87 protein-coding genes and 2 tRNA genes (2 of these 89 running past the window's edge) are annotated in these 115,343 nt (G+C 58.3%); 54 read left to right on the forward strand and 35 right to left on the reverse strand.

Annotation, left to right across the window (positions count from 1 at the left end):
• Positions 1 to 1,988, reverse strand: partial view of a TerD family protein gene (locus tag Pan189_RS17325; RefSeq protein WP_145365345.1) — the 5' portion only. Its footprint begins 130 nt before the window's first position; 1,988 of the gene's 2,118 nt are visible here — the first part of the coding sequence; it begins with the start codon at positions 1,986 to 1,988; the stop codon falls past the left edge of the window.
• A gap of 348 nt (positions 1,989 to 2,336) precedes the next feature.
• Between Pan189_RS17325 and Pan189_RS21510 the strand changes: the two genes are divergently transcribed.
• From Pan189_RS21510 to Pan189_RS17335, 3 genes are all read left to right on the forward strand, one after another.
• Positions 2,337 to 2,471 carry a hypothetical protein gene (locus Pan189_RS21510; protein ID WP_310820706.1) on the forward strand — a complete coding sequence of 45 codons (135 nt, stop codon included), beginning with the start codon at positions 2,337 to 2,339 and terminating at the stop codon, positions 2,469 to 2,471.
• Positions 2,472 to 2,530: 59 nt separating this feature from the next.
• Entirely contained in the window at positions 2,531 to 2,815 is a 285-nt protein-coding gene (locus tag Pan189_RS17330; protein WP_145365346.1) for a hypothetical protein, read from the forward strand.
• 114 nt (positions 2,816 to 2,929) lie between these two features.
• Positions 2,930 to 3,820 (forward strand): alpha/beta hydrolase, encoded by an 891-nt coding sequence (locus Pan189_RS17335; RefSeq protein ID WP_145365347.1) that lies wholly within the window; start codon positions 2,930 to 2,932, stop codon positions 3,818 to 3,820.
• Between the two features lie 361 nt (positions 3,821 to 4,181).
• Here Pan189_RS17335 and Pan189_RS17345 read toward each other — a convergent pair whose 3' ends face one another.
• The gene (locus Pan189_RS17345; RefSeq protein ID WP_310820707.1) at positions 4,182 to 5,195 is read right to left on the reverse strand and encodes a pirin family protein; all 1,014 of its coding nucleotides are present in this window, start codon (positions 5,193 to 5,195) and stop codon (positions 4,182 to 4,184) included.
• Between Pan189_RS17345 and Pan189_RS17350 the strand changes: the two genes are divergently transcribed.
• The gene (locus Pan189_RS17350) at positions 5,187 to 6,602 is read left to right on the forward strand and encodes a sulfatase (RefSeq protein ID WP_310820708.1); all 1,416 of its coding nucleotides are present in this window, start codon (positions 5,187 to 5,189) and stop codon (positions 6,600 to 6,602) included. The two genes, Pan189_RS17345 and Pan189_RS17350, sit on opposite strands and share 9 nt — an antisense overlap.
• Positions 6,574 to 8,025 (forward strand): HEAT repeat domain-containing protein, encoded by a 1,452-nt coding sequence (locus tag Pan189_RS17355; protein ID WP_145365349.1) that lies wholly within the window; start codon positions 6,574 to 6,576, stop codon positions 8,023 to 8,025. Before Pan189_RS17350 ends, Pan189_RS17355 begins: the two co-directional genes overlap by 29 nt.
• A 96-nt stretch (positions 8,026 to 8,121) precedes the next feature.
• Here Pan189_RS17355 and Pan189_RS17360 read toward each other — a convergent pair whose 3' ends face one another.
• Together Pan189_RS17360 and glyA are read right to left on the reverse strand one after the other, a co-directional pair.
• Positions 8,122 to 8,871, reverse strand: a complete 750-nt coding sequence (locus Pan189_RS17360) for a hypothetical protein (protein WP_145365350.1) — start codon at positions 8,869 to 8,871, stop codon at positions 8,122 to 8,124.
• Between the two features lie 83 nt (positions 8,872 to 8,954).
• A complete protein-coding gene (gene glyA, locus Pan189_RS17365) occupies positions 8,955 to 10,226 on the reverse strand; it encodes a serine hydroxymethyltransferase (protein WP_145365351.1) in 1,272 nt (423 codons plus the stop codon).
• A 249-nt stretch (positions 10,227 to 10,475) separates the two neighbouring features.
• On the opposite strand from glyA, the gene Pan189_RS17370 reads away from it, so the two are divergent.
• The 4 genes from Pan189_RS17370 (at position 10,476) to sthA (ending at position 15,763) form a co-directional block, all read left to right on the forward strand.
• A complete protein-coding gene (locus Pan189_RS17370) occupies positions 10,476 to 11,840 on the forward strand; it encodes a tetratricopeptide repeat protein (protein ID WP_145365352.1) in 1,365 nt (454 codons plus the stop codon).
• 415 nt (positions 11,841 to 12,255) lie between these two features.
• The gene (lexA, locus tag Pan189_RS17375; RefSeq protein WP_145365353.1) at positions 12,256 to 12,870 is read left to right on the forward strand and encodes a transcriptional repressor LexA; all 615 of its coding nucleotides are present in this window, start codon (positions 12,256 to 12,258) and stop codon (positions 12,868 to 12,870) included.
• Between the two features lie 136 nt (positions 12,871 to 13,006).
• Positions 13,007 to 14,152: a dual-specificity RNA methyltransferase RlmN gene (gene rlmN, locus Pan189_RS17380; protein ID WP_310820711.1), complete on the forward strand. Its 1,146-nt coding sequence runs from the start codon at positions 13,007 to 13,009 to the stop codon at positions 14,150 to 14,152.
• 210 nt (positions 14,153 to 14,362) lie between these two features.
• Positions 14,363 to 15,763: a Si-specific NAD(P)(+) transhydrogenase gene (sthA, locus tag Pan189_RS17385; protein WP_145365354.1), complete on the forward strand. Its 1,401-nt coding sequence runs from the start codon at positions 14,363 to 14,365 to the stop codon at positions 15,761 to 15,763.
• A 26-nt stretch (positions 15,764 to 15,789) separates the two neighbouring features.
• Here sthA and Pan189_RS17390 read toward each other — a convergent pair whose 3' ends face one another.
• Positions 15,790 to 16,305, reverse strand: a complete 516-nt coding sequence (locus Pan189_RS17390) for a hypothetical protein (RefSeq protein WP_145365355.1) — start codon at positions 16,303 to 16,305, stop codon at positions 15,790 to 15,792.
• 420 nt (positions 16,306 to 16,725) lie between these two features.
• Between Pan189_RS17390 and groES the strand changes: the two genes are divergently transcribed.
• On the forward strand, positions 16,726 to 17,031 hold the full coding sequence (gene groES / locus Pan189_RS17395; RefSeq protein ID WP_145365356.1) for a co-chaperone GroES: 306 nt from the start codon (positions 16,726 to 16,728) through the stop codon (positions 17,029 to 17,031).
• Positions 17,032 to 17,122: 91 nt separating this feature from the next.
• Positions 17,123 to 18,751, forward strand: a complete 1,629-nt coding sequence (groL, locus tag Pan189_RS17400; protein WP_145365357.1) for a chaperonin GroEL — start codon at positions 17,123 to 17,125, stop codon at positions 18,749 to 18,751.
• A 214-nt stretch (positions 18,752 to 18,965) separates the two neighbouring features.
• Here groL and Pan189_RS17405 read toward each other — a convergent pair whose 3' ends face one another.
• Positions 18,966 to 19,829 carry a DUF6159 family protein gene (locus Pan189_RS17405; protein ID WP_145365358.1) on the reverse strand — a complete coding sequence of 288 codons (864 nt, stop codon included), beginning with the start codon at positions 19,827 to 19,829 and terminating at the stop codon, positions 18,966 to 18,968.
• A 250-nt stretch (positions 19,830 to 20,079) separates the two neighbouring features.
• On the opposite strand from Pan189_RS17405, the gene Pan189_RS17410 reads away from it, so the two are divergent.
• The gene (locus tag Pan189_RS17410) at positions 20,080 to 20,514 is read left to right on the forward strand and encodes a TM2 domain-containing protein (protein ID WP_145365359.1); all 435 of its coding nucleotides are present in this window, start codon (positions 20,080 to 20,082) and stop codon (positions 20,512 to 20,514) included.
• Positions 20,515 to 20,550: 36 nt separating this feature from the next.
• On the opposite strand, the gene Pan189_RS17415 is transcribed toward Pan189_RS17410, so the two are convergent.
• Complete coding sequence (locus Pan189_RS17415) at positions 20,551 to 21,729, reverse strand: M20/M25/M40 family metallo-hydrolase (protein ID WP_145365360.1); 1,179 nt, start codon at positions 21,727 to 21,729, stop codon at positions 20,551 to 20,553.
• Between the two features lie 48 nt (positions 21,730 to 21,777).
• Positions 21,778 to 22,248: a hypothetical protein gene (locus tag Pan189_RS17420; RefSeq protein ID WP_145365361.1), complete on the reverse strand. Its 471-nt coding sequence runs from the start codon at positions 22,246 to 22,248 to the stop codon at positions 21,778 to 21,780.
• A 663-nt stretch (positions 22,249 to 22,911) separates the two neighbouring features.
• Between Pan189_RS17420 and Pan189_RS17425 the strand changes: the two genes are divergently transcribed.
• From Pan189_RS17425 to fliM, 5 genes are all read left to right on the forward strand, one after another.
• Positions 22,912 to 24,144, forward strand: coding sequence for an SGNH/GDSL hydrolase family protein (locus Pan189_RS17425; protein WP_145365362.1), 1,233 nt, complete (start codon positions 22,912 to 22,914; stop codon positions 24,142 to 24,144).
• Between the two features lie 231 nt (positions 24,145 to 24,375).
• Positions 24,376 to 25,605: a Glu/Leu/Phe/Val family dehydrogenase gene (locus Pan189_RS17430; RefSeq protein ID WP_145365363.1), complete on the forward strand. Its 1,230-nt coding sequence runs from the start codon at positions 24,376 to 24,378 to the stop codon at positions 25,603 to 25,605.
• 88 nt (positions 25,606 to 25,693) lie between these two features.
• Positions 25,694 to 26,218 carry a Crp/Fnr family transcriptional regulator gene (locus tag Pan189_RS17435; RefSeq protein ID WP_145365364.1) on the forward strand — a complete coding sequence of 175 codons (525 nt, stop codon included), beginning with the start codon at positions 25,694 to 25,696 and terminating at the stop codon, positions 26,216 to 26,218.
• A 152-nt stretch (positions 26,219 to 26,370) separates the two neighbouring features.
• Positions 26,371 to 27,630, forward strand: coding sequence for a glutamate-5-semialdehyde dehydrogenase (locus tag Pan189_RS17440; protein WP_145365365.1), 1,260 nt, complete (start codon positions 26,371 to 26,373; stop codon positions 27,628 to 27,630).
• 175 nt (positions 27,631 to 27,805) lie between these two features.
• Entirely contained in the window at positions 27,806 to 28,861 is a 1,056-nt protein-coding gene (fliM, locus tag Pan189_RS17445) for a flagellar motor switch protein FliM (protein WP_145365366.1), read from the forward strand.
• 34 nt (positions 28,862 to 28,895) lie between these two features.
• Here fliM and holA read toward each other — a convergent pair whose 3' ends face one another.
• On the reverse strand, positions 28,896 to 29,915 hold the full coding sequence (holA, locus tag Pan189_RS17450; protein ID WP_145365367.1) for a DNA polymerase III subunit delta: 1,020 nt from the start codon (positions 29,913 to 29,915) through the stop codon (positions 28,896 to 28,898).
• Positions 29,916 to 30,208: 293 nt separating this feature from the next.
• Here holA and Pan189_RS17455 point away from each other — a divergent pair, with 293 nt between their 5' ends.
• Positions 30,209 to 31,336: a phosphohexomutase domain-containing protein gene (locus tag Pan189_RS17455; protein WP_145365368.1), complete on the forward strand. Its 1,128-nt coding sequence runs from the start codon at positions 30,209 to 30,211 to the stop codon at positions 31,334 to 31,336.
• Positions 31,337 to 31,446: 110 nt separating this feature from the next.
• Here the strand turns inward: Pan189_RS17455 and Pan189_RS17460 are convergent, their stop codons facing one another.
• Positions 31,447 to 34,017, reverse strand: coding sequence for an ATP-dependent Clp protease ATP-binding subunit (locus Pan189_RS17460; protein ID WP_145365369.1), 2,571 nt, complete (start codon positions 34,015 to 34,017; stop codon positions 31,447 to 31,449).
• Between the two features lie 478 nt (positions 34,018 to 34,495).
• Here Pan189_RS17460 and Pan189_RS17465 point away from each other — a divergent pair, with 478 nt between their 5' ends.
• The gene (locus Pan189_RS17465) at positions 34,496 to 36,082 is read left to right on the forward strand and encodes a thiamine phosphate synthase (RefSeq protein ID WP_145365370.1); all 1,587 of its coding nucleotides are present in this window, start codon (positions 34,496 to 34,498) and stop codon (positions 36,080 to 36,082) included.
• Between the two features lie 73 nt (positions 36,083 to 36,155).
• Here the strand turns inward: Pan189_RS17465 and Pan189_RS17470 are convergent, their stop codons facing one another.
• Both Pan189_RS17470 and rph read right to left on the reverse strand, forming a co-directional pair.
• Positions 36,156 to 37,406: a hypothetical protein gene (locus Pan189_RS17470; RefSeq protein WP_145365371.1), complete on the reverse strand. Its 1,251-nt coding sequence runs from the start codon at positions 37,404 to 37,406 to the stop codon at positions 36,156 to 36,158.
• Positions 37,407 to 37,613: 207 nt separating this feature from the next.
• Complete coding sequence (gene rph / locus Pan189_RS17475; protein WP_145365372.1) at positions 37,614 to 38,333, reverse strand: ribonuclease PH; 720 nt, start codon at positions 38,331 to 38,333, stop codon at positions 37,614 to 37,616.
• Between the two features lie 257 nt (positions 38,334 to 38,590).
• On the opposite strand from rph, the gene Pan189_RS17480 reads away from it, so the two are divergent.
• Both Pan189_RS17480 and Pan189_RS17485 read left to right on the forward strand, forming a co-directional pair.
• Positions 38,591 to 39,673, forward strand: coding sequence for a potassium channel family protein (locus tag Pan189_RS17480; RefSeq protein WP_310820712.1), 1,083 nt, complete (start codon positions 38,591 to 38,593; stop codon positions 39,671 to 39,673).
• 125 nt (positions 39,674 to 39,798) lie between these two features.
• On the forward strand, positions 39,799 to 40,491 hold the full coding sequence (locus Pan189_RS17485) for a peptidylprolyl isomerase (protein ID WP_310820714.1): 693 nt from the start codon (positions 39,799 to 39,801) through the stop codon (positions 40,489 to 40,491).
• Between the two features lie 16 nt (positions 40,492 to 40,507).
• Here the strand turns inward: Pan189_RS17485 and Pan189_RS17490 are convergent, their stop codons facing one another.
• Positions 40,508 to 40,999: a GNAT family N-acetyltransferase gene (locus Pan189_RS17490; RefSeq protein ID WP_145365374.1), complete on the reverse strand. Its 492-nt coding sequence runs from the start codon at positions 40,997 to 40,999 to the stop codon at positions 40,508 to 40,510.
• A gap of 188 nt (positions 41,000 to 41,187) precedes the next feature.
• On the opposite strand from Pan189_RS17490, the gene Pan189_RS17495 reads away from it, so the two are divergent.
• Positions 41,188 to 42,003, forward strand: coding sequence for a hypothetical protein (locus Pan189_RS17495; RefSeq protein ID WP_310820715.1), 816 nt, complete (start codon positions 41,188 to 41,190; stop codon positions 42,001 to 42,003).
• A gap of 28 nt (positions 42,004 to 42,031) precedes the next feature.
• Here Pan189_RS17495 and mtnA read toward each other — a convergent pair whose 3' ends face one another.
• Entirely contained in the window at positions 42,032 to 43,099 is a 1,068-nt protein-coding gene (gene mtnA / locus Pan189_RS17500; protein ID WP_310820716.1) for an S-methyl-5-thioribose-1-phosphate isomerase, read from the reverse strand.
• Between the two features lie 708 nt (positions 43,100 to 43,807).
• Here mtnA and Pan189_RS17505 point away from each other — a divergent pair.
• Positions 43,808 to 45,130 (forward strand): AAA family ATPase, encoded by a 1,323-nt coding sequence (locus tag Pan189_RS17505; protein ID WP_145365377.1) that lies wholly within the window; start codon positions 43,808 to 43,810, stop codon positions 45,128 to 45,130.
• A gap of 183 nt (positions 45,131 to 45,313) precedes the next feature.
• On the opposite strand, the gene Pan189_RS17510 is transcribed toward Pan189_RS17505, so the two are convergent.
• From Pan189_RS17510 to Pan189_RS17545, 8 genes are all read right to left on the reverse strand, one after another.
• A complete protein-coding gene (locus Pan189_RS17510) occupies positions 45,314 to 46,015 on the reverse strand; it encodes a DUF2213 domain-containing protein (RefSeq protein WP_310820717.1) in 702 nt (233 codons plus the stop codon).
• Positions 46,016 to 46,190: 175 nt separating this feature from the next.
• On the reverse strand, positions 46,191 to 46,706 hold the full coding sequence (locus tag Pan189_RS17515) for a hypothetical protein (protein WP_145365379.1): 516 nt from the start codon (positions 46,704 to 46,706) through the stop codon (positions 46,191 to 46,193).
• 9 nt (positions 46,707 to 46,715) lie between these two features.
• Positions 46,716 to 48,125 (reverse strand): terminase large subunit domain-containing protein, encoded by a 1,410-nt coding sequence (locus Pan189_RS17520; protein WP_145365380.1) that lies wholly within the window; start codon positions 48,123 to 48,125, stop codon positions 46,716 to 46,718.
• Positions 48,122 to 48,541, reverse strand: a complete 420-nt coding sequence (locus Pan189_RS17525) for a hypothetical protein (RefSeq protein ID WP_145365381.1) — start codon at positions 48,539 to 48,541, stop codon at positions 48,122 to 48,124. The genes Pan189_RS17520 and Pan189_RS17525 overlap by 4 nt, the downstream gene beginning before the upstream one ends.
• A 533-nt stretch (positions 48,542 to 49,074) precedes the next feature.
• The gene (locus tag Pan189_RS17530; protein ID WP_145365382.1) at positions 49,075 to 50,994 is read right to left on the reverse strand and encodes a DUF3854 domain-containing protein; all 1,920 of its coding nucleotides are present in this window, start codon (positions 50,992 to 50,994) and stop codon (positions 49,075 to 49,077) included.
• Positions 50,994 to 51,248, reverse strand: a complete 255-nt coding sequence (locus Pan189_RS17535) for a helix-turn-helix domain-containing protein (RefSeq protein ID WP_145365383.1) — start codon at positions 51,246 to 51,248, stop codon at positions 50,994 to 50,996. The genes Pan189_RS17530 and Pan189_RS17535 overlap by 1 nt, the downstream gene beginning before the upstream one ends.
• Positions 51,249 to 51,436: 188 nt before the next feature.
• Positions 51,437 to 52,240 carry a hypothetical protein gene (locus Pan189_RS17540; RefSeq protein ID WP_145365384.1) on the reverse strand — a complete coding sequence of 268 codons (804 nt, stop codon included), beginning with the start codon at positions 52,238 to 52,240 and terminating at the stop codon, positions 51,437 to 51,439.
• On the reverse strand, positions 52,240 to 53,649 hold the full coding sequence (locus tag Pan189_RS17545; RefSeq protein ID WP_145365385.1) for a tyrosine-type recombinase/integrase: 1,410 nt from the start codon (positions 53,647 to 53,649) through the stop codon (positions 52,240 to 52,242). The genes Pan189_RS17540 and Pan189_RS17545 overlap by 1 nt, the downstream gene beginning before the upstream one ends.
• A gap of 164 nt (positions 53,650 to 53,813) precedes the next feature.
• Here Pan189_RS17545 and Pan189_RS17550 point away from each other — a divergent pair.
• Together Pan189_RS17550 and Pan189_RS17555 are read left to right on the forward strand one after the other, a co-directional pair.
• A tRNA-Arg gene (locus tag Pan189_RS17550) sits at positions 53,814 to 53,887 on the forward strand.
• A 147-nt stretch (positions 53,888 to 54,034) separates the two neighbouring features.
• Complete coding sequence (locus tag Pan189_RS17555; RefSeq protein ID WP_310820720.1) at positions 54,035 to 54,829, forward strand: D-sedoheptulose 7-phosphate isomerase; 795 nt, start codon at positions 54,035 to 54,037, stop codon at positions 54,827 to 54,829.
• 36 nt (positions 54,830 to 54,865) lie between these two features.
• Here Pan189_RS17555 and Pan189_RS17560 read toward each other — a convergent pair whose 3' ends face one another.
• Entirely contained in the window at positions 54,866 to 56,263 is a 1,398-nt protein-coding gene (locus Pan189_RS17560) for an NAD(P)/FAD-dependent oxidoreductase (protein ID WP_145365386.1), read from the reverse strand.
• Between the two features lie 109 nt (positions 56,264 to 56,372).
• Between Pan189_RS17560 and Pan189_RS17565 the strand changes: the two genes are divergently transcribed.
• Positions 56,373 to 57,764 (forward strand): deoxyribodipyrimidine photo-lyase, encoded by a 1,392-nt coding sequence (locus Pan189_RS17565; RefSeq protein ID WP_145365387.1) that lies wholly within the window; start codon positions 56,373 to 56,375, stop codon positions 57,762 to 57,764.
• Between the two features lie 44 nt (positions 57,765 to 57,808).
• Here the strand turns inward: Pan189_RS17565 and Pan189_RS17570 are convergent, their stop codons facing one another.
• The 3 genes from Pan189_RS17570 to Pan189_RS17580 all read right to left on the reverse strand — a co-directional run bounded on the left by Pan189_RS17570 (position 57,809) and on the right by Pan189_RS17580 (position 60,121).
• The gene (locus tag Pan189_RS17570) at positions 57,809 to 58,183 is read right to left on the reverse strand and encodes a hypothetical protein (protein ID WP_145365388.1); all 375 of its coding nucleotides are present in this window, start codon (positions 58,181 to 58,183) and stop codon (positions 57,809 to 57,811) included.
• Between the two features lie 59 nt (positions 58,184 to 58,242).
• On the reverse strand, positions 58,243 to 58,452 hold the full coding sequence (locus Pan189_RS17575) for a hypothetical protein (protein ID WP_145365389.1): 210 nt from the start codon (positions 58,450 to 58,452) through the stop codon (positions 58,243 to 58,245).
• Between the two features lie 169 nt (positions 58,453 to 58,621).
• On the reverse strand, positions 58,622 to 60,121 hold the full coding sequence (locus Pan189_RS17580; protein WP_145365390.1) for an SDR family oxidoreductase: 1,500 nt from the start codon (positions 60,119 to 60,121) through the stop codon (positions 58,622 to 58,624).
• Positions 60,122 to 60,415: 294 nt separating this feature from the next.
• Between Pan189_RS17580 and Pan189_RS17585 the strand changes: the two genes are divergently transcribed.
• Positions 60,416 to 61,036 carry a hypothetical protein gene (locus Pan189_RS17585; protein ID WP_145365391.1) on the forward strand — a complete coding sequence of 207 codons (621 nt, stop codon included), beginning with the start codon at positions 60,416 to 60,418 and terminating at the stop codon, positions 61,034 to 61,036.
• A gap of 83 nt (positions 61,037 to 61,119) precedes the next feature.
• On the opposite strand, the gene Pan189_RS17590 is transcribed toward Pan189_RS17585, so the two are convergent.
• Positions 61,120 to 62,529 (reverse strand): polysaccharide biosynthesis/export family protein, encoded by a 1,410-nt coding sequence (locus Pan189_RS17590; RefSeq protein WP_145365392.1) that lies wholly within the window; start codon positions 62,527 to 62,529, stop codon positions 61,120 to 61,122.
• Positions 62,530 to 62,911: 382 nt separating this feature from the next.
• Between Pan189_RS17590 and Pan189_RS17595 the strand changes: the two genes are divergently transcribed.
• The 6 genes from Pan189_RS17595 (at position 62,912) to Pan189_RS17620 (ending at position 70,811) form a co-directional block, all read left to right on the forward strand.
• Positions 62,912 to 63,529 carry a glycosyltransferase family protein gene (locus Pan189_RS17595; protein WP_310820722.1) on the forward strand — a complete coding sequence of 206 codons (618 nt, stop codon included), beginning with the start codon at positions 62,912 to 62,914 and terminating at the stop codon, positions 63,527 to 63,529.
• Positions 63,519 to 64,190 carry a TIGR04282 family arsenosugar biosynthesis glycosyltransferase gene (locus Pan189_RS17600; RefSeq protein ID WP_145365394.1) on the forward strand — a complete coding sequence of 224 codons (672 nt, stop codon included), beginning with the start codon at positions 63,519 to 63,521 and terminating at the stop codon, positions 64,188 to 64,190. The genes Pan189_RS17595 and Pan189_RS17600 overlap by 11 nt, the downstream gene beginning before the upstream one ends.
• Before the next feature lie 205 nt (positions 64,191 to 64,395).
• On the forward strand, positions 64,396 to 64,908 hold the full coding sequence (locus tag Pan189_RS17605; RefSeq protein ID WP_310820724.1) for a sigma-70 family RNA polymerase sigma factor: 513 nt from the start codon (positions 64,396 to 64,398) through the stop codon (positions 64,906 to 64,908).
• Positions 64,909 to 64,968: 60 nt separating this feature from the next.
• Entirely contained in the window at positions 64,969 to 66,666 is a 1,698-nt protein-coding gene (locus Pan189_RS17610) for a FecR family protein (protein ID WP_145365396.1), read from the forward strand.
• An 80-nt stretch (positions 66,667 to 66,746) separates the two neighbouring features.
• Entirely contained in the window at positions 66,747 to 69,281 is a 2,535-nt protein-coding gene (locus Pan189_RS17615; protein ID WP_310820727.1) for a PSD1 and planctomycete cytochrome C domain-containing protein, read from the forward strand.
• A gap of 93 nt (positions 69,282 to 69,374) precedes the next feature.
• Positions 69,375 to 70,811: a DUF1501 domain-containing protein gene (locus Pan189_RS17620; RefSeq protein WP_145365398.1), complete on the forward strand. Its 1,437-nt coding sequence runs from the start codon at positions 69,375 to 69,377 to the stop codon at positions 70,809 to 70,811.
• A 133-nt stretch (positions 70,812 to 70,944) separates the two neighbouring features.
• On the opposite strand, the gene rpsN is transcribed toward Pan189_RS17620, so the two are convergent.
• The 4 genes from rpsN to Pan189_RS17640 form a co-directional block, all read right to left on the reverse strand.
• Entirely contained in the window at positions 70,945 to 71,214 is a 270-nt protein-coding gene (gene rpsN / locus Pan189_RS17625) for a 30S ribosomal protein S14 (RefSeq protein WP_145365399.1), read from the reverse strand.
• Between the two features lie 76 nt (positions 71,215 to 71,290).
• Positions 71,291 to 71,458, reverse strand: a complete 168-nt coding sequence (locus tag Pan189_RS17630; protein WP_145365400.1) for a DUF2256 domain-containing protein — start codon at positions 71,456 to 71,458, stop codon at positions 71,291 to 71,293.
• A 91-nt stretch (positions 71,459 to 71,549) separates the two neighbouring features.
• Positions 71,550 to 74,060, reverse strand: a complete 2,511-nt coding sequence (locus Pan189_RS17635; protein WP_145365401.1) for an outer membrane protein assembly factor BamB family protein — start codon at positions 74,058 to 74,060, stop codon at positions 71,550 to 71,552.
• Positions 74,061 to 74,231: 171 nt separating this feature from the next.
• A complete protein-coding gene (locus Pan189_RS17640; protein WP_145365402.1) occupies positions 74,232 to 75,260 on the reverse strand; it encodes a hypothetical protein in 1,029 nt (342 codons plus the stop codon).
• A gap of 406 nt (positions 75,261 to 75,666) precedes the next feature.
• On the opposite strand from Pan189_RS17640, the gene Pan189_RS17645 reads away from it, so the two are divergent.
• The 10 genes from Pan189_RS17645 (at position 75,667) to Pan189_RS17690 (ending at position 101,612) form a co-directional block, all read left to right on the forward strand.
• The gene (locus tag Pan189_RS17645) at positions 75,667 to 77,277 is read left to right on the forward strand and encodes an Nramp family divalent metal transporter (RefSeq protein ID WP_145365403.1); all 1,611 of its coding nucleotides are present in this window, start codon (positions 75,667 to 75,669) and stop codon (positions 77,275 to 77,277) included.
• Positions 77,278 to 77,659: 382 nt separating this feature from the next.
• Complete coding sequence (locus tag Pan189_RS17650) at positions 77,660 to 89,959, forward strand: cadherin domain-containing protein (RefSeq protein ID WP_145365404.1); 12,300 nt, start codon at positions 77,660 to 77,662, stop codon at positions 89,957 to 89,959.
• Positions 89,959 to 90,510 (forward strand): hypothetical protein, encoded by a 552-nt coding sequence (locus Pan189_RS17655; protein ID WP_145365405.1) that lies wholly within the window; start codon positions 89,959 to 89,961, stop codon positions 90,508 to 90,510. Before Pan189_RS17650 ends, Pan189_RS17655 begins: the two co-directional genes overlap by 1 nt.
• A 47-nt stretch (positions 90,511 to 90,557) precedes the next feature.
• Positions 90,558 to 91,616 (forward strand): Hint domain-containing protein, encoded by a 1,059-nt coding sequence (locus tag Pan189_RS17660; RefSeq protein WP_310820730.1) that lies wholly within the window; start codon positions 90,558 to 90,560, stop codon positions 91,614 to 91,616.
• Between the two features lie 11 nt (positions 91,617 to 91,627).
• Positions 91,628 to 92,248: a DUF4304 domain-containing protein gene (locus Pan189_RS17665; protein WP_145365407.1), complete on the forward strand. Its 621-nt coding sequence runs from the start codon at positions 91,628 to 91,630 to the stop codon at positions 92,246 to 92,248.
• A 37-nt stretch (positions 92,249 to 92,285) separates the two neighbouring features.
• Entirely contained in the window at positions 92,286 to 93,356 is a 1,071-nt protein-coding gene (locus Pan189_RS17670) for a polymorphic toxin-type HINT domain-containing protein (protein ID WP_145365408.1), read from the forward strand.
• A gap of 8 nt (positions 93,357 to 93,364) precedes the next feature.
• Positions 93,365 to 93,997: an SMI1/KNR4 family protein gene (locus tag Pan189_RS17675; protein WP_145365409.1), complete on the forward strand. Its 633-nt coding sequence runs from the start codon at positions 93,365 to 93,367 to the stop codon at positions 93,995 to 93,997.
• On the forward strand, positions 93,994 to 94,563 hold the full coding sequence (locus tag Pan189_RS17680; RefSeq protein WP_145365410.1) for a hypothetical protein: 570 nt from the start codon (positions 93,994 to 93,996) through the stop codon (positions 94,561 to 94,563). Before Pan189_RS17675 ends, Pan189_RS17680 begins: the two co-directional genes overlap by 4 nt.
• 343 nt (positions 94,564 to 94,906) lie before the next feature.
• Entirely contained in the window at positions 94,907 to 100,084 is a 5,178-nt protein-coding gene (locus tag Pan189_RS17685; protein ID WP_145365411.1) for a DUF1549 domain-containing protein, read from the forward strand.
• Between the two features lie 61 nt (positions 100,085 to 100,145).
• Entirely contained in the window at positions 100,146 to 101,612 is a 1,467-nt protein-coding gene (locus tag Pan189_RS17690; protein WP_145365412.1) for a DUF1501 domain-containing protein, read from the forward strand.
• On the opposite strand, the gene Pan189_RS17695 is transcribed toward Pan189_RS17690, so the two are convergent.
• Positions 101,601 to 102,323 carry a GntR family transcriptional regulator gene (locus Pan189_RS17695; RefSeq protein ID WP_145365413.1) on the reverse strand — a complete coding sequence of 241 codons (723 nt, stop codon included), beginning with the start codon at positions 102,321 to 102,323 and terminating at the stop codon, positions 101,601 to 101,603. The genes Pan189_RS17690 and Pan189_RS17695 overlap by 12 nt on opposite strands.
• 211 nt (positions 102,324 to 102,534) lie before the next feature.
• Here Pan189_RS17695 and Pan189_RS17700 point away from each other — a divergent pair, with 211 nt between their 5' ends.
• The 9 genes from Pan189_RS17700 to Pan189_RS17740 all read left to right on the forward strand — a co-directional run bounded on the left by Pan189_RS17700 (position 102,535) and on the right by Pan189_RS17740 (position 111,753).
• Positions 102,535 to 103,167, forward strand: coding sequence for a sigma-70 family RNA polymerase sigma factor (locus Pan189_RS17700; RefSeq protein WP_145365414.1), 633 nt, complete (start codon positions 102,535 to 102,537; stop codon positions 103,165 to 103,167).
• A 27-nt stretch (positions 103,168 to 103,194) separates the two neighbouring features.
• Complete coding sequence (locus Pan189_RS17705; protein WP_145365415.1) at positions 103,195 to 104,535, forward strand: serine/threonine-protein kinase; 1,341 nt, start codon at positions 103,195 to 103,197, stop codon at positions 104,533 to 104,535.
• A gap of 158 nt (positions 104,536 to 104,693) precedes the next feature.
• On the forward strand, positions 104,694 to 105,641 hold the full coding sequence (locus Pan189_RS17710) for an aldo/keto reductase (RefSeq protein WP_145365416.1): 948 nt from the start codon (positions 104,694 to 104,696) through the stop codon (positions 105,639 to 105,641).
• A gap of 159 nt (positions 105,642 to 105,800) precedes the next feature.
• Positions 105,801 to 106,829, forward strand: coding sequence for a zinc-binding alcohol dehydrogenase family protein (locus tag Pan189_RS17715; RefSeq protein ID WP_145366244.1), 1,029 nt, complete (start codon positions 105,801 to 105,803; stop codon positions 106,827 to 106,829).
• Positions 106,826 to 108,340: a UxaA family hydrolase gene (locus Pan189_RS17720; RefSeq protein WP_145365417.1), complete on the forward strand. Its 1,515-nt coding sequence runs from the start codon at positions 106,826 to 106,828 to the stop codon at positions 108,338 to 108,340. The genes Pan189_RS17715 and Pan189_RS17720 overlap by 4 nt, the downstream gene beginning before the upstream one ends.
• Positions 108,341 to 108,485: 145 nt before the next feature.
• Positions 108,486 to 109,613: a mannitol dehydrogenase family protein gene (locus Pan189_RS17725; protein WP_145365418.1), complete on the forward strand. Its 1,128-nt coding sequence runs from the start codon at positions 108,486 to 108,488 to the stop codon at positions 109,611 to 109,613.
• A gap of 3 nt (positions 109,614 to 109,616) precedes the next feature.
• Entirely contained in the window at positions 109,617 to 110,282 is a 666-nt protein-coding gene (locus Pan189_RS17730) for a bifunctional 4-hydroxy-2-oxoglutarate aldolase/2-dehydro-3-deoxy-phosphogluconate aldolase (RefSeq protein ID WP_145365419.1), read from the forward strand.
• Positions 110,283 to 110,389: 107 nt separating this feature from the next.
• Positions 110,390 to 111,205, forward strand: coding sequence for a sugar phosphate isomerase/epimerase family protein (locus Pan189_RS17735; RefSeq protein WP_145365420.1), 816 nt, complete (start codon positions 110,390 to 110,392; stop codon positions 111,203 to 111,205).
• Positions 111,206 to 111,306: 101 nt separating this feature from the next.
• Positions 111,307 to 111,753: an RbsD/FucU family protein gene (locus Pan189_RS17740; RefSeq protein WP_145365421.1), complete on the forward strand. Its 447-nt coding sequence runs from the start codon at positions 111,307 to 111,309 to the stop codon at positions 111,751 to 111,753.
• Here the strand turns inward: Pan189_RS17740 and Pan189_RS17745 are convergent.
• Both Pan189_RS17745 and Pan189_RS17750 read right to left on the reverse strand, forming a co-directional pair.
• Complete coding sequence (locus Pan189_RS17745; protein ID WP_145365422.1) at positions 111,750 to 112,580, reverse strand: amidohydrolase family protein; 831 nt, start codon at positions 112,578 to 112,580, stop codon at positions 111,750 to 111,752. The genes Pan189_RS17740 and Pan189_RS17745 overlap by 4 nt on opposite strands.
• Before the next feature lie 66 nt (positions 112,581 to 112,646).
• Positions 112,647 to 112,735, reverse strand: a tRNA-Ser gene (locus tag Pan189_RS17750).
• A gap of 203 nt (positions 112,736 to 112,938) precedes the next feature.
• Between Pan189_RS17750 and ispH the strand changes: the two genes are divergently transcribed.
• Entirely contained in the window at positions 112,939 to 113,880 is a 942-nt protein-coding gene (gene ispH / locus Pan189_RS17755) for a 4-hydroxy-3-methylbut-2-enyl diphosphate reductase (protein ID WP_145365423.1), read from the forward strand.
• A gap of 78 nt (positions 113,881 to 113,958) precedes the next feature.
• Complete coding sequence (locus Pan189_RS17760; RefSeq protein WP_145365424.1) at positions 113,959 to 114,462, forward strand: hypothetical protein; 504 nt, start codon at positions 113,959 to 113,961, stop codon at positions 114,460 to 114,462.
• Here Pan189_RS17760 and Pan189_RS17765 read toward each other — a convergent pair.
• Positions 114,446 to 115,343: the 3' portion of a sulfatase gene (locus Pan189_RS17765; protein ID WP_310820734.1), read on the reverse strand. The gene runs 602 nt beyond the window's last position; only the last 898 of its 1,500 coding nucleotides appear in the window; its start codon lies beyond the right edge, outside the window — the gene reads right to left on this strand; its stop codon occupies positions 114,446 to 114,448. The genes Pan189_RS17760 and Pan189_RS17765 overlap by 17 nt on opposite strands.

Raw genomic sequence — 115,343 nt, forward strand, 5'->3', positions numbered from 1 at the left:
AGAAGATCGTATAACGTCGGCTTCTTTAAATCGACTATTGCTTGGCCGATCTGGCTAAGTCCTACAGAGTTGCGAGCAGCATTGTTTATCTGCGCTGCACTCTTAAGACCAAGGTCTGCCCAATGCACTCGCCGTTCTTCGGCATCAACGATTACCGGTACGCAAGCACGTGTCGAAGCGGTGATATCAATCTTATCAACGACGGTCTTCGGTTCAAAAATCTCGCCGGAGTTTGGCCGCTTTCGTATCATCCATCCTCCGAAGCACTCTGGCAACGCAGCGAATGGCTGGCCGGTGTAAGACAGAACGCTCATTACGACGTATCGGGCACCCATTGATCGGACCGATTCCAGACTGATGTCTATAAACTCGCATGCTCCTTTTGGAGCCGATGTGACGTCGCCGCTGTGGTAGCACTCTCCACTTCGCAGATTGTAGTAGGCGATCTCGCCGCTCGTCTGCCAGTTATCGCTGAAGAGGGATGCCGATAGGTCTAAGTCTACACGACTGCTGCTAGTGCCTGCGGCGTTGTAAATATTCTTCCACCAACAAAAGAAGCGCAGAGTATCGCCGCTTGGTAGTTGGAAGCTGGAACCGCGTGTGATCGCGCGAAGCGACCGGCTGGCGGAGCGCTGCGAATGGGGTACGAACACTTCCGTCAGTCGTTCATCAATCCAGACTTTGCCGAGTCGGGGAAGCCGTGCGAATCTTTGCATTAACTGGCTGCGTAGACCGCGCGCAGCAGCGAGCGTTAGCGATGGGGCAAGCGGTGGCAGCTTGTCGGTACTAAACTGAACTTTGGCTGCATTTCCCTTTGGAAAAAATGCTCGACTGGAGAGTGAGTCGCGTTGCCGAAAATGAGCCCAAGCTTGCAGGAGCACAGGAGTCGAGACTTGGCCGGCGACAGAGAAGAACGTCGTCAAAACCATTTCAGGTTCGTCGACGGAACGAAGGATATGGTCCAATCGTCGAGCAAACTCTCCAGGGCGTTGAGTCAGGAGCGAGGTTATCGAATGCGGGTCGCCTCGCGAAATCGATTCTTCGACCTTTGCATTGAATGTCTTGAAGGGAATGTCGTTTCGAATCACATCGAATGCGGCAAGTGCGTTCGGGAAGCGTTTCTTATAGTCGCCCGGATGGAGAAACTCACCGAGCCGGATCCACCTCGACTTCCACCGGAGCATGTCCTCCGTACGACGATCCCCGGAGTTCTCAAGACACTTTAGGAGGAACTTTCTTTCGGGCTTTGAGAAACTACGAAACTTCGTTGGTTCGCCGAGTGACACGTCACCGCCTGACATCGCGACCGCAATGCGGAGAACGTCAGTCGCCGTCTTGACATATTCAATAAGACAGTTTCGGTCTTCGAGTAGCGACACCAAGAAAGCCAAATTCTCCTTTTGCGGGATGCGTTCAGGCAGTAATTCCTGAACGGACTCATTCGCCGCAAACCACTTCAATGTCCGTTTGTCGAACTCCGACAGCGAACCGTTTGCAGAGACGAGCCGAGTAAAGATTGATCGAAATTCGATCTCACTTCCGAGATCGATCCACCTCAGTTGATGAAACTCATCAAGTGGTGGCCGCGATTCTTTCTCGTAGTTAGGCAGGACGACAAGACTGGGGTCATTCAGGTGATCTGAAAGCGCAAACCCGAAATAGTGGGTCATCGCATTGAAATACAGTTCCGCTTCCGATGCCTCCATTACCTGTCGCGGAAAGTTCGGATACATCGGCTCGAAAGGGCGGTTCGCGCCGACCAAACGTCGGAGCAAGGGCGAGACGCCCTCGTACCAATCTACAACCTGCTCGTCGCTAAGTGTGCTCAGTCGCGCGAGTAACGTCGAACTCAGTCCGAATCCCAAAGACTGTAAGTTCTTCGCGACTGTAGAGACAACGGCAATTCGCGCCCGATAGTCGCCTTCACCAACGAGAACCTTGCCGCACTTGGCCAGAAAAATCTCAGATTTCGTGAGCGATTCGACCATTGTCGTAAAAAGAGGAATGCCGGGGAAGCTGCCAAAGTAGATGTGACATGGCCGTAGCCATTACAGAAGGAACCTTGGCAATAGCCCGGCCACTAAAGTTTAACAAAGCCCGATGTCAGAGTGAATCAAGAATCCTTCTACCAATGGCGGATTGCGGCGCATTTGAGAGAGTGCAACGAGAGGCTGGCCCAAATTTCGAACGCATTTCTGCCGGGCCAATCGACAGCCGGAATCTATTCCTCGAGCCGATGGCTCCACATTTCCGCAGGCCAAAACAGCCAGCTGCACCGCATGTGCAACCGTCTCCCATCAGGTAAACCAACCACTTCACCAACTTGGGAGCGGCCGATGGCGGCGAGGGCTTTGTCGCGGGAGATTTTGATTCGGCGGGTGACGGAGTATGCGGCCGATCCCGAGGCGGTCTTCACTGTGATGGACTTCGCCCAACGACAGCGCACGGCGCCGGCGACGATTCTCAAGTAATTCCCGGGGTGGGGGTGGGGCCGGCGGCGAGTCGAAGATTCGAGCGGGTGTTTGCGATCATGGCTGCCGCAGGCACAAAAGCGGTCTGTGACCGCCCGCAAGTCGTCCAGAATCGGTTCGAGTCGTTGGAGGTGCTGCATTTGGCTTGGGAGGAGTATGAAGAGACGGGTGAGGTTCCCGATCCGCTTCCGGAGCCGGTGGAGCCTTCGACGGCTTGCATGGAAGAATTCTACGGGTTGCCGCCTTTGGAGCCGTTGCCGGTGTCGCTTAATACGTATGACTTAATGCGCTACGTGAAAGAGCATGGCGATATCACAACTCAGCCGGATCATCCCCCGCTCTGATCATAGATCATACTCCGCAGCCGCAGGCACAAAAGTGGCCTGTGGCCACCTGTTGTTTGGTGCGATGGGGGGATAGGATCGAGTGTCTGATTTTGCGTCACCGGAGATGTCCTCATGATTCATTGGCGATGTTGTCGTTTGGCTTTGGTCCTGCTGTTGTTGTTGACCGCAGGTTCCGCGGTCGCTGCTGATCCGCCTAAGGTGCCGAAGGGGGTGACAGCTCATCGCAATCTGGAGTACGCCGAGGTTGGCGAGCAGTCTTTGCAACTTGATCTCTATGTACCCGATGACGTCGAGAACCCACCGTTGGTCGTTTGGATTCACGGGGGTGGGTGGCGAAAGGGCAGCCGGGTGGGCGGCGGGCCGAGTTTTCGGCTTTGCACCACGGGTTATGCGACCGCGACGATCAGCTATCGCTTTACCGATGTCGCCCCCTTCCCCGCTCAAATTCATGACTGCAAAGCCGCGATCCGCTTCTTAAGAGCGAACGCCGGCAAGTACGGGTACGATGGCGAGCGGATCGGGGTGATCGGCCATTCGGCGGGCGGTCACCTCGCGGCTTTGCTGGGAGTCACTGGCGATGTTAAAAGCCTAGAGGGAGACGTCGGCGAGTTTGACGAGACCTCTTCGCGGGTGCAGGCGGTGATTAATCAGGCGGGGCCGACCGACTTCCCGAAACGAATCCGCCGCAGGGGCGAAAAGGGGGCAAAAGACGCCGTCTTCAAATTGCTGGGCGGCAAGACCGACCCGGAGGGCGAGGCTGCCAAGGAGGTTTCGGCGGTCACTTACGTCTCGTCGGACGATCCGCCGATCTTAAATGTCTTCGGGGATACCGACACCGTTGTGAAGGCGTATCACGGCGAGACGCTGCACAGGCTGTATCAGGAAGCCGACCTCGATTCGCAGCTCGTCATTCTGCCCGACACGGGACATGTCGACAGCGGGTTCTTTAATGCCGAAAACTTCCGGCGAATGAAGGCGTTCTTCGACGAGAAGTTGAAGTAGGAACGGTAAAAATGCCAGTTGATTGAGAGCAATAAAGTGGTTTAAGAAATGCTCTTCTATATACCGCTGTTCGAGATCATCGGATTTGCTGCTTCGGTCACAGCAGGACTACTTTCCATGTTGCTGTTCGAATCGAATCCCTTACGAGCGATTGCTTTCGTGGCCACGACGTGCGCCACCGCGTTCGTATTGTTCATCGGCGCGGTTGTAGTTTCCGTTGTGATGAAGTGACGACCATGAAGAGCCTCGGGCCAATGGCTGCAATGACGCTTTCGCAAGATAATGACTGATCCGGCGGCCATTTCCGCAGATTTGTAGTCGTTGCGGATGTGGCAGTCACGACAGATTGCAGGAAGACCTCTTAACCCAAATCGAATAGCAAAATCTCGGCTTCCTTTTTGCCGGTGATATTAAATTCAGAGGGCCGGCTGCTCGCGATAGCGTCACCGGTTTGAAGCCGTGTGCCGTTGACATTAATTTCGCCACGGGCCACGTGCAGCCAGGCGTGGCGGTCGCGCCGAACCGTGTGGGTTAGTCGGTCACCGTTAGCAAGGCTCGCCACGCGGATGTGTGCGTCCTGATTCATCGTGACGAATGCGGAAGATTGCTCAGGGGCCGCAATCGTTGCCCAGCGGGCTTTCATCGCCGCCGGCTCGATCCGCCGCTGCTGGTACTTCGGCTGGACGCGTTTCATCCCGGGTTGAATCCAAATCTGCAGGAAGTGGTTGGCCTCCGACTGAGACGGGTTGTACTCGCTGTGCGTGATCCCCGTCCCGGCGGTCATCAATTGCACGTCGCCCGGCCGAATGACGGAACCCCGCCCCGTGCTATCGCGATGCTGCAACGCCCCCTGCATCACGTACGAGAGGATTTCCATGTCGCGGTGCGGGTGCGTGGGAAAGCCCCGACCGGGCGTGATTCGGTCGTCGTTGATGACTCGCAACGACCGAAAGCCCATGTGCCGTTGGTCGTAATACTTCCCGAAGCTGAAGCTGTGAAAGCTCTTCAGCCAACCGAGATCGGTATGCCCGCGGTCACCCGCCTGCCGCAGCAGGAGCGTGGATTCGGCGGGTTCGTCCGCGCCGGCCAAGAACGGGCGGGCCGAAATGTGAATGAGCCCGGCGGCAGTGAGCCGGATGAAATTGCGTCGGTTGTTGACCATGAGCGTTCTCCCGAATCGAGCAGATGCCTGTTGAAACAGATATCGGCGCGCCGGTGGGTTGGTCAATAGCTCTTTCCAGCAGATTCCCCACTTTCCGGCCGGTCGCTCGATCTCACGTAAAACCGCTCGGTTGCTGATGACCAGTTCCACCGGGATGATTGGCCTGAAGCAAAATTGATTGACCACGTCGATTCGGAGTTCGAGATGCCACATGTGCGTGCCCAATATTTAATGGGATTCGCTATTGCCGCGCTATGGGGGACGACCGCCCTCAGTGCGGCGGAGCGGCCCAACGTGTTGTTCATCGCGGTCGACGATCTTCGTCCGGAGATCGGCTGCTACGGTGCGGAGGTGATGCAGACGCCGAACCTCGATCGCTTGGCGGAGCGATCAGTGATCTTCACCAAGGCGTATTGCAATGTTCCGGTGTGCGGGGCGAGCCGGGCTTCGTTGATGACCGGCCTGCGCCCGACGCCGAAGCGGTTTCGCTCCTACTTAACGCGTGCAGACAAAGACGCTCCCGATGTCCCGACACTTGCCGAGCACTTCCGTAACAACGGTTACCGTACGGCGACGCTCGGAAAGATTTTTCATCACGCCGACGACAGCCCTGAGAGTTGGACGCACCGATGGTGGCCGGAAGTGGCCGAGCGATATGCGTTAGAGAAGAGCCGGCAGATCGATAAGTCGAAATCTGCCAGGCGAAGCCGCGGCGCCGCTTATGAATCGGCGGAAGTGGCCGATGACTTTTATAAAGACGGCAAGATTGCCATTCGTGCCGTCGAAGGCCTCGGTGAGTTCAGCGACAAGCCGGAGCCGTTCTTTTTCGCGGTCGGCTTCTATAAACCGCACCTCCCATTCGTCGCGCCGCAGAAGTACTGGGAGACGTACCGCGAAGCTGACAATTCTCCGCAAGACTATTTCGTTCCCAAGAACGCTCCGAAGGTCGCTATCCATAGTTTCGGTGAATTAAGAGCCTATGCGGGTATCCCGCTGAAAGGTCCGGTCTCCAGCGACATGGCCGACAAACTCGTGCAGGGATATCGCGCCTGTGTCGGTTATACCGACCGCAACGTCGGCGTACTGCTCGATGAACTGGACCGGCTGAATCTTTCCGAAAACACGATCATCGTGTTGTGGGGCGACCACGGCTGGAACCTCGGTGAACACACCCTGTGGTGCAAGCACTCCTGCTTTGAGACATCGATGCGGGTACCGCTCTATTTTTCCGCACCCATGTCGGAGGGCGTTCAAAGCAATACAAAGTCAGAATCAATCGCAGAATTTGTCGACATCTACCCGACGCTTTGCGATCTCGCCGAACTGCCGAAGCCAAACCATCTGCAGGGGACGACGCTGCTACCGACATTAAGAGACCCCGATGCGACCGTGAAAGATTATGCCGTCGGCCGATACCCGCGCGGCGAGACCGTCACCGACGGACGCTACCGCTTCACAAGTTATCGGGACAAGAAGGGTCGCGAGATTGCCAACATGCTCTACGACCATCGCACCGACCCTGGCGAGAACTTAAATGTGGCGAAGCGACCCGAGAACTCGGAGGTCGTTAAGCAGTTGCGAGATGTGATTGATGAAACGCTCGCCGGCATCGATCCATAAGCGTCGCGGTGGCGACGATCTCGATTTCGTAGAACCTTTCTTTTTAATTTCCTGCGGAGACATTAATTCAATGTTTTCACTCTTCGGTCCTTCCCAGCCGATTCGGACCCGTGAGAAAGTCTGGTTGGAACTTGGGGTCGGGTTTCTCTTAAGCGAGTTCGGCCGCTCGCTACTCGATCCAGAGCGGATGATCGACGACATCCCGGACATGAACGACCGGATGTATTCGGGAACGCCGGATGAAGTTCAACAGGTGTTCCGAACGGTTTGTGAGAGGATGGAGGCCCCGCAGGAACGGATTTCGCTTGCCGGACTCGACGGACAGGATGCCGACGAAGCGCTCGGAACTTATGAACGTGGTGACGAGTCTGACACGATACGACTCAGCGAAACCGCGCAGGAGGACTACTTAACCTGCGTTGCGACTTTGGCTCATGAAATCGGGCACGTGCGCCTTTTGAGTGAGGACCGCCTCTTCGTCGATGACCCGAACCACGAGCAACTTACTGACCTGTTCGCAGCCATGGCCGGTTTCGGCGTCTATATTGCCAACAGCACGTTGACAGACGACTCCGGATATGCCCAGGGTTGGAGTTGGTGGAATATTCAGAAGAGCGGCTATCTCTCTTCGCGAGAAGTCGGATACGGTCTGGCGGTGGCGGTCCATTTCTATGGCGGCTTTAGGCCGGCATGGGCCGATCATCTCAGACTCGACGCCCAGGTCCCGTTCGATGGCGGATTAAAATATCTGAGTCGCTATCATGACCAGATCGGCTCACTTTATGGCGAGTCTTATATCCAGCCCGCCGACTGGACGACCTCCCGCATTATGGAGCACGGCCGAGCGAAAACTGCGGGTCCGCGCTATGCAGCCGTCTGGGCGATTAAAGAGGGCAGCCACGACCCGACACAATTCGAATCGTTATTGGAACGGCTCGTACTTAGTGATCGGGACAGCGATGTTCGAGCCAATGCCTGCGAAGCCGTTGCTCAGATCGATCTCGACATTTCCGTCCAGTGTGAAATTCTAAGTCGAGCTCTCCGCGACCCAGACATCGAGGTACGAGCGACGGCCGCGAAGAGCTTTGGCGATCTTCAGTCACCACCAGCCGAATACGTCCGAGAACTCGAAATGTTGCTGCGAGACGAGAAGCCGGTGCGATACGCCGCGGGCTACGGATTGAAAGCCTTTGGAGAATCGGCTCGCTCGTCCCTGCCTCAACTGACCAAGCTGTTGACTCGCGCTCTTATTAATTGCGACGACAACGAAACCGACTTCATGCTCAAGGCGATCGCGGCGATCGTCCCCGATGGCGACGAGTATTTTCGCCAAGCGTTCGCTCACGAAGGCGAATTCTTAAAGCGAATTATGTCGTTCTTAAACCCGACGGCTGAGGAGGCCGAGTTTACATTTGACGCTTGACTGCCGGGCGAACGTGGCCGGCCGTCTTTTCGATGGTCGAACAGTTGTCTCGCAATTGTCCCGCCACGCAATCGACCGTATGGGATTCGTCCGAATTTAATGCCCGATCGTGTGCGGCACTTCGAACGTGCGGAGTGAGCTAAAGTGAACATCATCGATCGCCTCAGAATTGAGAACACTGTTGATCTCTGCTCGGATTAACCCACGGACCGCGCGGCAGTCGGGATCGAGCCATTGATCGCGGTTGGACCGCCGAACGGCGATGTCGATCGCTTCGCCGACGCGGTGGTGCCGCTCGTACAGATAGCTTTCGAAACGGAGGACCTGCTCCTGCGATCCTTGAACGACCGCCGCGGCTTCGAATTCGATGATCTGGACGTTGTCGCGATCACCGGGAACCGGGCCAGTACCCGTGAACTCGTGCTGAAACGAGAAGCTCCCGAGCGGAATCTCGTGCCGCTCAACAGGATCACTCAGTTCGGAAAGGGGCTGCTGATCTGCGGAGGCCTCCGCGCTGATTCGACTGACGATCAGGGCGACGATCACCCCGAGCAGGACCAACCCGACAGCGGTCGCGCCAATCGTGACCGCCAGTTCGGTGAGTGCTTTTCGGGACCGTTCGCGTTCCTCTCGGGCGATGCGGCGATATGGGGCGAGTCGCGCCGCGCGTTTCTCGGGCGAGAAATCGTCCTCGTCAACTGAGGGCACCGGCTGATCCGGCGACGCGGCCGTTGCGACTGCGGCATCCGCGTCGGGTTCTAAGAACTCGGCCGATTCCGATACCTCGGTCGGCTCTGTGAAAACGTCGTCCGCCAATGCCTTTGCTCCCCGGTCGCGATAATCCATGTCCCCTTAAACATGGACCATGACGGGGGCGACGAAACGCTCAGCCTGCGGATTCCGCGAAAATTAACGAAGCCGCAGGCGGTTTATCGAATTCCCGGAACCGGAAAGTCGGCCGTTAACTCGCGAATCGCCTCGCAGATGCGTGCGACGGCATCTTCGTTGTCGACATTTCGCAACACGTCGAGGATCCAACCGCCGACCTGTTGCATTTCCGCCTCTTTCATCCCACGGGTCGTCAGCGCGGCGGAGCCGAAGCGGACGCCGCTCGGGTCCATCGGTTTGCGCGTGTCGTAAGGGATCATATTTTTATTGCAGGTGATTCCGGCACGATCGAGCGCCTCTTCGGCCACTTTTCCGCCGAAGCCGAAGCCGGTGACGTCGCAGAGCATCAGATGGTTGTCGGTCCCGCCCGATGTGAGTTTCAGACCGCCTGCGGTGAGTGTCGCAGCAAGGGCCTGAGCGTTGGCGACGACCTGTTCGACGTACGTGCGGAAGCTCGGTTGGAGGGCTTCCTGAAAACAGATCGCCTTGGCCGCTACGACGTGCATGAGCGGCCCGCCCTGAAGACCGGGAAAGACGTTGCGATCGATGTCTTTCTGATATTCCGATCGGCACAGCACGAATCCCGAACGCGGGCCACGGAGTGTCTTGTGGGATGTTGACGTCACGAAATCGGCGACCTCGGCGGGATTGTTATGAACTCTCGCGGCGACCAGCCCCGAGTAATGCGCCATGTCGACCATCAGCTTCGCACCGACCTCTGATGCGATCTCGGCGAATTTCGGATGATCAATTTCACGGGGATAAGCGCTCGCACCGGCAATAATCAATTTCGGCTTGTGCTCGCGGGCGAGTCGGGCGACCTGGTCAAAGTCGATGCGCTGGTCATCCTCGCGGACACCGTAGTGTACGGCGTTGAAGTATTTGCCCGAAATATTCAGTCTCATGCCGTGCGTGAGATGCCCGCCGTGAGCCAAATCCATCGCCAAAAACGTATCGCCCGGCTCCAAGGCTGTCATGAAGACGGCCATGTTGGCCTGCGAGCCGGCGTGCGGCTGCACGTTCGCATGCTCGGCTGTGAACAATTCTTTCGCGCGATCGCGTGCAAGGTTCTCGATGACGTCGACGTGTTCGCAGCCGCCGTAGTAACGGCGACCGGGGTATCCCTCGGCGTACTTATTGGTAAGGACCGTACCGGCGGCAGCCAGGATCGCCTCACTTGTGTAATTCTCGGAGGCGATCAGTTCCAACCCTTCGACCTGTCGGCGTTGTTCCTCTGAAATCGCTGCGAAAACTGCAGGATCGGCGGCTTCGATCGGGCTGGTGGACTGGTCGAGATTCAATGCGGTGGACATGGTCGATCCCAAGTAGGATTTGCGCTGTATTGGCGGCCGAAGGCGAAACTTCCTGCAAGCGGTGGGGCTTAGATTGATCGCCAAGGCATCACAGTAACTTACCGACGCAAAGTTCGTCCGGAAAGCGGGTCCGATTGTCGCGTTTGGGACTGGGAGGCCATCTGATTAGAATTTCAGCATGGCCGGTCCGCTCTCGACGGCAGGCCGTCACCTGACATCGCTGATCTTAACTATTGGCTTTTCCGCCGCATGTCGATTGAAACTACCACTGAAACTCCCACAGAAGACACCGAGCGGCTCGATGTGCCGAACGCACCATCGTGCGACGAGGAGTTCCTCAGCGGGGAACGTGTCACGTTCACCGGCGTTCTCGCGTCGATGACCCACAGTGACGCGTCTGATTTGGTCGAGCAGCATGGCGGGATCGCCACGCGTCACCTGAGCCGACAGACCACGATCCTGGTGGTCGGCGAAGAGGGTTGGCCGCTGGAGGACGACGGCAGCCCCGCTGTCAAATTTCAGATGACTCAGCAGTGGAATCAATCGGGGGCATCCATTCGCGTGCTCCGTGAATCGGAATGGCTGGCTGCTTTGGGACTGACCGAGCGTAGCCACGATGTGCATCGCGTTTACACGCCGGCCCAGTTGAGCGAAATGCTCGGACTTTCGGTCGCGCTCATTCGTCGTTGGGAGCGAATCGGCCTCGTGCAGCCGGTTCGCCGCGTTCACCGGCTACCCTATTTCGATTTCCACGAGTTGACGCGGCTCAGGCGGCTCAATGAGTTGCTCAACTCCGGAGTTGGACGTGACGAGTTGGAGTCGAGCCTGCGTTCTCTGGCGAGTTGTTTTCCGGACGTCGGCCGCATCCTCGATCAGGTTGACCTGCTCGCCGAGAATTCGAGGCTTGTCTACCGTGACCGCGGCGGGCTGGTGGAATCGGTCAGCCGCCAGAGGCTCCTCGATTTCGATCCTTCGGGGTCCTCCGACGACTCCGAACAGGAAGGCGCCGACGAAGCCTCCGCGGAGACGATCATGTTCGTCCCGCCCGACTCTGCGGGTGGAACCAACGATCCAATATCCTCGCAACAGGCCAATCGGACTGCCCAAGACTGGTTTGAGAACGGGACCGCGTTGCTGGAGCAGGACGACGTCGGTGGAGCGATCGAGTCGTTGCGGCTGGCCCTGATGGCCGACCGAAGCAGGCCCGAATTTCACTTTTCTCTGGCCGATGCACTTTATCGCCACGGCTTGGCCGAAGCAGCCTTGGAGCGGTATTACGCGACGGTCGAAATTGACTCAGAGTACATCGAGGCATGGACGCAAATCGGCTGCCTGCATGTTGAGACGGAGCATTTTGAAGCAGCGCTCTCCGCGTTTCGCATCGCGATATCGATCCACCCTGACTACCCGGATGCGCAACTTCATTTGGCCGAAACGCTCCTTGCGGCTGGAGACATCGCAAAGGCACGCAGGCACTGGGAGCAATACCTCACGCTCGACACCCGCGGCCCTTGGGCCGACTTGGCGCGGCAACGATTGGCCGAAACCGATTCTGATCCCGACGAAGTCGATCCGCACGAGGATGTGTCAGACGAAGCCTTACCGCCCCGCTGAATTGGGTCCCAATGACCGATTTCTCAGTGGCCTCCGGAACAGTCCGGCATTTTATAGGTGCCCGATAAAGATGCGAATCTGGCGTTATTCCATCGAATTCTTGTTTTTCCGCAAATTTTTCCTAACGATTCAAATTAGATGTAACCTTCACCCCTCGTTACATTTACGCTCCGTTTGCCTCACAGGTCTCCACGAGAATATCGGTCCAGTGTCAGATTCTGTCGCCATATATCCTTGCACTATGACACTGCCGTATATTAGTTTTTCTACTAGTTCGGCGGGGCTCGGTGCTGTTGAGTTAGTGACGGCACGAAGGATTGCGGGCCAAATGAGTCGTCTCGCGTGACCTGACGCGAGATTGATGATCGAGACTCCGTCGCCTCAAGGTTGTTTCAGGTCTCGGGGGAAAAGAGGAATGTTGGATTTTGAAACGACGGATCGACCGGCGCTGACAGAACGGCAGCAAAAGATTTATGATTTTGTGCGGGAGAAGATCGTCTCTCGGGGCTATGGCCCGACGGTGCGAGACATCGGTTCTCATTTCGGGATTCGTTCGCCGAACGGCGTGATGTGTCACTTGAAAGCTCTTGAGAAGAAGGGCTTGATCACGCGGGAGCCCGGGAAGTCGCGAGCGATTCAACTGACCGACCCCCCGCTCGGTCGGACCACCCTCCCGCTGGCCGGCCAGATTGCCGCCGGTGTGCCGGTTCTGGCCGAAGAGCAGACTGAGGCCGTCGATTTTGCGGACCTGTTCTCGTCGGACGAACAGTTCTGCCTGAAGGTCAAAGGGGACTCGATGATCGAGGCCCATATTCAGGATGGCGACTTTGTCGTCATTCGAAAGCAGTCGACCGCCCGCAACGGCGACATCGTGGCGGCCATCGTCGATGGCAACGACGCGACGCTGAAGTACTACTACAAAGACGGCAGTAAGTTCCGGCTCGAACCGGCGAACTCCTCGATGAAGCCGATCTTCACCAAAGATTTGGAAATTCGCGGCGTCCTCGTCGGCGTTATTCGGCAGTACTAAGGTATCCCTCTCTGATCTTCTTCGAAGAGAATTCTCCGCCGAAGACTGGTGAGTCAGCTGACAAGCGGCGATCATTGGATCGCCGCTTTTTCTTTCACATAAATTCGTTTCCGTGGCTGTTCTGGGAATTGTTTCCGTGAGTTCTGCCGACGACATGTCGAACAACCACCAATCGAAGAGCTGCCAATCGAGCAACGACCAGTCAGATGCCGATGCCTCGATGAGCCCGCGCCAGCACCTCCTTGAGTTGTCACGCGAAGAGCTTCGAAGCAGGTTCGAACAAGCGTCGATCCGTCGGCATCGCGTCGGGCAATTGCGGCGTTGGGTCTTTGCCGGTCGTGCGCGCGGTTTCGAAGAAATGACCGACCTGCCGGTCGAACTTCGCGAGCAATTGGGGCGTGACTATCAACTGTTCGAGTCGGAGATCGTCGACCATCGGATCGCTTCGGACCGCACCGAAAAACTCTTGCTGAAACTGCGTGACGGCCATCTCATTGAGACGGTCGTGATGCGAGAACCCCGCCGGACGACGGTCTGTATCAGTTCGCAAGTCGGCTGCGCGATGGGTTGCGTGTTCTGCGCCAGCGGCCTGTTGGGCGTCAAACGAAACCTGACCCGCGGAGAGATATTGGAGCAGGTACTGCGCGCTGATCGATTGCTGGATGACGATGAGCGGCTGACCAACCTCGTCGTGATGGGCGTCGGGGAGCCGTTGGCGAATTTGAAGAACCTCGTCCCGGCACTCGAAGAACTCAATGCTTCGGACGGACTCGCGATCGGAGCACGGCGTATCACCGTTTCCACCGTCGGGTTACCCGAGAAGATCATTGAACTTTCACACGTGGGCCCGTCTTGGAATCTGGCGGTTTCGCTGCACGCCCCGAACGATGAACTTCGCTCACAATTGGTGCCCGTCAACAAGTCGACCGGGATTGACGCGATCCTCGCCGCGGCAGACAAATTTTTCGAGAATACCGGACGACGAATCACCTACGAGTACGTGTTGCTCGGCGGAGTGAATGACGGCGTGGAACATGCCCGCGAATTGTCGGCACTTCTGAGTGGGCGGGTCGCCCACGTCAACCTGATTCCGATGAACGGCGTATCGGAGTTGCCGTTCGCGGCCCCGTCGGACCCGCAGACCGACCGCTTTGTCGGCATTCTTCGCGAGGCCGGGGTCGTTGTAACGGTGCGAAAACGCAAGGGGGCCGATATCGATGCGGCCTGCGGTCAACTGCGGCTCAACCGCGAGACCGATTCGCAATTGCCCGTTTTGAACTGACGACCGGCGTCGGTAATTCGGCTTTCATGCGCCGAAACGACAGGTTCGACTTCTGATGCGAAACGGGTTTCGGTAGGCTCGTGCGCGGGACCGGGGTTGACGCTCACCGCGGTCCACGCGTTCGCACGAAATCAAAACTGGTAGGGGTCCGTTTCACGCCGAGCCGACAGGCTGGCGAGTGCGGACCGGTCTACGGCAACGGCGAGAATCATGGAAATTGATCATCGGTACGATGTGATCGTTATCGGAACCGGCCCCGGCGGCGAAGGGGCGGCGATGCAGGCCGTCAAAGAGGGCAAAGATGTTGCCGTCGTCGAGCGCTACATGCGGATCGGCGGGGGTTGTACCCACTGGGGCACGATTCCGAGCAAGGCGTTGCGGTATGCGATCTTCAAGCTGACCGAGTTCAACAAGAATCCACTATTCCGCAACGTCACGGGCGGGTTACACATTACGTTTCCAGAATTGCGCAAAGGAGCCTCCTCGGTCATCGACCAGCAGGTGGCGATGCGGCGGGGCTTTTACGATCGCAACGGCGTCGATGTCCTCAGCGGACACGGGCGATTCCTCGACACAAATACGATTGAAGTTCTCGAGGAAAACGGGATCCGCAAGGTCTGCGCCGCGGACGCTTTCGTGATTGCGACCGGTTCCCGTCCGTTCCGGCATCCGGAAGTCGACTTTAACCACCCTCGCGTCTACGACAGCGATACGATTTTGGGCCTGAACTCAACGCCCCGATCGATCACGATTTTCGGAGCCGGGGTCATCGGTTGCGAGTACGCGTCGATGTTTCGCAACCTGGGTTGCAAGGTGAACTTAGTTAACGGCCGCGACAAACTGCTCGAATTCCTTGATGACGAAATCATCGACGCACTCAGCTACCACCTCCGCGATCGCGGCGTGATTATTCGGCATCGCGAGTCGCTCGATCACGTCGAGCCGCTCGATGACGGGGTGATCACGCACCTGAAGTCGGGGAAAAAATTAAAGACCGATGTCCTGTTGTGGGCGGCGGGGCGACAGGGCAACACCGAAGACCTCGGCCTCGAAAACATCGACATCGAGCCCAATCGCCGCGGGCAGATTGAAATCAACGAGCACATGCAGACCAAGCACGAACACATTTACGCCGTCGGCGATGTGATCGGCGTGCCGTCGCTGGCCTCTGCGGCCTATGTGCAGGGCCGCTTCGCGATGAATCACCTCATCTCACACGAGCCTGACCTGTCGTTGCTCAAAGATATTCCGACCGGAATTTATACCAGTCCCGAGATCAGTTCCCTCGGCCGGACCGAACGCGAATTAACCGAGGCCGGGATCCCTTATGAAGTCGGGCAATCGATGTTTAAGAGTCTCGCCCGTGCTCAGATTACAAACACGACCGTGGGGATGCTGAAAATCCTGTTCCATCGGGATACGCTCGAACTACTCGGCATTCACTGTTTCGGACAGAACGCGTCAGAGATCATTCACATCGGCCAGGCAATCATGTCGCAGGAGGGCTCGGCAAATTCGCTCGAGTACTTCATGAATACGACGTTCAACTACCCGACAATGGCCGAGGCTTACCGCGTCGCGGCTCTTAATGGATACAACCGGCTGTTTTGATGTCTGCTTGAGTCGCGAGATCGACCCTAAACCGTCCGGTTGCCGGCTTCGATACTCCTACGACCCAGTCGGCGGACGATCGTCGCTTCGAACGGTTTGTTGAGGCAACCGTAGTAGCCGGCTAAGGTGCGAAATTGATCGCCCGCTGCACCGCTGCTCTTGTCGCTTCTTGCCAGCGCACAACCGGCCAAGAACCCCGCTCCGATGAAATCGCCGGTGCAACGCGAGTCAATTGCCGCGTTCTCCAATCGGCAGAGCATCCGGTCATCGGTCGATGCTGTGTTCGCCCGCATCGCAGCGGCGAGTGCCTGTTGACGGTGGGAGCGAGCGATCGCCCGCTGCCCGTGAGTGATCGCGATCTCAGCCGAAGCCGTTTCACAGTCGCACACGTCCCGCCAGTGCCCTGCCCGCTTGGCGTTATCAGCTCGATCACGAATGATCGCCGCGGATCGATTCGCAAGAAAGTGCGAGCGAGCTATAGCGTGGATCGCGGCCAAGAATGAACGGGAGCCGCAATGGCGCAGGTCGGTCGATTGAAGCAAGGCCTACTCTCAGTCTAAGAAGCCGAAAACCGGCTCATGCGACTGGGTGTAGTGCTGTGGATGCTGTTGAGAGACCGCTCATACAAGATGATTGGTGGGACCGGGGGTCGTCAACCATTATTTCGAGTGATCATCATTTCTAACGAGGGCGACCCTCAGGCCGAACGAATCTGTCACTTCCGGACAGTTGGCAATGCCAAATTGGCACTCCCCTTCCCGTATGCAGAGTGCCGATTCCCCGTTTTGACAGTCCGATTTCGGGGCGGGTTCCGTAACCTCTTTCCAATAAACAACCTATCGCAATTCACCGCAACCGGCACCGCTCTTGCTTCACCTTGTGGCGACAGCACCCGGGCTGCCACTCTATAGGTACAGAGGCGGCCCGTTCGATTTGAGAGTACCGTACGGGAGAGAGCGCACATGCCTGCCACGGCAACCAAGACCAAGATTGTTCCCCTCGGCGACCGCGTTGTCGTGAAGCGAGCCGAAGCCGAATCGACCACCGCCGGCGGGATCGTCCTGCCCGACTCCGCCAAGGATAAGCCGCAGCGTGGCGAAGTCGTTGCGATCGGCGATGGTCACGTCAAGAGTGACGGCACCAAGGTCGCGCTGACTGTCAAAGAAGGCGACAGCGTCATCTTCAGCAGTTACGCCGGCGACGATATCACGATCGGCGACGAAGAATATCTGCTGCTCCGCGAGAGCGACATTCTCGCGACGTTCTGAGTTTTGATCCGTTCACTCCACGTTCAGTTTTAATTCCATCGTTGCGCGGACTGACGCGCAACCGACCGTTCAAATTTCGGGAGAGTAATTCATGGCTAAGATGATCGCCTTCGACCAGGAGGCTCAGGAAGCAATGCGGCGCGGCATCAGCAAACTGGCCCGCGCCGTGAAAGTGACGCTCGGCCCCAAGGGCCGCAACGTCATCATCGAGAAGTCCTTCGGCTCACCGACCGTGACCAAGGATGGCGTCACCGTCGCCAAGGAAATCGAGCTTGGCGACAAATTCGAGGACATGGGCGCCCGGATGGTTAAAGAGGTCGCGAGCAAGACCTCTGACAACGCCGGCGACGGCACCACCACCGCGACTGTGATGGCCGAGGCGATTTACAACGAAGGCCTGAAGGCGGTCGTCGCCGGGGTCAGCCCAATCGAGATGAAGCGCGGCATGGACAAGGCCGTGGCTGACATCGTCGACAAGCTCCACAGCCTCGCAACGGAATGCAAGAATAAGAAGGCGATCGCCCAAGTCGGTACGGTCGCCGCCAATGGCGACAGTGAGATCGGCCGCATCCTCTCCGAAGCGATGGAGCAGGTCGGTAAAGACGGCGTGATCACCGTCGAAGAGGGCAAGAGCCTGCACACCGACTTCGAAGTCGTCGAAGGGATGCAGTTCGACCGCGGCTACCTGTCGCCCTACTTCGCGACCGACCGGCAGTCGATGGAAGCCGTTCTCGAAGACTGCTACGTGCTGGTCCACGAGAAGAAGATCTCAAATATTAAGGACCTCGTGCCGATCCTCGAGAAGGTCGTGCAAAGCGGTAAGCCGCTGCTCATCATTGCCGAAGACATTGAAGGTGAAGCCCTCGCGACACTCGTCATCAACAACCTCCGCGGCACATTCAAGTGCGTTGCCGTGAAAGCTCCGGGATACGGCGATCGCCGCAAGGCGATGCTGCAGGACATCGCCATCATGGTCGGCGGCACGGCCATCTTTGAAGACCTCGGCATTAAGCTCGACAATCTGCAACTCTCCGACCTTGGCACTTCCAAGAAGGCGATCATCGCCAAGGACGACACGACGATCATCGAAGGCGGCGGTAAGACATCGGAAATCAAGTCTCGCATCGAGCAGATTCGCCGCGAGATCGAAGGCAGCAGCAGCGATTACGATCGTGAAAAGCTTGAAGAACGTGTCGCGAAGCTCGCCGGCGGTGTCGCTCAGGTCAACGTCGGTGCGGCGACCGAGAGCGAAATGAAAGAGAAGAAAGCCCGCGTCGAAGACGCCCTGCACGCCACTCGTGCGGCGGTCGAAGAAGGCATTCTTCCCGGTGGCGGCGTTGCCCTGCTCCGTGCTTCCGGTGAAGTGAAAGCCCCCGGCAAGTCGACCCACGACTTCGGCGTCGGCTACAACATCATCATTCGCGCCTGCCGGGCACCAATTACGCAGATCGCCAACAACGCCGGCGAAGATGGCAGCGTGATCTGCGAACGGGTCCTCGAACGCACCGGCAACGAAGGTTACAACGCAGCCACCGATAAGTTCGAAGATCTGGTCAAAGCCGGTATCATCGACCCGACCAAGGTCACTCGCACCGCCCTGCAAAATGCGGCCAGCGTCAGCACTCTATTGCTGACCAGCGACGCCCTGATCGCCGAAAAGCCGAAAGACGAAAAAGGCAAAGGCGGCCAAGGCGGCATGGAAGACGAAGAGATGTATTAAGCCGGACGACGCTGCTGAATAGAGCAGCGATTCGGACGATCTCGACGACTTAAAAGAGCCGCGGCACTTCACAGTGCCGCGGCCTTTTCGTTTTGAGATCAAGATGGAATCGTCGGGTGCGATGCGTCGCCGTTAGATGACAGCGTCCGATGGGGCCGTGCCATCGATAAAACGGGCAATGGCTCTCTCAGACATCGCCGCTGTCGGACACGGTTCAATTCCCGTCGCCGAACGCGTAACGCAGCGTTGTTTCGTTGAACTGCTGCGGGACCTCGCCCTCGGCCGCGTATTCATACAGTGCCGCGATCACGATCGCGTTCAGAGTTGCCGAGATCAGTCCGATCAAAATTAGGAGCAAGACGGCGAGGATCACGGCACCAACCAGCAATGTCCCGGGGCCTGCGAGAATTCCGACGGCGATCGGAATCGCGATGACGAACAGGCACGCGAAGAAGGTCATCAGGCCGATGCCGATGTTGGCGGTGATCGCTTCGCCCCAAGTCTCGCGAACAACCGAGACGGAACGCTTCACGGCTTCGATCGGCCCCAGCTTCTCCACGACTAATACGGGAACGACGAAATAGGTCAGGATGCCCCATGTTGCCCCCAGGATGCCCGCGATAATTCGACCGGCCTGCTCTGAGCGACCTTCGATGATTTTCAGCACAAAGCCCACGCTCGCAGCGACGAACGCCCACGCGGCGATCTGCGGCAATCGACTGGTCGCCGCCCGCAAACCGGTCATGATGGTCGGGTCACCGCCATGAAAGCGATAAATCGCGCAGGACACCAAGGCCGCATTGAAGAACGTGATCACGAAAAAATTGACGTAGTAGAACGCGAACAGAATCACGTACGCGATCGGGTCATCCTTAAGCGCGGCCGCTTCTTCGGTGGCATTACCGGCCATTACTACGTCGGCATAGCCGAGGCCCCACAACGGCAAAGCGAAGCTCACCAGCACGGCCGTCAGGCTCAACCCGGAAAGCGCGGGGAATATGAGCAGTTCTTTATCGAGCGCGATCACCCGCAAGGACTGGCGAGCGATGTCGATTCCGTTTGTGATAGTGCGGAACACACTTCCCTCCCCCGATCAAAATTGGTGATATCATCAATCCGAACTTCAGTTCGGCGCGGTACTCACTTTGGCGCCGGACTGGATTTGGCACAGTGACAGACCTGTCGCCCGATCACAATCGAAGAGGGAATGCGTTAAGTGACAGCGGATCATCAATCGCTTAGCACAATCAAACAGGGTTTTCCTGATGACGCCTTCGCCCGATTCTTGAATGATCTTCCACTCCAATGCCGTTTTAAGAGGAACACCTATGGCAACCACCACACACGACGATGAGACCCATTCGGTACCCATCGGCTATCTCTGCTGGGCCCTCGGTTTTTTTGGAAACTTTGGTGCTCATCGCTTCTACTACGGCAGGCCAATTACGGGGATCATCTGGTCGCTCACGTTCGGCTTGCTACTCATCGGCTGGATTATTGATTTCTTCCTGATCCCCGGGATGGATGAGAAGGCCGACGGGGAATATACGCGTGGGCCGTTCGACTACACCATTGCCTGGGCCCTGCTCTCGTTCCCGCTTAGTGGCGTATTCGGATTGCACCGCTTTTATCTGGGTAAATGGATCACCGGGATCATTTGGCTTCTGACCGGAGGACTCTTCCTCGTCGGATTCTTCTACGACCTGTGTACTTTGAATGAGCAGGTCGACGCGAAGAATCGTGACGCTGTCGGTGCCGCGTAAGCCCGGTCGAACACGCTCGTGGCGGTATCCCCCAATCTACGCGAGGTCGGCCGTCGCCAAGTGCATCGCGATGTCGCAGGCGGTGGCGAATTCACCGAGGTCGAGAAATTCGTCGACGGTGTGAATGTTGTGCTGACCGCAACCGAACGTCGCCGTCGGCTGGCCGTGCGCGTTCATCCAATTCGCATCGAGCCCACCGTTACCGATGACAAACTCAGGTTCGAGCCCGACGGCTCGAACCGCATTTGTGGCGGACTGCACAACCTTATCGCCCGGCGACAGCCGGAACGATTCGTATTTGAGTTCCGTGTTGAATTCGAATTTGCCGACGGCCCGCTCATGATTCTGAACGACCGCCACGGCTCGCTCGAAGGCGGCGCGATATTCATCGACGATGCGCTGTCGGAATGTGTGCGAGTGACTCCGCGCTTCGGCGCGAATCGAGAGTTGCGGCATCACGACGTTTGTCGCGCTTCCGCCGATAACGCTGCCCACGTTACTGGTGCCGCGCTCTTCTCCTTTTTCAATTAAGCCCAGCCAGCCATTCGCTTGCAGATCGGCGATAGCGACCGCGGCGACCGTTGCGGCGTTAATCCCCCGTTCAGGATGCACGCCGGCATGACTGGCCACACCTTCGATATCGATATTAATCGCCACATCACCGGTCGCACCGATGATAATCTCACGCGGGTCACGGCCATCAAAATTGAAGCATTGCGCTGGTCGCCCCAGCGCAGACGTGCTGAGATAGCGGCAGCCGCGCAGGCCGATTTCTTCCTGTACGCAAAACAGCAGCGTTAAAGGCGGATAATCGGCGTCGGTGTTTAGCAGTTGAGTTGCCGTGTGAAGCACGACGGCGACCCCGGCACGATCATCGGCCCCGAGCGCCGTTGTCGGATGCTTGGGATAAATTTTCGTACCACGACGCACCGGCACGGCGCCGTCGGCCAACGGGACGGTGTCGAGGTGGGCCATCAGCAGCCGTCGGCTCCCGCGCCTGCGACCGGGAAGCTTGACGATGAGATTGCCGGTCTCACCTCGAAAGGGGCTTTTTCGGTTCGCCGTATCGTGGCGAATAGCCGCGGGGGGACATCCGGCGTCGAGTAGCCTTTTCTCGACGAAAGCAGCGACCGCGGCCTCGCGGCCGCTCGTCCCCGAAATGCGTAGCAATTCGAGGACGAGCGATTCGGCTCTATCAACTTGCCGTTTCTTCACGGCTGAGCCTCGCCTGCGGAACCTGTGATTCCGAAATCCAAACCGTCCTTACTTTAAGACGTAAGCACCGGTCTTGTCGTTGCGGTCGATCTCTCCACCCCGCTTGAGGTGATAGAGCGTCTGATAAAGGACGGTCTTGAAGTCGGCTGACTTCGACTTGTAGCCCTCTTTCTGAACGGCATCCATCATCTCGTTGAGATCGAGACCCTTCTTGTTCTTCGCCAGAATGTCGAGGATGTAATCCTTGAGCGACTTGGTGTTGCGGGCACGGCGGCCGCCACTCGACTTCTTCTTTTTGACCGACTTTTTCTTTTTCGGCGTCGAAGTAGCAGCTTTCGACTTCTTCGGTCGACCGGGCGACTTCTTCTTGCCACCGGCGAGATCGGCGATTTCCTGATCGACGGCGGACAGTTCTTCGAGCAACTTCGCCCGCTTCTCTTCGAGGTCGGTCACTGCCGAGCGACGGTCCTCCAAGAGTTCTTCCAGTTCAGCGACCGTCATGTCTTTTGATTTAGCCATCTTTGTCATTCTCCAGCGGTTTCAATTTCGTTCGCACCATCCGGAGCGCGAACCCCCCCAATTACTTTCAATGAGCACGTTATATCGCCGTCTGAAATTGAACTTCAATCCTATGACGGCATTGAAACCGGATTTCCTTGTAAATATTACACTTTCATGCGGCATTTATGGCCGTTTCTTAAGGCTTGACCATCAAAGTGAGTACCGTCGAAGTGCTTTTTGAGCGGAATGTAAAAATGACAACTTCATTGAGGCGCGCCACTGCCGCAAAAATTTTCGTATTTGAACTTGATCCCAATGTCTGGCATATCACTCGCTGCCTATGCGTACGAAAGGCGAATCTTTGATCTTCTCAAAGCTGACGAAATTACTTTTCAACGCATGTGTCGTCTCTAATGCCTGATTAATGGACGAACGAACCGCAGGTGAGGTTCAATTTTCGGGTTTCGATCAAACGATGGTATCAAATTTCAGTCGATCGGACTGATTTTGCTTTTTAACAGCAGCGGTGTCTCCGTGTGGATGAGGCGAAGTCACTCAATGCCGCAGGACTGCGAATCTATTGTCAGCTCAGAGCGTTTCTACTAACTTGCCGCGCTCCACTTCGCAGACGTCAACAATCGTCTGAATCGCCTCCCATGAGGCTCGCCACAGACGCCCGCCATGACAAACCGCCTTTCTCGGGGCGTACGCTCATTCGTGACTGCCTGTGTGCTGCTCGTCCTAACGGCGATTGCGGCCGAGATCGGCTTGCGCATCAAAGACGACTACAAAACCGCCACAGCCTCGCCCGTCGAACTGGCCGAGCGGCTTACCGTTCCCTGCTGGCGGACTGTGCGAACGCTCCGCCCGCTGGCGGAACGTGAAACACTCGACCCCGATCGCGGGGTGCGAATTACGGTGCGGATCAACAGCCTCGGTTTAAGGGGTGAAGAGCCGCAGATTCCTAAATCCCCGGGAACGTTCCGCATTCTGTTGCTGGGCGACGAAACGTTTTTCGGCCCTTATTTAGCGGAAGCAGATACTGTTGCGGCACGGTTGGAATCGCTCTTAGGTAGTCGAACCGACTTGCAGGTGGAGGTCGTCAATGCCGCCGTCCCTGGAGACTGCCCGCTGTTGTCGACATTGCGAGTCAAGGGCACGTTACTCTCGCTCGATCCCGATTTAATCGTTCAACATTTCGACATTTCCGATATTGCAGAATCGGCTGAGTATCGACGGCGGACGCGGCTCGATGAAGCCGGGCGGGCGCTGGCGTGCCCGTCAGCGACTTTGGAGTCCGGCCGGCATCTGCTCTGGTTCGAAGAACTCAAATTGACGGCTGCGGCGACATCAATGCTGTCGCGGTTCTTTGAACCTCCTGCAACCGATGCTGAACCGAATCGATCGATGGGGCTGAGCTGGCCGGACGATCCCGCACAGGGAGAACTGATTCGCTTGGAGCAAGCCCTTGCCCCTCTAACCGAATTGCGTCAGATCGCCGACGGAACCTATTCGAAATTCTTGGTTTCGACCTGTCCACAACCATGGCAGGTCTCACCGACCGCCAGCAGCGGACCGTCTGTCCGAGAGGCCGCGGGGGTTCAAGCGGGACAGCATTATCTCAGCCGGTCCGTGTTTGACCGCGTCGCGGCCTACACAACCGAGCACTCGATCGCTTGGTGCGACGCCGTACCATATTTTGAAGACTACTCCGCGCCGGACGTGCTGTTTTTCAAAAACTCGGTCGGACTATCACCGCGCGGCGCCGAACTTTACGCCCGCGTTTTAGCCAAACGGATCATGGAAGAGACGCCATACGTCTGGCGGAAGGTCAGTGGTCCGGGTGAAAATATTCCGCGGGCGGCCGACCGTCGGGCCGAGACGCATTCGCACGATGGAACGTGGTTCGAGTAAGCGGGGTGAGTGGATTATATAACGCTGCGAAGCCATTCCCGGCTTCACCTTTAATCTCAAAGCTCTGTCGGTCTTGACACGGCAGGCCGACCAGTTGTCGAAACTGACCCGGTTATGTTCGAATCAATATCCAGCGCTGCCGGGCGAACTGTATCAACCCTGAAATTTTCCATACCCGGTCGCCAAAGCTGAAACCTGTACTTGAACTTCAGCGGCGAAAAAGGCGAGTAGATGACACCCTACGAAAGTGCACGCAAGTACTTTTTCGATGCGGCCGAGTTGATGGACCTGTCGAGCAATATGCAGAAGCTCCTGCTATTGCCAGAACGAGAGTTAAAAGTCCAAGTGGCGTTCGAGCGGGACAACGGCGAGATCGCCACGCTGGTCGGTTATCGGATTCAGCACAACAGCGCCCGAGGTCCGATGAAGGGCGGCCTTCGATTTCATCACGAGGTTGATGAAAACGAAGTCCGAGCCCTCGCGACATTGATGACGTGGAAAACAGCGATCGTCAATATCCCCTATGGTGGGGCGAAGGGGGGCGTTGCCGTCAACGTCGCAGATCTCGCACAAGGCGAATTGGAGGCACTCACGCGACGGTTCGTCGATGAAATTCACGATGTCATCGGCCCCGATAAAGACATTCCCGCACCCGACATGGGGACCAATGCCCAAGTGATGGCGTGGATTATGAACCAATACGGTAAGTACCACGGTTTCAATCCCGCTTGCGTCACAGGCAAACCGGTCGAAATGCACGGCGCCGACGGTCGCGAAGAAGCGACCGGTCGCGGCGTCGTCGCGACGACGCGAGCGCTGCTCGATCGGGTCGGTCGTCCGGTCAGCGAAACGAGTTTCGCAATCCAAGGCTTCGGGAATGTCGGTAGTCACACCGCCCGATTTCTTCAGAAGTCTGGCGGAAAAGTGTGCGGAGTGACCGATGCCGTAGGCGGAGTGTGGAATCCCGACGGCCTTGATATCAAGAAGCTCGTCGAATTCGCTGTCGAGAACGGGACGGTGGAGGGCTTTTCCGACGCGGAACCGATCTCGAACGATGAATTGCTCATCTCCGACGTCGACGTGCTGATTCCGGCGGCGATCGGCAATGTGCTGTCTCGTCACAACGCGCGGGACGTGCGGGCCAAATTCATTGTGGAAGCGGCCAACAGCCCCACGACCCCCGAGGCCGACGACATTTTTCACGAACGGGAGATTCTCGTTGTGCCCGACGTATTGGCCAATGCCGGAGGCGTGACGGTGAGCTACTTCGAGTGGGTCCAGAATCGCCAGCACTTTAAGTGGGAAATCAGCCGAGTCCGCAATGAACTCGACCGAATTATGATCGAGAGTTTCGATAAGGTCTGGTCGCTCGCGGAACGCCGCCACGTGCCGCTGCGGCTCGCATCATACCTGCTCGGCATCGGCCGGGTTGGTCGTGCGACGGTCCTCGGCGGAATCTGATCCCGGTTTTCGCAACGGCGATCGAGCCTAAGATGGAGTCGATGAACCTTGAACGAATTAAAATGAGTCCCCGGTACGGTAGTCCCTCATGCAAGTGACCGAAGACGATCTGGCCTGCTGCGGCATCTTCCGCGAATTGACCCCGGCCCATCGACGCGAATTCCTCGAACTCGTTGAGGTGCGCGAGTACGAGGCCGGACGGACAATCCTCGAAGAGGGTGGGGAAACCCGGAATATCTGGTTCATCATCGCGGGCGTCTGCCGGGTTGAGATGGAGACGGATAACGGGGAAACCCACGAGTTGGCTCGTCTGGAGCGCGGCTCGCTCTTCGGCGAAATGTCGTTCTTCAACCCCGCTCCGCATTCCGCGTCGGTCATTGCCGACACCGATGTCCGTGTGCTGCGGATGAGCAGCGAGCAGTTCGCCCAGTTGGAAATCAGCGGCCTGCGTCCCGCGTATCACATCGCCAGAGAAACGGCGGTCATCCTGTCCGAGCGTCTGCGGAAAATGGATGAGTGGGTGTCCAAGCTGGTCGCGAGAGATTCCGAGGAGCCGCAACGGCAGGAATGGGCCGAATTTCGAGCCAAACTCTACACAAACTGGGAGTTCTAAGTCGTCTCCGGCAGCCGGCCCGACCTGCGTCACTAAGAAGACCACGTTGACAGGGTTGTGCAGACGTAAGATATTTCGATGCCGCGTTGCAGGCCCGAACGCACTGTGACGCTTTGTGTCTTTCAGATTGAGCGATGCTTTCAGATTAAGCAATGACTGACCTACAGCAGTATGCCGTCAATGTTGCCACGAAGGCTCGAGCAGCCTCGCGGGTGCTTGTCGCTGCGCGGGGCGAAACCAAGAACCTCTGGTTGACCAAGTGCGCTGCGGCCATCCGGGAGCGGCGCAAAGAATTACAGGCGGAGAACCAGCGCGATCTCGACAAGGCTCCCGAGTACGGGCTGACCGAGGCGGCGATCGATCGGCTGGAACTGACCGACAGCCGCCTTGAGTCGATTGCGACCGCGATAGAGGAGATCATAGCCCTGCCCGATCCGGTGGGCCGGGTGCTCGGCAGCAATGTGCGGCCGAACGGGTTGAACGTGACGAAGGTCCGCGTGCCGCTCGGTGTGATCTTCTTCATCTATGAGTCGCGGCCCAACGTCACGGTCGACGCCGCGGCACTCTGCGTCAAAAGCGGCAACGCGATCATCCTGCGGGGCGGAAAAGAAGCTTTTCACAGCAATCAGGCTCTGCACGCCCTGTTGAGCGAGATTCTCTCCGAGGTCGGCCTCCCCGCCGACGCCGTGCAAATGGTCACGACGACCGATCGTGAAGCGGTCGGTCACTTTTTAAAGCTCGGCGACGAGATCGATCTCACAATTCCGCGAGGCGGAAAAGGATTGATCCAGCGAGTCACGGCTGACGCCGCCATGCCGGTGCTCAAGCACTTGGACGGCGTATGCCACGTTTACATTGACCGATCGGCCGATATCAGCCGGGCGATCGAAATTACGGTCAACAGCAAAGCGCAGCGACCGGGCGTTTGTAATGCCGCTGAGAGCCTGCTCGTCCACGCGGCGATCGCCACGGACTTTCTTCCGGCCGTTTATGACGCCCTAAGTTCTGCCGGAGTCGAGATCGTCGGTTGCGAACGGACCCGCGAAATTCTTCCGCAAGTGGCGGCCGCGTCCGAAGAAGATTTTCGCACGGAATATCTCGCGCTCAAAATTTCCGTGCGCGTCGTCGATTCGACGGCTGACGCGATCGAACACGTCAACAAATACGGTTCGGGACATACCGAATCAATTGTGACGACCGACATCGCGTCGATGCAGCAGTTTACAACAGGTTGCGATTCGGCCGCGGTCATCGTTAACGCGAGCACGCGGTTTAACGACGGCGGCGAATTCGGGCTCGGCGCGGAGATCGGCATCAGCACCGATAAATTTCACGCCCGCGGCCCCTGCGGCTTGGAAGAACTGACGACCTATAAATATGTCGCCTTCGGCGACGGGCAAATCCGAGAGTAGCAATAAGTAGGTCGGGCTGTGCCCGACGAATCAAAGCAATCACGTCCATTTGCAACGAGATTGCTGTTCAAAGTTGAGTCCATCACAAGTCGAACAAGTCGCTCTATTGCGGCCTAATTTTCCTCCTGAACTCTCACCTACGATTTCCTAAAGCTCACCTTAACCCGGCATCTCGATGTCCGACGTACTAAGCCAAAACGAAGTCGAATCGCTGCTGGCAGCGCTCGATGGCGATGCGTCTGCATCGGATTTTGGGGGCGGGGGCGGACAGGATCCGGCGCCTCGAACCGGCGGGCAGATCAGCGTCTATGACTTCAAGCGCCCCGAACGCGTCAGCAAAGAGCAGATGCGGGCCTTTCAGGCGCTCCACGAAGGGTTTAGCCGCGAATTCGGTGCGGCCCTCAGCGGCATGCTTCGCTCGATCGTCGAGGTCCGGCTGATCAGCGTCGACCAGTTGACCTACAGCGAGTTCGTCTTCAGCCTCGAAAACCCGACCTGCTTCAACCTATTGGAGTCGAAGGGTCTTGAAGGCAACTTAATCCTCGACCTGAACCCCTCCATTATTTTTCCGGTCGTCGATCGCCTGCTCGGCGGCGGAAGGCATGCTCGACTTTCGAACCCGAATCGCGCCCTGACGGAAATTGAATTACGGCTTGTTTCGCGAATCACCCAACTCGCGATGCGGGGCTTGGAGAAAGCCTGGAGCAACCTCTGCTCGCTCGACCTGCACGTCACACAGGTCGAAAGCAACCCACAGTTGGTGCAGATCGTCCCGCCGAACGAAGTCATCGTCCTGATCAGCTTCGAGATTTCGATGGGGGACATGCGCGGGATTATGAACCTGTGCATTCCCTTCAATACGATCGAGCCACTCTCCGGCAAGCTGTCGTCCGATACGTGGTCGGCTTATACCAAACGTGCGGCTGATGAGAGGCAAAAATTAAGCCTTGAGAAAAGCGTCGGCAAAGCGAAGGTGAAACTCGCTGTGCAGGTGGCCGAGACGACCGTTACCGCTGACGAAATCGCCGGTTTAGCGGTCGGCGATATTATTCTGACGCAGCGAGACCAATCGTCCGGATTGGAGATCTATCTGGAGGGCCGCCCGATGTTTCGGGGCTCGCCGGGAATGCTCAAAGGCCACAAAGCGATTCGCGTCGGCGAACGAATTCGACCGGCGAAAGAGCTGATCGCCCAACAATTGGGTGAGTCGGACGAGCCTGAGAAAAAGTAAAGCCGCTGCCGCGGCCGGTGCTTTCGGCGGATGCTCAAACCGCGGCGGGCTCTGCGTTCGCACCGGAAAGAGCAATCAGCAATCGCTCGAGTTCGACCCTGTCAGGGAGTCGTCCGCCACCTTTGACGCTTTCGTCGGCCCGAAGCAAGACGTTTCGAAATTGCTCGGCGCGGGGGCGACCGACACGACGAAGATACTGCTCCGTCTGACCAATTTCTCGAGGAAAGACCCCGGCCGACTTGAGCGCTGCTGCGAGTGGAGTCCCCTTGGACGATTCATCGACCCCCTTCATGATGCGTCGATAGGTATAATTGATTCCGCCCAGCACGCGTTGAGGCGCCTCCCCCGCCGTCAGCAGCGCATCGAGCTGCCGCATCGCCGAGTCGATGTCGCCGGTTCGAATGGCGGACAGCATTTCAAATGTCGTCTTCGTGCTCCAACCGCCGACCAACGCGGTGACGTCCTCGACAGAGATCTCGCTTCGGTCCCCCGCATAAGCTGAGAGCTTCGACAACTCCTGCGATAGCAATCCGAGGTCATCGCCGGCCAGTTCGACGATCAAACCGGCGGCATCAGGGCCGAGCTTTTTCTCGTGGACTGAAGCCGCCTCGTCTTTCAGCCAGCGAACCAAGGCCGCACCTTTGATCGCCTTGCATTCAATCGCGGTGGAATCGGGCGATGCGGCGACGGCTTTCGCCAGCTTCGTATTCTTTGGCCACGAATTGACTTCAAGGATCAGGGTCGATCCCTTGGACGGCTTCGGGACGTATTTTTCGAGCCCCGACCGAAAGTTGCTGACGAACTTATCGGCGTCTTCGACCACAACGAGACGCGTGTCGCCCCACATTGAGACGGTGCGAACTTCGTCCAAGACCGATTGCAGATCGGCCTGCTCACCCGGAAATCGCGTTGATGCAGCGTCTTCATCCCCACCGAGTACGATTTCCTCGATCCGTTCTCGGACGCCGCGTTTGAAGTGCGGCTCGTCTCCGAACAGCACGGTGATCGCAGGAACGTCGGGAGACTTCTTCTTTAAAAACTCGGTCGCATGCACGTTGCGATTCCTCCCGTTGACCGTCGACTCACCTGCGACCTAAATTCCCGGTCGGTTATTTTGGCACATGTCGTAACGACGCGACACTGTTCAAACAATTGCTTCACCATTTCGCCAATCGAGCAACCTTGGCAATCACCGACAGTCTTCACCGCGAACGAGAGGAGTCGGCCGAAGACGTAGCAGAATACGTCTGCCCGGGCGAACGCGCGGCGATTTCGCCAGCCGTTCACCTATCGCGAGTGGCTCGCGGATATCACAAATGCCGCCGATGCCCGCACAATCCAGCGATTGTGGATTTGAACTCCGGCGAGGCACCCGTCGATCAGCTTGCGGTCGACCTACCTGATGACAGGGATGACCGCTGCACGGGCCTGTTTCGCCGCGACTTGGGAACGGCGGAGTTGGAGCTCATTGCCGGTCGTTTCGCGGTTCAATTGCACAACCGGCAGGAATTTCCGCTCGCTTCCGGCGGGCGGACCGGACAACAGCCCCTTCCCTCAGTCGTCGTCGGATACGGCGACGGCCCTCACGATGCGGAGGTCGCACTTCGCTTATCGGCCACGCTCCGCCGGTACGGATGCACGACGCTCTCGATCGGTGCTGTGACAGCCTCGGCGATGCGTTTCGGCGTCCACCACCTCGACGCCGACGGCGGCGTTCACGCTTCGTCCGGCGGGTTGGCGACAGGGCGGATCGGCGTCCGTCTGCTCGATCGTGACTCGTTTTCCGAATCGGTAGAAAGCTGGCAAACGTCAGTTTCCGGGCTGCGAACTCATGAGCCGATTACTCCGACCCGACGCGGCGGCTCTACCCGTTCCTTCGACGTCACGGTCCCCTATTCGGCTGCATTCCTGAAACACTTTCGCGGCACACTCGGGCAAGGCGTTGCGGTCGAGTGTGACTCCAAACTATGGCTGAAGAATTGCCGGCGGGTCGGCGATGCGGTCGGGCTATCGATCACTGATCCCACCACATCGGGTTCGAAGGCATTCGAACTTGTCGTCGATCCGGAGGGTGAGCGGACCGCGATCCATGACGAATTGCGGAACCCTGTCGGATCGGCCGAACTAATTTCACTCCTGTCGCGTGATGCCTTACGCGAGCATCCGGGCAGTTCGATCGTGCTCGATTGGGACCTTGCCCGAAAATTTCGCCCTCTCATCACATCACTCGGTGGGGACTGCGTTCCCAGCAATAGTTCGCCACGTTCGATGGCGGCAACAATTCGAGACCACCGGGGCCTCCTCGGTTTCGACTCAACGGGTCGCATCTGGTACCGCCAGGACGTTCCGACCGCCGATGTCCTGTTGGTCCTCGCCCATCTCGCCCGGATCCTCAGCCGCAGTCGCGAACCGCTTTCGAAACTCCTGCGACGCGAAGCCTTGCTGAGGCATGAACCTGCGGAAGCGATGACGTAGGCCTTATTGAGAGCGTCATCGTTCCAAATTGGCCGACCCGAATCGTGGTGATAAAGAAAAACCCCGCCGCAAGCTGCGACGGGGTTTTTATAGATTGACTGTCAAACGAATCAGTCGTCTGTCGAATCGGAGGAGTCACCTTCAGGGGAGTCGGTACCGGCAGCCGCTCCAACCAACTCTTCCTTCGGCTCTTCTTCGGCCGTGCTACCGACGAAGTCGAGGTGCTTGTCCTCGCCAACTTCTTTGACTTCGACGGTGATCAGGTTGTGGCCTTCAAACGCCCCGCGAAGCAATTCTTCACTGAGCGGGTCTTCGATATAGGTACCGATCGACCTGCGGAGCGGCCGGGCTCCGTATTCGACGTCGGCTCCCTTTTCGACGACATATTCCCGCGCGGCTTCGGTCAATTCGAGCTTGAGGTCACGCTCGGCGAGCCGATCGCGAACCTTGCCGAGTTCAATCTCGACGATGTCTTTCAGTTCTTCCTTAGTCAGTTTGCGGAAGACCACGACCTCGTCGAGACGACCGAGGAACTCGGGGCGGAAGTGCCGTTCGAGTTCGCCCATCACGTCCTGCTTCATATCCTGATAAGACCGCTCTTTATCGCGATCGGCGACCGCGTGCAGCCCGAAGCCGCCCGAAGCGATCTGCTTCGCACCGGCATTCGTGGTCAGGATCATGATCGTGTTCTTAAAGTCGACCTTCCGACCGAAGCTGTCGGTCAGGTGGCCTTCTTCCATGATCTGAAGCAGCATATTAAACACGTCGGGGTGAGCCTTCTCGATTTCATCGAGCAGGACCACCGAATACGGACGGCGACGAATCTTTTCCGTCAACTGACCGCCTTCTTCGTAACCGACATATCCCGGAGGCGCACCGATCAGTCGGCTGACGTTGTGCTTTTCCATGTACTCGCTCATGTCGATTTGAATGAGCGAGTCCTGATCGCCGAACATAAATTCGGCGAGTGTCTTGGCGAGCAGCGTTTTGCCGACCCCGGTCGGTCCGGCGAATAGGAAGACCCCGGTCGGACGTTTCGGGTCCTTAAGACCGGCCCGGCTACGGCGAACCGCTTTACAGACCTGCTTGATTGCCTCGTCCTGGCTGACGACGCGTTTGTGAAGTTCCTGCTCCATCTCAAGCAGCCGCACGGCGTCTTCGCTCGAGAGGCGAGTCAGTGGAATGCCGGTCATTTTGGCAACGACTTCGGCGATCACCTCTTCGTCGACCACGCCGTCAACTTCGTCCGCCTTCTCGCGCCATTCCTTGGTCATCTGCTCCTTCTTCTTGCGAACCTTATCGGCCTGATCACGTAGCGACGCGGCCTTTTCGAAGTCCTGATTGGCGACCGCTTCCTCTTTGAGCTGATTGAACTTTTCGATCTCGTCTTCGAGCTCCTTCAGATCGGGCGGGCGGACCATGCTGCGGAGTCGGATCCGGGCGCCCGCTTCGTCAATCACGTCGATCGCCTTATCGGGCAGCGCACGATCGGTGATATAGCGGGTCGAAAATTCGACGGCAGCTTTCAGGCCTTCGTCGGTAATTTTCACCTTGTGATGCTGCTCGTAGCGTTCACGCAGGCCCTTAAGGATTTCGACCGCCTGTTCGGCAGACGGCGGCTCAACGTTGACCTTCTGGAAGCGACGTTCGAGGGCGCTGTCCTTCTCAATATATTTGCGATACTCGTCGAGCGTCGTCGCACCGATGCATTGCAACTCGCCGCGCGATAACGCGGGCTTGAGTACGTTGGACGCGTCGATGGCGCCTTCAGCACCGCCAGCTCCGACGAGAGTGTGAAGTTCGTCGATGAACAAAATCGTATTCTTCGCGCGGCGGACTTCATTCATCACCGCTTTGATGCGCTCTTCAAACTGCCCGCGATACTTGGTGCCGGCGACCATCATGGCGAGGTCGAGCACCACGATGCGGCGGTCACGGAGCAGTTCTGGAACGTTGCCGTCGACGACCATCTGGGCAAACCCCTCGACGATCGCGGTCTTACCGACGCCCGCTTCGCCCAGCAGAACCGGGTTGTTCTTCTGTCGGCGGCAGAGAATCTGCGTGACGCGTTCGATCTCGTGTTCGCGACCGATGACCGGGTCGAGCTTGCCCTGCTTGGCGAGTTCGGTCAGATCGCGACCGAAGCTGTCCAGAGCCGGCGTTTTGCTTTTACCCGATCCTTTCGAAGACGAACTTCCGCCGCCACCGCCCCCGGCTCGTTCCCCGCCTTCGGTACCTTCGATGCCGTGGCCGAGTAGATTGAGAACTTCGTCGCGGACGTCTTCGAGTTTGAGACCCAGGTTCATCAAAACCTGAGCGGCGACGCCTTCCTGCTCACGCAGCAGTCCCAGCAGCAAGTGCTCGGTGCCAACGTAGTTGTGGTTGAGGTTGCGAGCCTCTTCCATCGCGTATTCGATGACCTTTTTGGCCCGCGGCGTTTGCGGGAGCTTGCCCATCGTGACCATATCGGGCCCCGACTGGACGATCTTCTCGACTTCGAGGCGAATCTTTCGCAGGTCGACATCGAGATTCTTCAGAACATTCGCCGCGACGCCGGAACCTTCTTTGACCAGACCGAGCAAGATGTGCTCGGTGCCGATATATTCGTGGTTAAAGCGTTGGGCCTCCTGATTGGCCAACTGCATTACCTTCCGGGCACGGTCGGTAAATCGTTCATACATAGGGGTTTCTCCTTGAATCGGCCGCTGTGAACCGTCGCGGGGCGTTCGTGTTCGAACCGCTCCGGCGAGAGACTTCGCCGGGCCGGACGACTTCATGACTGCTTATTTGACAGGTGATCGCTTCCGAAGACTGTGACGCAAACGGTATGCCCTTCCGGCAAACCCGCCTGCAGATGCCTGAAGTCGGCGTCCTGTTTATCTTAGACCGCTCCGGCGACGCCGCGGCAGAATTTCCGCAGACGAGGGGCAGTTGGAGCGAAGCAATGTCGACAAGTGCAGCCGACTTGCGAGGATAGGGCCGAAAAACGATCGCCCCCCCAACGTGGGGACACCGCGCGATCGGTGGCACCCGACACTCCGTTTTTCGTAGTACAATCATTCCATTAATCCCAATCCTCATGATGCTACTTCCGCATGGCCGGGCCGACAACTGCGTAACCCCGGTTCCTCGGAATTGCGTTCGGCCCCGGAGACCGAATTGAAGCGAATTCATTTTACCAGTGCGGCCCAGCGTATTTTCGATGCCGCATCGTCCTACACGATCCTCAGGCGGGGCTCCGTCGTGGAGCCGTCCGACCTGTTGGCCGCGCTTTTTTCCGACGAATCGGCCGGGGCGGCGCTTCTCGGCGAGATCGGTTTTCCTCCACCATCAACGCAAACGGTCACGACGGTCGAAGCCAGGACCGCGGCCGACACGCTCCCGATCCCCGAGCCGTCGGAGACGACCGATCGCATCAGAGACCGCGCGATCGCTCTGGCCCGTCGATTCGGCGGGCGAGAGGTCAGCAGCGAACACCTCGCCGTCGCCCTGCTCGAAATCGAGTCTCCGATTCGCGATACGGCGAACTCGGCAAGGCTCGACCCAGACACGGTCCGCGATCGGCTGGACGAATCGATCGCGATGGGAGAAGTCGTCGAGGTCGATTTTCAGTTGGACGTTGATGGCCCGCACTCGCCGGAAAGCCCGACCGACGATTCGATCTCCCTGCGCCGCGAATCTCGACGTACTGAGTCGGTTGATCTGTTCGATCCCGCCGTCGCGCGGATCATCGACGCGACGGCGAATCGCTGCCGTGAGGGACTCCGCGTGGTTGAGGACTTCGCAAGATTTGTCCGCGACGATCCGTCGGCCACCCAATCACTCAAGTCACTACGTCACGGTTTCGCCGAGGCAATGAACCTCATTCCGACCGAATGGTTGCTGTCATCGCGAAACACCGGCGGAGATGTCGGGACATCCATCACGACCGAGGCGGAACGATCACGGTCGTCGCCAGAGCATGTGGCGGCGGCAAGTTTAAAGCGGGTGCAGGAGTCGCTGCGCAGTCTGGAAGAATACGGCAAACTCATCGATCCCCGGTTTGCGGAGTCGATCGAGCGACTGCGCTATCGCGCGTATGAAACCGAGCAGCAATTGATCGTGCCGACCACTCCGGGCGGGGAGCTGTCCGCGGCACACCTCATGCTCTTACTGCCCGCCATGTTGCCGGGTCGAGACCTTACTCAAGTTGCTATGCAGGCAATCGCGGGCGGGGTCGACGTGATTCAGTTGCGTGACAAAAATGCGAATGATCATGTGCTGCTTGAAGCGGGTCGGATCTTCCGCGAATTAACCCGGAACCACGGGATCCGATTGATTATGAATGATCGACCCGATGTTGCGGTCGCCATCGAAGCAGACGGCGTTCATCTCGGGCAGGACGACCTGCCGATCAAAACGGCTCGTAGAATTATCGGACCGGACCGAATAGTCGGCACATCGACGCATTCGATCGAGCAAATTCAACAGGCTGTTCGCGACGGTGCCGACTACGTCGGCGTCGGGCCGACATTCGCCTCGACGACGAAGCACTTTGCGGAGTTTACCGGTGTGGAGTTGCTCCGGGCAGCCGGAGAAGTCGCATCCATACCGATGTTCGCAATCGGCGGGATCGATGCCGGCAACGTTTCTGAGGTTGCCGCTGCGGGCTTCGGACGCGTTGCCGTCAGCGGCGCGATCTTAAACGCCGATGACCCTCGGCAAGCGGCGATGAACATCAGGGCGGCGCTTGACATGATCGAATAAAGAAAGCCCACGGGTTGCAACCCGTGGGCTTTCGATTTTTTCTTGAGCGCGTCGCATCATGATTAGAGCTTAATCAAAATTTTGGGACTTCCATCACGCTCGGGACGGGGTCGCAAAGCCACGTGCGGCGAGTCGGTCTCTCCGGCGACACTTCACGCGGAAATGAAATGGATTCGGCAATCAGAACCTCTTGACCAGACCGAGAGTCTTTCGCCATCTTCGCGCCGAAGTTCTTGGCGAGCTTCGCAATCTCAGGATCGTTTCGGTCGTTAAAACTGCCGACCGTCACGAGAGAATAGTGCTTGTCGTGCCAGACGTAAGCCGGAATCTTATAGTCACTCCGCAAGGCCCGCGTCATCTGCTCCGCATCCTGTGCGATTAAGTCTTCCGTGCGTGACCACGGTTTCGTAATTGCCGTTTGTATGTCTCGCACGGAAGGCAAGAAAGTGGCATAGCCGTCATTGTCCGTCGTTCCCCCGATTTGTTGAATTTGGTCATCGGAAAACATACGGCGTCCGCTGATCCCGTTCTCTGTCGGGTCAAACGACTTGTCGCGATGGGCGTAGATCGACTCGGCACGCGACGTCGCGATGACGAGCGTGTACTTGCCCTGATTCTTAAGCAAAGAAATGTCTTCGGCGACGTCGTAATTAAGTTGCTTCAGTAAGGTTTCATCCGAGTCATGCGCCAGCGTTTGGGCATTTTGCATCGGATTGACCGTCAGAAACGCACCGCCGAGCGGCCCCTTCTGACCGGGCGTCGGCTTATAGAGTCCGCCGTTTTCGAGAATCATAATGTCGACCGATTTGAATCGCTGGCCGTTCGTCAAAAACTTCGGCTCAAACCCTTTGATCCACTCCAAGGTGCGGTGAGCAATTTCGCCACCGCCACGTGAACGGTCATCGGGTCGGCTCGATTTATAATTGCCGGCGAGAACACACACGCCACCTTCAAATGCTTTATAAAAAGCGGCGAAGCCCGGAGGGGGCGCGACGTCATCGGCCCGCTGATACTTGTTCTTCACTTCAAACACGTAGGCCGGCACGCCTTTGGTTCGCAATTCGAAAACCAATTCGTCCGCGGCCTGTCGTGGGGTCATCCCTTTGTTCGACTCCTGCCCGGATTGCCGATACGTGTCGACGATATCAGCCGTCTTTTCCGGCTTGCGGAAGGCCGCCACCATGACCATCCAAGGGCCGTGCTTGGGCGTCAGCTTGTAGTCATATCCGCGAACCGCGTGTATTTTTCCGGCTTGCGCGTCGGCACAGACCGAGACGACCAACATCAATGCAAACAAAGTGACTGTACTGCGTCGAAAACCCACGGCTCGACTCTCCTCGCTCACCGAACAACGGACGCGGTCGATTTGACAAAAATCGCGACGGTCCTTGAAATTATTTCAAGTTCCGCCGGGTTCTAGAAAACCTTCCGAACCGGGTCCAGAGCGATTCGCCGAGTCACCTCACTGTTCAGCAAGTTTAGCCGCGACCGCCAGGGAAGCGCTCCTTCACGGTCGTTGCTAAGCGGAACATCAGGCGCCGGGGAATGATCCGCCTAATTCATGCCGCTGCAGTTCGGTCAGGGCCACGATGCCGCCCTCGGCGAGATCCAGTTGAGCTTCGAGCACTCCGCGGGGAAATGCCTGCCCTTCAGCGGTCCCCTGCACTTCGACGTAGGTGCCGACCCCGGTCATCACGACGTTGAGATCGACGTCTGCGGTGCTGTCTTCGTGATAATCGAGATCGAGGACCGGCTTGCCGTCGACCACGCCGACACTGATCGCCGCGATGCTGCCCTTGAGAATCGGCCGGTCGACAAGGGGATCGGGCAACGTCGCGATAGCCGCACACAGGGCCACAAATCCGCCCGTGATACTGAGCGTCCGCGTCCCGCCGTCAGCTCGAAGCACGTCGCAATCGATGACGATCGTCCGTTCGCCGAGTGCCTCGAAATCGACGACCGAACGCAGGCTGCGACCGATCAGCCGTTGAATTTCGGTCGATCGTCCATCCGCACGGCGAGCCTTACGCGGGGCAGTACTGCCGGGAAGCATCGAATATTCCGCGGTCACCCATCCGGAAATCGGTTCCTTGCCTTTTTTCCAAGGCGGGACCGATTCTTCGATACTGGCGGTACACAGGACGGTCGTCTGTCCCGCCGAAATCAGCACGCTGCCCGGCGCAGCCGAGTCGAACGGCCGTTGAATCGTGATGGGCCGCAACTCGTCCGCTCTTCGTCCGTCGTGTCGCATCGTTGAAGTCTCGCATGGCGAAAGGTCGCTTCGGGTCGCCGAGCATAGGCTCGCAAGCGAGAAGGGAGAAGCGAGTCGCACACCAGCCCGCAACGCAAGCAAGAAATTAAAGCATCAATGTTTCGCGACTCGCGCATTCGCCCAAGTGAAATCAGACTGCGAATCACGCGTCACCAACCGCAATACGCGTTGCATCGCATCCCCGAACGCATCGCTCTACAATTCGCTCCGCGCGATTGTCTCTTGGGAAACGGGCCTTGGACGGCAGACTCAGCAGTTCATCGAGCAAGATTCTGCTCGGTACTCTCCTCTTCGCGCTTTTTTGCGCGATCGCGGTGTACGTGTACGTCACGGCCGGTTGGTCGGTCCTTGATGCGCTCTACATGGTCGCGATCACGATTTCGACCGTCGGCTACGGCGAACCGGTCGATACATCCGCACAGCCGTACGTCCGGGCGTTCACGACTTTGTTCGCCCTTGTGAGCACCATCGCAACGGTCTACGTGATCGGCGGCCTGGTGCAGATGGTGGCCGAGGGCGAATTCAACCGGGCAATGGGGGCCAGACGAATGACGACGGGAATCGGAAAGCTGAGCGGACATGCGATCATTTGCGGGTACGGTCGCGTCGGCCAGATCCTCGCCCGCGACCTGAGACAATTCGGAATTCCGTTCGTGATCGTCGATCTCAACGCCGAGCGGCTGCACGACGCCGAAGCCGGGGGCGATCTCGTGGTGATCGGGAATGCGAGTGAAGAGGAAACGTTGCAGGCGGCCGGCATCGAGCGGGCCCGATATCTCGCGACGGTCCTGCCCGACGATGCCGCGAATGTCTTTATCACGCTGACCGCCCGCGATTTGAAGTCAGACATTTTCGTGATCGCTCGGGCCGAAGACCCTTCGACCGAAAAGAAACTCAAACGCTCCGGGGCCGATCGCATCGTTTTGCCCGCGCAAATCGGGGCGACGCGAATCGCGAGTCTGATCGCCCATCCGAGCGCCGAGAGTATCCTTTCGGACGACCAGAGCGTCGACGAGTTCAACAACATGCTCGGTACGATCGGACTGTCGATGGCCGAAATTCCGATTCCGCTCGAATCGGAATTTGCGGGTCGCCCTTTGGCCGAGGTCGAAATCGCCGGCGGCATCGGCTTTCTGATCGTCGCACTGCATCGCAAGTCAGACGGAGCCATCATCCGCCAGCCCGAAGGCAAGACCATCCTCGAAGCGGGCGACAGCCTGATGGTGCTCGGTTACAATGCCGCGCTGCCGAAGCTCAGTCGGCGAGCACAAAGTGACCATCGCATCCGTTACCGCGGCGCTGCGATGGATAATAATTGAGGCGAAGAATCGTTTCGACAAGCCCGCAGCGCAAGTAACGGACCTCTGGGCAGGACTCGCCAACTACGTCATTATTCGCTCGCGCCGCGAGCTTTGAATTCAATCCAGAACCTGAAGTCTTCAACATGAACGTTATGTCGCGACGCGCTCTGCTGCTCGGTGTCGGTTGCCTGTTTGCCATCGGTTGTGCCGGCGAATTGAGTTCCGAGGGGCCGCGCCCGCCGCTCGCAGAGCCCACGCTGACTGAACCCGCGTCCGGCGAGACCTTTCAGGCTCTCTTCAAGACCACTCAAGGGGAGTTCGTGATCAAGGTGCATCGCGATTGGTCGCCCAATGGTGCCGAGCGGTTTCACGAACTCGTCAAGAGCGGCTTCTTCGACGACCAGCGGTTTTTTCGCGTCGTTCCCGGGTTCATGGTCCAATGGGGCATCCCGGGGGATCCCGACGTCGCGGCAAAGTGGGCTGACAAAACGATCCGCGATGACCGCGTCAAACAGTCGAACAAACGCGGCTTCGTCACGTTTGCCAAGTCGGGAGCCCCGAACTCACGGTCGACGCAAATTTTCATCAATTTCGGAAATAACTCTCGGCTCGACGGGGACGGATTCTCACCGTTCGGTGAGGTCGTCCGGGGGATGGACGTCGTCGATTCCCTCTACTCCGGATACGGTGAAAACCCGCGCAATATGAACGTGCAAGGCAATTTGCGGGAATTCGGAAACCAATGGCTCGACATCCAGTTTCCGGAACTCGATCACATTGAATCGGCCCGAATCATTACCGAGAACGGCGAGCCGGCCGAATCGCCGGGGGCCTAATCAACAGCCGGGCCATTCAATCCCGGCCTTCGTCCGGATCGACGGCGGAGGAGGATTCGGGCACTTCGCTGTGACCGCGTGTTTGGTGGAACACGGCCTTTTTCTCACCCGGCAGGGTGAAATCGAACCCGCAGCCGCGGAAGAACTCTTCCGACGAGGTGATCGCCATGACTTCAAGAATTTGCCGGTCTCGGGCCAGGTCGACGCAGTGAGCGACGAGTCGCTTTCCAACGCCGAGGCCGCGTAACTCAGCGCTGACGGCAAGGCTGCGGATTTCGGCCAGTTTCCGAGAGTAGACTTCGAGTGCAGCGAACCCGACGATGCGATCTTCCGTCTCGGCGACAAAACCGGTTCCCACAAGCTGATCAAGTTCTTCCATCGTCCGTTCCAGCAGACGCCCCCCGGCCACGAAGGGCCGGAGAAATGCGTGAATCGAGGCGATATCCGCCGCGGTTGCTTGGCGGACATCGAATTCGATCGCGTCTTGGCGGGAAGAATGACTGCTCATTCCCAAAGTTTAGTCGCTATCAGCGCCCCTTGAAACTTGCGGCCGACCATCACCCGGCGCTAGGCTGAGCATCTTAGTGGATTCCCCAGTGCTCATTGTCGAAACGACGGCTTTATTGTCGCCGAACCGGTCAGCCACTCACCAGTCGTCTCGGACGACGCACTTCCATGTCACAACACGATTCCGACATGCGTCGCCTTCCACGTAAACCGCTCGTCGATGCAGTCTCGCGAGTGCTCGTCCGGCAGGGGATGTTTGCCGCCGACGCCGGTGTTTCGGCCGAGAGGCTCTTTGATCTGTTGGCGGTCGGAGTGGACGGTATCGAGTGGTTCGGAGGATTGATCAAGAAAATCGAACTGGGGGAAATCGACCCCCGCGGGCAACTCGTGCAGGAGGAAAAGACTGGCGACAGCGGCGTCGTATTCGACGCCGGCCCCCTGTTCCCGCCTGCCGCGTTGACGAAGGTCTGCAAAGCCATCGAGCGATCGGCCGCGACGACGGGCAGCGCCGCCGCCATCGTTTCCATGCGGAACCGATTCGGTCCGGCTTCGCCGTTCGACCTGTTGCCCTACTGCTCGTTGATCACCGACAGCCGATTCATCGGCTGGGCGTCATCTCTGGCCGGTGAAGTCGACGATCCGCCCACCCTGTTTACCCTTCGGCGGACCGATGACGAACTCGTCGCTGTTGATCTGCAACGATTTGATATCGACACGTCGAACCTGCCGCACCTGGCGATCGAGTCGCTGGTTCGAATGCTTGACGATATCGGCTTGGAAGACGTTTATGCGGCTCGCCAAGAAGACGATTCGGCTCCGTCGGTATTGCTCGCCGCTCTACCAAAATCGGAGTTCTCGGCGCTCGCGGAGGCACTCGAAGACTGCGAAAGCAAAGTTATCCCCGCCGAGGATGACCCCATCCCGATGAACGACTTTCGCCGCACGTCGCTGCGGTCGATGCTATCGTCGCACGGCGTCCAATTAGACGAATTCTTCGACGGGTGACGCGGGATTGGTCCCTTTCTCGCCTGAATTATAGCTCCAACACCCGTCGAATCTCTTCTTCGTTGACGGGCCGAATGATGCCCTTCTCTGTGATAAGGGCTTCGATTAACGACGCGGGGGTGACGTCGAAGGCAGGGTTGTAGGTATTGACCTGCTCGGGGGCCGTCCGCTTCCCAAAGCCCATCGTGATTTCGTCCGACTGCCGTTCCTCAATGGGGATTTCATCACCTGTGGACAGCGACATATCGAACGTCGATGACGGAGCGGCGATATAGAACGGAATATCGTGCTGCTTGGCGAGCACTGCGACGGAATAGGTTCCGATCTTGTTGGCCGCATCCCCGTTGGCCGCGATTCGGTCGGCACCGGTCACGACCGCTTTGATTCGGCCTTCCTTCATGACCTGCCCGGCCATGTTGTCGCAGATCAGCGTGCAGGGGACATCCCGCTTCATCAGTTCCCACGCCGTCAGACGCGACCCCTGAAGCAGCGGGCGGGTCTCGTTCGCGTAAACGTGAATCGGCTTACCGGAGGTCACGGCGGCGAAAATCACCGACAACGCCGTGCCGTCGCCCGCCGTCGCCAGCCCCCCGGCATTGCAGTGGGTCATCACACCGCCGTCTGTCGGCAACAATTCCGCGCCATGTCGGCCGATCGCCGCACACATCTCGCGGTCTTCGTGTTCAATCGCCCTCGCTTCTTCCAACAGGCGTTCCGCCATTTCAGTCGGAGGAAAGTCGGAGCAATCGCTCGTCACCTTTCGCATCCGGTCGAGCGCCCAGAACAGGTTGACCGCCGTCGGACGACTCGTGGCCAGATACTCGCAAATCTCTGAAATGCGATTGTCGAACCGGAATCGGTCGTCCCGCAGCGCCGTTTGCGCCCCAAGGACGACCCCGTAAGCCGCGGCCACGCCGATCGCCGGAGCGCCGCGCACCTTGAGCTTTTTAATCGCGTCCCAGACCTCATCGACGGTCGAACACTCGATGTACTCTTCCGTTTCGGGGAGCTTGGTCTGGTCGATCAGACGCAGGGCCCCGTGGATATCGCCTTCCCACCGCATGGTCCGCGGCGGCGCGGTGGTCGAACCGGCCATCATATTTCCTCGTAACGCACACGGATCGACGGGCGGCCCGCAGCAACGGACTGCGTTTTCGATCGACCGTCGAAACTCATCTTACCGTTACGACGCCAAGGCTTCTAACGCGCAACCGACCGCGAACTTTGCCCGGCGATCCGATGTCGATACACTACGATCTCAGCGATACGGTCTCAGCGATGTCGCACACGCACCCGTAGCTCAACTGGATAGAGCACCGGTCTTCGGATAGGTTTCCGGCCTCCGCTTCTACCCTCTAAAACGTAGTGTTTCCAGCGTTTTCCGGGGTTTCCGGCCTCTCGCCCGGCTCGACGAAATCGGCGTAAAAGGCCGTATTCGGAGGCTTTCGCGGCGTAACTACGCCGGTTACGTCTCCCCCTCTCTCCCGGTTCTACCGACCGGCTACGGCTCCCCGGAATCGACCGCGCTAGACCACCGAGAATAGCCCGTACGGGCCTCCGTCACCGGGTGCGGCAATCGGGCTGGGCAGCACGGAGAGGACGCGAAATTCTGTAACCTACACACTCGGCTACGAAAATGAGTTTGACAGTTTCGTGGCCCGCTTTATGGTGGGCGTCGGTTCCGAGGTGGAACGGTAATCAGCTTTAAGTCGCAGATACGTTTTAGCGTTAGGACGCCCGCGGTCAGCGACAGAAACCAGGCCGTTGAAAAACGACGATTCAGATATCTAGACATTGACGGACGATGAAAAAATTTAACGCAACTGACGTTTTCACTCCGAGTACTCCGGCCAAGGTCGCGTTCGTCGAACGAGAACAACCGAGGAATCAACTAGTCGATGCCATCATTACACCTGGAATGCAAATCGTGGTCTATGGCCACAGCGGATCGGGGAAGACAACCCTGATCCATAATAAACTGGAGCAAACTCGGGAATTCTGGATTAAAACGAGTTGCACATCCGCTTCAACCATCGATTCGTTGATACTCGACGCATTCGACAAGCTCGGACCATATTACAAAGCCGAATCAACCGAGAAACGAACACGTTCTGCAAGTGCGAACATCAAGTCCTCCTACCTCGATTGCGAAGCCCAACTCTCCAGCTTCCGCTCATATTCTGAATCCGAGACGCAGAAGCGAGTACTACCTCCTCAAATCACAATGCCGCGGCTGATAGACTTCCTCGGAGAATCAGGCGCACTGTGGATCGTAGAAGATTTTCACAAGCTACCACCACAAGAGAAGAAGAAATTCGCGCAAATTCTAAAGCAGTTCATGGATGCTTCAGCCGAGTATAGAGAAATCAAGGTGATAGCCATTGGAGCCAAGAAAACTGCCCGTGAAGTGATAGAATACGACCCCGAGATGGAAAACCGGGTCGCTGAAATTTATGTACCGCTCATGGATCGAAAAGAGCTATTCCAAGTCATCGGAATAGGAGAAGATAAACTGAATTGCGAATTCTCAGCAAAACACACGGATTTAATAGCGAGACTAAGTAATGGCTTAGGTGCAGTTTGCCACCAATTATGCTTAAATATGTGCTTTGAAGCAAACCTTTCAGTTACTGAAAAAGACACTGTTTATTTTAAAGACGAGCATTTTGATGCAGCCTTGGCACGATTTTTGTCCGACAAGTCAGACACATTCAAGAAACAGTATGAGAAAGCAACTCGCCGGAAGCAGTCAGGGAAATTTGACAATTGCAAATTGATCGTGCATGCGATTGCTGAAATGGGAGAGGACGGCGGTACTTACGCCGAAATCCTTAAACATATTCACACCAGCCATCCGAAGTATCCAGCGGGAAACTTAACAAATTATCTTAAGCAATTGCAAACACCCGAACGGGCAGAAATTATCAAGCAAGACTCCGCATCCGGTCGATTTTCGTTCTTTAACCAGTTCATGAAAACATACGTGTACATGCTAGCTCGAAATGAAGACTCGACGTCTATGAAACCCCAAACGAAGCTCATTGAGGGAAAAGTGTCTTTTCAAGTGAAGTTCAACGCCGAAGGAAAGCTTGTTTTGGTCCGAAATAGGAAACCAGACCGCGACTGACCCGAAAGTTTATCATTAAGACATCACCCGAACTTTGCAAAGAAAGATTGTCGGAGTCTTGTTTCGGCCATCACTTCGCTCCTTTGAGAAAACAACGGCAGGACCCCAGGTGTTCCGGGCCTGAGGTCCTACGCTCCCCGCGCAACGGGGGCGGAGCCGGTTGCTGACTCGCCGTCGATCCTTTCAATCAAATAGGGACGTTCGTTTCAGCGGAGCGATCTTCGCTTCCGTAGTTGCGGGCTGACCGAGGAATTGCTGCGGCTCGAATAGCGGCGGTGGAGTAGCGAGTGGTCGGACCGTACCGTCGAACGGGTCCCGCTTAGGCTCTAAGTACCAAAGCGAATACCGAGCCAGCGGAGCAACCGGCAGAGCTTCGTTACGGAGAAGGCCGCACCCGGCGCGAATGCTACAGGCTCCTTCCGAGCCGGGAAGGATGGCGAGGTGATCGGGGATCAGCTTCTGCGCTTCGTTCTCGCCGAGCGCGTTACGGGCGAGAGTCATAAGGAAGCCGGTAGAGACTTCGATGGCTTGGCCCCGGTTGACGGCGTCTAGCAGCGTAGGGCTAGCTTCTAGGAGGCGGGCCGTATCCAGATAGGCGTCGGCGGCGAGCCTATTCCCGTCCATCCGGGCGTTCTTAACGAATCCGATAGGAGTGTCCGGAGAGTCGGCTACGACTACATGGCGTCCGTTTCTCTCGGGATGGCCGAGGGTGATCGGCTTACCGTTCCACCCGGCTAGCGTTTCCGTGAGAACGTCGGACCTATAACGGACGGGACCGAGATTTCCCTCGTGGACGTTCGCCGTAATCATAACGACGGGAGCGACAAGAAAATCTTTCCCGTCGATGGTCTCCCGGCGCGGCTCCGCGATCGCGGATCGGTTCACTACGGTTTCGAGGCTAGGGCTACACGTACACATCGGGTTCTCCTTCGAGCGAAAAAGTGATCGAACTAATTAAATAATGTCTCAGAGGCGTCGGATCGTTGCGGAACTAATTAAATTAAATAAACAAATACCGAAACACCGGCCATTATTTATTTAATTCGATAAATTCGGCGGACTAGATCAGAATCTGGTTAAGGCGTTCTAATGCGGCGGAGAGGGCGTCGGCCTGAGCCTTGTCGGCGGCTAATTGCTCGGGGCTAGGAGGTGGATTCAGTTCGTTATCTACCTTCGCCAGTTCTTCCCGGTACTCTTCGACCATCCCCTTAAGAGCAATAAGTTGCCGCTCAATATCCGGGCTAGGTACAGAGCCGTACGCAATACCTCTCTTCGCACGGTCCCGTAGATCGTCGAACTCCCGGACTGCCCGGTTAAGCCGGGTCTGCCAATACTGCTTCTGATTACTGAGCACCCGCAACTTCAGGTCGTGGTGATCGAAGTGATCCGGGTTATCGAGGGTGAGCGGATCAGGCCGCCACCGCATCACATAAAGGCCATTGCTGACCTCTAAGTAAGAGCCGTCCGGGAGCATCGCTCGCCGACCGTCCTCCGTCATCACGAGGTTATCGTATCCCCCATGCTCCTCGCAGAAGGAGATGACATCGTCCATCGAGAAAGCCATCGTCGTTAACATTCTTAACTCCTAGAATAAGGCACCGAGAACTCTCCGGCCTTTAGCAGCAACGAACACCGAGCCGGCAACGGCATTCGCAAGATCGTCGTGTCGTCCTTTGGCGTGGTCGATAATGTCCTTGCCGCCGGATCGCGTTCGTCTCTCAAGTCCGGCCAGTTGCTCTATTAAAGTCTCACTATCCAACAACTCCAACTCCCCCGGAGATATTATACGCGGGAGAAGTTCTAAATATAGCTCCGAACGATTCGCTTTCGCCCGTTCATATCGGATGCCATTCCTCTTAAACCCGGCTACAACGAACTCGGCTGAATAGTTATCCCCCGTGACTCTCGTTAGCCCCCAGCGTTTAAGCTCTTCCGACATCCGGCGGATTACGTCGTTAGGATCGAAGGGTGCTTTGTAGAACGCGACTTTATCAAGAATTATCTTCTCATTATCCTTGTGAGCGAGGGCTAGCGCGGCGTCGTCAATTCGTCCCCCGCTAAGGTCAGCGAAGGCGTGATATTTCAGGTGCTCTCTCGGGCCGAGTTCTAGTCTACCCTTAATCACGGCGGCTTCGATGATGGGCCGGGGGAGGTAATCCGCTACGTCGTCTCTCCATTCGCCTAGGTACTCTGCCAAGGCCGCTGAACGATCCTCGGCCATCGCCTGATCGACTATCTTCTGCGGAAGCGTCGGGTTGAGAACTCGGCTAGGAGCATTGATAACGAGAGTCGAGGGAGAGTTGTTTCCAAAGTGCCGTTCCCACGTCTTAAAGGCCCATCCTTTCCGAGCATAGGGGCTACTGATAGCGATCAGCTTTCCGTTCGCCGTAGCTAGTGCGGGTTTCAAGGCTCTGACTAGCTCGGTGTCGGATTTGATATGAGTGTCCTCCTCGACCCCGAAGAACGCGACCTCATCGACGATTGCGGCGAGAAGGGTAAAGCCACGAGTTGTCTTCCAATCCCCCGCGAGCATTTCGATCCGCACACCGTTGAGGAGTGTAAATCCCTCCTTTGTTTCCTCCTTGACCTGCGCTTTGAGGATAGGAGAGGAATCGAAAGCCGCTCTAATATATGACCGGACGATCCGCGATTGCTTTAAGGACGGAGAACAGACGGCGACCAAAGGTATCTCTCCCGGTGATAGCTTCTTCTCCCTACCACTACAGGCGGCTTCATAGGCTGCTATCGTCGCGGCAATCCGGCTCTTACCTGACCGCCTACCGGTGAGGGCCAGAACCGAATCGAACCCCTCAGCCGGTAGCTTCCCTACGTCCCGCCCGCCGGTCACTTCGGCGAAGCCTGCGGGGTCGGTTGCGGGAAGACCGTAGATGGCGGCCAAGATGTCGAGCCAACCGGTCCAGCTATCAAGTCCTTCTCCGTTGTCGAGGAAGGAGCGGAAGAGATTAGGGTCGTTGATCGTTTCGAGGATGTTCACTGGTCGGTTCCGTTCGTGAGGTAGCTATTGAGGTCGATCGGCTCGGGTTTCATGTCCAGCCCGAGTTCCTTGATCGCCTTGTCGCGCTCGGTCGAGGCGCGGGCTATTTCTCGACTGAACTGGAGGCGTTCCGTTGGCTTGAGCACATCGGCCTCCTTGTTGAGCCATCGAAGGGCGAGCGCTCCGTGCCGCTCCCACTTAATGGCCGTCTGAATTGCGGCTGCGTCCATGAGGCTGATCTCTCCTTTGAGGCCAACCACCGCATCCTCGATTTGTCGCCGGAGCTTATTGATCTGGACCTCGATATAGGCCGCGTTCTTCGGGAGCTTGCCCGCCTTGAGGCCGTGCCGCAGGTTGTTACGGTTTCCCGGCTGCCCTCCGCGCTTCGGGCTATCGTCTTTAGAGGTTTCGCTCATAAGGGGTTTCGTCCTTCCGGGTCGTCTATACGCCTCAAAATCGGCGTAAGTTGTCCGGGCGATAGTTTCGGATTCCCGGTTTTTACTAGGCGAGGTCGTGGTTTCGGATCGGCTTAGAAAACCGATGCTCTACTTTTCTCTTGTATTTTCGAGGTCTTCCGGGGTTAGGCGGGTCGAGTCCGGTCTCCGGTCTTATCCTCCCTCCCCCTCTCTCGCCCCTTTTCCTTACTCACTTCGCCGGTAACTCAAAGTGGTTTACATATAAGATACATAGCACCTCCGACTCGCTGTCGGGGTAATATCGCGGAGCGTCTTCCTCCAAATATATTGTTCTATTGGGGTATTGAATGGCATAGCTGTAATAGTCGTAGTTCCTTCTCTTAAAGACCGTACATAATCGGCCCTTAATCGAACGCACGAGGTTTCCATTCGAGTTCCGGCACCACCTCTCTACGTCTTGAATGTCGCGCTGAAGGGATTGGTTCCGGGCGATTCGAGTTTCACGATCCGGGCACGAGCCGATCCGGGGCATTTCAATTCTCCTTTACGACAAGAGACCAATACTCGGTCGGTCGACCGCGACCCTCGGGACTGACCTTCGTTTTCTGTACTCGACCCGCTCCGACTAATGCTTCCAACGTCGGCCGCAGTTCATTAGCCGAGACATTCAGCGTGCTGTAGAAATCTGATGTCTTAAGTCGACCCTCCCGCAGTCGGTCGAGTACCTTGTCAGCGAGTGTGACTGGCCGCGTGCGTGCGTCCTTAAAGAGGATCGCGGCGGAGTCAATTGAGTACTGCCAAACGGCCAGAGCCGCTCTCAGGTGGACAGGCCAGACGATCGGGCAGCAATCCATCAGGGCGTAGAGCAACGCAAGACGGAGTACGATTGATTTGCCGCGTGCGGTGACCGCGCCGACCAACCCCTCCTGCTCCCGCCGGAGTTCGGGATATACCTGATTCCAAAGGGCTTTCGCTTCCGGCGATAACTCAACACCGTCTCGGTCGCTGGCGAAGTCGATCGCTTGCCGGAATTGCCAGATGAAACCGTTCAGCAGCTTTTCAGGAGGAGGATCGGCGAGCGGCATTACCTTGTCGGACTCAACCAGCCAAATCAGGAATCGGTTCAAGAAGCCGTTGACGGCCTCGATGCCGGGGATGCGGTCCTTGAACTCTGCGGGCGTGATATGCCCGATGACGGAGATATGAGCACCCGAGACGGTTCTCGGATTGACGGTGAGCGTCGACAGATTGCCGGAATCGTAAGTCTCCCGGAGAATCTGACTGAGAATGTTAGTCTCCCGTTTCATATTGGCGAGGACGCGGCTGAACTCCGGTTCGAGGACCCAGAGTCTTTTGTCCGTGATGACGAGTTCGTCTTCGCCGTCTTCGCCTTCCGTCCAAACATCTTGAACCTGCACGATGAGCCCTTCGCCGGATGAAAGGCCGCTCGCCTTGCGGTCTTTGTAGAAGTCCGGGTAGGCGCGAGAGAGGGCAAGACCAGCCATCGTCGCCGACGTACCTTTAAGACCGGTTGCCGTGCGGCCCACGACTAAGGTGTTAATCCGCGCCGGTTGCCAGCCTCCGGCCCAAAGGCGCGGACCGGGACCGATGATCGCTCCGGTGGCGGAAAGCAAGTGGGCGAGGATTCCGGCGGCAGTGGCCTCTGTATAGGGCGCGATCGCGTCTATGTAGTCGCCGAATACGCCGTGGAGTGCCGTTCGATCGAGAGTCGGCGTATCCGAATTCGCCGAACTAATTAAATTAAGAGAGTTATGTCCGCCTCGAATCGGCGCTGCCGAATTAACTAGTAAATTTAATTTTCTCGGTCCCTCCTCCACGAGAAGGTCGTCAACCCCGTATTTCTCCCCGTTCGGCGACGGGGGCATGGCGACGTGAAAGACCGTACGAACCCCCGCAGCGTATAACGCTTTCGCGAGTCGAGACTTGGCCTTCTGGACGTTCTCGCGTGTGGTGGGTTTCTCGTCGAAGTCGAAAACAACGTAAACTTCTCGACCCTGTAGCGGCAGCGCGGCGATGTCGGCAATCGGTTCGCCGTTACTCTGTCCACATTCGACACCTCCGATCCCTACCGCAGCATAACCTTCCTGCGCGAGGGCCAGCGCCTTCTTTTCCCCCTCGGTGATGAAGAGGGGCTGACCTTCGTCCTTGAGTTTTTTGATCGCCGCGATTGGGAAATATGCTCGCGGGGGACTTCCGGCTGGTTGCTCGTATTTGATGATCTTTCCGCTGTCGGTGACGCGCGGATTGTGAGGCTTCTTACGGCTGAAATCGTTGAACTCGCCGTTGAGGTTTGGGTACGGAAAGACGAGATTGGTTCGAGTTCGATCCGTGTGGATTCGGTTCGCCTTAACCGTCTCATACGTTAGGCCGGACGATTGAAGGTCCTTCAGATCGTACGCACTGACGGGTAGCGGTTCGGGAGCTTTCGGCATTAGTAATACTCCCGGACTGCCGGGTTCCGCTTTCGACGCTTGCGAGCCGGTCGCTGTTTTTTTGTCCGCCGGGCGATGAAGCCCTCCAGATCATCCGGATGGACCCGCCACGTCGGTCTACCGCCCGGTTTCAAGCTCACATCGATCCCGCGTAGTTGGTCGCTGTTGATGAGATCGACGACCGAGTGTTGGCGGATGCCGAGCCGTTCGGCGACCTCCGCCGTCGTGAGTAGTTTGTCGAGTTCAATATCCATCGCCGAACAGCCGTATTAAGTCGCGGGGAGTCGCGGCCAGCCGTAATCGACGGCCTCTACCCTGCTCCGGTCGTTTCGTTTATTTCTGCGACGAAACGCTACTCGGACGTAGATCGTAGGGACGGCGCAAAAGAAAAGCCGCTCCGCGTTTCTTTATGACGCGAAACGGCGAAACGGGGCGATCCGACTTAGTCCGGGTCGCGTTCTTCATAGCTGGCGAGGCGGCTGGGGAGTTCGCGGTTAAGGAGCGACAGCGTCATCGCCAATTTCCCGTTCACGCACTGAGCTTTGTAGCCCTTGTAGCCGCTGAAGTGCTTCTCGAAGAAGCGCGATAGGGAAGCCGCAGAGAAGTCATTCTGAGGAAGATCGGCGAAGGACTTGACGGCGATTGGTTCGTCGTTGAGTAGCGATCCGTTGTCGTACCCGTGGTGCCGAGAGAGAGCAGCGATAATCAGCGTCTCCTTATCAGACTCGCCCTTGGACGGTCGCCCCCTACGTTTTGTCGAGGCGTTGATTCTCGCATTTTGCGTCGTTGTATCACGCTCCGCGAGTTTCGCCCGCTCACGCTGGAGGGAGGCTTGCATCCGGCCCGCGTCGATCAGGTACGCGGCGGATCGTTCGGCGAGTAGGCGTCGGCCTCGGTTGATGAAATCGGCTTCGTCGAAGGCGTCGGCTTGTTCGTCGACCGACAGCGGACCGAGTAGGACCGTTACCGCAACGCAAGCAATCTCCAGCATCGCCGCGTGCGCTGAGGGGAATGACCGAGAACCGAGATAGCCGTGATGCGTGATAACGGAATCGGCGACAGCGGCTAGTCTTTTGTAGTGTCCCTCGATCGCAGTCCGTCGCTCATCGGTCAGTTCGGATCGAAGCTGGTACATGAGGCCGAAGGCTGCTCCGACGTCGCCGCGCTCGGCACAACACCGAATATCGGCGAGTAGTAGCGTCCACTGTTCGGCAGCCTCGGAAGCCTCTCGGAATGCGTCGCTCATTAGGCAACCTCCCCGCCGTCGAAGATGCGGAGCGTCGGCGGATCATCGGCGGCGGCTCCCGGCCCCGATTCCGTCGAACTAATTAAATTAGTTAAATTAGGTCCCGAGTCGCCGACATTCTTTAATTCTTTTAATTTCTTCGGTGGTTCCGGCTCCCCTCCGAACAGCCATCGGCGAACGTGGTCGGTAACGGCGCGAAGTCGGTCGCGTCCGACCCTTTCCCGATATACCGCCGCCATCGAGTCGTCGGCGTGCCCCATTATGTAGTCGACCGAGACCTGGTCCTTAGTCTCCCCGGCGATCGTCTCGAAACCGTGCCGTAGTGCGTAGAAGCCGATGCCCGGTCGCTTGATTCCGAGCGCGGTTATCGCCTTGTTGAACTCCTGCCCGATACCGTCGCTGGGCGAGCCGTTCGGATTCGATTTCACCCAGCGCGATCCCCTTTCGGTCACGAACAGCAAGTCCGCGTCGGCGGAGTCTTTCACGTCGATCCCCTTCCTCACGTCCATCCAGTCCCGCAACGCCTCGACAGTCTCCGGCCAAAGAGCGAACTGCCGCTCAACCTCAGTTTTTGGACGCGGGTAATCGACCCAGCCCGATTCGAGGTCCACGGCGTCAATCGGAAGATTGCTAAGGTCGGACTGACCCAGCCCTCCGTTCGCGGCGAGTAGGACCATCGCAATAACCGGTCGGTGAGGCTTACGTCTCGGCTTCGGCTCTGACTCGCCCGGCTCCCGTAGGTCTTCCCCCCGCAGGTAGGAGAGGACGAGCCGAATCTCGTGAGGCTCCCACATACGGTCGCCCGACTCCTTCCGCGCGGCCCTACGCTCGCGCCGGATGATCCGGGCTGATGGTCGCTTGAAGTCGGAACCGAATACGATTGGCTGCTGGATCATCGCATTGTCGAGGGCGTACTTGAAGACCGACCGAACCCTCTGAATGACATTACGTTCGGCGACGGCTCCCCGAGTCTTAGTGATCTCTTTTCGGAGTCGCTTGAAATCGGCGGGTCCGAGATTCGTCACCGCTCGATTCGGACCGAATACCTTCACAATGAGGTCGGTTACGGCTCGGTAGTCGCCGAAGGTCCGGGGGCTGATCCGGTCCTCATCACGATCGTCGGCCTTGGAAGTGAGGAAGTGATTCGCGAGGTCGCGGATCGTCAGTTCATCCGGTTCCGCTTTCGGGGCGGGCTTACGACCGGCGTACAGGTCCTCCTTTTCGTCCAGCCACCGCTCAAGGCTCGCGTCGCCTTGCGGGTCTTCCGTCCACTTCTCGAAATAGTGGACTTTGTTGCGAACCTTCTTCGCCCAGCGGCCACAAGCATGAGCGTACAGCGGAAAGTCGGGACGTGGTTTCTTCGGTCGGCTGGCAGCGGAAGACTTCGTTCGGTTAGAATCCGTAGACATAGGGCACCTCTCTCTTAGCTGGGGTAGGTGTTCTCGGGAGTTCGCCCGGTTCCAGCGGGCGGCTCCCTTTACGCCTTCGATTCTAAACCGGCGTAACTATCGGCGTAAGCGGCTTTCGGAAGGAAAACACGGATTCGCCGTAATCCGTTACTAGAAAAAGACTTGCACCCGTAGCTCAACTGGATAGAGCACCGGTCTTCGGAACCGGGGGTTGGGGGTTCGAATCCCTCCGGGTGTATTCGCTGTTCTCTCTGCGATTCTCGGCATGCGGTTCTCTGCTCTGTGTCGTTCGGTCTGAAGAGTCAGATCGCCGTTGCGGTCCGGAATCAATGGATCGGTGCCGATTGCGGCTTCGATTCGCTACAGGGCCTCGGTGGCGGCCACGATGAGCCGCAGCTGCTGCAACAACGGCAATTCGGCCCGCAATTGGTCTGGTCGCAATCGCGCCAGCCCTGCTATCACCCGCGCTTCGACCTACCGCGATGACGGAACGGTACTTGGCGTCAACCCAGGCGAATTCCTCGGGATCCGCAATATGAATAGTGAAACATCCGCCCGAGTTCACGCCGCTGAGCAGGCCTTGTCTGACCTGATTCGTGCGGCCGAGGCGTTCCACGCTGCCGGTGTTGGCCCACTTGTCCGTGCGTCAGAGGCCATCATTGCTTCGATCGAAGCGGGCGGAAAAGTTTTGATCTTCGGGAACGGCGGCAGCGCAGCCGAGGCGCAGCATTGGGCCGCCGAATTGACGGGGCGGTTCCTCCGCGAACGCCGGGCCCTGCCCGCCATCGCACTCACCGTCGACACCAGCGCTCTGACGGCGATCGGCAACGATTACGGTTTCGACCGCATCTTCGAACGGCAGGTCGAGGCGCTCGGTGCTCCCGGTGATGTGGCGATCGGCATCTCGACCAGCGGAAAATCCGCGAACGTCATCCGCGCGATGGAGTCTGCGTCCAAGGCCGGCCTGACGACTATTGCCCTCGCCGGAACGCAGCAGCGACCGGAATTGGCGTGCTGCAACCACTGCATTTCCTTCCCGGCCGAAGCCACTCCGCGCATTCAGGAGTTGCACCTGCTCGCGATCCACGTCGTCTGCGATCTCGTCGAGGCCCATTTCGCCGGCGTCGAGGCCGATGACCGAGACACGAACGGCTCAATGCCGCTGTGCAACGCGGCCTGAGACAGTGCCCGGGCGAAAAAGCGGTTGCCCTCTGACTCAACTCGAAGCGGCCGCGTGAGGCTCCGGCTTTGCGTTCGCAGCCGCGTTTGGGCTCACCTGTTCCATGTCGTCGCCGGGATGCCCCGTGATGAGGCGTGTCGTCTTCCCCCAGGTCAGATAGCTCCAGCCCCACTGCACGAACACCAGCATCCGGTTCTGAAACTGCACGAGCTGCATCAGGTGGATGAACAGCCACATCAGCCAGGCGATCGTCCCGCTGAAGTGCCTCTCCCCGACTTGAGCGATCGCGGCCCGCCGACCGATCACCGCCATCGTGCCCAAGTCACGGTAGCGGAACGGCTTCGGCTCTTCCCCTTTGATCCGAGCCGGAATGACCTTTTTGCCGAGGTATGCGGCCTCTTGAATGGCAACCGGTGCGATCCCCGGCAGTTGCTTGCCGTCCTCACCTTTGGCTGCGGCAAGATCGCCGATGACGAACACGTTCGAGTGTCCCTCAACCGATAGATCGTTATTGACCGCAACCTGCCCGCCACGACCGAGTTCGACGCCGGCCGCCTCCGCAAGCTTTGCTCCCAGTGGCGAAGCTCTCACACCGGCCGCCCACAACACCGTCTCCGACTCAATCCGTTGCGTTTCGCCGTCAAGGGTGTATTCGACGTAGTCCGGCTCGATGGCGGTCACGCGTGACTTGGTTTTGACTTCCACGCCGAGCCGCTCAAGATCGGCCTGCGCTTTCTGGGAAAGGTCTTCGGGGTAGTGTTCCAGCACTCGGGGACTGGCGTCGAGCAGATAGATCTTGGAGTGGGACGGATCGATCCGACGAAAATCGTTCCGCATGGTATGCCGGGCCAATTCGCTGATCGCCCCGGCCAGTTCCACTCCGGTCGGCCCGCCGCCGACGATCACGAATGTGAGTGCCCGATTTCGCTCCTCCGCATCATTGGCATTCTCGGCTCGCTCGAATGCGGAGAGCACTTCGCGGCGGATTTCGATCGCACTCTCGATCGATTTCATTCCGGGAGCCTCTTGCGCCCAATCATCATTGCCGAAGTAGAAATCAACGGCGCCCGATGCTACGACGAGGTAATCGAAAGGGACACGCTCGTCTCCTAGCAGGACGCAGTTTTCATCGAGATCGAAGTCGGTCACCTCGCCTAGGCGGACGAAGCAGTTTTTCTGTCGCCGAAAGATCACCCGCAGCGGCGAAGCGATATTTCCGGGCGAAAGCGTCCCGGTCGCCACTTGATAGAGCAGCGGTTGGAACAGGTGAAAATTGCGGCGGTCGATCAGCGTGACGTCGACATCGGCTTTGCGAAGCGAGCGAGCCGCGTTGAGTCCGCCGAAGCCCCCACCGACGACGACCACTCGCGGACGCTTGCCCTGCTCTTGCCCGCTGCCTTGATGACGGTTGTGGTCGGTTTGCGTCGATTCCATATAAGTTCCTGCATGGTTCAAATGACAGGTCAGACGCGGGATATTGATCCTCCCGCCTGCCGACCCTGTTGATAACCCGATCCCAGTCCAACCGCCCAAAGTGTCCGTCGTGCCGACAAGTCAGATCGAAACCGAACGCGTTCGAAAACTCAACGACCATTCTGCTCGCGCAGGCAAATATGTCCTTTATTGGATGCAACAGTCGCAGCGAGCGCGATTCAATCCGGCTCTCGAATTCGCGGTTCAAAAAGCCAACGAACACGAAAAGCGACTGCTCGTGGGGTTCGGTCTGACGGACGATTATCCCGAAGCGAATGCGCGGCACTACCACTTTATGCTCGAAGGACTGAAAGAGACTCAGGAAAGTCTCCACAAACGAGGCATCAAATTCGTTCTGCAGTTCGGCTCACCCGACGAGGTCGCGATTCACCTCGCCAAAGAGGCCTCCGCCGTCGTGTGTGATCGCGGCTATCTTCGCCATCAGAAAATATGGCGCGAAAAATTGGTCGACGCGATCGACTGCGAGATCACAGAGGTCGAAGGGGACGCCGCGATTCCGGTCGAGACGGTCTCCGACAAGGCGGAATATGCCGCGAGGACGATCCGGCCCAAAACAAATCGGCATCGCGACGAGTTCCTCGTCACGTTGTCGACGACCTCGTTGCAAAAGAATTCGCTCAATATCCGCGTGAGCGGCGAGTCATTAGACGATGTGCCCGGGCTGGTCGCCGGAATGAAAATTGATCACTCCGTGAAACCGGTACCGCAATTCTTTCCCGGCGGGACCGGAGAGGCAAAACGACGACTCCGCAACTTCATTAAGGAGCTGTTTGCGAAGTATGACGAGCACCGGAGTAAACCGGAGTACGAGCACACATCCTGCATGAGCCCGTATCTACACTTCGGGCAGCTTTCGCCCGTCGAGTTAGCCATCGCCATTCGAGACAGCGGGGCCGATCCCGAGCAGATCGACAGTTATCTTGAAGAGCTCTTGGTCCGCCGCGGACTATCTCAGAACTTTGTCTACTTCACCGACGATTACGACCAGTTCAGCTGCCTTCCCGACTGGGCGAAAAAGACACTGGGCGAACACAAATCGGACCGGCGCGAGCACGATTACGGTCTCGATGAATTAGAAGCCGCCGACACACACGATGAATATTGGAACGCGGCGATGCGAGAGATGAAATATACCGGGTATATGCACAACTACATGCGAATGTACTGGGGCAAGAAGATATTAGAGTGGTCGCCCGACCCAGAGGACGCATTCCAGAATTGTTTAATTTTAAACAACAAGTACTTCCTCGACGGAAGAGACACCAATTCCTACGGCAATGTCGCCTGGGTCTTTGGCATGCACGACCGGGCATGGCAGGAGAGAGCAATCTACGGAAAGATTCGGTGCATGATGGCATCGGGGTTGGAGCGGAAATGCGATATCGACGCCTACGTCGAACGGGTCGACGCACTGGTTAAACAGGCCGAAAACGGAAGCTGAGTTTTAAATCGCAAATGTTAATGCTCGACCGAGTCCCGCGGGCTTCAACTCATTTTCCAAAGTCTCCACGCATCGAGCGGACGATGCACGATCGGCTTCGCATCTCGCCAGCCCAATAGTCGGCCGAGCAAATTGGAGCCGGGAGCGATGCTCAGGACGGTTTCGCCGTTCACATTAATCTTAATCGGCTGACCGGTCTCACCAACGATCAATTGCAAGGCCCGTGTCGCACCGATTTCGCGAACCGTGAGCGGCACATAAGCTCCGGCCGCGTAAAGTGCGGCCAGAGCCTCCATGCTGCTCGCCGACAATACCGACCCCGAACCGTGATCCGAGGTTAAGACAATCGCGCCGTCTGGACCGCTGAATTCCAGCTTCCCAGACAGTGCGATAGGGGACGGCCGAATTTGATCGGACATGAAATATGCTCCGCGGTTGCAGCAGTCTTGTGAATAAAGTCGCTGCTCGAAGGCGGGCGTCAGTTCGTCGCGCCGTCACGCGTGCTGATCTTGAGCGTGCCGTTCAATTTCCAATGGGCATGCTCGGCATTAGCGCTCGTTGAACTGGGAACGTAGACGTCCATATTCTCGAACTCGTAGCTGATTTCAGCTCCGTGACCGGTCAGCTTCTCGTAGAGCCCGATTCCCAATTCCGGCCAAGTCTTCGTTTCTTCAATGGCTTCGCTCATCATTAACTCCTCGCTGGACGTGTTTGAGTAACGGCGTGCGGACTTGATTAATTCCAAACCGTCACGCCCGAGAAACTTTAGTCGCTACGAAGCGGTCGGCGAGGTCGGCGGTCCGACATCAGTGGTGTTTTCAGTGATTTCCCTATGCGTCTGCGATTTCGACGCAGCTTTAAGCAGCGTCGATCTGGGCGGGGTCACTCTTAGCCTTATTGGCGGCGGCTTCAGCTTCGTCGGCAATTCCATTAAGCAAGGAGCCGAACACAAATGCGTGCAGTGGCATGACCGAATACCAATACAACAGCCCGAAGAGACCCTTGGGGCGAAATCGCGCCACCAGATTCAGGCGTGATGATTCTTCGCCCGTCGGCTCAACTTTCAGGTCGAGTTCTGCCTCGCCGGGAACGATCATTTCAGCCGCGAGGACGAGATGATGGCCGGGGACGATTCGCCCGACCCGCCAAAAGTCCAACGCCTCGCCATAGTTGACCTCCACGGGATCGCGGCGGCCACGTCTTAATCCCGGTCCGCCGATTAACTGGTCCATCCAGCCCCGCAGCCTCCAAAGCCACGTTCCGCCATAATATCCCCGCTCACCGCCGATACTCGAAGCGGTGCGAAAGGTGATGTCGGCCGGAGCATTGACGTCGATCGAGCGGTTCTCCGAAAAGACCGTCCCGCCGCTCCAATCGGGATCGCCCTTCATTTCACCCGCCATCGACCAGATCGTTTCGATGTTTGAGCCGCGGGTCTTGCTCAATGCCGCGGAGATCGCCGTGTCGACGTCGTATAAATCTTGCGGCATCAAGCGAGCGGCTCGATCGTCACGACAGACGGTGCGGTTACGCAGCCCCTCGGCGAGCGGTCGGGCAATGTCGCGATTGACCGGCGTGACGAAATCGATCCACAGCGAACTGAGCTTCGGCGTCAGCACGGGCACGGGAATGATCCAGCGACGGCCGAGCCCCCGCTGCTTGGCCATTTTTCGCATCAGTGTTTCGTAAGGCAGGATTTCAGGCCCGCCGATGTCGAGCGTTTCGCCGATCGTCTGCTCTTCATCGAGGCAGGCGATGAGGTAGTGGATCACATTGCGAACGGCGATCGGCTGAGTTTCGGTCCGCACCCATTTGGGCGTGATCATCACCGGAAGCCGTTCGACGAGGTACCGCAGGATTTCGAACGAGGCCGAACCCGAGCCGATGATCATCGCTGCGCGAAATGACGTCACCGGTACGCCACCTGACTCCAGCGCCGCTTCGACTTCGCGACGAGACCTAAGGTGCTGGCTCAGGTCTTCGCCCAGTTCGCCCAAGCCTCCGAGATAAATAATCCGTCCGACGCCGGCGCGCTCCGCAGCCGAGGCGAACGACTCGGCCAGCTTTCGATCGTGATCGGCGTATTCCCCGGCGGCCGAAATCATCGAGTGGATCAGGTAGTAGGCCGCGTCGCACCCGCTCATCGCCTCGGCCAAACCGTCGGTGTCCTCGACGTCTCCCTCAATGATCTTTAATTGCGGATGATCGACCCACGGCCGCTGTTCCAGTTTGGCGGCACTGCGAACGAGACATCGGACTTCGTAGCCCGCCTCGAGCAAACGTGGCACGAGTCGCCCGCCGATATAGCCGGTCGCTCCTGTCACAAAGAGTGGGGCCTCGGAATGTCGTCCGCTCATTTCAATCCCGTTTGTCGATGAAAGACTTGGCCGACAATCTCAACGCCGCAGCAATCATTCCCGAAGTGAAATCTCCGCCAATGCGGCCCCACGTGTTGACGATTCATTGTTTCGCGAAATGCTTCTTCGTCCATCGAAGAGTTGTTGCGGGGCTTCATTGCCCCTCAGTTTGCGGCGAGGCGGCATAAATCTTGCCCCTTCAATCAGTTGTCGCCGGAGCTTGCTTCGAAGTCCGAAGCCGCGGCGGCTGAGTCAGTAACAATGGCTCCTCGAAACCTCAGAGGAGAAAATACCATGAAAAGTGCAATCTCGTCAGCGACCACAGAGACGCAACGTGAAGACGAGCAAGCCTTTATCGTCGCCACGTTCAAGACGCCCTCGGAGGTCGATCGGGCGACCAACACGCTCGCAGAGATGGGCGTTCCGCCCGACGAACTGACGGTGATCGACGATGCCGGCACATTATCGCCCCAGTTGGTCGAAGCGCGACCAAGCGGAGCCACGGCCGTCCGTTATCGCGAATCAGGCAGCGTCGTTTATATGTGCGCGGTCGCCGCAGTCGGGGGCGTGATCGGTTTGATTGCGACTTCGGGGATGGGGAACGTCCCAATTTCGATGGTCTCCAGCGTGGGCGGTGCGATTCTCGGAGCGGCCCTCGGCTACTTCCTCGGCCGGTTCGTGTTCGGCAAGTTCGACGACGACTCGCAAGGACTGATGAAGCACCTCGACGCGAAAGGCCGAATCGCTGTCGTCATCCAGCCGACCGGTGAAGAACGGCGGCCGACGCTCGGGCCAAACGCCACGATCGACCAGGTTTGCTCAAGGCTCGTCGAACAGGGGGGCCGCTGTGAATTGCTCTATCGGCCGCGACCTCAGTCGACAGCGGCCAAAGAAAAGCTGGCGTCTGCGTCCTAAGTCCAATCGACGGGAACCTCAGCGCAGGGGCAACGTGAATTAATCGCTCAGACCAAATTCCGTCGGCATCAGTGAGATCGGCATCAGTTGAAGACGAGTGCCGAGGAGACGCCCAGAATCAGCCCTTCGAAGACATGTCGTTCGAAGAAGGCGGCGATCGCTTCCTTCTTCGTGTACTGCAGCACGAGGTAGTCACCCGGTTGAATCACCACTCGTTCGACCGGATCGTGGACCGCTTCATAAAGATCTATTTCGATCGGCAAGTTGGTTCCGTCCGGGCGTGGGCGGAGAATAATCATCTTGCTGGCGCCGACCGTCACGTCTTTGTTCAGTGCGGAGAACCCGCCGATGGCTCGGGATTGACCGTTGTTGCCATTTGACTGGCCCTGCACGATCGCGAGCGCCTCGAGCGGATCGATATCGTAATCGCGGGGCAGTTGAAACTGGCCGCCCCCTAGCAGACCGCCGGTGTAGAAGAAGTCATCGACGCGTGATTCGATGTAAACGACGTCTCCGTCTGCGAGGATGATGTCCGACTCGCTGAAGTGCGCTTCGTTGCCGGGAAACGCTCGCAGCGGGATTCGCAGCACTTGGGGAGCCCCCGATCGATACCCGCCGCCTTGAAATGCCAGCACCTCGGGATGCGAGGCGAGTTCGTCTGGCAGGTTCGGATCGCCTGTCGATTGCGGCGCGACAGAGTGGCCCGCCCAAGGGAACCCGTCCGGGCGGCATTGACCACACATGGCTCCGCGAACCACGCAAACCGTGTTCTCTGCGTCCAGTCCGGGCAGACCTCCCGTTGCCGCAAGAGCGTGCAACACGTCGTTTTCGTAAGCCGGAAGTTCGACGACGCGCCCGATTCCGCGACGAACAATTCCGAGTCCGTTCGAATCGGCACCAAGGTCGATCGCCGCGTCCTGCCCCGCTTCCTGGCGGATGACAAGAACCCGATACGTGCGGCCCTTCTGCAGCGTGACTAGAACCGGTACGCGGGTAACGTCTGGACGCAGCAGTTGAAGTTCGTCGGTGAAGACCCGCCGAATTCGCTCGCGGACTTCGTCCAGCGTCAGGCCTCGCACAGGAATCGCCCCGGCGGCGGGCAGACTGATCGTGCCGTCCCGCTCGACCTCGATCGGATAGCCGAGCGACGGTCGAAGATCGCCACCATTTGGCGTCAGAACCGGCGGGACCGTCCCCTCATTGCCGAGGATACCCTCGATATAAATGCCGAGGACATCGCCGCTGTCGACGCGATAATCGGCCGGTTGCGATTGCCGCAGCCGCGACAGATCGATCAGTTCCTGTCCCGTCCGTACCGACGCGCGATATTGGGGCGGTAACTGGTAAGCAGGCACGCCGACGATCGGACGGAGTGCCGAACAGCCTGAGCCGACCATCATCCCCACGAAGCAGATCAGCATCGCCATTGACCGAGACGCCAGTCGCGAATCGAATCGGGCGTGACGCAGGGGCGTGTTGGCGGACCGTAGCATGGCGAACCTGAATCGTCGGGTCGCAGCCGATGATACGCACCGGGCGAGTTGACCGAATCTTTCTCTCCCGCACTCCCGTGAGAACGGTTACTTTCGTTATGATCGGCAAAGTTTGCCAACCGCTTGAACTTGGCTGTTCGAACCGTTCGTCAATCTTGCCGCAATATCGCTGACTTTGAATCACTGACGCGACGGACTGCGGAGAACAATTCACTTGGCATCGGCTTCGGTTTTACAGAATGATCGATCGGACGATGTCCATCGCGCGCGAACCGTCGATGTCACAATCATTGTGCCGGTCGGGCCCGGCGATCGTCCAAGCGTTGGACTCTTCGAAACTCTGAGCAGTCGGCCCGACGGTATGCCGGTTCGATTCGCCGGCGTGGACAAGCCCGAATCTTCGATCGAAACGGAAATCGGACAATTACGTCGCCGCGGCCCGGTCGAATGGATCGTCACGTCCCCCGGGCGAGCGGTTCAGCAGAACGCGGCCGCGGCCTCATCACATTCGACCTTCCTGTTGTTCCTGCACGCCGATGCGCGTCTGAGCGACGATGGTTTCGAACGGCTGCTTCAGTGCCTCAGGTCCGATCGCGCCGCGGTCTGGTACTTCCACCTAAAATTCGCTGCTGATGGGCCTTCCGCCAATCGTCTCAACGCAGCCGGGGCGAACTTCCGATCGCGATGGCTCGGCCTTCCCTTCGGCGATCAGGGGCTGTGTCTCAGTCGGAAATCGTTCGAGCAATTGGGACGCTTCGACGAAACCGCACCGTATGGCGAAGATCACCTGCTGGTCTGGTCTGCGCATCGAGCGGCACTGCCGGTGCGAGCCGTGCCTTCGACGATCGAGACCAGCGCGCGTCGTTATCAAGATCAGGGTTGGCTGCGCACCACCACTCGCCATGTCAGCTTAACGATTCGACAGGCGCTACCGGAGTACGCGAAACTGATCGCTCGAAGAGTAAGGACGTTTCGGGGAGAGAGCGGGCATGGAGAATGACGGCTGCATCGTGGCGTTCGTGAAGTCGCCCGAGTATTCGCCGGTTAAAACCCGCCTGGCCTCCACAATCGGTGACGCCGCCGCGCGACGATTCTACGAGGGGGCCGTTTCCGCCACGGAAGCCTTGCTGGTCGAATCAGCACGGCGGTTTGCTATCTCGCCACTGTGGGCGGTTGCCGAAGAGGACGCGCTCGATGAGCCTCGGTGGTTGAATCTTGCGAGAGTCCCACAGGGCGATGGTCCGCTCGGCGAGCGGCTTGATCGAGTCTACCGCGACGTGCGACGCCGGCACCGATTCGCCATTTTCATCGGCGCGGATGCCCCCCATCTGTCGCTTTCGGTGATCGAAGAGACCGTCACGGCGATGCAGGACACCGGCTCGGCGTTCGTCATCGCTCCCGCCGACGACGGGGGATATGTTCTATTCGCGGGTCGCGACCCATTGCCCAACGCCGCTTGGACCAACGTCCCGTATAGCGACGAGGCGACGGCGAGGCGTTTTACTCAGGAACTTCGTCAGCACGGAACGGTATCGCAGCTTCCAACGCAATTTGATGTCGACGATGTCGAAAGCCTAAAGCGACTCGCGGAACTCGATCCGACATCGCTCCTGCCAGCTCAACGCGAGGCCATCCGTGCCGCAAAAACCTATATTCCCTAAATCGATTCACTCCAATGATTAAAGGCGATCCTGAGGCCGACGCATCGAAACTCGTCGAAATATGGGGAGTAGGATTGGTCGAGGGCGTACGACTGTGTCATAGCGGCTGTACTTGGGGGCATCCCAAGTCAGCCTTTCGGGAGAATCCCTGAAATTGATTGGGCCGAACGTGGGACTGCGGACACAAACAAGTCGTTCGAGCGATGTGTCTTATGACACGTTTCTCCGGCTTTTTACCGCGGACCGCGATCGCTTGTTCGCTTACATCTTCTCATTGTTGCCGAGGCGTGCTGACGCGGAAGACGTGTTTCAGCGATGCAGCCTGATCTTGTGGAATAAGTTTGATCAATTCGACCCGGAGGAAAGCTTCTTCGCGTGGGCTTCCGGGGTTGCCTTCTATGAAGTGAAGAACTTTCTGCGTTCTGCCGGCCGAGAGCGGCTGCACTTCAGTGTCGATTTGGTCACGCAGTTGGCTGAGGATCGTCGGAATTCGGAGTTCGAAGGCCGACGCGTCGCCGCTCTGGAGTCGTGTCTCGAAAAACTTGCGGAGCGTGACCGCGATTTGATTCGCGCCGCCTATTGGACGCGGACACCGCTCAACGAAGTGGCGGTTGAAGGAGGCATGGCCCTTCAGTCAGTGTACAATCGGCTCGGACTGGTGCGCCGGCGACTTTTTGAATGTGTCCACCGGGAAATGGCCGATCCGTTGGCCCCCTGAAGATTCCGCGTTTCACAACCAGCGCGGCCGGAAGCAATCCGTTTCACGGACTCGATAACAATGAACTCCGAATTTCACCGACTTCTCGACAAACTCTGCGATGAGCGGATCACGCCCGGAGAGCGCTACAAACTCGAACAGATGCTGTCCTCCTCCGCGGAGCTGCGGGCCGTCTATCTCGATTATGTCGACCTGCACAGCACGTTAGGCGATCTCGCTCCCGCCGAAGTGCTTCCGGAGCCTTTAGTCGACAGCGAATTCGCAGTCTCGCCAACACCGGCCCGAAAGCGTCCTGCATCGCGATTAGGATTCGTGGCAGCCGTGGCGGCGCTGTCACTCGGCTTCGGTTATCTGCTCCCGCATCCGGGCTTCCTGCAGCGGGATAGGCAAGTTGAATCGACCGGCGAACAGCCGACCGAAGTTCCCGAGGGCATCGGTCAGGCGAATACGGCGGAAGTGATTGCCCACGCGGCGGCAAGTTTCGGCGGCAGGTCCGATCGCCTCGCCGTTGGAGATACGCTTGAACCTTTGCACGAATACGTGCTGACCGGGGGCTTGCTCAGCCTGCGTTTTGCATCAGGAGCCGAAGCGATCCTAACCGGACCGGCCGTCTTCCGTATCGGCGGCTCGGAGGATCTCGCGCTCGACTTGGGCGGATGCTCGTTACACGCACCCGACGGCGCGGAGGGCTTCACGATTCGCACACCGAGGGGAAACGTCGTCGATCTCGGAACGCGCTTCTCAGTTGATGTCGCTGAAAACGGCGAGGCCGATCTGACGGTCATCGAGGGCGCCGCCTCAATCGCCGTCGAAGAAATGCTAGTTTCCGAAGCCGACAACGCAACAGGCAACCAATCGGTCGTTCTCCGTGAGGGCGAAGCGATGCGGTTGCCGATTGCGGACAAGAAAACTCCGACACCGATTCCGTTTAATGCCGAACGCTACGTGACCGCCCTTCCCGATCGCGTGCTCTCCTACGTCGCCGATGTCGACGCGGAGGGTCATGCACGTCGGCTCGAATCGGTCGACGTGCAACGTGATGGCCGCGTGTTGCGTTATGTCACCGACCGGCTGATTGCCGCCGAGGTCGATCACTACGCATTCGGCGACGATCGAATCACTAACGCGGGACAAGTCGGCGTGGTAGTCACGCCGACCTCCGATCCGGAGTCGAAACTCATGGAAGGAGCATCGCGAAGACGTTTGATCGGGCGGCCCTTTGACTTGGCGACCGGCGTTATCAACCCCGGCGGCATTCGCGCGGATGTCGAAGGCAAGCTACCCTCACTCGGCGACGCTCCGCTGGGATTGGGAGTTCGATTCGAAATCCCCGTCGTCAACGGCCCCGGACCCGACGTCGTGCTGTTCGATTTACACGTCGTTAGTCATGCCGTCGGAGGCGATACGCTGCTGGTCCGAAATTGGTCGGCATCGGCCGATCGCGAGAGGTCTCTTCGAATCGACAGATTCGATATCGACGCCACCCATCCGGCGGCCGAATATCTGACAGACTTTCGCCTGCATTGGGCGACCAGGCCGATGAGATCGATCGCACAACTATCGAATGCCGAACTGGTCGCCGGACCACAACACGCGGTTCGGGCACAAATTCTTGCCGTCGGGATCGACTTGAGCGATCTCGGTGTCCCTGCCGGGGGGAGTGTCGACCGACTGTTAATTCAAGATGACCTTGAGGTCGAAGATTTCGTCGACCCGGTCGTCGTTGTCGGCCTGCCCGAAGACTCCGCCCTCCGGTGACTCACGCACCGAATCCCCTGCCAAATCGATCCCATCATCACGCTACGACGAAGCCAGCCATGACTGATCGAGCGAAAACCATGTCAATTGTCGAACCCTTCGCGGGCTTGAGCCGCACGCGCGGATTGAAACCGCTTTTGGCGTTGCTCTCGTTCGTGGTGATGTCACTCTGCGCTGCGACCGCGCCGGCCGAATTGAATGCGGAGCAAACGAAGTTCTTTGAGGGCGAAGTCCGACCGCTCCTGGCAGCCAAGTGTTTTCGCTGTCACGGCGATGAGCGTCAGCGGGCGGGATTACGCGTCGACAGTCTCGAAGGCCTGCTCAAGGGGGGCGAAGCCGGGCCGTCGATCGTGCCGCATAAGCCGGACGAAAGCATGTTCGTCGATGCCATCCGGTACGAGTCTTACGAAATGCCGCCCGACGGGAAGATGTCGGACGAAGAGATTTCGATCCTCGTCAAATGGGTTGAGGACGGGGCCTATTGGCCGGGGGTTGATGCCGAGGCCGCCGCAAAGGCTGCCGCACGAGCCGCCGGGGAAAGTCCATTCGATGAGGACGATCTTAATTGGTGGGCGATTCAACCGATCAGCCAACCGACCGTCCCGCACGTCGGGGAAGCAGAAACCGACGGCAATGAGATCGACGCATTTATCACTCGCAAACTTGCCGACATCGGGTTGGAGGCCGCCCCGCAGGCTGATCGCGCCGTATTGCTGCGACGGGCCTACTTCGATCTGATCGGCCTTCCGCCCACACCCGAAGAGATCGATCGATTTCTGGCCGATGAGCGGCCCGACGCCTATGAGCGGATGATCGACGATCTGCTTTCACGACCGGAATACGGCGAGCGTTGGGCTCGGCACTGGCTCGACCTCGTGCGTTACGCCGAGTCCGACGGCTTCCGCCAGGATGCCTATCGCCCCGGTGCCCATCATTATCGCGACTACGTGATCCGGGCTCTGAATGACGACATGCCCTACGACCAGTTCGTGACCGAGCAACTCGCGGGGGATGAGATCGCCCCTGACGATCCCGACGTACTGGTGGCAACCGGTTATCTGCGGCTCGGTTCGTTCGAATACAACAACCGCGACGTCGTCACGCAGGACGAGGACATCTTAAACGATATCACCGACGTGACGGCCGACGTCTTCCTCGGGCTGGGGTATGGGTGCGCCCGTTGCCACGATCACAAATTCGATCCGATTCTGCATGTCGACTACTACCGGCTTAAGTCGTTCTTTGCGCCGCTGGTCACCAAAGATGTTCCAGCAGTTGAGGCGGAACAGGTCGAGCGACACGCCGAACGGATGGAGGCTTACAAGAGCCGCGCGGCCGATATCTTTGCGGAATTGGATAAGATCGAACGGGGGCGGCTCGCCACGATTCGCACACTCGAATTGAAGAAGTATCCCGAAGAACTTGAGGCCCTCGTGAAACGATCTGCCTCGCAGTGGTCGCCGCTCGAGCAACGTCAGATTGCCCTGATCGAGCGACAAATCGTGATCTTTCAGAAGCAGCGGGACAAGAACAAGTACATCGGCTCGAAGAACAAAGCCCGTCGGGCCGAACTGCTGAAAGAACTCAAAGCGATTAAGAAGGCCGAAGGGCTCGAGCGTCCTGAGGACCTGCCGATGATGAACGTGGTTGCGGAGATCAATGACGCCCCGCCGGCGACATTCGTCCCGGGCAAGCCGCATCTGGGCGAAATGAAACCCGGATTTCTCAGCATCCTCGACGATACACCGGCTGAGATTGCTGCCCCCGTGGGCATCGCGGAATCATCAGGCCGTCGAACGGCTCTGGCCGCTTGGATTACCGATCCGAATAACCCGCTCCCCGCGCGGGTGATGGTCAATCGTCTTTGGCAGCAACATTTCGGGCGGGGGCTGGCCGCCTCGACGAGTGATTTCGGCAAGCTCGGTGAACCGCCGACACACCCGGAATTGCTCGATTGGCTAGCGGGTGAATTCATCGCCCGCGGCTGGAGTCTGAAAGAAATGCACCGCCTGATGATGACCAGCGCGACGTATCGCCGGTCTTCGGTGCCGGTGTCTGCCGAACAAGTTGCGATGATCGACCCCACGAACCAATGGCTCTCACACGCCAACGTTCGTCGCCTTGATGCCGAGCAGATTCGCGATTCCGCTCTGGCCGTCAGCGGGGAACTTCGATCAAGGCAGGCGGGACCGAGCGCCGAGGCCTCTCGACCGGTCCGGTCGATTTACACCAAGGTTTATCGCAACACGCGCCCCGATGTACTTGATGCTTTTGACGCCCCGATGGCTGTGTCGAGCCTGCCGAAGAGGAACGTTACTACGACCCCGACTCAGGCGCTGCTGATGATCAACGGGGCCTGGCTCCGCGACCGCGCCGAGCATTTCGCCAAGCGAATCCGTCCCGTCGCCGACCATGATCCGGTCGAGGGCGTGAATCGGGCTTATCGACTGGCATTCGGTCGCTATCCCACCGAGGTGGAGCAGCGACTTGCCGTTCAATTTCTTGAGCGGCAGTCGGACCTCCTTCCCGGCGACGACCGCGCCGGCTGGAAGGCCGCGCTGACCGATTTCTGCCACGCCCTGCTCAACGCCAACGAATTTCTGTACGTGGACTGACTCACTAGTGACGACCCCGGTGCGTAATCTGCCGAGCTCGTCACCAGCAAATAAATGGCGCCTCGCGCCGGTCTGAATGAGACGAGAATCATCATGACAAACCGAAACTCGAATAGTTTCCGACACGCCGTGCCTCAGCCGATGTCGCGCCGCGACATGCTCGCGCGAAGTGGAGCCGGATTCGGAGCATTGGCCCTCAATTCGATACTGGCGAACGAGGTCCTGGCCTCACCAAGTACGCCCGGTCCGCATCACACGCCGACAGCGAAGAACGTGATCTTCCTGTTCATCGAAGGTGGGCCGAGTCACATCGACATGTTCGATCCGAAGCCGGAACTCAACAAACTGGCGGGGCAAAAACTCCCCGACAGCTTTGAACCGGTCATCCTCGCAATGGGGGAAGACGACGCCCCGCTGCTCGCTTCGCCACGCAAGTGGAAGCAGCATGGCGAAAGTGGTCTTTGGTTTTCTGACTGGTTGCCCCACCTGTCGACCTGCGCCGACGACATGGCCGTGATTCGCTCGTGCATGGGCGACGGCATCAATCACAGCACCGGCATCTGCCAGATGAATACGGGCAGCCCGCTGGCCGGTCGCCCCTCGCTGGGTTCATGGGTCAATTACGGTCTCGGCTCCGAGAATCAGGACATGCCCGGTTTTGTGGTGATGACCGACGCCAAAGCGGGCGGCAAGGAAGTCGTCAACGGCCCGAGGAACTGGGGGCCCGGATTTATGCCCGCCGTTTACCAGGGGACGAAACTCAGCGGCGGCAGCGAGCCGATCCCGAACCTCCGGCCGGCTAAAGGCATGTCGGACGCCCGCTTGGAATCGGAATTGGAATTCCTCGACACACTCAACCGCCGACACGCCGCCGAGCGAACCGGGCAGAGCGAACTCGAAGCCCGCATCGAAAGCTATGAACTGGCATTTCGAATGCAGGCCGCCGCGCCCGACGCCGTCGATTTAACAAGAGAAACCGAAGAGACCCGCAAGCTCTACGGCTTCGACAACAAGGAGACCCGGCGCTTCGGCGAAATGTGCCTGCTGTCGCGTCGGCTCGTCGAACGTGGCGTCCGGTTTGTGCAGCTTTACCACGGCACCGGCAACAAGTGGGACACGCACTCCGGCCATGAGAAAACCGCTTCGAGACTCTGCCGCGAGATGGATCAACCGGTCGCGGCGCTACTGAAGGACCTTAAGCGGAATGGCCTGCTCGACGAGACGCTCGTCGTGTGGGGCGGAGAGTTCGGCCGCACGCCGCAAAGCGAAAAAGGGGATGGCCGCGATCACAACCCCTACGGCTTCACGATGTGGATGGCCGGCGGGGGCGTCAAAGGGGGCCAGGCGATCGGCGCGACCGACGAGATCGGCCTGCACGCGGTCGAACACAAATTGCACGTGCACGACCTGCACGCCTCCATCCTCTACGCCCTCGGCCTCGACCACATGAAGCTCGAGTACTTCTACAAAGGCCGCCCCGAGCGTCCTACGATCAACGAGGGCGAGCCCTGCATGCAGCTCTTCGCGTAACACGAAGCGTCACTCACACTTCGCCTAAGCCTGACGCATGCGTCAGGCTTAGTTTGCTATACGAAAAAAGGCGGCGCGACTGATGTCGCGCCGCCTCTTCTTGTTCGTTCGATGATTCGCGCGTGCGAACCGCCTACCAGCTTGCCTTGTGCATGCCGGGGATCAGGCCGTCGAGAGCCATTTCGCGGAGCATGATGCGCGAAATCTGAAACTTGCGGTAGTTACCCCGCATCCGCCCCGTAATGCGGCAATGTCGGCGATAACGCGTGGGGCTGGAATTGCGCGGCAGCTTTGCCAGCGCGTCCCAGTCGCCCTCTTCTTTAAGCTTCTTGCGGCGATCTTCGTATTTCTTGATGAGGCGGGCGTTCCGCTTCATCTTTTCAATCTTGCCTTTGGAGGCCATCAATCACTCCACAATTCAGAAAATCTCCCGCGAATTCGGGTCGCGTATGAAAGCAGGCTGCCGCCTGCGCGTCAAGTCAGCCGCGGGTCGTTCCGGATCGCGTTTCGCTCTTCGCGGCTCGCCGACACCTTCGACTGCAGTAAAGAACATTCGGCCAGTCGCGTTCCCATTTCTTCCGCCAGCGAAACGGCCTGCCACACTGCCGACAGGTTTTCTCGGGAAGATTCGCCCGGCGCGATGACATGTCGCCTCAATCAGCAGAACGGTCGTGTCTCGTTCCGGTGCGGATCGTGATGATTCCGGACGTTCCGGTCCAGTCGATGGGATCCGCGGCTCTACCGGGCCAACTCGTCGAGTCGCTCGGCATATTCTTCGGCCTGATCCGAGTCGGCGCTGACGCCGTCAAGCAGAGCCCGCTCCAAGCGGCTTCGCCACTTCGGTTGAGGGTCGAGTTCGTAGGCAAGACGGTATTGCGAAACCGCTTCGTCGATCTCGCTTCGATCGGTCGCGATGTCGCCCGCCAAGGCCAGTCGCTCCGCCTCATCGAGATCACCCTGTTCGCCGGAGGCGAGCCGCCGGGCATCATCGCCAGAGCGATAAAATTTGATGTAGTCGGGCGCGACCGAGACGATGCCGGAATCACTCGCGTGGAGATTGCCGAGAACATGTTCGCGGGACGTCTTCTTGCGACTGAGAATCGCACCGCTCCTGGGATCTACCTCGACGATTGAAGCATCGCTGAGCGGCAAATAGGCCAAGCCCGCTTCTCCAGCGAGCGGTTCGCCAGTCGGAACGGTCCCGTCCGGCCACTGCTGATGAAATTTCTGCTCGCCCGTTTCGGGATCGAGGCCCGTGAAATGGCGATTGCCGAAAACCGAAACCAGTCCGTTCTCGGCAGCCATAATTCGACGACCATCCTTGCGGGACCGTCGCCAGTGAAGTTGCCCGGAACCGAGTTCGAGGCAGTGTAATTCGTTGTTTTCCGGGGTCGCGACAAACACACGCTCGCCTGCGACGACGAGTTGCGACTGATCCCATTTGTCCGTCGGGCCGCTTACGTTGGCCAGGTTCTGAAGTTGCTGGCGGTTGAACCGTCGGTTGCGTCGACCCGAAGGTGCCGCCGTCCGGGGATAGCGGTAGGCCCACTGGAGCGATCGGGTCGTCGGATCGACCGCCACGATTCCCCCGGCCCCGGTTGGACAAATTAAGTTTCCGCCGACGAGATGAGGGGTCACTGCGCTGTTTCGCCGGACCGGGTCCATTCCGATCGCCACTTCGATCTGTCCGATCTCGACCGACCAAGTCAGTCGGCCGGTGTCACCGTCAATTTCATTCAAAAAGATCGATCGATCGTATTCGGTCAGGGCGAAGAGCCTCGAACGCTCCGCGAGCGGCGTTCCCAGAAAATCATGCCCTGCCAGCAATGGTTCAAATCGGCTCGAGGGCCCGCCAACCTGCCAGAGAATTTTGCCTTGGCAGGTGCGATCAGCCCGAAGCGCTGTGAGAACCCGTCCATCCGACGCGAACGAGACCGATGACTTGCCCGGGGCTTCGTTTCCATCTCTTTGCTGGACGACGAAACCGCCGCCTACCGGCCCGTTAAACGGCATGGCTAGTCCACCGCCCCGCCAGACGCCTCCGAAAAGAAGTTGGTTGCCGTTCGCAACCGGTGCCGACTTGTCACTCGAATGAAGACCGAATTGATTTTCGCTCGCCGGTTCGAGCAGGTAGGCGATACCCGGTCGGGCCACGATCTTCCCAGCCGGCGAATTCCCCCAGAACATGTCGTCATAATCGTCTCTGGTGGAAGCGGAGCGATAGCTCCACAACCGCTCGCCCGACTCGACAGCGATCGCGTCGAATCCGGAAATCGTCGGAAGCAGCAGCAGGTCGCCTGAGACGACCGCACTCAGTGTTGAAAGCGGCGCCACACCGGAGCGAATCGCCGAATCTCGAGCATCCGCAATATCAGCCGTCTCCGCGGGCAATAGTCCCGTCGTGACCGACCACTCCGCCACCCGAAGCGGGAGATCGTCGACCGACGCGTGCGACGAATGCGGCTGCGGAACACCCCGGGCGAAATGGCGAAGTAGGACGGCGACATCGGTTTCCTTGCCGTCGGCATTTTGATCGTCACTCGATGCCAATCGCGAAATCGCCTCCGAAAGTAATGGAAAGCGTTCCAAGAGGGCTTCGGCTCGGTCGAGGCGGCCCGAACGCACTTCTGCAACGACGGCCAACAGCGCGTGCTGCGGATTAATCTCAGATTGGTCGACCTGCTCCATGAAGCGCCGCATGCAATCGGCTGCTTCGCCGTGCCTCCCTCGATCCAGCAACGCCGCTGACAAGCGAAATAACGCGACATGCCCCGCCTCGGTCTGAGGGAAGAGTGTCGCCGCCCTAGTCAGCCCGGCGATCGAGCCTTCCGCAATCGCATCGTTGAGATACCGCTGCGCTGCGACGCCGAATTGGAGTTCATAAATCCGCTGCCCTTCGGGCGGCAATCCGTCGATCAACCGTGCCAGCTCGTGACGAAGACTAATGACGGCTTGCCCGTTCGACTTCGATGTCACAAACACATCGGACTGATCGACCGCATCAAGCAGAGTGCCGATCGCGCGGACGGCGTCGTCAAATTGACCTCTGGAGATCACCTCGCGCACCCGCTCGAGGTTGCGGCTCATATCCTGATCGATCGGGAGTTGGAGGCTGTTTTGGAGTTGCGACTCCGAAAAGAGCGTCCGCGACACCTGCGCGTGGGCGGGATTGTCGAGTAGCAGACAGATGGCGAACGGGATCGCCACGACCAGCACCCGCAGTCGGGTATCTAAGCAGTTTGAAATCACTGTCTGCGCTCTCCGCCTGAGTTCCAGTCGCACCACGTTCCGTCTCCGGCAGCGCTACGTCACCGAACCGCTCCCACCGTCGCTAAAAGTGCAGTCCGAGTTCAATCAGTCAGCAAATTTCTCGGCAGTCGGTGTCTTGCAGATTTGCATCCTGAACTTCCAAGAACGCCGTTATTCATCCGCCGGTTTGACGCGAACTTTCACGTCGTAGTGGCCGGGGTACTGATACCCGTTGTTGGCGAACTGGTGGGCCATCGCAATGCCCAATTCCAGCGTGCCCGATCGTTTTGCCGTGATCTCGGCTGCGGAACCAATTTTGAAGACATCGCCGTTGCTGCCGATTCGACCGACGAGCGCACCACCCGGAATTTTGTTCTGCACGTACCACTGAAAGTTACCGCCGCCTTCGGGGGTCGACTGCGCGTTATTCCCCCAGGGTGACATCGTGATCGTTCCCGAAGCTCGGAAATAGATACGGTCACCCCGATTGATTCGGATGCCGGACGCCTTCCAACCCCGTTGCACAATGGCCGTTTGATCGACCTTCAGTGACTTTCGGACTTCCGGTTTCTCTTTCGATTCCCGTTCGGCCCGGCGGACGTCTTTCCAAGAGACCGTCAGAGGCCCGAACTTCGTCTCGATCTGAAATGATTCCGGACTGACTTCACCCAGCACCGTGAATCGATCGGTTTCCACTGTGTCCTCAGGGACCAGTTCCGTCTTGGCGGAGCCCTGCGACTCGAACGAATCCATTTCGTCAAGTTCGGCGAGAATCCGCGAAATCCGCGTCCGCCGCTCGGCATCAGGATCGTCGGTTCGGCTTTCCAGTTCCTCGCGAAGGGCCGGGCCGTAGTTGAGCAACTCCCGCTGCGCTTCGTCTCGTTCCTTCGCGTTATTGGAACCGAGTTGTTGGAACAACTTACCAATTTTTTCTTGTTCCTGCGGATGGGAATCGAGACCGGGTGTCAGGCCGACGATCCGGTCGACGGGAACGGTCAATCGGCCGAATTCGGTTTCGACGTCGATCGTCTCGACCGAAAGCGTTCCGCTCACGACGGAGCCTTCCATCAAGTGGACGCGAATCGTCGCCGGTCCGTCATCGTCCGCCCGACCCGGCACGGCTGTCGCCAAGACGGCCGCGAAAAGAACTGGCGTCAGCGACGTTCGGCCCGACCGTGTGTACCCCGACTGCAATGACATGGTGAAGCATCTCCTGAAGACCGACCGCTTTGATCGAATCGCTATGAAGTGGCAGCCGGATCGCACGAACTACCGTAGTGTTGACCTGTCGAAATGTTGACGATCGTCGTGGCCCGATTCTCACCGGTCCGATCGACAGTTGCAAATATCATTGTGACCGATTGAGACTTTTCTGCTGGAAATCCAAAGCCTCGAGAGATCGAGAGGCGTTTCCTCTAAGGCCCCAAAGGTAAGACGAAACGAGCCGTCAAAAAGTTCCCGACCCGAACGCGGCATGAACGGGAACACAGAGGGCGGTTCAGCGTCGAGATTGCTGTCAGAAAACTCAAACATAGCGCGAGGTTGATGCGATGAGGCTGTTCCGGCACGCTTGAGCCTTCGAACCATCAGTCCAGCGACTCATCCCGTGACCACACCCTTGGAAGACGAATTGCAGCAGCCGGACGAACCTGGCAACGCTTCAGCGGCGACGACCGACCCGCCTCGAAACATCCGCAATCTCGTTCGCTACGTCGGCCCCGGCCTGATTATGGCCGCTGCCATCGTCGGTTCAGGCGAACTCATCGCAACCACGAAGACCGGCGCGCAGGGCGGCATGACGCTGCTGTGGTTCATTGTCGTCGGCTGCGTCATCAAAGTCTTCGTCCAGGTTGAGTTGGGCCGATACGCCATTAGTGAAGGCCGCACCACACTCGAAGCCCTCAACACTGTCCCCGGACCACGGCTTCGTGTGAATTGGATCTTGTGGGTGTGGGTCGTGATGATGATCTGCACGATTGGTCAACTCGGAGGCATCGTTGGCGGAGTCGGGCAATCGTTGGCGATGACGTTCCCGATCACCGGCGACTACATTCACGCCGTCTCGCTTCCCGAAGAGGGTGAACTGAGGCGGTATGTCGAACTCCGCGACAAAAATCCGGACGATCCGCTTGTCGAAGCGATTCGCCGACGGATCGACCGAGCCGGGGCAGCCGGCTGGGAGGCTCTTGAAAACCTTGAGGCCGGACGACCGATCGACCCCGAAGGCGGCGATCCCTACACATGGGATGACCGCATCTGGGCGGGCGTCGCCGCGGCCATTACCTCAGTGTTCCTATTCTTCGGTCGTTACAACCTCATTCAGAATTTCTCGATCACACTCGTCGGTTTGTTCACCTTCCTCACCATTGGGAATGTGATTTCACTGCAATTTACCCAAGAGTTCTCGCTGACTTCGGACGAGGTATTGCGCGGACTTCAATTTCGGCTGGCCGATGAAGACGGCGGCTGGGCCGCGTGGGTGTTCGCGATTTCCGCGTTCGGGCTGATCGGCGTCGGTGCGACCGAACTCATCTCTTATCCGTATTGGTGTCTTGAACGGGGGTACGCCCGCTACTGCGGCCCGCGCGACGATACATCGGACTGGGAGAAGCGAGCGAGGGGCTGGATGCGGGTGATGCGGTTCGACGCCTTCGGGTCAATGGTGTGTTACACCATCGCGACGGTCTGTTTCTTCTTAATGGGCGTGGCGGTACTGCATCGCCGGGGCCTCGATCCGTCCGGCATGAGGATGGTGAGCACGCTCGGCGAAGCCTACGTCCCGGTCTTCGGCAGTTATGCGAAGTGGTTGTTCCTGACGGGGGCAATCTCGGTTCTCTACTCGACCTTCCTCGTCGCCAACGCCAGCAACGCGCGCATGTTCGCCGACGGCGCGATCCAGTTGCGACTGATTCCGAAGTCGGACGTAACGTCGGGTTCGAACAAAACGGTGATCGGCCTATCGGCCCTCCTTCCCCTGCTCTGCTTCGCTCTCTATTTAGTCGGCCTCGATCCCGTGTTGCTGATTGCGATCGGCGGGTTAACGCAGACGATCATGCTCGGCGCACTCGCGGCGGCGGCCCTCTATTTTCGCTTCGTCGCCATCGATCGAAGACTCCGCCCGACAAGGGCGTGGGACTTATTCCTGATTCTGAGTGCGGGCTCACTCGTCGCGTTCAGCATTTGCGCATTCGGAATCGCAGCCGCTCAGTTCATTTGACGGCACCTTAGATCCGGGCCGCGGGCAGCCGTTGAAAAAGTATGGGAAGGTCCTCGAGCCTTCTGCTTGCGAGTCCGCCAGAGATTCCCCTGCTTCCGCGATGACGGCGTATTTCGCTGAAAACGGCGTCTTGCTCGCTACGATTTTCCAAAGCCAGGCGGGCGCCGGCGACTTCGAGTCAGGAACGCCGAATTCTCTCGTAATTTTGTTTACCTATTAACGCATTGACAGTTTAGTGCTTGCTGATATTTTGTGAGCGAATTACTTTATGCATCAAACGATCACATATGCTTCGGATTGAACATTGCCTCTTGAGTGTTCGTCGCCTGCAACATTTTCGGAACGACTTCCACCCGAATAATCCGCTGCGTAGGGCCCCGCTATGCTGCTTGAGAACTGGCTGTCTTCGTACCGCCCGCGTCGTCCATCCCGCGTGCGTCGCCGGAAATCTCGACGAGATTTTACGTTAGAGCCACTGGAGCAGCGGGTCATGCTCAGCGGCAGCCCCGGCGGGGTGCTCAACGGCACCGAACCGGTCCTGCTCGATGCCAATTTCTCCACGCAAATTCCCTCGGCGACGACGCCGATCGGAACCGTCGATTACGTACATCCATCGCTAGAATACGGCGGCGTCTCGCTCGGGACCGGAGCCCAGGTTCCGTGGAATGCGGACGAGTTTGAGGTCCAATTCAGCAGCCTCAACGCAAGCGGAGCCAGCGCCACCAATTCGGCCGACACCGCCGCAAAGAGTGACCGCACCACCCTCGGTTTCGCTCTCGAAAATGACCAATACGTCGCTTTTACCGTCGTAGCGACCAACGGAACGCTCGACTTGCGGGATATGACGTTCGAATTCACGTTGCAGCGGCAGAGCTGGCACGCGCCGCGGCAATTCGCTGTTGCGACATTTACGCCGGACGGGCAGTTTCTCGGCGATCCATTCCTGGTGACCGAAGCGGTCAAAGGCGGCCAAACCGAGGACATTGTGCTGCACGCTAACGTGCCGATGCACCAAGCGTGGTCGAATGTGAGCGGTCCGATCGAAGTGCGGCTGTACGCCTACGACAGTGCCTACCGCCATCGCCTGTCTGTGAAAGATTTCCGAGTTCTGGGTGATAGCACTCCGGTAATTGTTACCGACTCCCTGCCCCAACTCACTCTCGGCAAAGCGTTCGAAACACAACTGGAGTCAGCGGGCGGCTCCGGGCAGGTTGGATGGTGGGTTTCCGGTGGCGCGGTGCCGCCTGGCATGGCGCTTTCCGAATTCGGGCAACTCATTGGAACGCCGAGCGAAGTCGGAGCATATACATTCCATGTCACGGCGATGGATTTTAACGGCGATCAAGCCACCCGGACTCTGTCGCTCGAAGTCGTCGGAGAAGTTCCCGTCGCCGACGCCCTGCTCGATGTCCACATCGAGGGAATTGTGCCCGAGATAACCGGGGGGACCTTCGGTGATGCCGTCGTCGCTGAAGGATTATCGTTCAGCGGGATTGAACTCGGCGAAGGTGCCCGGCGGCCTTGGAATGCCGACGAGTTCGAGGTGCAGTTCCGCAGCCGGGATGCTGAGGGCAACAGCGCGCTCTATGAGGCTCCGCAGGCCTCCAACGCAGACGTGACCACCCATCAATTTGCACTGCAGCAGGGGCACTACGTCGGATTTAGCCTGGGAGCCTCGGCCGGTCGAGTTGACATGCGGGGCGCGACGGTCGAGTTCACCGTCCGCCGGCAGTCGTGGCACGCTCCGAGGCAACTCGCCCTGCACACGTCAGTCGATGGCTTTGCAGACTCCGAAAGCGCGCTACTCGTAACAAAAGTCTCGCATCGCGGCGACCAGGATGTCGTGACGTACTCGGTCACGTTGCCCGGCTCCGCCGCGTACGAGAACCTTGCCGGGCCGGTCGAATTCCGGCTATACGCTTTTGAAAGCGCTTACGCCCATCGGCTGTCGATCCATCGATTCGCGATTGAGGCCGGGGCCGGTACCCCTGCGGCGGAGCCACCCAGTTTCGCCGCCCCTACTTACGCATTTAGTGTCGACGAGAATGCCACTTCCGGCACGCCGGTCGGAACGGTCTCGGCAAGCGATCCCGATGGGGGCGCATTACGGTACGAAATCGTCGAGCAGACCCCGTTCGTCATTGATGAGCAGTCGGGGCAACTGGCTTTGGCCGGTGACGCCGATTACGAAGATGTTTCGTCTTATCAGTTCTCGGTTCGTGCGGTCGAGGTTGACAATCCGACGCAGACCGCGACCGTCGAGGTCACGATCGACGTCAACGACCTGAACGAAGCCCCGACGATCGGGCATGTCAATACCTTACTGGTCGCGGAAGGCACCGCTGCCGGATTCGTGCTCGGACAGATCGAAGCGAGCGACCCCGACGGCGACAGCGTGACGTTCACGTTGGCCGGAACAACCGGTCCTGTTCCGTTCGAGATCGATTCCGACGGGACCGTCCGCCTGACCGGTCCGGTCGATTACGAGACCGTGCAGAGCTACCAGCTTCACGTCCTCGCTACGGACGAACACGGATTGGCAAGTGAGCCGACTACCGTGTCTGCAAACGTGACCGATGTGAATGAAGCACCGCTGGTTAATCCGGTGGGAGAACTGATTTTGACGGAGGACACGGCTGTCGGCACCGTCGTCGCGACGATTAACGCCTACGATCCCGAAGGGCAGCCGTTGACGTTCTCGCTGGCCGATTCTTCGGGCTATTTTGCCGTCGATGCAAACAGCGGTGAGATTACCGTTGCGGCTCCCCTCGACTTCGAGGTGTCGCCGACCGAAATACTTTCGATCAGCATCTCGGACGGAAACAGGACCACCATTGTCGATGTCGATGTCACGGTTCAGGACACCGCACCTGTCCCTCAGGCGGTAACACTTTCGATCGACGAACTGACGGACGCGGGCACCGAGGTTGGGACGCTGGTTGCAGGCGGTGACACAACGTCGCTGACTTGGTCGATACAGCCGGGACTCGACGCAGATCTGTTCCTTGTCGAGCCGGACGGTCGCGTACTGTTGAACGCGGTACTCGATCACGAGCAATCGCCCGCTCGCAGTTTCTTCGCATCAGTGACGGACGGCACCTCGACCGACACGGTACTCGTCCAAGTCACGATAAATGACGTCAACGAGGCGCCCGAGTTCGATCAGGATTCGTTCGCGTTCACGGTCGAAGAAATCACCTCGGCGGACGGTTCGGTGGTGATCGGAACTATTTCTGCGAATGACCCTGAGGGCAATAGCCTCAATTTTTCCGGTGTTGGAATTGGCAGCCTGCCCTTCACGGTCGATGGCGACGGTTCGATCCGACTGATCGCGCCGCTCGATTACGAAACGACCGCCGATTACACATTCGAGGTTGTCGCGTCAGACGGCGTGCTGACCGATACGGCGACGGTCGTCATTTCGGTCTCCGATACGCCGCCGGTGCTCCTCGGAGCGGAGGTCCTTGTTGATGAAGCGACGGCCGATGGTTCGCCGGTCGGGCAATTGCACGTGCTCGGTGATGCCACCGGCTTGAGTTGGGAAATTCTCGACGGTAACGATCACGCCCTGTTCGCCATCGATTCCACGACAGGCATCGTTTCACTTACAGGCACGCTCGATTTTGAATCAAGACAACGATTCGACCTGACAATCAGAGCGGCCTCCGGCGGTGGCTCATCAACAAACGTGCTGACCATTCTGGTCGGCGACGTAAATGAGGCACCAACTTTCATCTCGGGCGACAGCGTTCAGATCGCCGAAGATGCCGCGATCGGTACGGCGGTCTGGACGGCGGAGGCCGATGACCCCGAAGGCCTCGCGTTGCAGTACTCGATCGTTACCCAGTCTGCGCCGAACGCATTCTTGATCGATGCGGCAACCGGTGTGGTCGAGGTCGCGGCCGGTCTCGATTTTGAGGTCTTGCCGACTCATTCCTTGACCATCTCAGTCAGCGACGGCGAATTCGCCGTCGAGCAAGATGTCGAGATCGCAATCAACGACGTCAACGAACTGCCGACCTTCGCATCTGTCATGCCGCTGACCATTGAAGAGAATCTCGCTGCGGGCACGGTCGTGACCACTCTTTCGGCCGTTGACCCGGACGACGATCTTCTCACCTATTCGCTCGTGGCCGATGAGTCCTCAGCCTTGTTCGCGATCGACGCAACGTCGGGAGCCCTGACGCTCACTGCGTCACCCAACTTCGAAATCGCATCGACTCATAGTGTGACCGTTGAGGTAACAGACGGTTTCGGCAAGTCGCAGATCGTCCTGCCGATCACGATCACCGATCTCGACGAAACGGTTCCGCTGGCCGCTCCCGATCGATATCTGCTAAGGCCCGGGCGGGTATTGTCCGGGAACGTCCTCTCCAATGACCTGAATTTGCCGTCTGGTGCGGTGGCCGTTCTCGAAGCCGGTCCCGCTTCCGGTCAACTCGCATTCGGAGACGACGGCGGCTTCACCTACACACCGCCGGCGAATCCAGTGGGCACGGAGGCCTTCCGCTATCGAGTCGAGAATTCGAGCGGTGCGACGATTACCGCTGGGGATGTGACGATTGAATTCGTGGATGACTCGCGATTGACCGTCAGTCGTCGGCTGCAGTTTGAGTCAGATGGCTCGACGGATTTCAGTGCGGCGGAATTCATCGGTAGTGACACTGGTGTCGAGCCGGCGACCGCCGAGGTCATTTTCGAGTCGGCCGATGCCGCCGGAATTGTGACAACTGCGGCAGGGTCATTCGAAATCATCGGCAGTTTTCTCTTCGATGCCGTGACCGGTACCGCGCGAGTCGCGCACGACGCTGTGTTGCAGTACACGCCTTCGATCGGTGAAACAAATGGCGACCGCGTGGCATTTCGAATCGTCGATGCGATCGGCGAAGTCGCCGAAGGTGCAGCGACGTTGACGGCCGGGCCGACCGCCCCGCTCGCGATCGGCGACTCAGCCCAAAGCGACGGTTCGTCCGGCATCGTGCTCGACGTCCTTGCGAATGACCTGCGTCCCAGCGGCTCCGATCTCGCAGTCGTTTCCGTCGGTAATTCCGCTCACGGGCAAGTCAGCTACCAGCGCCGCGTGCCGATTTCAGTGGCTACTGCTTTCGCCACGCTGGCACCGTCCGGAGTCACGCTCGACGAATTCGTGCTTGACGCATTCGGCGGGTGGGGAGCGCTGGCCGACTCCGGATTCGACGTCGGCTTTGACGTTGCTTACACCCCCGATTCCGGCTTCATTGGCTTCGATTCCTTCCAATACACCGTTCGCTCTGATGACGGCTTGGAATCGACCGCCATGGTCACGATCGCGATCGGCCTGCACGCCGGCGGCCCCGGTGGAACTGGCGGGGTCTCGGCCGATATCCCCCTACCCGACGGCGCGGGCAATGGCGACGGCACTCTCGGGACCGGCGACAGCTTACTCGGCGAAGGCATTTTCGACGCGATCGATCTTGTCGGGGCGCCGAATCGAGTCTCCGCAAAAACCGGTTTTGCAGGCTCGGGCAGTCCCGGCACCTCATCGCATTTCTGCGACAGTGAATCCGTCTCAGGCACGAACGTCTGGTACGACTCCACGGGCGTGGCGTACACCGCCGTTGTGAGTCTGTATTACCAAATCTGCATCGACCAGACCTTTAATGCGGACGGCAGTTGGACCTTCGTTGAAGACTACTCGGCCAATTTCACGGTCTCGACGACTTCCGACCTCGGCGGACCGGCTGAGCTGACCTTCGGCACATTTGATTACACCTTCGACGCCTTCGGTGATCAGGACTCGACCGACTTCACATTTACGACCTCGACCCGATCGCAGTCCAGCGGCTCCTTTACGGTCGACTACGGCGATGTGCCCGGCGGACAGCCAACGGTCATCACCAACGATTGGACGGAACAAGCGACTCACAATCTGACGGTCACGTACAACGCGAACCACTTGGCAGGTACGGTCGGTGGCTCGCGATCCGAGTTCGGCACCCGGAACATGACCTACCTCATCAACGGGTCTTATGACTCCGGGGCGACCGCCGGCACCATCTCGGGCATGGGCACCGAGACTGCCAACTCGAACTACCTGACCACTTACAACCAAAACGCGTCCGGCCAGTGGTTCTTCGGAGGGGGCGGCCAACTCACCCAGACGGCCAATGAGTCTTCGAACTTCTCGGGCGGTGGCTCATTCGGCAGCACCTCTTCGAACGACTCGTCCTACTTCAATTTGACCGGTTCGATCAGCGAAAGCGGCGGCAGCCACTCGCAGTCCATGACCGTCTCCATGGCAACGCTCGCAGCGGACGGAACATGGCTACTCTCCGGCGGAATGGGCACGGCGTCAGGCGGATCAAACAGCGATCGCTCAACAACGGAAACCGGCGGATACGGTCGCACGCTCGACGGCGGGTTGCTGACCGGAACGATCAACGGCGGCAGCTATGAAAACACGTCATCCAATTGGAATACATCCGCGACCGTTTCGGCCGGGGAATGGGTCACCACCGGAACAGCCGATGAATCGTCCAACAGCGGATGGAGCCGCAGTTACGAGGGAAGCGGCGATTATAACGTCACCCGCGACGATGGCGCCATGGAAGTCACCGTCAACGGCACCTTTGATGAATCGGGTTCGGACGGCTGGACAAGCAACTATCGGTCCGACCAACAATTATTGGCTTCGGGCGATTGGATGACCGTCTCAGCCACTGCCGATTCGACCGACCACCACAATGCCGATTCGTCTTATGACGAAGCAGGAACTTATACGCGATCAATCGGTAACGTCACGGCGGATGACGACGGCAACGTCACAAATTCACTCTCTGTCAACGTCGAGGGAACCTTTGAAGCCGACGGCAGCGACGGCGATTTCTCGCAATCATCCGTGAATTCTGAACTCATCGGCGAGACTTGGGTCGCCACCGGCGGAACGGCGAGCGATGGCTCTCACCAAACCCGCAATCGAAATTTTGAATCAAATAGCGACACGACTTACGACAAATATATTGGGTTCCTCGACACGACCATTACAGGCGACTTTGAAGAGAACGGCGACGCCTCCAGTTCGTTCGGCATCACCGGCGAGTATGACCTCATCGCGGAAACATGGGTTCTGACCGGAGGCGGCGGAACGTCCACCGGCGACACCTATCACTACCAGGACTTCTCCACCGAAGACCCGGTGACTTACACGCGGACGCCGACCATCGGAGAAGGAGCGACGGGAAGCGGAACGATCGACGGAGAGGTCAAAGAAGAAAGCTGGTCGTTCGTCAGCGAAACCTACAACGTCAACGCGACCGTCGAGAATGGCGAATTCGTTTACACGGGATCCCGCGACGAAGAACACTCGGGCGACAACTCGCTGACTTATGACAGTACAGGCGGCTCAAGCGATGATGTCGTCAGCAATACCATCCCCAATAACCCGGACGACCCCGCAGCGGGATCGCGAACGATTTCGTTCAAATACGAAGAATCGGGCACCATCGAGTCGGACTACAACGACACCCCGGAATTTGAACTCATCGAAGGTGAGTGGGAATTGACCGGCGGCACCGGTACTAACCACTCGAAACGAGATCAACAATGGTCGTATGAACTGAAACAGGGTTCGACCGCGTCCTACTCCCGACCCATCATCATTGACAGCGTCACCCGCGGCACAATCACGGGGACCGTCGACAAGGAAGAGCAGTCGCAGCACACGATCTCGACCGTCGACGTCAACTCCGCCGCCGTTAATGGCAAATGGGTCGCGACCGACGCCACCGACACGCGAGAGCTACACGCCAAGTCAAAATCGAAACAGACCGGTACCGGCGCCATGACAGTGGGGCCGTCGGGACAAAGCTATTCAGAAACAACTGAAAACGACTCCACCAATGATTCCTGGGACAGCTTCACGCTCGTTAATGGCGAATGGACCCGTGACGAGACCGGCCGCAACGAAGTCGATGAAACTTGGACGGCCTCGCGAGATATTGATTCGACGTTTAAAGACGAGGTGAGCGTTTCCATCCCCGGTTCGTCCGGCGGGGTCGCGGACGGTACTCGCACGGTTAAGACCGAGATCACGGGCGAGACGGTGACAGGTTCGCTCAACCACACTTGGTCGACCGACGGCTGGAGCGGAACCGGCAACAAGACGTCCAATGGCACGACAGAAGTCACGATTAACGCCGATGCATCTGGCAACTTTAATCGCCAAGAAACTTTCCCCAACGGCGACACGGCGATCTGGACGTGGAACGCCACCTACAATTCAAAAGACGAAACGACCGACACCGTTACCGAAGTCAAGGAGAGCTACGCGAAAACGGCAGGCGACGAAGAGGGAACGTGGTCGCTGGTCTCCGGCGATTCCACGTCGAACAACAAGGGCGACTCCGACTGGACCCTCACGCACACCGGATTCGGCAATCTGCTCAGTGGAGACCCGTCACCGGTCGTGAGCATGGAGACGAAGGAGATTTATAAGACCGATTACAAGTCCGACCTAACCAGCAAGGTTGCAGCGGGCGACTGGGCCGATTCGGGTTCGGGGCACTATACGTCATCCAACGAAAACACTCTCGAAGCGATCGCGACATCCCAGCGGTCCATCGACTACAACGGCTCCGCATTCACGGGAGAGTTCAAGCAAACGATTAAGAGCGGCACGAAGTCCGAGGCGACCACGAATTTCGACTGGGACGACACCGAGAACGACTGGGTCGACAACGGCACCGGAACCGTCACTAACACCTCCAATAAAGACGACGGCTGGAAATTCACAGCCGAAGAAGACGGGACTTGGGAGTCTGACGGCAAAACGATCGACGGGACGGTGAACCTCACGCTTGAAGACATGATTAAGCACGAGTTCTCCCTCACGCCCGCCGGCGGCACCACACCCAACGGAGAGCCCACATTCACCGGCGAAGGCACCATCACGTCGACCTACACCGAAACCTTAAAATACGACGGCACGACCGACGAGACCCGTACGGCCCACGGAAAAACGTTCGACGGCACCTTCACTTCCGATCGCAAAGACAAATCCGAGGCGAAAACCACGGAAGAATTCAGTTGGGATCAAGCCGCCGCCTCCGGTGAGGGTGAATGGGTCACCGCTTCCGTCACCGGGTCCGCCTCCTCCGAAGGTCACAACAATTGGGACTTCGTGGGATCCACTCCGTATCAATCGACCGCCTACGGCACGCCGATCAACGGCACCGCCAACTACAAGGTAACCTCGGTCGATTCTTACAATAGTACTATTGAAGAATTCGACGTCGGCGGCGAAGACCTGACCGAAGGTTTCTGGGAATGGCTGACCGGCGAGGGGGACGAAGTCCTCAGTGGCACCGCCTCCACGACCCGCGGTGGTTCCAGCGAATATGATGCAACCGCCTCAGGCCCCTACTCCAGGATCGTCGCCGCCGGCCTCGTTTACGAACACACCGTCGACGGCGAAGCCAGCGAGAAAGTCGTCGACAACAAGTCTCACTCGAAGACGATCAACTACTCGCTCGGCGAAAGCGGCGACACCCTCGCCTGGGTCGTCTCCGGCGGAACCGCCATCTATAAGGGTAATACTGAAAACACGAAGTCTTATGAGGAATCGAGCGACTACTCGTATCAAACCACGCCGTGGGCGGATCGACATAACCACTATTTTTACCACTGGACCGGCTTGGCCGACACGATCGATTTCACCGTCGAAACTGAGAAGAATCATTCGGAGAGCACACTCTCAAATTACCAGCTAAATTCCACTCTGACCGGCGGCGTGTGGGACACGACCGGTACAGGTTCGGCGTCGGCCAATCAAACCATTTTCAGAACCACGGAAACGACGGCCGAAGCAAAACTCGATCGATTCGACGGGGACGATCCAAGCATCGATACACGCGGCGACCGCCAAAGTGTCAAAAGCACCGCAAACTTTGATTCGACCTATAACACCGCTTCCGACAAATCTGTCGAATCGCAATATGAATTCGGTGAGTCGGGCTGGGAGTTTGTCAGCCGAACCGACGAAGGATATGACAGCTACGACTCAAGCAGCACCTTCGATGAAAAGTGGACCTATAAAGACGAATCCTGGGACCAGAACGACCCCGACCACGACTATTCGTGGGAATGGGAATTGGAACTAACCGACGGCGAAAGTGAGTACGGCGAATTTTACTCCTGGGACATCACACACGATCCGGCGGAGACCGACCAATGGCTGTACGACCAACTCACCGATCCCGTCACAGGTGACTTCGATGATGCCGGCGAAGAGGCCTACCATCGAAACGGTGAATATTTCTGGGACAACAACGGCGTTGATGGACCAGCCTCCGGCACGGCCGGTGGCTACGTTTACGCGAAAGCCGATGCAAGCCAAACCGATAAGACAACCGAAATTTCTGGCGGCGAAACCGATGAAAATACTTGGGATTACACGACAGACCTCGGATTCGATTTAAATTGGTCGTTAGAGCGCGGCAGTGGCGGCACCGTTGACGGCGGCTGGGATGACGACGCGACTGACGATGTTTACATCGGCGACATGATTCTCGAGGAGCATTTCTTCAGCGACTACGGGATTGGCGGTGATGTCATCTACGTCGCCGAGTACGTCTATCATGGCGACTATAATGACTATTACTCGTCAGGCGGCTACGGCGATGGTTCCGAAGGGGCGTTTGCCGCCGACTACTCAAGCACATCGGTGTCATGGGGCAGTCAACAGATTCTCCCGACGATGTCCGGCTGGGCCTCCGGCCCCGGTTCCGCGCCCACAGACGTTCTCATCACCGAAGCGACCTCGACAAGTTCCACCAACGATTACGGTCTGGAGCGGCATCCCGATCTGGAAGGTTTCCTTACCGATCCGACCGGCGAGTTTTTAGAAAGCGATTACTCGAACCCGTTCTACGAGTGGGCCGGCGAAAGTATTCGCTCGCTCGTCGGCGATGAAGCCATAATCGATCAGAACAACAGCGACCTGTTCATCCTCGCCTCCGCGGCGCATCAGGTGAATCGGTATAACCCGGTTTACTACGTTGCCAGCGAGTTTATCATCGAGCCGCTTGTCGACGAGTTTAATACCCACTGGGAGAACACCGAGGGCGAGAGCCTCGGCAACCGCATCTATACGTCGCTCGGCGGGACGGTCGGGAACTTTATCGGCCTGGGCGGGCTGGTCGATGCGTATGAGGGTAAGGACGCCGAGGGGAATCGCCTCGGCGGCTGGGAACGGGCCGGCCGCGGCGTCATGGGAGCGGTTGACCTCGTCTCCACCGCGGTCCCCATCGGCAAAGGCGTCGGCATGATGGGCAAAACCCTCAGCCGAATGGGAAGAACCAGCGGCGTCTTCTGCCGGGTGCAAAAGGGGACGAACTCGATCGCCGGCAAGATGCGCAAGGGTTGGCAGCCGTTTAAGAATCCGTCGTGCTTTACCGAAGGGCACTGGATTGTCGTGGCGTCGCCCGCACTTGCCGACGACGAAGTGATCGTCACGCTGCCGGAGATTCCCTCGGCCGATGACGAGAAATTGGCCTCGCTGGCGATCGGGACGGTGATTGCCGCGGCGGGTCTGGTTATTCTGAACCGGCCGAAGCGGCGGCGAGACGATGAGCTAAAACCGAGCGGTTGGAAATCGATGACGCGCGGGTGGGACATCTCGGCAACGGCAAAGCCGGGGGTGACCGACGGGGAGTTCGAGTTCTGCGATGACGAACCGCTGCGGTTTATCGCCAAGCCAAGGCCCGAGCCGATCATCAAGATCGACGATGCCCCCACCACACCAGCCCGCAGCGCCAGCAAGGGACGTGACCAAGCATCGCCCGCATCGCTCTGGCGGGTGGCACTCGCACTGACCCTGTTGCTCACCGGCGGTCTCATCGCCACGGCGACGTTCTTCACATCTGGCGGAGCGACCGCCGCGGTTGCTCAGAACGCCGCGCCGACCTCTGAGATCGACACCTCATACCGCAAACGCATCGAGGAAATTCAGGCGGGCGACAAGGTCCTTGCCCGTGATGAGCACGGCGCAGCGATCGGCTGGCGCGAGGTCGAAGAGGTCTTCGAGCGGACGACCGACCACCTGCGGCACTTAAAAATTCGCAGTGATGCCGGCGAAGTGCAGGACTTCGAAACGACCGATGAGCACCCCTTCTGGTCGGAGACCCGAAAAGCCTGGGTCGACGCGGGCGACCTCGAACCGGGCGAAAAACTGACCGGCCCCAACGGCGAACAGTTCACGCTCGTTCTGACGCAACGTGCCGAGCACCCCGAAGGGGTCACCGTCTATAACTTCCGCGTCGCCGACGCCCACACCTACTACGTCGCCGCCAACAACAACCCCCGCGGCCCGCCGGTGTTGGTGCATAATGCGGAGTATGTACCGGGTGGCGGTCGACCCAATCAGATTCACCACTTTGCCACAAATAAGAACAATAAGTATACTCCCGCGATGGAAGAAATTGCGGACTCTTACGGCCTCAAACTCGATGATGCATGGAACAAGAGTTCGCTGCCACACCTTGGACGGCACCCGAACAAGTATCACGACTTCGTGTTGGAAGGTATGCGTAGAGCACAAAAGGAAGCTGGATCAAATACGGATCTATTCCTCGAGTTGTACAATCTTTATGTCAAAGAGCCAGTTCGTTTAAATCCAGACCTGCTGCGATCTATTGGATGGAAGTGATGAGCGCCCAGTTCTACCAAGTCTTATTCGATGAGGCCGGACCCGATGGTGTCGCGACAATTAATAAGGATGATCGACCAGCAAGCTATTTTCCGGAGCCGGGCGGCTTTCAATTACCTCCCCACGGTGAGATCGCCGATTGGCCGCCCCTAAATTTATATCTTAAAACCGGAGAATTCACCGATTACTTGGCGAGCACCCTTGGATGCCGCCTCTGCTCAACCAAGCTTCGGGATATATTGACTTTTAACGCAGCGTCATGTGATGTGCTACAATGGCTAGACGTAATTGTCACCGACGGCGATGAGAGTCATCCTTACTCTATTCTGCACTTTCCTTCTCCCCCTGACATCTTGGACAAAGCGACCTCGATCATTGTCAATGATTTCGTTGTGAAGCCCGTCTTGTCGGTCCAAAAATGCAAAACTCTGAATGTTTTCACCTACAGTGGCTCTGGGCAAACGAAACTATTCGTTTCGCATCCAGTTCGTCAGGAGGTCATCAGGAGTAAATGCTCTGGAATCGAATTGGAAATGGCGGCGAGCAGATGACTTGTCCCCCATCAATTCCAGAAAATTCTTGGCTAACAGGCTGCTTAATGCTCGCCGCCGGGCTGGCGGTGCAGGGTCTGGGGTTCGGCATTGATTTTAACACCGCTCCCGCGGCGGTGCCGCTGGCGGCAAGTGCCACGGCCCCTCTTTCAGATGCACGCTCGCGGTCGATTGAAGAGTTGCGACTGGGGCATCGGGTTCTCGGCACGAACCCGGAGACCGTGGCCGTCGATGAGATCGCCGAGCCGGATGAGTCGTGGCGGGCCGTGTCTCTGCAGATGCGGAAGGAAACTGGCGACGCTTTAAAGATCGAACTGCTGCGCCCTCTCGACTGGCTGACCGAAAACGGCATTACCGTTGGCGAGACGATCCATCTCGACCTGCCCGAACAGGGGGCGTGGGGGGACGCAAAAGTCTTAAACATCGGCCCCTGCCCTGCGATTGAAGCGGGCGAAGGCTCCGTCATCACGGGGCGATTCATTCACGAAAGCAGCAGCCCGCTGCTGAATGTCAGCATTGAAGGTGACGAACAGCCGACCGGTGTCACGGCAAACCACCCGTTCTGGTCGATCGATCGAAATGAATTCATCGCCGCCGACGATTTAAACGTCGGCGAACGCGTCGATACACTAAGCGGCATTCGCCGCATCACCTCGATCACCCCCCGCGGCCCACCCGAGACCGTCTACAACCTCGAAGTCCACGGCCAACACGTCTACCGCGTCGGTGACGCGGGAGTCTTGGTGCATAATAGTTGTATTCAAGCAAATAAGGCTGCTGGCGATGCAGTGCGGGATCAAATTAGAAACCGGGAAGCGCCCGCATTGATAGAGCAATATCGCCGAACAGTTTTTGGCGGGCGACGTATCGACGTGCTAACGCAAGGTGGGGTAAAGCGAGCTTATGAGTCGAAGGTTGGGCGAACTGGGCTTACCAAACGAGTTCGTCGGGAATTGGCGAAAGACTTCCGGCTTCTGGAAACCGGGCAGGTTGACGAAGTTATTTGGGAATTTGCAAGAAGCGGAATAACTGGCCAAGTTGGTCCTACAGCTCCGCTACTGGCGAAATTACAAAAGCTGGGATTCAAAGTCATTGTGAATCAGTAGTCTGCGTTGCTATGCAAACAAGTGCTCAATCTTTTATCAAAGCTGTTGAATTAAAGTTGAAGCCCATTATGAGGGAGCTCGGCTTCAGTGGTCGAGGCCGAAATTGGAATCGCGTCCGTGAGCCGTTTATCGATTGTGTTCGTTTGCAAATTCTGAGCGACAACACGGCATGTTGCGTTTCACTGGGCGAGCACCTTACTTTTCTTCCAATTATCGGAAAAAGGGAACCTATCGATCCGAAGAGAGTCTCTGCTGACGACTGCGAGATTGCATTCCGCATGACTCCGGGCGAAGAAGTCGATTTCTGGTGGCAATTTTCTGACGGTGATTCCGCACAATCTTATTTACTGTCGACAATGTCAGCTCAACTCGAAAAGTCGTTTGCAATATACTCCGATTTTCCAAGACCTTTTGAAGAGATTTCCGAATCGAATATTTGTTCTGAGAAGTCGGAGAGAATCTTAGCTTCGATGACTCATATACGAAAAGCACTACTCCTCGCGCGTGTATCTGAACATGTCGGTGACAAACATCGGGCAAAGAGTTGGGCTCGATATGGATTGGAGCAAGATGGCCGCGCGTCGGCAGTTAAGATTCAATTGCGAGAGCTTCTGAATCGTGTTTCAAAGTAGTCGAACAATTAGATTTCGACGCCTCCGTTGGAAAGCGATGACGCGCGGCTGGGACATCTCGGCGACGGCGGAACCCGGCGTGACGAACGCGGAGTTAGAGTTCTGCGATGACGAGCCGCTGCGGTTTATCGCCGAGCCAAGGCCCGAGCCGATCATCAAGATCGACGATGCCCCCACCACACCAGCCCGCAGCGCCAGCAAGGGACGTAACCCTGTGCCGCCCGCATCGCTCTGGCGGGTGGCCCTCGCGCTGACCCTGTTGCTCTCCGGCGGCCTCATCGCGGCCACAACATTCTTCACCACCGGCGGAGCGACCGCCGCGGTTGCTCAGAACGCCGCGCCGACCCCCGAGATCGACACCTCACACCGCAAGCCGATCGAGGAGATTGCAGCGGGTGACCGCGTTCTTGCCCGTGATGAGCACGGCGCAGCGATCGGCTGGCGCGAGGTCGAAGAGGTCTTCGAGCGCACCTCCGACCACCTGCGGCACTTAAAAATCCGCAGCGACGCCGGCGACGTGCAGAACTTCGAAACGACCGACGAACACCCCTTCTGGTCGGCCACTCGTGAAGCATGGATCGACGCGGGCGACTTAAAACCGGGCGAAAAACTCACCGGCCCGAACGGTGAGAGCTTCACCCTCGTCCTGACGCAACGCGAAGCGCACCCCGAAGGGGTCACCGTCTACAACTTCCGCGTCGCCGACGCCCATACCTACTACGTCGCCGCCAACAACAACCCCCGCGGCCCGCCGGTGTTGGTGCATAATGCGGAGTACAAGCCGGGTGATGTCCAACGCAATGCGCTTGATGCGGATAAATACCCTGAAGCTGCTAAGCATCTCAAGGACGCCAACGGCGTCGGCAAACCACTAACTGTTGATAGACTGGGTGCGGATCGGCGTCGCCGCGAGGCACTGAAAAGTGTACCCACGAAGCCTCGGTTGGATCGTGACGAAGCACCGCCAGCCGTCTTTGCCGAAGGAAGCACTAGCGTGCGTCACATTCCGCCTTCTGACAATCGCGGAGCTGGCGCCGTCATCGGAAATAAGTTGCGGGGCATTCTGGATGGTGCAAGAGTTATCATTGATCTTATTTCAGGGTCATAATTGAAATAATGAATATCACAAAGCAAGTGCGATCCCTTGAGAAATTGAAAATATTTGATTCACGAGGTTTTTTGCCTGATTTGCCTGACTCCATCACACCTCGGCTACAACGCGAGTTGAAAAGTCTTTATAATAATTTTAATGGATTTTCTGCGTTCGGGGGTGCGATGCATTGTTTTCCATCCAAAGCAAGCGAAAGAACAGACATAACTTCTTGGAACAAGAATGAGCTTTGGAAGAACCGATACCCGATCGATTTAAAACACGTGCTTTGCTTTGCACAATCGATCATTGGGGATCAGTATTGTATTGTGGGCGAAAAGGTGGGACGGTTTGACCCTGAAACAGGTGACGTAGAAGCGATCGGCACGTCCCTTAAAGAGTGGTTCGACGTAATTAATGAGGAGACAGACTTCGCAACCGGTAGACCCTTGCTTCTCGAACGGGAAGAAAACAATGGTCTAGTACCTGATCACAGTTTATTGATTCCTAAGATACCGTTTGTTTGTGGTGGCCAATTTTCAGTTGATAATGTTGTTGCAGTTGAAGCAGTCAGGGCGATGCGGATCCGTGGTGGGATTGCAAGTCAGATTCACGGCCACCCAGACGGAACTGTCTTTGAGTTCTCGTTCGATGAGTGATCCGCCCGTTCTACGAGTGGGCCGGCGAAAGTATTCGCTCGCTCGTCGGCGATGAAGCCTTAATCGATCAGAACAACAGCGACCTGTTCATCCTCGCCTCCGCGGCGCATCAGGTGAATCGGTATAACCCGGTTTACTACGTCGCCAGCGAGTTTATCGTCGAGCCACTTGTCGACGAGTTTAATACCCACTGGGAGAACACCGAGGGCCAGAGCCTCGGCAACCGCATCTATACGTCGCTCGGCGGGACGGTCGGGAACTTTATCGGCCTGGGTGGGCTGGTCGATGCCTATGAAGGCAAGGACGCCGAGGGGAATCGACTCGGCGGCTGGGAACGAGCCGGCCGCGGCGTCATGGGAGCCGTTGACCTCGTTTCCACAGCGGTCCCCATCGGCAAAGGCGTCGGCATGATGGGCAAAACCCTCAGCCGAATGGGAAGAACCAGCGGGGTGTTCTGCCGGGTCGGCAAAGTTGGAGTTCGAGCGGACACTCTGATTGCTGTGTTGCCCATTATTGAGCGATGTCGGCGACCCCAAGGCAGGCCGGAGGTTGCGGATCTCACCTGAGTAAGCCGTGGCGAGGATGTCTAAAGAGAGTGGTCGGACGCCGGAGACCTTCGAAAATTACAATCGTGCGTCGGTCGAAACGAAACATCGCGAGTTACTCTCGCCACGTATTCCTCGCAAATCGGCTGCGATTGGAAAGAAAGCGTGCGGATGGACGAGTTCGACAACGGTGAAAAAATACCAAGATTTGGCTCGAATCAAAGTCGCTGCATGTTATGATCTGGCAGGGTGCCTTCGGGCAGCGCGTCGGGAGTGTTCTACACGGCTCGCGACGACAACTGCTGATTTGCGAGCGATGGCACCCTCCCGCCCAATTGAATCTTCGGCTTGTGAGGCGAAATCGATGCTGCGTTCCCGCGTCGCTTTACTGATAGCGTTCACCGTTCCTTCTGTTCTCGTGTTCGGTGAGCGCCTTTCGGCACCAGCGTTTGGCGAGGAAACGGACGGAGCGAAGTCCGTCAGTTTTCATAAAGATGTGGAGCCGATTCTGCGGGCGAATTGTGCAGGGTGTCACCAGCCCGCGCGGAAGCAAGGCGGCTACCTGATGACCGATTTCGACGCCCTCGTAGTCGGGGGTGAATCGGGACTGGCGGCGGTTGTGCCGGGCAAGCCTGACGCGAGTTATCTGCTGGATCAGATTGTGCCAGACGACGACGGCAACGCTTTGATGCCGAAGAACGCCCCGCCGTTGAATCCCATGGAGATCGACACGATCCGAAAGTGGATCCTCCAAGGGGCGAAGAACGACGCTCCTCAAACCGATTCGCCGCAGTACTCGGTCGAAAACCCGCCTGTTTACCGCAAGCGGCCGGTCGTGACATCAATGGACTTTTCACCGGACGGCGGGCTGCTAGCCGTCGCCGGCTTTCATGAAGTGCTGCTGCACGATGCGGAGAGTGACGAAATCGTCGCTCGGCTCGTCGGCCTTTCTGAGCGGATCGAGACCGTCCGATTCTCACCGGACGGATCGAAACTGGCCGCATGTGGCGGGCTCCCCGGCCGGACCGGAGAAATTCAGATTTGGGACGTTGAAACCCGCGAATTGCTGATGGCCAAGACGGTCGGTTACGACACGGTGTACGGCGTAAGCTGGTCGCCTGACGGGTCAACAGTGGCGATCGGATGTCCCGATAATACCGTCCGCGGATTTAACGCCGATACGGGCGAGCAGACGTTTTTTATGGGCGGACATAACGATTGGGCCCTCGATACGGTGTTTTCCAGCGACGGCAGCCACGTCGTCTCGGTCGGTCGCGACATGACGGCCAAGCTGACCGAAGTCGATACGGAACGATTCGTTGACAATATCACGTCCATTACCCCCGGGGCTTTGAAGGGCGGCATCCTCGCCGTGGCAGCCCATCCGGAGCGAAATGAAATCGTGATCGGCGGCTCGGATGGAACGCCGAAGGTGTACCGGATGTTCCGCCAGACGAAGCGGGTGATCGGCGATGATGCCAACCTGATCCGCACCCTGCCCTCGCTACCCGGACGGGTTTTTGCCATTGACGTGAGTACCGACGGGACCCGGATTGCCGCCGGCTCCAGCACAACTGACGACGGCTGGCTCACGGTCTACGGGTACGAATTCGATACCGAACTGACAAAGAAGCTCAAAGAGGCGATGTCGAAGCAGACGTTCCGTCGGTCGGCTGAAGAAAAGAAGCTGCTGGAGGAGTATCGGAGCGAAGGCGTCGTCGAGTTGTGCCGCATTTCGATTCCGAATACGCCCGTCTATACCGTCGCGTTCGACCCGAGTGGCCAAAAAATTGTGGCCGCGGGCGGTGACGGAATGCTGCGAACGTACAATGCGGAGACCGGTGAGGAACTCAATGCCGTTTCATCCGTACCAATTGCCGGTCCTGCCGGATCGACGACCCTGGCAAGCAAAAATGATTTTCGCCGGTTCCCTCTGGCGGCCCAGTCGACCTCGTCATCCCCCGCCACTAATTTGCGGAATGTGACCGGGCTCTCCGTTCTACCGGCCGAGATCGTGCTGCAGGACGAATTCGATTACGTGCAGCTTCTGGTCACCGCCTCGATCAATGGCGGTTCTCCGACGGAAGTCGTCACCCGAGCGAAATTTGAGCCGGCTGATAATCTGGTCACAGTCAGCGACACCGGACTGGTTCTGCCGCAAAAAGACGGGAGCGGCTCACTTGTGGTGAGAGTTGGTGATGCCGCGGTGACGGTGCCGGTACGGGTCTCCGGGACATCCACGCTGCTCGAGCCCGACTTTGTTCGGGACGTGAATCCAGCCCTGACGAAGCTCGGCTGCAATCAGGGTACGTGCCACGGTGCCAAAGACGGGAAGAACGGCTTCAAGCTCTCGCTTCGCGGATACGACCCGCTTTACGACGTGCGGGCCTTCAGAGACGATCATGCCGCGCGGCGGGTCAATCGGGCCTCGGCTGCGGACAGTCTGATGTTGCTGAAGGCGACCGGCAGTGTCGCGCATGTCGGCGGGCAGTTGACGCGCAAAGGCGAAGGCTATTACGAGATCATCCGACGCTGGATTGAGGACGGATCACAGCTCGATCTCGACACGCCACGGGTCGAGCGGATCGAACTTCAGCCTCAGAAACCGGTGGTGCCGCTTGCTGGCGAAACACGGCAATTCCGCGTCACCGCCTATTACAGTGACGGTCGATCGCGAGACGTCACGCGTGAAGCTTTCGTGGAGAGTGGCGACATCGAGATCGCTTCCGCCCTGCCGAACGGTGTTATGCGGGCCATGCGACGAGGTGAGTCGCCGGTCCTGGCACGATACGAAGGGGCATATGCGGCGACGACGTTGACCGTGATGGGCGACCGCGACGGATTTACGTGGCAGGAACCCGAGAAGTGGACCGCGATCGATGAATTCGTTGCCCGCAAGTGGGAGCGAATGAAGATCAGGCCGTCCGGCTTGAGTAGTGATGCCGATTTCATTCGTCGGGTCTATCTCGATCTGACCGGGCTGCCCCCGAGCGTTGAGGAAGTGAAATTGTTCCTCGCCGATCGTCGTCCCGACCGCGTCAAGCGGGACGAATTGATCGATCGCCTGATCGGTAGCGAGGAATACGTCGATCGCTGGACCAACAAGTGGGCTGACCTGCTGCAGGTTAACAGCAAGTTCCTCGGCGACGAGGGAGCGAAGCAGTTCCATGCGTGGATTCGCGAGCAAGTCGAAACCAATCGGCCGTACGACGAATTCGCGCGCGACATCCTCACCGCGACCGGCTCGAATCGGGAGAACCCGGCGGCTTCCTACTACAAGGTGTTGCGTGATCCGCTGGCGACGATGGAGAACACAACGCATCTCTTTCTGGCGGTCCGCTTTAACTGCAACAAGTGTCACGACCACCCGTTCGAGCGTTGGACGCAGGACCAATATTACGAGACGGCCGCGTTCTTCGGTCGGGTCGGGTTGAAGAAAGACCCGGCGAGCAAAAATCGCAATATCGGCGGTACCGCGGTCGAAGGGGCGACACCGCTGTTTGAAGTCGTCTACGACAAAGAATCGGGCGAAGTGAAACACGACCGCACTGGCGTGGAGACGGCTCCCGAGTTCCCGTACGAGGCAACCTTCAGCACGGCTGACGACGCGTCGCGACGCGAGAAACTCGCCGCGTGGATGACGTCGCCGGACAACCAATACTTCGCGACGAGTTACGTCAACCGGCTGTGGGGCTATCTGCTGGGGGTCGGATTGATCGAACCGCTCGACGACATCCGCGCCGGCAATCCGCCCACGAATCCGGAACTGCTCGACTATCTGACGCGTGAGTTCCTCGAGAGTGGCTTCAACACGCAGCACGTGATTCGGCTGATCTGCCAGTCACGAACGTATCAACTGTCGGTCGAGTCGAACAAGTGGAATGCCGACGACTCGGTTAATTACTCGCACGCGATCGCCCGTCGGCTGCCGGCGGAGATGTTGTACGACTCGCTTCACAAGGTGCTGGGCAGCAAGCCCGACATCCCGACGCTACCGGGCGCAACGCGTGCCGCCGCCCTGCCCGATGCGCAACTCGACGCCAAGAGCGGATTCCTCGCAAACTTCGGCCGTCCGGCAAGGGAAAGCGCCTGTGAGTGTGAGCGGTCGACCAACATGGAACTCGGCAACGTGATGACGCTCATCAGCGGCTCGACGCTCGCCGAGGCGATTGCGTCGCCGTCCAACGAACTGACCGCGCTGGTTCGTCGGGAGAAAAATGACCGCGAGATGTTCCGGCAAATCTTCCTGAGAATTCTCAACCGCCCGGCGACCGAGGCCGAGATCGACGCGGCGATCAAGTCGATGAACCGCCTCGACAATGATCATGCCCGGTTGCAAGCGGCGCTAACGAAGCGCGAGATTGAAGTCGCCCCGATTCGGGCCGAGCGCGAACTCGTACGAGCAAAGGCCATCGCCGCGGCACGGACGGAACTCGACGAGTACAAGGCTTCGAACGCAGAGAAAGTCGCGAAACGTGAAGCCGATCGACAGGCGAAAATCGATGCGGCATCGGCTGAGCTTCAAGCGTTCGAAGATCAGTTCGACAGCAAATTGTCGGCCTGGGAGCAGTCAATTCAAAGTGAGAGCGCCGTCTGGTCGACGCTCGACCCTCACGTTCTGGTTGCCACGAACGGCGCGAAGCTGAAACGACTCGACGATGGGTCGTTCCTGGCATCAGGCAATCCCGACCGGACTAAATTCCGCATCGTCGCCGACGTCCCGATGACTCGCATTACGGGCATTCGAATCGAAGCATTGCCTCACGAATCGCTGCCGAAGAACGGCCCGGGCCGATCGGAGGATGGGCGATTCATTCTCACGGAACTGTCCGGTAAGGCCCGCGGACTGGTCAGTACGGGAGACGTCTCCGGTCCGGTCGTTGCACAAAAGAACGTGAAGGAAAATACCCGGCCGGGTGAGCCGCTGAAGTTCGGCGAACCGGTCGCGAACGACGCCGCGGGAGGCTATCCGGTCAAGGAAGCGGTCGACGGCAATCGAAGCCGGAATGACAACGGCTGGTCGGTCGACCGAAACTTTGGTCAGGTGCAATGGGCGGTCTTCCCACTCAAGCAGCCGATCGAAGGGGAAATCGGCGTTCGATTGGAAATTGAACTGCTGCATGATCATCTCGACGACAACAGCTTCTTCGGTCGGTTCCGCATCGACGTCACCGAACAAGCCGATGTCTCGCTCGGCGTGCCGCGGGAGCTCTTCACGCTGCTCGAAACGCCGGCCGAAGATCGCACCGCGCAGCAGTGGGTCGAACTGACCAAAACGTTCCGGCTAACCGATCCGGAATACAACCGGCTGACGTCGGTACTGGCTGCCGCGCGGAAACCGTTGCCGGAAGATCCGAAGGTGACCGGTCTGGAAAATCGCATCGAACGGCTCAGTCGTCCGCTGCCGGAGGACCCGTTGCTCGAGCGACTCCGGACCGACTTCGCGATGAGTAAACGGCAATTGGGAGACAAACGGCTCATTGCCGCACAGGACCTCGCGTGGGTGCTCATCAACAGCCCGTCGTTCCTGTTCAATCACTAAGAAATACGTCCAAATCACAAGCCCCCAGCGCAAGCAAGGGGCATTACGGAGGGTCAGCAAAATGATCGGCATTCTCGGCGAACGCGGCAAAGACCTTTGCGACTCCGGCCTCGGCGTTTCACGACGCCACGTGCTGCGGGTCGGTGCCTCCGGCATGTTGGGCCTGAGCCTCGGCTCGATGCTCAAACTGCAAGCGGCTTCGGCGAACTCCGCCGTCGGTGGGGCCGGTTGGGGCAAGGCGAAGCGGGTCATTATGTGCTACCTGCAAGGTGGACCGAGCCACATCGACCTGTGGGACCCGAAAGAGAACGTCCCCGACAACGTGAAGAGCATCTTCTCGCCGATCTCGACGGCGACGCCGGGCGTGAAATTTACCGAGAACCTCCCGCAACTCGCGAAGCAGACTGAGAAGTACACGCTCATTCGCTCGATGAGCTACACGCCGAACGGCTTGTTCAACCACACCGCGGCGATCTATCAGATGATGACCGGCTACACGACCGACAAGGTCAGCCCGTCGGGTCAGTTGGAGCCGCCATCGCCCAAGGACTTCCCGAACTTCGGCTCGAACATCATCCATCAACAGCCCTCCGACGTCCCGATGCTACCGTTCGTGATGCTGCCGCGTCCGCTGCAGGAGTCGAACGTCGTTGGTAAAGGTGGCACCGCCGGTTTCCTCGGTAAGGCGTACGATCCGTATACGCTCTACCCGCCGGGCGACGACATGAACATGAACAAGCTTGACACCGTCAACGTCGAAGACCTCAAGCTGCGACCAGAAGTGTTCACGACTCGGCTCCGCCGCCGGGCTGATCTGCGTGAGCAGATCAACGCCGGAATGCCTGCGATCGAGGAAGCCGTGTCAAAGTACAAGCTCGATCAGCATTACAGCCGAGCACTCGACCTTGTCACGTCCGGTCGTGCCCGCGACGCGTTTGCGATCGAGCGAGAGTCTGATGAAGTCCGCGATCGTTACGGTCGCAACACGTTTGGTCAGAGTTGTCTCCTCGCCCGTCGATTGGCCGAAGCGGGAACAAAAGTGGTCGAGGTCATCTGGCCAAAGGTCGCCAACTCAGACAATCACTCGTGGGACCAGCACACCGGCCTCAACAAGCGGATGAAAGATCAGTCGGCTCCGATGCTCGATACCGGGCTATCAGCTTTGATCGAAGATCTCGACGAGCGCGGGATGCTGGAGGACACGCTGCTCGTCGCGGTGGGCGAATTCGGGCGCAGTCCGAAGAAGGGCGTTAGCACCTCCGGCAACAACAATAGTGCCGATGGCCGTGACCACTGGCCGTACTGCTACACCGCTCTTGTAGCCGGTGCGGGCATGAAGCGGGGTTACATTCACGGCAAGTCGGACAAGACCGCTTCAGCCCCCGCCGAAGACCCGGTTCACCCCGGCGAGTTGCTCGCGACGATCTATCACGCCTTCGGCATCGATCCGGAGTCGATCGTTTACAACCACCTGAACCAGCCGCGGGAACTGGTGAAGGCTCAGGCGGTCACGTCACTATTCGCCTGACTCGTCGGCGTCATCGGGTGCCGCCTGTTTTTTCGCGATGAATTCGGCGTTTCTCTGCCCGGAGTTGCGCAGGTGTTCTCGCATCGCCTTCTCGGCTTGGTCCGCATCTTGGACGCGCAGCTCGCGATGGATTCGGCGGTGCTCGTCGAGTGTCGCATTCAGAATTTCGGGTCCGTCGCTGGTCCAGACTCGGATCAACGACATCAAGTCGTGAAAGCGATTGATTTCGGTTTCGAGTAGCGGATTGGCGGCTCGATTCGAAATCACGCGATGCATGACCCGGTCGTATTCGTTGACCGCCCGACCGACGATCTCGCCATCTTCATTCATCACGAGTTCGGCAAGCCGATCGAACTCGTCGAAGTCTTCCGGTCGGATTTTCCCGGTGGCCAGTCGTGTCGCCTGCCCTTCCAACGCTTCGCGTACCTGATACATCTGAGTGACATCCTGCGGCGTCAATTCGCGGACAATCGCGCCGCGATTGGCCCGAACCTCCACAAGCCCGGTCGAGGTCAATTGCCGGATCGCCTCACGGATCGGTGTGCGGCTGACTTTCAGCACCGCAGCCAATTCGATCTCGCGCAGGGCATGGCCGGGTAGAAATCGCCCCGCCACGATCTCGTCCGCCAGAAAGCGGTAAACCTGCTCCGCAAGTGTCACTTGTGAGAGTGGATCGGCAATGCCGTTGGGTCTTCGCGTGATCTTGGGCATCGTTGTTCCTGTCGCGACCGACAGAGCGAATGAAACCTCGACTGCTCTAGTTCCGTCGCCGCGGGTCGATTATTACTTCAGCACCGGTTGATGTCACTCGACATTGCCACGCGATGCGCACCACAATATGGGAATCATTCGTGCCGAGCGGGCTGGGCGGATATGCTAAAGGGCCACGCAAAAGCCGTGCGCCCCTCCGGTTCAGTTTGCCATGAGCGATTCGGATTTCGATACCGACCCGGCCCTGCTCGACCGCATCCGCGGGGGAGATGTCGATGCATTGGCCGAATTGTTCTCGGAGTATCGCAGCAGGCTTTGGCGGGTGGTCAATTTCCGACTCGACGCACGGCTGATCGGCCGAGCCGATCCGGAGGATATTCTGCAGGAGGCCTGGCTGAACGCCGCGAAGCGAATCAGCGCGTTTCCGACCGACCCGGAGTTGTCGACGTTCATCTGGTTTCGCCTGATCGTCAACCAGACGCTAATTGAAGTGCATCGCCGACACCTTGGGGCGAAGAAAAGGTCGGCCGGCCGCGAAATTCGTGGTTCTTCCGGTTACGACCCGAACACGACGACGTTTTCACTCTCATCGCATTTGCTCGGTCGACTCACTTCGCCGAGCGAAGCGGCGATTCGGGACGAGCGCGCTCGCCATCTGCGGGCCGCGCTCGAACAGATGAATGAGGTCGATCGGGAAGTCCTCGCGCTCCGCCATTTCGAGGAACTCTCCAACCGGGAGACGGCGGAGGTGCTGGGGATTTCCGAACAGGCCGCCAGTGTGCGCTATGTGCGCGCTCTCAAACGATTGCAAAAGATCGTCTCGGCCGTACCCGGCATGGTTTGACGACCGAGACAGGACGGACCGACGACATTGAGCGAACGGGACGATGTAAATTCTGAACTCTCCGAACCGGAGATCAGCGACCGGGATGCGGCCTCCGATGCCGACATCCTGAAAGTCCGCGTCCCGATGGAGAAGCTCGCCAGCCGGTTCATGGAGGAATTGCGCAGCGGAAGAAAGCCGAGCGTGCAGTCCTATGCGGCAGCGCACCCGCGGTTTGCCGATGAAATTCGACGCACGTTCCCCGTGCTGGCGGCCCTCGAAGGGCTCAAGCTCAACGAAGAGTCGACTTGGCTCAAACGCGGCTTTGCCGACTTGGAAGTCGATCGACTCGGCGGCTGCGACATCATCGGCGAGGTCGCCCGCGGCGGCATGGGAATCGTCTTCGAAGGCTTGGAGAAGTCTTCGGGAAGACGTGTCGCGGTGAAACTGTTGCCCTGGCGGGTCGACAGCGTCCCGCAGGTCCGCGAAGCGTTCGAACGAGAAGCGCGGCTCGCCTCGCAGTTGCGGCATTCGAATATCGTGCCCATTTACGGTTTCGGCGAGCACGAGGGCTACTGCTACTACACGATGCGGTATGTCGACGGGGTGAGTCTCGATCGGTTAATCGAACGGCTTAAAGAACGGGAGGGGGTCGTCTACGCCGAAGAAATCAGCCGGGCCCGCGACGACCGCTCGGAGGGTGCGGCATCTCCCGCAAAATCGTCTCCGGCAAGCAACATAATTAATGGTGAGACGAAGTCGGATCCCGTCACCTCTTACCGTCACTTAAAACGGAAGTCGTATCGGAAGTTCGCCCGCATCGGCATTCAGGTCGCCCGAGCGCTTCATGCCGCGCACGAGCGAGGCGTTTTGCACAACGATGTCAAGCCGGGCAACGTGCTGATCGGGGCAGACGGCAAGGTCTGGGTCACCGATTTCGGCGTTGCGACGGCGGCTCGCACCGGAAGCGAAGGCGTGGACGAGGAACACGAATCATACGCGGGCACGTTGCGATACATGGCTCCCGAACGCTTTAGGGGCAAGTCCGACCGACGCGGCGACATCTACGCACTGGGCGCGACACTGTATGAACTCGTGACCCGCCGACCGATCTTCGACGCCAAGAGCCGTTCCGCGATGGTCGATCGGATTGCGAACGTGATCCCAGTGCAGCCTTCGGTGATCGATCCAGAATTCCCGATCGACTTCGAATCGATCATTGCCAAAGCGATCGCCAAACGACCCGAAGACCGCTACGCGACCGCGGGAGAAATGGGAGCCGATCTGCTCGCGTTTTCCGGCGGGCATCGCCCACACGCGGCGAAGCGAAGATTCGTGCGGAGAGTGGTCAATCGCCTGCGGCATTGGCTTGGCATTGAGCAGCGATAACCATTCGAGCGATCACCTGCGGCGAACCGCCGCCACTCGTGTTCTATTCGCAACTTCATTCGGCTGATTGGTGACTGATAGCACGGTTGTGGGGCGCTCTTTGCCCCCGTACATTGCATGCAAGATTTAAACGCGTCGCTCAACGGCCAGTCTTCACCATGCAATATCGCCAACTCGGCAAGACCGGACTCAAACTCTCTGCGTTGGGCTTTGGTGCCTCCTCGCTGGGACAGGAATTCCGCAAGGTCGACAATCTCGATGACGCGCTTCGCTGCATTGACGTTGCGCTCGAAGGGGGCGTCAATTACATCGATACCGCCGCCTTCTACGGTCGAGGCATGAGCGAGGTCCTGCTGGGCCGCAAGCTGCCTGACATCCCGCGAGACAAGTTTGTGCTGAGCACCAAACTCGGCCGCTATTCCGGCGAGCACTTCGACTTCTCCGCCCGGCGCGTGGCGGAGAGCGTCGACATCTCTTTGGAGCGAATGGGGGTCGACACCCTCGACATGGTCTTTTGCCACGACATTGAATTCGTGGACATGTCGCAGATCGTCGAGGAGACACTCCCCGCCCTGCGCGAGCAAAAAGCCGCGGGAAAGGTGAAGGCGATCGGCGTCAGCGGCTACCCGATGAAGATGTTCAAGTACATCCTCGACCGGGCTGAGGTCGACGTGGTCCTGACCTACAATCATTACACGCTGCAGAACGACATGGCCCTCGAACTGGTGCCGATCTGCAAAGAGAAAGGCGTCGGGCTGATCAACGCGGCCCCCTTCTCCGCCCGACTTCTGACAGATGCGCCACTTCCGCCGTGGCATAAGGCGACGCCCGAAGTTCGAGAAGTTGCCGCTAAAGCCGCCGAGCATTGCCGTACTAAAGGCAGCGACATCGCCAAGCTCGCACTGCAGTTCTCAATCGCCAATCCCGAATTCGCTTCCTGCGTGACCGGCTCGGCCAATCCGCAGCGCGTGGCCCAATGGATCGAGTGGGCCGAGGAACCGATCGACGAACAATTGGTCGCAGAAGTTCAGGATATTCTGAAACCAATCCACAACTGGTTCTACATTGAAGGTCGACCGGAGAATAATGACGAACCGGTTACCTAGCTTTCTCAGGGTGGCTGAGGACGGTCTCGCAGAGCCGCCCCCAGCGAGCGCGGTGCCGCGTTCGATTCACTGAGGTTGTCGCAACTCGAAGCCTTATCCGCTGGGGGCAGCATCCATGCCGTCCCCAGCCACGCATCCGTTAACAATTTTCTCAACATGATCCGCGGCATCCGTCTCGAAGAACCGGAACGGTTCGAATATGTCGAACTCGACGACCCCACGTCTCCGCCCGAGGGCTACGCGCAGGTCCGCACGCACCTGATGGGCATCTGCGGTTCCGACGTGAGCGGCTTTCTCGGCAAGATGCCGTTCTTTCGCTATCCGCGCGTGCCGGGGCACGAATTGGGCGTCGAGGTTCTCGAAGTCGGACCGGGTGTTGACAATATCGCCCCCGGAGATCGCTGTAGCATCGAACCCTACATGAACTGCGGCAGGTGCTTCGCCTGCCGACGTGGCAACGGCAACTGTTGCGAGAACCTTGAAGTCATCGGCGTAATGGCCGACGGCGGACTCCGCGAACGCTTCAACGTGCGTGCCGACAAACTGCACCCGTCGAAATTGCTCAGCTACGAGCAACTGGCCCTCGTCGAGACCCTCGCCATCGGCTGCCACGCCGTTGACCGCGGCGAATGCAAAGAGGGCGAACATGTGCTGGTCATCGGAGCCGGGCCAATCGGCCTGGCAACGCTCGAATTCGTCCGCCTGACCGGAGCGAAAATCACCGTCATGGACCTCGTCCAGTCGCGGCTCGACTTCTGCAAGGAACGCTATGGCGTCGAAAATACGATCCTGTTCACCGGCGATGAGAGTGATCTTGAACACGCCCTCGAAATCACCGGCGGCGACAAGTTCGCCATCGCCATCGACGCCACCGGCAACCACAAATCGATGAGTGGGGCGCTGCAGTTCGTAGCGCACACGGGGACTTTGGTTTATGTCGGCATCACCAACGGTGAAGTCAGTTTTCCGCACCCCGCCATGCACCGGCCCGAGATGAATCTCAAAGGCAGCCGCAACGCGCTGCCGCGCGACTTCACGCGGATCATTAAACTGATCGAGGTCGGCACGATCGACACCGGGCCGTGGATTACGCACCGGACGACGTTCGACCGCTTCCGCGACGATTTCCCCGCCTACACACGTCCCGAGACGGGTGTGATCAAAGCCATGGTGGAGGTGCAGACATGAGTGCGGCAACCGCGACGACGGCAACCCCCCGCTGGCTCCGCGTGCATCCGGATGACGCTGTGATCGTCCTGATCGACGAACTGGCAGAAGGCGAAAGCGTCGACGGCGTAACCGCGCGGCAGACGATTCCCGCCGGTCATAAACTGGCGACAACGTGCATCGACGCGGGCGAGCACGTACTGAAATACGGCTACTCGATCGGCATCGCCACGCAAACGATCGCAATCGGCGATCACGTACACACACACAATCTCAAAACCGGCCTCGACACCAACCTCGAATACCGTTGGAGCGAGCGCACGGCGGATTCGTCGACCAAGCTGGAACCATCGACCTTCGAAGGCTTTCGCCGTAAGGATGGCCGCGTCGCGATCCGCAATGAAATCTGGATCATCAACACCGTCGGCTGCGTGAACATGACTGCCACCAAAATTGGTGAGCGGGCCACACGCGAGTTCGCTTCCAAAGGACTGGTCGACGGCGTTTATTCGTTTCCTCACCCGTTCGGCTGCTCGCAACTAGGCGACGATTTAGGACAGACGCAAGCGATTCTGTCGGGGCTGATCCGGCATCCTAATGCCGCCGGTGTGCTCGTGATCGGCCTCGGTTGCGAGAACAATCAGATTAAACAGCAGCTCGAGCGAGCTGGCATCGAAGACCCCGACCGCATCCGCTATTTCAATGCTCAGGAAGTCGATGACGAGGTCGAGCACGGCCTTCAACTCGTCGGCGAACTCGCCGAGTACGCGTCGTCGTTTCAACGACAGACGATTCCGTCGAACGAACTCATTTTCGCGATGAAATGCGGCGGCAGCGACGGCTTCAGCGGGATCACAGCGAATCCACTCGTCGGTCGCATCACCGATCGCCACTGTGCGACCGGGGGCACGACGATCTTGAGCGAAGTTCCCGAGATGTTCGGGGCGGAACAATTGCTAATGGACCGGACCACCGATCGCGAAACCTTCGATGCCTGCGGCAATCTCATTAATGAATTCAAAGACTACTTCCGGGCTCACGATCAGCCGGTTTACGATAACCCATCACCGGGCAATAAAGACGGCGGGATCACCACGCTCGAAGAGAAGTCGCTCGGCTGCGTTCAAAAGGGCGGCCGGGCACCGGTGAAACAGGTTCTCGCCTATGGAGAGCCGGCGACACCCAACTTGGGCGGACTCGCCCTGGTGAATGCACCGGGCAACGACGCCGTCTCGTCGACCGCGATGACGGCTGCCGGCGCCCACATGGTGCTCTTCACTACCGGCCGGGGCACACCACTCGGTGTGCCGGCACCGACGATTAAGATCGCGACGAACGCCGATCTCGCCAGCCGAAAATCGTCATGGATCGACTTCAACGCGGGCCGGATGGTGGCCGACGGAGCCTCTGCCGAGGAGCTCGAATCCGAACTGTTCGACCTGCTACTTAAAACAGCCAGCGGCGAGCCAGCCCGCAACGAGGTCAACGGCTACCGCGAAATCGCCGTCTGGAAAACCGGCGTTACGGTCTAATTCCAAATATAATTTTACCCTCAAACACAAGCCCGACGCGCAAGCAAGGGACCTTACCCTCGGACTTTCACTTTCTTTTTCACCTTGGTATCGGCAAGTTTAAGTTTAAGCTCACCAACACGGACGGAACACAATAAAGGGCAACATGTCGGCGGAAACAATTCTTCAATTCGGTGCGGGGCGATTCCTTCGCGGCTTCATCGATCGCTTTGTGCACGAAGCCAATGCCGCGGGGCAGGATGTCGGCCGCGTTGTTGTCGTGCAGTCGACCTCCGGCAAGCGGGCTCAGTTGCTGAAAGAGCATCCCAAAGGTTATCCCGTGGTTGTCCGCGGTTATCGCGACGGCGAACTGATCGAAGAGCGGACCGACGTCGCATCGGTTTCACGGGCGCTGGTCGCCGATTCCGAATGGGATGAGGTGATGCGATTCGCAGGATCACCTCACCTGAAGCTGCTCGTCACAAACGCGACTGAAGCCGGGTATGTCCTGAGCGGCGACACCGACAAAGGTCTCGCGCCAAACACGATGCCGGGCAAGCTCACCCGCGTCCTGCACCGTCGCTTTGAAACCGGTGGAGACCCTGTCACCGTACTCCCGTGCGAATTAATCGCGGAGAACGCCACGCGGCTGCAAAACCTCGTCGTGCAGCAGGCCGAGCAGTGGAAGCTCGACAGCCGGTTTGTTTATTGGCTCGCCAACGAATGTGTGTGGCTGAACAATCTCGTCGACTGCATGATCTCCGATCTGCCCGACGAACACGCGGCGGTTCAGGAAAACCCTCTCGCCATCATGGCGGAGCCTTATGCACTCCTCGCGATCGAGCGACCGCGCTCGGGGGAATTGAACCTCTTCGACCACCCGGCGGTCAAAGTCGTCGACGATCTCGCGCCCTATTACTTGCGAAAAGTGCGAGTCTTAAATGGTGTGCACACCGCAATGGTTGCCAAATATCTTGGAAGTGAGTACGAGACCGTGCAGGCGGTTCTCGACTCGCCGGACGGCATAAAGTGGACGCGGGAACTTCTCTATGAAGAGATCGTCCCGACCCTCAAGGATCGGGTTGAAGGTGCGGACCAATTCGCTGATGACACGCTCGATCGGTTTCGCAACCCTCATATGGCCCACCGCCTCTCGAATATCCGATTAAATCACGAAGATAAAGTCCCCGTGCGGCTCGGACCGACGGCGGTCGACTATGAAAAATTGTTCGGCAAGAAACCGCCGATTCTGACATCCTGTATGGAACGCGATCTCGCGGCGGAAGGTCTTTAAGAAATGCCCACACCTCGTGCAGAAGTAGTTCGACAAATTGAAGAAACGGGCGTCATTGCCGTTATTCGTGGCGATAACCCGCAGCAGGCTGTCGATGTCTGTAAAGCACTCCGCGACGGGGGCGTGATCGCATGGGAAATCGCGATGACAACCCCGCGAGCGCTGCGGGCGATTGAACAGGCCGCCGATGAGTTCGGCGACACCGGTCTCGTCGGAGTGGGCACCGTCCTCGATTCCGAAACCGCCGTCGCCAGCGTGCATGCGGGGGCAGAATTCGTCTTCGCCCCCACCGTCAATCCCGCCGTGATCGAAGCAGCCCATCGCTACGACAAAGCCGTCGTTCCGGGTGCCTTAACCCCCACAGAAATTGCGACTGCCTGGGCCGCGGGGGCGGATTTGGTGAAAGTCTTTCCGGCGAATCATTTCGGCCCCAAATATTTTAAAGATGTCCGAGGCCCCCTGCCCCATGTCCGCCTTACTCCGACCGGCGGCGTGAATCTTGACACCGCCGCAGAGTGGATCAACGCCGGCGCCGCTGCCCTCGGTGTGGGGTCTTCGCTCGTGAAGAAAGACTGGATGCGATCGGGTGACTGGAAGGCCATTACGACCGAAGCCGCAAAGTATATTAAAGCGGTAATAACAGCGCGAGAAGCGACAAACGAGAAGTGAGAAGCGAACGGCAATCTTCGCTTCTCGCTCATCGATTTCCGCTTCTCGAAACGCCCGCATTCATTTACGAATTGAAACCACCTCGAACACTTGCCTCTAATACCCTTATGAAATCCTGCATCACCATCAGTCTCGTTGAAGAAGCCCGTGGCGGTCCGTTTGTTCTTTGGGACGGACTGAGAGCGGGCTGCGAACTCGCCGCGAAACTCGGCTACGACGCCGTCGAAGTTTTTCCTCCCGGTCCGGAAGCCGTCGAACCCGGCGAACTAGAATCGCTGCTCGATGATAATGGCCTCAAGCTCGCAGCAGTCGGCACCGGCGCCGGGTGGGTCAAACATAAACTGCAACTGGCCGATGCAGACGAGTCAAAGCGGATGAAGGCCATTGAATTTGTCCGTTCGATCATCGACTTCGCAGGGCCGTTCGGAGCAGTGGCAATTATTGGTTCTATGCAAGGACGCTATGGGGACGGTGTGGATCGGGAGTCGGCCCGCGGTTATCTCGCTGATGCCTTGGAAGATGGCGGTTCGCACGCCGAACAATACAACGTCCCGCTCATTTACGAGCCGCTCAACCGCTACGAGACGAACCAGGTCAATACCGTTGCCGACGGCGTTGGCCTCTTGAATCGGCTCTCAACGCAGAATGTGAAGCTGCTCTGCGATCTGTTTCACATGAATATCGAAGAAGAAGATGTCGCCGACGCACTTCGCACCGGCGGCGACAAGGTCGGTCACATCCATTTCGTCGATAGCAACCGCCGCCCCGTCGGCTTGGGGCATACTGATTTCCGTCCGATCATGGCGGCGCTACAAGATATCAAGTACAGCGGCTACCTCTCGGCTGAAGCGTTCCCGTATCCCGATTCGACGGCCGCGACAGAGCAAACGATCCGCGCGTTCCGCTATTGGACGCAAAGCTGATTAACGTCCATGCCCAAGACGCGAACCTTCGGGATGATCCCAGAGCAAACTCCTTCTATTCCCGAAGGCTGGCGCCTCGGGCTTATGTAAGACTTAGATACATGCTCCGCCACAAGCTGATCCATCCGGAAATTAACGCCATCCTCGCGCGAGCGGGGCATCACTCGACGATCTTAATTGCCGATGGAAATTATCCGGCACTGAATAAGCGCGGGCCGAACGCCGATTTGATTTCTTTAAATCTGATGCCCGGTGTCGTCACCTGTAATCAAGTGCTTGAAGCCATTCTCTCAGCCGTGCCGGTCGAGGCCGTGCAGACGATGCAGACGGAGACCGAAGGCCCGTATGCACTCGATGGCGATCCGCCCGTCTGGGACGATTATCGGCAGACAATTAAAAACGCCGACCTCGACATCGAATTACAACCGACCGAGAAATGGGAGTTCTATAATGCCGTCGAGACCGCCGATCACGTTCTGACGGTCCAAACTGCCGATCAGCAGCGCTATGCGAACATCCTGCTCACGATCGGCGTGCGGATGGATTAGAGCCGATAAGCCTTCTGGGCATTCTCCGACCAGAACTTCTGCTGCTCATCAGGCGTCAGTTCCGCTGTGAACAATTCACAGGTTTGGCACCAGCGGTCGCACTCCGAACGCAACAGGCAGACCGGCCAGTCGCTGCCGTACATGAGCCGATCGACACCGAACGTGCCGAGAGCGAATTCCCAGTACGGCCTGATGAGTTCCTCCGTCCATTCGGCTTCGGCCACCTCCGTGACCAGACCGGAGATTTTGCAGCCGAGGACGTTGTCTCGCGTCGCCAATTCTTGCAGGTGCTCGCCCCAATCCGAGTCGAACGTCGACGCACTGATCCGCGGTTTGGCGAGGTGATCCAAAACGAATCGAACATTCGGATGCCGGTCCACGAAGGCGATCGCGTTCGCCAACTGCCGCGGAAAGATCAGGATGTCATAGACGAGGTCGAACTTCGGCAGCAGCGCGACGCCGCGACTGAAATCGTCTCTGAGTAGGAAGTCGTCCGGCTCGTCCTGCACGACGTGGCGGACCCCTTTGAGGTTCTCGTTTTCTGCAAGCCGTTCGAGGCTTTGCTCAGCCTCGCTCTCGGCGAGCGGGACCCAGCCGACGACCCCTTGAATGAGTGGCTCTGTATTCGCCAGGCCCAGCAGCCAGTCCGTTTCCTCAAGTGTCTGCCGAGCCTGCACGCTGACGAATCCGTCAATACCGCTCTGGCGGGCCACTTCCGAAAGTTCCGCCGTCAGAAAGTCCTGCCGCAACCGTGACTTCTCATCGTCGATCCACGGATACTGCTCGGCGTCGTACTTCCACAGGTGATGGTGCGCGTCGATCCGCATCAGAGTTCCTCAGCACGTGCTAGCACGAAAAAAGCCCACGGGCCAATACCCGCGGGCTTCAAAGAACGGAGAGTGGGGGATTCGAACCCCCGGTACCTCTTGCGAGGCACACCGGATTAGCAATCCGGCCCGATCGGCCACTCCGGCAACTCTCCAGTTGTTCGCGGTCGAGCGAGTCGCCCGCGAATCGCATGTTTTATCAATGAAACGACCCTCGCCACAAGCCATTGGTTCGCGAAGACAAGGCGGGAGTGTTCGGGATCATGCCAAATGTGATAATATCGGGTGAAATGCGGTTCGTTCTGTAACCAGATCGAGCAGTCGGCACTCCTTCAGCTATTCTCGCCCCCGAGTATTCATGCAGATTCTCCTCGCCAACCCACGTGGTTTCTGTGCCGGCGTCAATATGGCGATCGACGCACTCGAAAAGGCCGTCGCCCATTTCGGGCCGAACATCTACGTCTATCACGAGATCGTTCATAACCGCTATGTCGTCGATCGCTTTACGGCGCAGGGAGTGACCTTTGTCGACTCCGTGGAGGACGTGCCGGAAGAATCGATCCTACTGTTCAGCGCGCACGGCGTTTCCCCCGAAATTCGGGAAGCCTCACGCCGTAGAAAGCTGCACACGATCGACGCGACCTGCCCCCTTGTCACAAAGGTTCACATGGAGGCGATTCGGTATGCGAAGCGGGGCTACCACATCCTGCTGATCGGTCATGAAGGGCACGACGAAGTCATCGGCACGATGGGCGAGGCCCCGGAGAGCATCACACTTGTGGAAACGCCTGAAGAGGTCGATGCCCTCGCCTTTTCGGAGGGGGCGAAGATCGCCGTGCTCACGCAGACAACTCTGAGCGTCGATGAAGCCGGCCGGGTCCTCAAGCGGCTCCGCGAACGATTTCCCCAACTGGAAACACCCAGCAAAGACGACATCTGCTACGCGACGACCAACCGTCAGGAAGCGGTCGGGATTCTCGCTCAAAAGTCGGACCTCGTCCTCGTATTGGGCAGCCAGAACAGTTCCAACAGCCAACGGCTGCGTGAACTCGGCGAAGAGTGCGGTAAGCCGGCCTATCTGATCGATGGGGCATCGGAACTTCAGCCGGATTGGTTTCACGGGGTTGAAACGGTGCTCATTACCGCCGGGGCGAGCGCCCCGGAAGTCGTGGTCCAAGAGGTCATCGACAAACTCGTCGATGAATACGGGGCTTCGCTCAGCGAAGAAACGATCCGCACCGAACAGGTGCACTTCCCACTGCCGAAGGAATTGCGGGGCTTGGAAGTGGTGCAGCGGTAAGTAGCGATTAATGGTGACGGAGTGGTTTGGATGACCGATGCAACTGGAACAGTGTCACTCCAAAGCGAAGTTCCGCCAATGCATCGGAAACGACGCTTGTGGGGCTACCCGATGGTCCGATTGTCTTTGGCAATCCTGGGAGGAATTGCGGTTCTTTTCTATCTCGCGATGGAACTAACCACCGTCAGTCGCGGCTGCGGTCAGATCGATATCCCTATCCAATTCTCGCGGTCGATCACCTCCGACGTCAGCTTGCATGTCGAATTAATTCGACGTTCGATGCTGGACACTGATACGCGTCTCTTCATTACTCCACATGATGCGAATCAGATTGTTCTCCACGATCCCGAAATTTCGAAGAGCTTCAGTGATATCTACTACGGATTAATTTTTCAGCGATTTCACCATACCGAGCCTGAAGACGCCGCGGTCTTCATTTTCATCAGCGCGGATGGAAATCGTCGCGAAGACGTTGCGTTGTTCCTTCCGACGATTCCGCATTGGCGTGAGGCCGGTGAGCCCCCCTTGATCGTGCCTGTCCCCGATGGCTTCGGACGTGACGACGTTACTGCGTTCGATTGATCGTCTCGATCTCATCCAAATTGGGCGGCCAGAACTGCTGGGCAGCAATTGCCTTCGGACTCGGGGGGACGGCCTTGGCTCCCGCTGCAAGCAGAGACTTCATTTCGTTGACGCGATCCAAGTATTGCGGATTAGCCGCGCGATTCTTTAATTCAGCCGGGTCGTTCTTAAGATTGAACAGAAATGCGTGCGTCTCGTCGCCGCGCCATTCGAAGTAATGCCAGTCGCCGTAACGGACACTGCGGCCGATTCTGCCGTCGCGGTTAACCGGCACGTGCATGGAATAAGCGGGGTGATTCCATTGTGCCGAGGGGTTTCGCAATAGCGGCGTTAAGCTGCGGCCGTGCAAGTCATCCAATGGTTTAATGCCTGCTAGATCAAGGAGCGTCGGATAAATGTCGATGAATTCGACAGGTCGCTCACAGATATCTCCACTCGTGGACTGTTTCGGCGCTCGGATGATCAAGGGCGTTCGGAGTGTCTGGTCGTAGAGGCCGTACTTGTGCCACATGCCGTGATGGCCCAGTTGATAACCGTGGTCGCCGAGAAAGACGATGATCGTGTTCTCGATTAACCCCTGCTCTTCGAGTGCGGACAATAGCCGACCGACCTGAGAATCGAGGTATTGAACGCAGGCATAATAGGCTTTGACCGATTTTCTCCGCTGAGCGTCGTCCATGCCCCGATCGTAGTCACCATTCTTCGGCATCACCTCGAGAGCACGCTGCTCCGATGCAGCCGCCGTGAACAACGGTACTGATTCGAGCGGGATTGATTCAAAATGCTCGGCAGGTGCAATCCAAGGCGTATGCGGCACGAAGAAGCCGACGGCAAGGAAGAAGGGATCGGCCTTTGCCGCCTGCATTTTCTCGATGGCGAGT

Origin of the sequence: Stratiformator vulcanicus, from assembly GCF_007744515.1 — a bacterium.
Classification (GTDB): Bacteria; Planctomycetota; Planctomycetia; order Planctomycetales; family Planctomycetaceae; genus Stratiformator; species Stratiformator vulcanicus.

Bases quoted from the DNA above. Each gene is read 5' to 3' on its own strand.
- Pan189_RS17425 (WP_145365362.1), top strand. From the start codon at position 22,912: ATGACAAACCGCCTTTCTCGGGGCGTACGCTCATTCGTGACTGCCTGT.
- glyA (WP_145365351.1), bottom strand. From the start codon at position 10,226: ATGTCCACCGCATTGAATCTCGACCAGTCCACCAGCCCGATCGAAGCC.
- Pan189_RS17345 (WP_310820707.1), bottom strand. From the start codon at position 5,195: ATGTGGCATCTCGAACTCCGAATCGACGTGGTCAATCAATTTTGCTTC.
- Pan189_RS17575 (WP_145365389.1), bottom strand. From the start codon at position 58,452: ATGAGCGAAGCCATTGAAGAAACGAAGACTTGGCCGGAATTGGGAATC.
- Pan189_RS17610 (WP_145365396.1), top strand. From the start codon at position 64,969: ATGAACTCCGAATTTCACCGACTTCTCGACAAACTCTGCGATGAGCGG.
- Pan189_RS17660 (WP_310820730.1), top strand. From the start codon at position 90,558: ATGCTCGCCGCCGGGCTGGCGGTGCAGGGTCTGGGGTTCGGCATTGAT.
- Pan189_RS17495 (WP_310820715.1), top strand. From the start codon at position 41,188: ATGCGTCGCCTTCCACGTAAACCGCTCGTCGATGCAGTCTCGCGAGTG.
- Pan189_RS17695 (WP_145365413.1), bottom strand. From the start codon at position 102,323: ATGCCCAAGATCACGCGAAGACCCAACGGCATTGCCGATCCACTCTCA.
- Pan189_RS17710 (WP_145365416.1), top strand. From the start codon at position 104,694: ATGCAATATCGCCAACTCGGCAAGACCGGACTCAAACTCTCTGCGTTG.
- rph (WP_145365372.1), bottom strand. From the start codon at position 38,333: ATGCGACACGACGGACGAAGAGCGGACGAGTTGCGGCCCATCACGATT.
- Pan189_RS17355 (WP_145365349.1), top strand. From the start codon at position 6,574: ATGAAACGCTCGCCGGCATCGATCCATAAGCGTCGCGGTGGCGACGAT.
- Pan189_RS17370 (WP_145365352.1), top strand. From the start codon at position 10,476: ATGTCGATTGAAACTACCACTGAAACTCCCACAGAAGACACCGAGCGG.
- Pan189_RS17545 (WP_145365385.1), bottom strand. From the start codon at position 53,649: ATGTCTACGGATTCTAACCGAACGAAGTCTTCCGCTGCCAGCCGACCG.
- Pan189_RS17730 (WP_145365419.1), top strand. From the start codon at position 109,617: ATGCCCACACCTCGTGCAGAAGTAGTTCGACAAATTGAAGAAACGGGC.
- Pan189_RS17330 (WP_145365346.1), top strand. From the start codon at position 2,531: ATGGCTGCCGCAGGCACAAAAGCGGTCTGTGACCGCCCGCAAGTCGTC.
- Pan189_RS17615 (WP_310820727.1), top strand. From the start codon at position 66,747: ATGTCAATTGTCGAACCCTTCGCGGGCTTGAGCCGCACGCGCGGATTG.
- Pan189_RS17525 (WP_145365381.1), bottom strand. From the start codon at position 48,541: ATGAGCGAAACCTCTAAAGACGATAGCCCGAAGCGCGGAGGGCAGCCG.
- Pan189_RS17360 (WP_145365350.1), bottom strand. From the start codon at position 8,871: ATGGATTATCGCGACCGGGGAGCAAAGGCATTGGCGGACGACGTTTTC.
- Pan189_RS17435 (WP_145365364.1), top strand. From the start codon at position 25,694: ATGCAAGTGACCGAAGACGATCTGGCCTGCTGCGGCATCTTCCGCGAA.
- Pan189_RS17735 (WP_145365420.1), top strand. From the start codon at position 110,390: ATGAAATCCTGCATCACCATCAGTCTCGTTGAAGAAGCCCGTGGCGGT.
- Pan189_RS17555 (WP_310820720.1), top strand. From the start codon at position 54,035: ATGAGCCGCAGCTGCTGCAACAACGGCAATTCGGCCCGCAATTGGTCT.
- Pan189_RS17460 (WP_145365369.1), bottom strand. From the start codon at position 34,017: ATGTATGAACGATTTACCGACCGTGCCCGGAAGGTAATGCAGTTGGCC.
- Pan189_RS21510 (WP_310820706.1), top strand. From the start codon at position 2,337: ATGGCGGCGAGGGCTTTGTCGCGGGAGATTTTGATTCGGCGGGTGACG.
- Pan189_RS17690 (WP_145365412.1), top strand. From the start codon at position 100,146: ATGATCGGCATTCTCGGCGAACGCGGCAAAGACCTTTGCGACTCCGGC.
- Pan189_RS17740 (WP_145365421.1), top strand. From the start codon at position 111,307: ATGCTCCGCCACAAGCTGATCCATCCGGAAATTAACGCCATCCTCGCG.
- sthA (WP_145365354.1), top strand. From the start codon at position 14,363: ATGGAAATTGATCATCGGTACGATGTGATCGTTATCGGAACCGGCCCC.
- Pan189_RS17410 (WP_145365359.1), top strand. From the start codon at position 20,080: ATGGCAACCACCACACACGACGATGAGACCCATTCGGTACCCATCGGC.
- Pan189_RS17530 (WP_145365382.1), bottom strand. From the start codon at position 50,994: ATGCCGAAAGCTCCCGAACCGCTACCCGTCAGTGCGTACGATCTGAAG.
- Pan189_RS17335 (WP_145365347.1), top strand. From the start codon at position 2,930: ATGATTCATTGGCGATGTTGTCGTTTGGCTTTGGTCCTGCTGTTGTTG.
- mtnA (WP_310820716.1), bottom strand. From the start codon at position 43,099: ATGGCCGGTTCGACCACCGCGCCGCCGCGGACCATGCGGTGGGAAGGC.
- Pan189_RS17725 (WP_145365418.1), top strand. From the start codon at position 108,486: ATGTCGGCGGAAACAATTCTTCAATTCGGTGCGGGGCGATTCCTTCGC.
- Pan189_RS17580 (WP_145365390.1), bottom strand. From the start codon at position 60,121: ATGAGCGGACGACATTCCGAGGCCCCACTCTTTGTGACAGGAGCGACC.
- Pan189_RS17505 (WP_145365377.1), top strand. From the start codon at position 43,808: ATGAAAAAATTTAACGCAACTGACGTTTTCACTCCGAGTACTCCGGCC.
- Pan189_RS17745 (WP_145365422.1), bottom strand. From the start codon at position 112,580: ATGCGGATCGACGCGCACCATCACCTGTGGAAGTACGACGCCGAGCAG.
- Pan189_RS17670 (WP_145365408.1), top strand. From the start codon at position 92,286: ATGACGCGCGGCTGGGACATCTCGGCGACGGCGGAACCCGGCGTGACG.
- Pan189_RS17490 (WP_145365374.1), bottom strand. From the start codon at position 40,999: ATGAGCAGTCATTCTTCCCGCCAAGACGCGATCGAATTCGATGTCCGC.
- Pan189_RS17585 (WP_145365391.1), top strand. From the start codon at position 60,416: ATGAAAAGTGCAATCTCGTCAGCGACCACAGAGACGCAACGTGAAGAC.
- Pan189_RS17700 (WP_145365414.1), top strand. From the start codon at position 102,535: ATGAGCGATTCGGATTTCGATACCGACCCGGCCCTGCTCGACCGCATC.
- Pan189_RS17570 (WP_145365388.1), bottom strand. From the start codon at position 58,183: ATGTCCGATCAAATTCGGCCGTCCCCTATCGCACTGTCTGGGAAGCTG.
- Pan189_RS17650 (WP_145365404.1), top strand. From the start codon at position 77,660: ATGCTGCTTGAGAACTGGCTGTCTTCGTACCGCCCGCGTCGTCCATCC.
- Pan189_RS17630 (WP_145365400.1), bottom strand. From the start codon at position 71,458: ATGTCATCGCGCCGGGCGAATCTTCCCGAGAAAACCTGTCGGCAGTGT.
- Pan189_RS17620 (WP_145365398.1), top strand. From the start codon at position 69,375: ATGACAAACCGAAACTCGAATAGTTTCCGACACGCCGTGCCTCAGCCG.
- Pan189_RS17540 (WP_145365384.1), bottom strand. From the start codon at position 52,240: ATGAGCGACGCATTCCGAGAGGCTTCCGAGGCTGCCGAACAGTGGACG.
- Pan189_RS17640 (WP_145365402.1), bottom strand. From the start codon at position 75,260: ATGTCATTGCAGTCGGGGTACACACGGTCGGGCCGAACGTCGCTGACG.
- Pan189_RS17720 (WP_145365417.1), top strand. From the start codon at position 106,826: ATGAGTGCGGCAACCGCGACGACGGCAACCCCCCGCTGGCTCCGCGTG.
- rpsN (WP_145365399.1), bottom strand. From the start codon at position 71,214: ATGGCCTCCAAAGGCAAGATTGAAAAGATGAAGCGGAACGCCCGCCTC.
- Pan189_RS17440 (WP_145365365.1), top strand. From the start codon at position 26,371: ATGACTGACCTACAGCAGTATGCCGTCAATGTTGCCACGAAGGCTCGA.
- Pan189_RS17350 (WP_310820708.1), top strand. From the start codon at position 5,187: ATGCCACATGTGCGTGCCCAATATTTAATGGGATTCGCTATTGCCGCG.
- Pan189_RS17420 (WP_145365361.1), bottom strand. From the start codon at position 22,248: ATGGCTAAATCAAAAGACATGACGGTCGCTGAACTGGAAGAACTCTTG.
- Pan189_RS17485 (WP_310820714.1), top strand. From the start codon at position 39,799: ATGAACGTTATGTCGCGACGCGCTCTGCTGCTCGGTGTCGGTTGCCTG.
- Pan189_RS17655 (WP_145365405.1), top strand. From the start codon at position 89,959: ATGAGCGCCCAGTTCTACCAAGTCTTATTCGATGAGGCCGGACCCGAT.
- Pan189_RS17600 (WP_145365394.1), top strand. From the start codon at position 63,519: ATGGAGAATGACGGCTGCATCGTGGCGTTCGTGAAGTCGCCCGAGTAT.
- Pan189_RS17665 (WP_145365407.1), top strand. From the start codon at position 91,628: ATGCAAACAAGTGCTCAATCTTTTATCAAAGCTGTTGAATTAAAGTTG.
- Pan189_RS17515 (WP_145365379.1), bottom strand. From the start codon at position 46,706: ATGTTAACGACGATGGCTTTCTCGATGGACGATGTCATCTCCTTCTGC.
- Pan189_RS17590 (WP_145365392.1), bottom strand. From the start codon at position 62,529: ATGCTACGGTCCGCCAACACGCCCCTGCGTCACGCCCGATTCGATTCG.
- Pan189_RS17760 (WP_145365424.1), top strand. From the start codon at position 113,959: ATGCATCGGAAACGACGCTTGTGGGGCTACCCGATGGTCCGATTGTCT.
- fliM (WP_145365366.1), top strand. From the start codon at position 27,806: ATGTCCGACGTACTAAGCCAAAACGAAGTCGAATCGCTGCTGGCAGCG.
- Pan189_RS17685 (WP_145365411.1), top strand. From the start codon at position 94,907: ATGCTGCGTTCCCGCGTCGCTTTACTGATAGCGTTCACCGTTCCTTCT.
- groL (WP_145365357.1), top strand. From the start codon at position 17,123: ATGGCTAAGATGATCGCCTTCGACCAGGAGGCTCAGGAAGCAATGCGG.
- Pan189_RS17430 (WP_145365363.1), top strand. From the start codon at position 24,376: ATGACACCCTACGAAAGTGCACGCAAGTACTTTTTCGATGCGGCCGAG.
- Pan189_RS17675 (WP_145365409.1), top strand. From the start codon at position 93,365: ATGAATATCACAAAGCAAGTGCGATCCCTTGAGAAATTGAAAATATTT.
- ispH (WP_145365423.1), top strand. From the start codon at position 112,939: ATGCAGATTCTCCTCGCCAACCCACGTGGTTTCTGTGCCGGCGTCAAT.
- lexA (WP_145365353.1), top strand. From the start codon at position 12,256: ATGTTGGATTTTGAAACGACGGATCGACCGGCGCTGACAGAACGGCAG.
- Pan189_RS17560 (WP_145365386.1), bottom strand. From the start codon at position 56,263: ATGGAATCGACGCAAACCGACCACAACCGTCATCAAGGCAGCGGGCAA.
- groES (WP_145365356.1), top strand. From the start codon at position 16,726: ATGCCTGCCACGGCAACCAAGACCAAGATTGTTCCCCTCGGCGACCGC.
- Pan189_RS17535 (WP_145365383.1), bottom strand. From the start codon at position 51,248: ATGGATATTGAACTCGACAAACTACTCACGACGGCGGAGGTCGCCGAA.